Raw genomic sequence first — 115,343 nt, 5'->3', positions numbered from 1 at the left:
GCCCGTCCACGAGTTCATCGAACAGCCGGTTCGCGTGCCGGGAGCACGCGATCATGACCGAAGGACCAGCGTGGGACGGTGTCGGACTGCACAACAGAGTGAGCAGGAGGGTCCGTCCCACTTTCGGCTCGCCCGTCACCACATGACAGGTCAGCCCCGTATGCCTGCTGTTGTGACGTCGCTCCCTCAGTCTTCTGAGTAACTCTGTCCTGCCCACGCTCTCACCATGCGGTGCCCACATGTCCAGCACCCCAGTCCTCGCAATCGGAAGAATCAGACCTTGGAGAAGGCACGTCTGCCGCTGGGCCAGAGTCCGGCGGCGGTCGGCGCCTCGATGCCAACCCGGCTGAGCCGTCGGGGATCAGTGCCCCGGGCGGGCGACCAGGACCGTCGCCTGATCACCGATTCCGTGTGGTCGGACGGCAAAGTGGCGTGCCAGGGCCGGCGCCAGGGCGTTTCTGATCTCCTCGGCCTTCGCGTGCGGCCCGTACCAGAACTCGGTCAGCACGGATGCCGCCCTCGCGACCCGATCCGCTCTCCCCGTCTCGTCGAAACGAATCGACGCCTCAGTGCGCTGAAGGGAGAAGTCGGTGAAACCGTGCTCGGCGAGCACCTGGGCTGCCGTGGCCAGCAGATAGCCGTGATGGTCGTACGGCTCCTCAGCGACCGGTATGCAGACCTCGTTGAGGAGTGTCAGAAGCTCGTTCCCGGAACCGCCGGCGAACAGCACAATCTTCGATTCCGGCTCGCTGGGATCGCAGACCCGAATCATTTCCGTGACGGCGTGCCTGATGTCCTGGACGTATGGAAGCACCCATGCGCAGTAGACGGCATCGAACGAGGCGTCGGGAAAGGGAAGCGACTCAGCCGATCCGGCGAAGACGTTCACCGCGCCGGTGGCGGCTCCGTCACGGATCGTCTCCACCAGTTGGGCGTGCGGCTCGACGGCCGTACAGTGCCCGATCTGCGCGGCGACCGCGCGCGCCATCTCCCCACTGCCACCGCCGACGTCGAGCACGCGCTGATTGCCGGCCGTGAGGCTGCGGATAAGAGCGATCTCCTCGCCGCGCTCCAGCCGGGTCGCGAATCCCACCCATCCATCTCCGGTCACCTTTCGCGGACCGCGATACCGGGCCGGCAGCCGATCTAAGGGGCCTAACGCGGGATGTTCCATGAGCGCAGAGAGAGAAAGTGGTGCAGAGCGATCTGAATTGTGTGACATGCAGTCGTCCACCGGTGTGTGGAACCGTTCTTCGGTCATGCCAAGCCCACCTTTCTTAGCCATGTGTGAGACATCATGTTCAGGGGGAAAAGAGCGCACGGCCGCCCTGCCGAGACGTTCGCATTGCCCGCGGTGTCACCACTCGCATCGTCGGCCACCGAACGTTTTCCGAATTCCGCACGCAGCCGTGTGGTCGCCGTATTTGTTGGGGTCAACTGTCATGCGAAGCCTTCCCCGGTCACATGGTTGACGAATCGCGGAGTGCACGACCAGACTTCGAAACGGAACTTTAGGGCAGAGGTGAGAAGGCCTCTCAGGCAAACTGCGTCTTCGAACTCAGTCGGACAACGCTTCGCGACGGCTGCGTTTGGATGTTGCGCAGCGTGACCTTAGGCGTTGATTCTCGCGGTAGCGACTGGGCCAGGCCCTGGACGGCGCCTACGACCCCGCACTACCCCCTTGAACTCCGGCTGACCACTCTCGCCTGGGCCCACCTCGGCTTCGCCATCGACCACGCCGAGCTGCTGGAGCTGATGTACGCCAGCAAGCACGACACCGACGCCTCGGAGCAGAAGGCAGCCGCGGTCGCACGGACGCTGAACAACGCACCCAGGTCCTCGCGGATGGGCACCACCCGCCACCGCCCCCTGCCCAGAACAGCCACCACGAGCCCGAGCCCAAGACCCAGAGCAACCTGACCGGGTCCTACTGGCTAGAGCATCGCCGGGCCGTCAGGCGTGTCCGGGCAGGACTCTCAGCAGCGGGACGCAGCAGGACCACCCGGCCTGGGAGTTCAGGCCCGAGGCGAAGGAGGGGAACCGGTCGGCACGTTCGTTGGGTACGTCGTCGGCGAAGGCGTATCCGCAGACCGCCGCGACGGGATTCCAGGAGCCCGACGGCATGCCCACGCCGGAGAAGGCGCCGCCGAAGCGCACCGCCGGGGTTGGGCAGCAGACCGCGAGGGAAGCCTCTGTCCCGCGGAGCGTCAACTGAAGTGGAGCCCCTGTGACGTGAGCAACGCTGTCCGAGAGCAGCGGAACTTCAGGGATGGAGTTGAGCGCGGTGGAACGACGCATGTCGGTTGCAACGCACTGGGGCAGTTTTGTCGCGGTGGTCGATTCCGGTCGGTTGGTGCGTATCGAGCCGCAGGAGGATGACCCCGCGCCGTCGCCTATCGGCCCCGGAATGGTGACAGCCGCCGACGACAACGCTCGCGTACTGCGCCCCGCGGTGCGCAAGGGCTGGCTGAACGGCCTGCCGCGGACCCACGACACCGCCAGAGGCGCGGACGCCTTCGTGGAGGTGAGCTGGGACGAGGCGATCTCACTGGTGAGTGACGAACTCCGTCGAGTGCGTTCACAGCACGGAGACAGCGCGGTCTTCGGCGGATCCTACGGCTGGGCGAGTGCGGGCGCGTTCCACAACGCGCAGGGTCAACTCCACCGGTTCCTCGCGTTGGGCGGGGGATACACCGACTCGCGCAACACGTACAGCACCGCAGCTTTGGAGGTCATCCTCCCCCACGTGATCGGCGGGCATCCGTGGAGCTACCAGTCCCGGATGCCGATGTGGGACAAGATCGCAGAGAACTGCGAACTGGTGGTGGCGTTCGGCGGGCTCGCCCTCAAGAACAGTCAGATCAATCCCGGTGGGCTGGCCAGACACCAGACGCAGAACCTGCAGCGCCAGTGCCATGAGGCCGGAGTGCGGTTCGTCAACGTCAGTCCCATCCGCAGCGACGTCGCCGGCTTCCTCGACGCCCAGTGGCTGCCCGTCGTCCCCAACACCGACACCGCCGCGATGCTCGGCATCGCCCACACCATGCTGGTCAACGGGTGGCACGACGAGGACTTCCTTCGCCGGTGCTGCGCCGGATTCGACCGCTTCGCCTCCTACCTGCTCGGCGAGCACGATGGCGTCCCCAAGGACGCTGCCTGGGCAGCCAGGATCACAGGCATCAGCCGCGACGCGATCACCGATCTCGCCCGCCGCCTCACCACCCAGCGCTCCCTCATCATGGTCAACTACGCGGTACAACGGGCAGACCACGGCGAACAGCCGATCTGGATGTCCGTCGTACTGGCCGCCATGGCGGGCTCGATGGGCCGCCCCGGCTGTGGCTGGGGCGCAGGTTACGCGACGATGGACGCGACCGGCGTCGCCCCAGGCCGCCCCTCGGTGGCGACGATTCCCACGGTGTCCAACCCCGTTCCGGATTTCATCCCGGTCGCAAGGATCGCCGACACCCTGCTGCATCCAGGGAGGACCATCGACTACGACGGCCGGCGCCTCACCTTGCCTGAGCTGCGCCTGGTCTACTGGTGCGGAGGGAACCCGTTCCACCACCACCAGGACCTGCATCGGTTGTCCCGCGCCTGGCAGACCCCTGACACGGTGGTGGTTCACGAAGCCTGGTGGAACACCACGGCCAAGTTCGCGGACATCGTCCTTCCTGTCGCCACCAGCTTGGAACGCGACGACTTCGCCGCCGGATTCTCGGACCCCCACCTCGTCGCGATGCCGAGAGTCCGCGAACCGGAGGGCGAGTCGCGCACTGACCACCACATCTTCACCGCCTTGGCTTCCCGGCTCGGATACGAGCAGGAGTTCACAGAGTCGCGCTCCGAGATCGACTGGGTCCGACACCTTTACGAGCAGACGAGGGCCAATCTCGGCGACGATGCCGCCTTGCCGAGTTTCGACGACTTCTGGCAAAGCTCCACCGCCGAGCTGCCGGCGCTGGCCGGGCCGTTTCCCGGCAGCTTCGAGGCGCTCCGCTCAGATCCGCAGCGTTTCCCCCTGCCGACCCCATCGGGCCGCATCGAGATCTTCTCCGAGGAGATCGACTCGTTCGGCTACGACGACTGCGCCGGACATCCGACGTGGTTCGAACCGGTGGAGTGGCTACACGCCGATCTGTCGGACCGATTCCCGCTCCATTTGATTTCGAATCAGCCCGCCTCGCGCCTGCACAGCCAGTACGACAACGGCGGCCACAGCCTCAGTTCCAAGATTCGTGGCCGTGAGCCCGTGACACTCAATCCGTCGGACGCCGCATCCCGTGGCATCGAGAACGGCGTGATCGTACGCGTCTACAACGACCGAGGTAGCTGCCTCGCGGGCGCAGTGATTTCGGACGACGTCATGCAGGGCGTCGTACAACTGTCCACCGGAGCGTGGTGGGATCCGGTCCAGCCGGGCCTGAACGGAACCCTGGACCGCCACGGTAATCCGAACGTCCTTACGGCAGATCGACCGTGCTCACGCCTGTCCCAAGGGCCGAGCGCCCTCAGCGCGCTGGTCGACGTCGAACTGTACGGCGATCCCCCTCCTGAGGTGCTCGCCTATACGCCACCCGATCTCGAACACTGACACGAAAGCTTCCGGCCTTCTCGGGCCGGTTTCCGTGCCCTCGATCGTCACAATGCAGCAGGCTGTCTCTGGCCGCCGAGAGGCTCTCCACATGCACGTTTGCACTTTCGTAACCGTATGAATACTGTGCGTATTCGTGACTGCACTTCAAAACCTCAAGTACGCCCAGTGGTTCAGAGGCGCCGACGTCGACGGCGACGGGTTCATCACCCAGCGGGACGTCCGCATGATGAGCGAGCGCTACATCACCGCCCGCGGCACCACTCCGGACTCCGCGACCGCCCACCTGCTCACCGAGGGGATGGACGGCTTCTGGACGAACGTGATCGCCCCGATGGATCAGGACGGTGACGGGAAGGTCGATCTGCGGGAGATGACCGAAGGGTTCAGGCGGGTCCTGACCGACCCCGCCCTGTACCCGGAGCAGATCGAGCCGGTCACCAACTGCTTCTTCGACCTCGTCGATCTCAACGCAGACGGCAAGATCGACCAGGCGGAGTTCCAGCAGATGTTCGACTCAGTCGCCGGCGTTCCCGGCGAGGACTGCGCCGCGGTCTTCGCCGCTTTGGACCGGGACGGCTCCGGCGCGCTGGACCGCGCCGAATTCCACCAGGCGCTCACGGAGTTCTTCTACGGCAACAACCCGGACGCTCCTGCCAACCACCTGTTCGGGAAAGTCGCCGCCTGACGGCCATAGATACGGCCCGGGAACTGCACACCCACAGCACTGCTGGTGTGGGCGTGCAGCGCGAAGACCTCACGCCAGGGCAGCCCCTGACGACGCCTCTCCGGTCGGGGCTGCAGACCCGTCGCCCTCGTCCCTCCGGCGCGGCCGGGTCTCGCAGCGGCCGCAGTGCCCCCGGCGACCGGGGGTGAGGTGGTCTGAAGCTATGACGGCCTTGCCACTCAGGACGCGGACATCCCCGTCAATGCTTCGCCCACACGTCCGCGTCCATGTCGCGTAGGCGGCCATGGCGCCTCAGGTCTGGCGTGCACCTCCCCCACCCATCCCGTGCCGATGATCCCGGAGCATGGTGCGTGGCTCGGTATCTGAAGTCCTCTGTGTGTCGGGGACACCGGCCGCAGGCCGGCGCGCGGGTCGGATGCGCAGGGCGTGGTCAGGACCGCAGCAGGTCGGCGGCGGCGAGCTGGAGTACGCCGTCGTGCCAGGTCAGGCCGCGCAGGTCGCGGACGACGATGGTGGCGGCGGTGGCCAGTGCGCGCTGGCCGACTCCGATGACGGTTGCGCCCGCTGCGGCTCCGGCCTTCGCTCCTGCGGTGCTGTCCTCGAAGACAACGGTCCGCGCGGGGGCGAAGCCCAGCTTCCTGGCCGCTCTGCGGTAGCCGTCGGGGGCCGGTTTGCCGTGGCTGACGTCGTCTGCGGTGATGAGCACGGGCGGGGTGGGCAGTCCCGCCGCTGCTAGGCGGGCCCGGGCCAAGGCGGTGACTCCGGAGGTCACCACCGCCCACCGCTCGCGCGGCAGGCCGGCGAGGAAGTCGAGGGCGCCGGGGAGCGCTGTGGTGGCGGCCGCGGCCTGGACCTCCAGGCGGTCGATCGAGGCGAGTGCGGCCGGCCGCTCCTTCGGGTCGGGCACCAGGAGCGCGACGGTGTCGGCCGAACGGCGGCCGTGCACCATGGCGGTCACCTGTTCCGGCGGCAGGCCGCGGTCGCGTGCCCATTGGCTCCAGGCCTGGTCGACACCGTGGTCGGAGTCGACCAGGACACCGTCGTTGTCGAAGAGCAGGCCCTGGCAGGGGATGTCGAGCACGGTGAGCGGGTGGGGCTGTTCGGTCATGGGTGGTCTCTTCAAGTCACGGGACGGTTACGGTAGCGGCCGACCAGTTCACGGGCGGCGCTCTGCATACGGGCAGGTGGAAGCCCCTGGGCGAGGAGGGTCAGGTCGTCGAGGACCATGTCGCCGATGGACTGGAAGGCTTGCGGGATGCCGCCCGCGCGGTGGGCGGACAGCACGAGCCCGTCGAGAGTGCGGGCCGGGTCGTCGGCGGCGACCGGTTCGTCCGGCCATACGTCGATGCCCGCGAGCAGGCGTCCGCGCGCGACGTGGGCAAGGAGCGCCGGGTAGTCGACGACGGGGGCGCGGCTGACCAGGATGAGGCGGGCGCCGTCGGGCAGCAGGTCGAGTTCGCGTTCCCCGATCAGGTGGCGGCTGTCGTCCGTGACGGTGGCCAGCACGAACACGAAGCGGCTGTGGGACAGGGTCTCGTCCAGCGAGGCGGGCAGCACGCCGTGTTCGTGCAGGACGCCGGGGGGCAGCCAGGGGTCGTATACGCGGATGGTGGGCCGGAAGGGGGCGAGGAGCCGGTTGAGGCTGCGGCCGAGGTTGCCGAAGCCGACCAGTCCCACGGCGGAGCCTTGCAGCAGGACGGCGTCGGCGTTGCCGTCAGAGACGTACCGCTCCTGTCCGGCGCGGAAGGCACGGTCCTCGCGGCTGATGCCCCGGGCGAGGTCGAGGGCGAGTCCGAGGGAGTACTCGGCGACGGCCTGGGCGTAGGCGGGTCCGCAGCCCAGGACGTGGATGCCGCGTTCGAAGCAGGTCGGGTAGTCGACGTTGGGCAAGAAGTTGCCTTCGACGTTCAGCAGAGCCCGCAACCTGACCGCGCGAGCGAGCCGTCCGGTTGGCATGTCGGGCTGACCGACGATCGCGAAGGCGTCGGGCAGAACCTCCTCAAATGCTTCCTCGGAGGGATCCTTCTCCAGGTCCACCACGGCGAAGCGGTCGCGGAGCAGTTCCAGGGCGGCGGGGGTGAAGATGCGGTCCGTGCGCTGTGGGGCGGGGCGCAGGACCACCACGGGCTTGGCGGAGGTGGAGGACGGGATGCTCACAGAACTCCTTGCGCGCGTACGGGTATCGGATCGCCCGCCGGTCACAGTTCGGCCCTGTTGGCGCCGGTGACCGGGGCGACGAGTTCCTCGACGGTGGTGCCGCGGGGGTGGCGACAGGCGATGGCGCGGCTCTTTGAGGATTCCGGTGACGACGACGGCTGCGATGCCCGGGCCGGTGATGTTCTTGCCGTCGAAGAGGCTAGCGCCTCCCCGGACGGCGGCGGCGAAGGAGGTGGGCTGGTACCCGGTGCCGACGAGGGGCTCGGCCGCCGACCAGGGCTACCAGCAAGATGTCGCCGAGTGCCGGCAGAAGTCCGGCGATCGCGCAGACGGTGACCTTGATACGGGTGAAACTGAGCCGAGGGCGTCGGCCGTGCCCTGGTTGCCGCCGACGACCGGCACATCGGTACCGAAGGCGGCATGGACGAGGATGATCCGCTGGTGGCTTTGTTCGTGATGATCCCGGGCCGTTCCGTAGGCGGGCGCGGCCGGTACAGACAGTGCCGCTGAGCGGAGCGTCGCCGTCGCCGCCTGAACGGGGCGCCCCGCTGCTTCGGCGCTTGCGGGACGCCCCTTTCACGGTCAGCCGAGGGCGCTCAGCTGCGCGACCTCGTCGTCGGTCAGCGAGATGGCTGCCGCGGCGACGTTGTCCTCCAGGTGGGCGACCCTGGAGGTGCCGGGGATCGGCAGGATCACCGGGGAACGGTGCAGGAGCCAGGCGAGCGCCAACTGTGCGGGAGTGGCCTCGTGGCGGACGGCGGCCTCCGCGAGGATGCTGCCCGGCTGCGCCAGCTTCCCGGTCGCCAGCGGGAACCACGGGATGAACGCGATGCCCTCGCGCTCGCAGTGCTCAAGCACCGCCTCGGAGCCGCGCTCGGCCAGGTTGAAGAGGTTCTGCACCGACACGATCGGGACGTACTGCTGCGCCTCCACCAGCTGCTCGACCGTCACTTCGGACAGGCCGACGTGCCGGATCTTGCCCTGATCCCGCAGCTGCGCGAGCGCGCCGACCTGCTCGGCCAGCGGCACATTCGGGTCGACCCTGTGCAGCTGGTAGAGGTCGATGCGCTCCAGCTTCAGACGCTGCAGGCTCCCCTCCACACACTGCCGCAGGTACTCCGGGCGGCCATCGGGCACCCACTGGTCGGGCCCGGGCCGGGTGTTGGCGCCCTTCGTCGCGATCAGCAGGTCGTCGGCGTACGGGTGGAGCGCCTCGGCGATCAGCGTCTCGTTGACATGCGGCCCGTACGCGTCGGCGGTGTCGATGAAGGTGACGCCGAGCTCGACGGCCCGGCGCAGCACCCTGATCGCCTCGTCGCGGTTGTCGGGCTCACCCCACACGCCTTTGCCGGTGAGCTGCATGGCGCCGTAGCCGAGCCGGTGTACCGGCAGGTCGCCGCCGATGGAGAAGGTACCGCTCGCCTCTGCGGGGCGGACAGACGGATCGCTCATGTTGTCCTCGATCTTTGATCTTCGTCGTGTTGATGTGTGTCCGGGCCTTTGGACCGGATTTCTCATACGGCCCCACCGTCCGTCGGGACCGGTGGTGGCGGCCTGCCTGGCACGGCTGGGGCGCGCTGATCCGGGCGCCCACCGTGCCCGGATCAGCGTGGGGGCTTCTCCTTGGGCAAGGGGGGCAACCGCGTCAGACGGTCGAAGGGGCTGAGTGCCACGCTGTCCAGGTAACCGGTACATCGCGTGGGCAAACAGTTACTGATGAGGGGTGTACTGGCAGTACATCTCTCAGGGCAGGCGGGCGGCGTACGGTCTGGGTGTGGACACCCGTGATGAAGTCCGCGAGTTCCTCACCTGGCGGAGAGCCAGGATCACCCCGGAGCGGGCAGGGCTGCCGGCCGGCAGCCGGCGCCGCGTGCCCGGACTGCGCAGGAGCGAGGTCGCCACACTGGCCGACGTCAGCGTCGAGTACTAGGTTCTGTCTGACAAATGATCTTGGGTGGGTTCGCGGAGCCAGAGGATGAGTGCCGCGAGGTGGATGCCGGCCTTGTAGCGGTCGGCGAGTTTGTCGAAGCGGGTGGCGATCGCGCGGAATTGCTTGAGGCGGTTGAAGCAGCGTTCGACGACGTTGCGGGCCTTGTAGAGGTCGCGGTCGAAGGCCGGCGGTCTGCCTCCGGCCCGTCCGCGCCGCATCCGGTTGGCCTTCTGGTCCGCCCGTTCGGGGATGACGGCTCGGATGCCCCGGCGCCGCAGCGTCTGGCGGATCGCCCGTGACGAATACGCTTTGTCGGCGATGACCGCGTCGGGCCTGCGGCGCGGCCGGCCGACGCCGGCCCGGGGCACTCTCACCGCGTCCAGGACCGCGTCGAAGACGGTGGAGTCGTTGACGTTGCCCGGCGTGACGAGGACGGCCAGGGGCAGGCCCCGGCCGTCACAGGCGAGGTGGACCTTGGTGGTCAGCCCGCCGCGGGACCGGCCGAGCGCCTGACGATCCGCTGCGCGTTCCGGATCTTCCAGTTCGTCCCCCGACGCCGCCCCTTTTTGCGGGCGCCGGCGGCGTGCTGGTGCGCACGGTTGATCGTGGAGTCGACCGACACGGTCCACTCCACCGCCCCGACCGAGTCGTCGCGGACCTGGACCTCCTCGAGCAGGCGGGCCCAGGTCCCGTCCGCCTCCCACCGGGCGAACCGCTCATAGACCGTCTGCCACGGCCCGAAGCGTTCCGGCAGGTCACGCCACGGAGCACCCGTCCGCAACCGCCACAACACCCCGTTGATCACCTGCCGGTGATCCCGCCACGGACGACCCCGCCCGTCAACACCCGGCAACAGCAGCGCTATCCGCTCCCACGCCGCATCCGTCAGCTCACCACGACCCACCACAAGATCAATTATCAGACAGGACCTAGGCCAAGCCGGAACGCGGCCACGTCGCCGGCGTCTCCCCCGCCTGGCTCTATCGGTGAGTCCTGGCTTCTGGCACGGATCTTGGGGAGCGTTCGCGGAGCATCACTGGACAGACAGTTTCGCGGCTTTGATCACGCCTGTTCTTGGTAAACCCTGATTTCCGTGGGATGGAAGTTGCGGAGGATCGCCCAGAATTCAAGGAGGCCCAGGTCATCGGCCCAGCGTTCGAGTTCGTCGTCCGTGTCGTGGAAGAACCAGGACTCGAAGTACCCCAGTGTGCGGAGTCGGAGGACGGGTTCGTACCGAAGTTCGCAGTGGAGCTGGATGTAATGATCATGCTCGCCGCAAGAGTCGTTGACCTCGAACTGCCGGGCAAGGTCCAGCGTGAAGACGCGCGGGCCCTCGAAGGAGTGGGTCCCGTACTGGAAGAGAAGACCATCGGCGTCCGGTGTGCCCGCTGTGTCGAAGCGTTGCGAGCCGAAGCGAACGAACCTGAGCCACACCTCGTCCACGTCCAGCTCAGCGAAGGGCTGTTGCCCAGGACTCAGCTCATATCGAAGTCGCTCCTGGGCCCGGTCTATGGGCAGTCTCCTCGACATCCCTCTCCTTCGCGGGTCTCGATGGAATCAAATCTCGCGGCGATCTTCTCAGCCCACCCCAGTCCGACCGGAAGCCCGTCATCTTCTCGTGGTGGAACAGCACGAAGCTGACGTCGCGGTCGTGTCCGACGTAGTTGGCGACGGACACGGCGATGACCTTGTTGTGCGTGGTGACGTCGTCGTGACCGTTCCGGCGGGCCGGATCTTGTTGCGCTCGCCCCAAGAAGCCTCAGTCCCGGCCAGGTGAGCCTGGATCGTGCAACACCACGCGCACACCGGCCGCTACGCCTCCCGCGCAACGGAAGCATGGCGCGGCGTAGGTAGGCTCCCCCTTCCTGCAGAAGACGACCGGCTACAGTGCGCGCGACGGCAGCCTGGTTGCCAAGGAGGGGAAGCGTGACCCACACCAGCGAGACCCGATCCGACGACAGCGCAGCGCACGAGACTCGGCAGAGCCGACTGCACCGGCTGATGCGCTATCTCCCCCTGGTCGCCCCCGTCCTGCTGTGGACCGTGCCCTGCTGGGTGCTGCTGCACGCCGGCCAGCACTGGCCGCTGCCCGTGGCGATAGGCGGCACAGCTCTGTTCGTACTCGGTCTGATCGCCATGCCGCTCGCGATGATGCGCGGCCACGGCCGGCGGCAGCAGGACTGGGCGGCGATCGTCGGAGACACTCTCCTTGGGACCAGCTGGGTACTGTTCACCTGGTCCGTCCTGCTCGGCGTCCTGCTGCGCCTCGCTCTGACCGTGACCGGCGTCGGCGACGGCCAGGACCGGGCCAGGATCGTCACCTGGGCGGTCCTCGGCGCAGCTGGCGCGCTGCTCACCTGGGGGTACGCCGAGGCCCGCCGGGTACCACGGGTGCGCCACCTCGACGTGCAACTTCCGCGCCTGAGAGCCGGATTGGACGGCACCCGCGTCGTTCTCATCACCGACACGCACTACGGCCCGCTCGACCGCGCCCGCTGGTCGGCGCGGGTCTGCGCGAAGGTCAACACCCTGGAGGCCGACCTGGTCTGCCACACCGGCGACATCGCGGACGGCACGGCCGAACTCCGCCGCGCCCAGGCCGCTCCGCTCGGCACCGTGCGAGCCACCCGGGCCCGGGTCTACGTCACCGGAAACCACGAGTACTACAGCGAGGCCCAGGGCTGGGTCGACCTGATGGACGAGCTGGGCTGGGAGCCGCTGCGCAACCGTCATCTGCTGCTCGAACGCGGTGGCGACACCCTCGTGGTCGCCGGCGTGGATGACGTCACGGCCGAGTCCTCCGGCCTGGCCGGCCACCGTGCCCACCTCGCCGGAGCCCTGCACGGCGCCGACCCCGACCACCCCATCCTGCTCCTGGCCCACCAGCCCAAGTTCGTCGACCGGGCAGCAGCAGGCGGCGTCGACCTCCAACTCTCCGGCCACACCCACGGCGGCCAGATCTGGCCCTTCCACCACCTCGTCCGCCTCGACCAGCCCGCCGTCGCCGGTCTCAGCCGCCACGGCACCCGCACTCTCCTCTACACCAGCCGCGGCACCGGTTTCTGGGGCCCGCCGTTCCGCGTCTTCGCCCCCAGCGAGATCACCCTGCTCGTACTCCGCTCCCCGCAGCCGCCGCCCACGCCGTAACACGGACCAGGCCGACCAGAGGGAACCCCAGTCCTGCGCCGGCTGCGCGTGGGGCTCCAGCCGCCCTGCGAACGGTGTGACGCCACACCTTGTTGACTTCCTCCCCTTCCTGAAGGAGGGGCAGTTCCTACGGCTCGCGCTGTAGGGGTTTCTGCTTCATCGCCGACTGCCCGCCCGGAATGCTCCGTTGAGGTCTTACGCCGGCTCCACAGACAGACGCCGTCAGGCCGACGGCCAGGATGTTGCGTGCCGCATTCACATCACGGTCATGCACAGCACCGCACTCACACGTCCAGGTACGGACGTCCAGCGCCATCTTCGCCGCAACCCTGCCGCAGACCCCGCACAGCTTCGAGCTGGGGAACCAGCGGTCGATCACGACGAGTTGGCGTCCGTACCAGGCGCACTTGTATTCCAGCAGGGAGCGCAGTTCTCTCCAGGAGGCGTCGGAGATGGCGCGGGCCAGGCTGTGGTTCTTGAGCAGGTTGCGGACGGAGAGGTCCTCGATCACGACCGTTTGGTTCTCACGGACAAGACGAGTCGACAGCTGGTGCAGGAAATCACGGCGCCGGTCAGTGATCCGCGCATGGATCCTGGCGACACGACGCCGGGCTTTCTCCCGGTTCGCCGAGCCTTTGGCTTTACGGGAGAGCTCCCGCTGCGCGCGGGCCAGGCGCTTGCGGTCATGCCGCTCATGCTTCGGGTTGGTGATCTTCTCGCCCGTGGACAAGGTCACCAGGGAGGTGATTCCGGCATCCAGGCCCACTGCCGCTGTGGTGGCGGGGGCCGGGGTGATGTGGTCCTCGCACAGCAGGGACACGAACCAGCGCCCCGCCGCATCACGGGAGACGGTCACCGTGGACGGCTGTGTTCCCCCGGGCAGTGGACGCGACCAGCGGATGTCCAGCGATCCCGGCATCTTCGCCAGCGTCAGACATCCGTTACGCCAGGTGAAGGCGGAGCGGGTGTATTCGGCCGACGCACCAGACTTCTTCCGGCTCTTGAAGCGCGGATACTTCGCCCGCTTGGCGAAAAAGCTGGCGAACGCCGTCTGCAAGTGCCGCAACGCCTGCTGGAGCGGGACCGAGGACACCTCGGTAAGGAAGGCGAATTCCTCGCTCTTCTTCCACTGCGTGAGCGCGGCAGAAGACTGCGCGTAAGAGATCCGGCGCTGCTCGGTGTGCCAGGCGCGGGTGCGTTCCTCCAGCGCCTTGTTGTAGACGAGGCGGACACAGCCGAACGTCCGCGACAGCTCAGCCGCCTGACCGTCGGTGGGGTAGAAGCGGTACTTGAACGCCCGCTTGACCTGCCGCGCCATACCTCACAAGCTATCAGCTTCGATACAGGCAACGGGTGTTGGCCGGTGGCCGGTAACCGGCCAACGCGGGTCCGCCCCCGGGGGCGGACCCGCTTTTCCTGCCCTGCTCCGCAGAAGCTTCGTTTCCTCCCCCGGCTAAAGCCGGGGGCATGCACGAAGAAACGCCACGATGAACCCTCACACCCACGACCGCGGCGGCCGGTTCAGCCTGTTGTACGCCGGACCGCCGTGCCCTGGGCGGGGTTGGCCGCTGGCTCCTTGGCCGATGACAACTCCCGGCGCCGGAAGGTGCCCGCGGCCAGCGTCATCGGGCCGATCAGCAACACGAGTACCGCGACAGCGCCGAGCGCGACGGGCAGGCTGGTCAGCTGGGCGATGCCGCCCACCATCGGAGGCCCGAGCAAGAACCCGCTGTAGGCGATGGTGGTGGCGAACGCGACTTCGCGCTCGCCACCACCCCCGTCAGCCCGTCGCCCGGCCGCGCCGCTCAACTCCATGACGACGGGGGACGCGTATGCCAAACCGACACCAGCGACGGCGAAGCCGGCGAAGGCGAACGCCGACGACGGCACGATGACCGCCGTGGCCAGCCCCAGCCCGCCGATGACCGCACCCCCGATGAGCATCCGTGGTGCGCCCCAGCGACGCTGGATCGCCTCACCGCACAAGCGGGTGCACGCCATGGTGACCGAGAAGCACGCGTAGATCAGGGCACCGGTGGCCTCGCTGAGACCGCGCTCCTGCACACCGAACAGTGCCGACCAGTCGGCGGTCGCTCCTTCGGCGATCGAGGCGCACAGGGCCACGCCGCCGAGCAGCCACAGCGCCGGTCGCCTGAACGGTGCCCGCTCGGTGCGCCCGCTCTTTGAGGGCACCTTGAGGAGTTCCTCGACGGGAATCCAGCGTGCGATGCCGATGGTGACGCCGCCGCAGATCACGGCGACGATGACAAAATGTCGGCTCGGCGCCAAGCCTTGTCCGGCGGCGACCGCAGCGCCGACCGAACCGGCCAGCGTGCCGAAACTGAAGGCCGCGTGGAACAGCGGCATGATCGCCCGGCCGGTCCGCCGGGTTGCTGTCACGCCGGACACGTTCATCGCCACGTCCATCACGCCGACCATCGCGCCGAGAACGATCAGGAACAGGCCGAGCGTGGCGGGCGACCTCGCCAGTCCCAGCGCCGGAAGCATCGCGGACCCCGCAACGCCGGACACCGTCATCACGACGCGAGCGCCGAACGCCGCGCACAACCGACCGGCAAGAAGCGAAGCGGCGATCATACCGACGCTGGCACCCAGCAGGGACAGTCCCAGCGCACCCTCCTCCGCACCGATCTGCGCGGCCAGCGCCGGCACCCGAGGGGCCCACGAGCCGAGCAGCGCACCGTTGAGGACGAACGCACCAAGTACCGCGATGATTGCCGGGTCCCGGCCACCGGCCCGCTCTGGATGGGTTCCAGTCATTGTCAACTCCCTCCCGGCCCGTTCCTGGTCGAGCCACGATCGGCCCGGCACCGGGGCACACCTGCGGAGATCTGAGTGGATCACGCCGATGGAATCGAACGTAGGCGCGTCGGCACACCCGTCAACCTCGTCGACAGGTTCACGCCAAGAGGATGGCTGATTCACGCAAGCAGGTAGGGCGTCAGCAAGCAGCCCGTCAGTCTTTCTACAAGAAGCGAGCGGGCTGGCAGCATCGTGGTCACCGGCTTGGGCATGGCGCGTTTGTTCTTCATCGCGGCCATCAGATCCCGCCAACTGCCGGACGTCACCCGCCGATGCGTTGCCGACCGCACCGAGCCGGGCAGCGTCGGACTGCGCAGAGCTCGGTCGTTGCTGTCCCAGTCGTCCAGGGCGCTTCCCTATGAGGGACGACGAACGTTCACCTGGACGCAGCGCGAGGTCAGTGGGACAGCTTCAGGTCGGCCCACTGCAGGTTCATGGCCTGCCAGGTCGATGCGTTGGCCGGTTTGATCGCCACTGTTCGGCTGCCCGCGGCGGACACCGTGGCCGTGCCCTGGACCCGTGGTGTATGCGCCCCAGCTTGAGGTTCGTGCCACCGAGACCGTGGTGCTGCCCGCGCCGGTGTCGAGCGTGAAGGAGGTGGCGCCGTAACAGGCGGAGACCCGCGCTCGCAGGGCATAGGCGCCCGCGGCCGGGGACGTCACTGTCCAGGAGGCCGTGGCGCTCGGGCTGGTCCAGTAGCCGACGCGACTCACGAGGCGGCCCAAGACCTCAAGCCCGGGACACCCGGTCAGAACGGTTCAACGGTAGACGCTCGCCTGCCGCCCGCCCTCGGGCGGCCATCCTTGTGATGCTTCGCCGCGTTCGGTGCGGACCATCCCGCCCGCACTTCATCGCGCACTGGGCCTTGCGGTGGCGAGTGGCAGTCGTTAACTTGCCGACCGACCAAGAACGCGAAATCTTGCATGCCGTTCGCCATACCGAACGACAAGGGGTGGCTCCCCCAGCCGCCCTGGGCAGGTCGAGGCAACGACCGGCAGTACCCCCTCCGAACTGGAACAGCGGGTAGCCCTTCCCGCGGGTGGGAGCGCTCCCACCCGTGGGGCGGAGACAGATCTGCACCGACGAGCAAGAGGAGGAGACGTGACGCAAGAGCGGAACGAACCCGTGAGCGGCGAGCGCAGATCGCCGAGCCGGAGGACCGTCCTGGCCACGCTGGGGACCCTGCCGGTCCTCACGGCCACGACGTCGGCCCTGGGGGCTACGCAGGCCGGGGCGGCGACGGCCGCCACCGCGGTCATCGACCCGTCGGCGCGGCGGCAGACGATCCGGGGCTTCGGCGGCATGACCCACACGGCCTGGATCGGCGACCTGACAGCCGCCCAGCGCGACACGGCATTCGGCACTGGCGAGGGCCGGCTGGGGTTCTCCGTGCTGAGGATCCCCGTCCCCGAGACCCAGGCGGCCTGGAGCCGTGATGTAGCGACGGCCAGGCGCGCCATCGAGCTCGGGGCGACCGTCATCGCGTCGCCGTGGAATCCCCCCGCCAGCATGGTCGAGACCTTCGTCCGAGGTACTCAGACCGATGCGAAACGCCTCAGGTACAACATGTACGGCGCCTATGCCCAGCACCTCAACGACTTCAGCACGTTCATGCGGAACAACGGGGTGAACCTGTACGGCATATCGGTGCAGAACGAGCCCGACTACGCTCACGACTGGACGTGGTGGACCCCCGCCGAAATCCTCCGCTTCATGCGGGAGAACGCCGGCTCGATCGGCACCAGGGTCATCGCACCCGAGTCCTTCCAGTACCGGAAGGACATCTCGGACCCGATCCTCAACGACTCCGTGGCGCTCGCCAACGTGGACATCATCGGGGCCCACCTCTACGGCACGGCCTTCTCCAACTTCCCCTATCCCCTCTTCAAGCAGAAGGGTGCCGGCAAGGAACTCTGGATGACCGAGGTCTACCACCCCAACAGCAGTGATTCGGCCGACCTCTGGCCCCAGGCGCTCGACGTCGGGGAGCACATCCACCGCGCCATGGTGGACGCCGAGTTCCAGGCATACATCTGGTGGTACATCCGGCGCAGCTACGGCCCCATGCGGGAGGACGGTCAGATCAGCAAGCGCGGCGCCTGCATGGCGCACTTCGCCAGGTTCGTCCGCCCCGGATATGTGCGCGTCGAGGCGACGGCGAACCCGGCGTCGAACGTCTACGTCTCGGCGTACCGGGGCGGTCAGTCCACGGTCGTCGTGGTTGCCGTCAACAAGGGGACTGCTGCGGTGAGCCAGCAGTTCTCCCTGGCGAACGGCACGGTGTCCAGCGTCTCGTCCTGGCTGACTGATGCGAGCCGGAACGTCGCGCCCCAGGGTACGACCGGTGTGTCGAACAGGTCTTTCACCTCGTCGCTTCCCGCTCGAAGCGTGACGACCTTCGTGACCGCGTGACCGTGATCTAGGCTCCCCGGGGGATCCAGGGAGTGGTGAAGTGCTCGTGAAGCATGGTGGCGACTGCCTGACCGGCCGGCCCAAGGAATACATACGGCGGATCGTCCGCAACGAGCGCTCTCGCCCAGGGTGCCCGGTTACGGGTCACCGGCGCCGGCGGTGTGCGGCTGACCTGTTTCGCCACCAACGCCAGGAACAGTCCGGTTGCCGAACGGGAACCGCGACACCGCCGTCGGGCCCACGCCAAGGAACGCATCCGTGCAGCGTGGGCCTCCGGCCCGCAACTCGCGTCTGCGTGGGCGGCGCTGAGCCAGGGTTGAATGGTGATCGTCCCGGCTCGTACGGGATCTGTCGGACTGGATGTCGCTGCTCGCTCTCACCGGCAGGGCCCGACTTCGGCAGCCCCGGCCGGCGCCTGCGACTACGGCTGCTCTCCACAGCCGCCCAACTCGACGCCACCGGCCGACAACGCACTCTGCGCCCCGCGCCCCGCGCCCCACTGCCCCTGGACCGAAGCGATCACGACCACCCTCATCCGACTCGATGCCCTCCCCACCTCAGGCCCGTCGGCGGAGTCCCGGTCCGCGAACAGCGCGCTCCCGGGGCCGTGGAACCAGGCATCCACTCGGCACGACGGCCGGGCCATTGGCGTGCCCGCACCTTGGCATCACCGTTTTGGACGAGCGGTGCGGCCTGTTGACGTCCCCTGGTTGACATCCCGTCTTTCGTCGGGCCGCCTGTCGGCACCGGTTGAATGCCTAGAGACGACGCACCGATATCACCAGCGCACGGGCGGAGCCTCTCGCCACCTCGATCGTTAAGCGGCAACCGGGAGCCTTCGAAGGTCGTGTGCCAGCCCGTTTTCCCGTGTCCTTCCCCTGGTGTTTTCCCGGCCCGTCCGTCGGCGCCGGTACTCGGAAACGGATGTCCCCTCCTGATGAGCACTACTGTCCCGCCGGGCGTTCTCACCGTTCCCGCCGAGGTCCACGGCCGGCGTCTGCAGGCCATGCGCGCCGAGGTTCTGCGTCTGACCGACGAGGTCCTCTCCAGCGGCGTGTTCCACGGCGGTCCCCGCGTACGGGAGTTGGAACGCCTGACAGGCCGGGTGTGGGGAGGCCATCCTGTGGGCGCCAGCTCGGGCACGATGGCTCTGGAGGCCGCTTGCCGGGCACTCGGTATCGGCGCGGGTGACGAGGTGATCGTGCCGGCGCTGACGTTCGTTTCCACCAGCTTCGCACCCGCTCACGCAGGTGCCGTCCCGGTCGTCGCCGACATCGACCCGCTCACCCGGACCCTGGACGCCGAAGCCGTGGGGGCTGCCATCACCTCGCGGACCAAAGCCGTGATCGCGGTCCACATGTACGGCCAGTGTGCCGACATGACCGCCCTGAACGCGATCGCCTCACAATACGGCCTGGCCGTCATCGAGGACTGCGCGCAGGCTGCCGGCGCCACTCATCACGGCCGGGCGGCGGGCACTCTGGGCGACATCGGCTGCTTCTCCATGTGGGCCGGGAAGAACCTCGGGGGCCTCAGCGACGCCGGCCTGCTCATCGCACACGACCCCGGTATGGTCCCGGTGCTGCGCCAACTCATCGACCTGGGCCGGCACCAGGACCGCCACGTCCACCATGTCCCGGGTCACCGCGGCTGGCTGAGCGAGCTCGACGCAGCCGTCATCACGCACCAGCTCGGTCTGCTCCCGCAGTGGATCGGACAACGCCGCGACATCGCCGCCCAGTACAACCGCGCGTTCGCCGGCCTGGCTCTGCAGACACCGGACGACGCACCCGGCCGCCCGCACACCTATGACAAGTATCCGATCACCCTTCCCACCGCGCACGAGGCCCGCCGCCTGGCCGACCAGCTCACCGCAGCCGGAATCACCACCGAACAGATCTACCCGGTACTCCCCCACCAACAGCCCGCCTTCACCCAGATCCCCCACCGCGTGGACTCCGCGGACCACGCCCTCGACCTCACCAGCCGTACCCTCTGCCTGCCCATCGCGCCCGAACTCACCCGGACAGAAACCGACCACGTCACGGACACCGTGCTCGCCTGCCGGTGAAGCACGTGCACAGCGCCGACCCGGACAGAGCCTGGCCACGGATCCGCCTACCGCAGACGGGTCCGCGGGCTTTGTAGGTGAGCGCCGGGGTCTGGCACAGATCTTGGGAACCTGCACGCGAAGACCGGCTCCCCGACTGGTGCACGGAAACCGTCCCACCCCGGCCCAAGCAGGCCGCCAGGCTCGAAGAGCCAGCGACCAACCACCCGTCACGCCCACCATAAAGTCGGTGCCAAGCCCCACCGCGGTGCCTGACGCTCCGCCCGCCTGAACCGTCAGGAAGCCGACGAGGTTGGATGGCTTCATGGTGAGACGAGAGCGGGAGAAGAAGAGGCGACCTCCCTTTGGCATGCCGAAGGGCATCGTCCTGCTCGCGACGCCGGAGGGCTGGCGCCACAGTGTCCTCACCGTGGAAGGCGGGATGGTCTGCGGGCATCTCACCGACGTTCCGGTCAACGCCGACCCAGCCGAGGCGCGGGCCGCCGCAGTGGCCATGGTGGTAGGACTCGCATACGACTTCCACGAAGAGCGCGTCGACGTGACCTGGGATCCACCCCGGGAACCCGGGGCCTGGACCGCCCAGGTCACCGTCGCCGCGACCTCACCGAACGCCTGTGGTTGAACGACGAGCATGCTGCTTTCTGGTGAAACTGCCGGTGTCGGCCTCGGTGAGGGGCCCGCCCGCGTGTGCGTGCGTGCGGCGAGCTCCTCGCTCGGCTTGCCGGTGGCAGGCTCAGAGCTTGACGACCATCTTTCGAGGTTCTCGCCCCGCAGCATCCCGAGGTGGCACTCGGCGGTGAGGGCTTCAGCCAACTCAGCGGCAGTTCCTGGCTTCTGACGCCACCGGCACCGCTGGTGGCGGCCTGGGACATCGAGCACGTCCCTGGGGAGGGCCTCCACCGCGAGATCGACCGGCTGCGGCACACCGACCAGGTGGCGGCCCTGGCCCGGTTGCTGGCCCAGACCGTGACGGTCGACATCACGCAGGGATCCTCGGCCTTGGCCGAGGGGAATGTCATCGAGGGACTCCGCGTGGCGCAGGAGATCGGCGACGACAAGTCAGCGTCGCGGTAGCGCACCGGTCGCGGATGGCCGGTGGCCGCACGAGGTGATGAGCGGACCGTCGCGGACCATGCCGCCCAGGCCATCGAGCCTTGGGTGCCGCGCGGAGTGCGCGTCTTCAGCGCGGCCTCGCAGTGGAGCCTCGGTATGTCGGCGCTCTTCGCCGGCCGGGCCGAGGAGGCTGTGGGCCGCCTGGTCCGGCTGACCGAGCACGGCACCACGCGGCGCGCCCCACCATCGCGCTGCTGCCCGCGCCGGACACGGCTGAGGCCGCGGTCCAGGCAGGGCAGCGGGCGACGGCCGACAAACGGGCCCGGTTGCTGCGACGGTGGGCGGAGCGGTCCAACGCGCCCTGAGCGCTCTCCGCGCTGCACCTTGTCTGTGCCCTGCTGGAGTCCGGGGCGGAGGCGGAGGAGTCTTCCGGCTCGCGGATACGCCCCAGTCCGCGTGCATGGCAGTCGTCGCCGGTGATCGGCAGCAGTGGTTGGTTGCGTGGCAGGGGTGTGTCACTTTGGTGCGGGACGCGAAGTCGCACCCTTGCCTAGAGCGCACTCCACGCGACTAGCGTGCGGTCCATGAAGTACACGCAACTGGGACGCACGGGCCTCAAGGTCAGCCGACTCGTCCTCGGCACCATGAACTTCGGTCCGCAGACCGACGAGGCCGACAGCCACGCGATCATGGACGCGGCGCTGGACGCGGGCATCAACTTCTTCGACACGGCGAACGTGTACGGGGGCGAGAACAAGGGCCGTACCGAAAGCATCATCGGCAACTGGTTCACGAAGGGCGGCGGGCGGCGCGACAAGGTCGTCCTCGCCACCAAGGTGTACGGCAACATGGGTGCGGAGGGCGCGGTGTGGCCCAACCACGAGAAGCTGTCGGCGGTGAACATCCGGCGCGCCGTGGACGCGTCGCTCAAGCGGCTCCAGACGGACTACATAGACGTCTACCAGTTCCACCACGTCGACCGGGACACCCCGTTCGAGGAGATCTGGCAGGCGATCGACGTACTGGTCCAGCAGGGGAAGATCCTGTACGTCGGGTCCTCCAATTTCCCGGGCTACAAGATCGCCCAGGCAAACGAGATCGCCGCCCGTCGCGGCGGCACCATCGGCCTCGTGAGCGAACAGTGCCTGTACAACCTCTACGAGCGCCGCGCCGAGATGGAGGTCATCCCGGCCGCGCAGGAGTACGGCCTCGGCGTCATCCCGTGGTCGCCGCTGCACGGCGGTGCGCTCGGCGGCGTGCTGAAGAAGGAGGTCAAGGGGGGGCGGCGCAGCGAGGGGCGAGCCTCGGGCGCCATGTCCGGCCCTGACGTACACGCGAAGATCCAGGCGTACGAGGACCTGCTCGACAAGCATGGTCTGGAGCCCGGCGAGGCTGCCCTGGCCTGGCTGCTCACCCGTCCTGGCGTGACCGGCCCGATCGTCGGCCCGCGCACGGCGGAGCAGCTCGAATCCGCCCTGCGCGCCACCGAGTTGGATCTGAGCGAGGAGCTGCTGGCCGGGCTGGACGAGATCTTCCCGGGGCCGGGCCCCTCCCCGGAGGCCTTCGCCTGGTAGCGGTCGCAGCCGCATTCGTTCGCAGCCGCATTCGTTCGCGGTCGCCGCCACCGTCGTCGGGACGGGGCGGCGCTCGGCCTACGGCGCGGCTGTCCCGGCTGCTGTCCGAGCGCCGCCTCCACCGTGAGCAGGACGAACATCAGAACGAGCACACCGGCCATGATCCGGTTCCGGATCCTGGGGTTCACGGGACCGAGCCTGACCGGCCCCTCCGAGCGGCCGGCGGGTGACCGCTTCGTAGGGGGCTTCCCGCCCGCCACCCCGGACGTCGGCAGGTCGCTGCGCACCAGCACGAGGTCGGCCACGGTCCAGGCACGGCCGGTGAAGTCGCCGAGGGACGCGACACCTTTCGAATCCCGGGCGCAGCAAGCCTCCCCGTAGATCGGTGCGACAGTCTCGTAGTCGTGGTGGCGGCCGTATGGGCACCGGACGGACGCCTCTTGCCGGCCGGACCAGGATGCCCTTCGGAAGATCAAGAAGATCGCCCAGGGCAGGCACCACACCCAGGCCATCCTCTGCCTCGTCCGCCCGAGCCGACGTACTCCTCACCATGCTCCGCGACGGCACCTTCTACGAACCGCCCACCCCGGTCACTGCTTGACCACAGCCACATGGGCACCTCCCGGGTGAGCGCCGGTCTCCACGGCTCCGGGCTGAACACACCCCCGGCCCTGGGGACGGCCGCGGCGCGCGGCCCGGCGCGTCCCCAGGTCGTCGGGCGACTACGCCGTAGCCACTGCCTGGACGGTGTCGCCCAAGGTGTCCGCCACTTCCTTCCACTCGGTGAGAGAGATCGTCAGGGGCGGCAGGAGCTTCAGCACATGTCCCAGCCCCGAGGTCTCGGCGACGATGCCTGCGCGGAACAACGCCTCCCGTATCCGCTCGGCCCTGCCGGAGGCGGGGAATCTGAGTCCGCTCATCGCTCCCTTGCCGACGACTTCGGCAGTACCCACCGGGAGAGCGTCGCTGATGCCCGCCAGGCTGGTGCGGATTGCGGCGCTCAGTTCCGCGACGTGGTCGGTGAAGTGCGGGTCGGTCCAGTGGTCCAGTGCCGCGGAGCCCGCCACGAAGGCGAGGTTGTGGCCACGGAACGTACCGTTGTGCTCGCCGGGCGCCCAACGGTCGATCTCGCGCCGGATCAACAGTGCCGCCATCGGCAGTCCCATTCCGCTGAGGGACTTCGACAGGCAGACCATGTCGGGGCGGAGTTCGGGGGCGTCCTCGAAGCTGAAGAAGGTACCGGTGCGTCCGCAGCCCGCCTGGATGTCGTCCACGACGACCAGCGTGCCGGTGGCGTCGGCGAGTTCACGGATCCGGGCCAGCCACGCGCGGGGAGCGGTGTGCAGTCCGCCCTCGCCCTGGACCGTCTCCAGCAGGACCGCGGCGGGCGGTGGCGTCGCCGCACCCGGGCCCAGGGCGTGTTCCAGGGAGGCGAACGGATCGGGCTCGACCGCGTCGCCGTACGGGAGGATCGTGACGTCGGTCAGAGGTACGCCCGCCGCACCGCGCAGCAGCGGGGAGCTCGTGGCGGCGAGGGCGCCGAGGGACGCGCCGTGGAAGCCTCCGGTGAAGGCGATCACCTCGGTGCGCCCGGTGACTTTGCGGGCCAGCTTCAGGGCGGCCTCGACGGCAAGCGTTCCGGCCGGTCCGGGGAACTGGACGACGTGGTCGCCGAGGCCGCGCGGCTGAAGGACGAGGCTGGTGAACCGCTCCAGGAAGTCGGCCTTGGCCGTGGTGTGCAGGTCCAGCGACTGCACCGGGCCGCCGGCCGTGAGGTAGGCCGTGACCCGCTCGACGATCTCGGGCGGGTTGTGGCCGTAGTTGAGCGAGCCCGCCCCGCACAGGAGGTCCACATAGCGGCGCCCTGACGTGTCCCACAGATGGTGTCCGGCGGCTCGTTCGAAGACCACCGGGAAGTCGCGGCAGTAGCTGCGTACCTTCGACTCGCGACGTTCGAACACCGCGAGGGGCGTCCGGTCGGTCTCGGTCATGTCAGCACGTACCTTTCAAGTCGGCGGTTCGCGTAACGCGTCGCGGGCCCATGTCACTTGGGGGGCTCACTTGACCAGCACCATTCCGTCGCCGGGACGGTGGTCGCGGGAACGGCGCAGGTTGCTGAAGGCGAAGGTCCGCTGGAGCCAGCGGTCGCGGCCGTCGTAGCGCGGGGTGAACGCGGAACGGCCGTGCAGGGTGATCCGGTTGTCGACGACTGCGAGGTCACCGGGGCGCAGTAGCACCCCGGTGTACGTGCGGTGCGCCACCGCGGCCAGTTCGGTGAGGGCGGCTCGGCCCTCGGGGGTCGCTGCCTTGGTGGCCGCCTCGTCGAAGCACCAGTCGGGGTCGTCCGGGTCGCCAGTGAGCACGGCATGCGCGGTGCCTTCGCCGACCGGGCCGAAGGAGGGCGGTGCCTCGGTGACGTACTCGGGTCTGCCGAGCGCCTCCCGGGTGCCGGATGTCAGCAGCGGCAGGACGCGTCGGGCGCAGCTGGTGCGCAGTTCGGCGACGCCGTCGTGGTCGGGGCGCAGGCACAGCAGCATCACGTAGTCGGGCCGGTGGGGGTGGAAGGCGTTCTCGGTGTGGAAGGTGAGTTCGACCGAGCCGACGTTGCCCTGGACGGTCTCCTGGCCGGGCACCGGCACCACGTCCTGGACGAGGGCACCGGACTTCTCCGCTGCGAACGCTGCCGGGTCGCCGAGCCCAGCGGCGAACAGCAGCAGCATTGCCGCGGTCAGGGACGGGCCGTGCTGGACCGAGTCCTTCACCATGGGGGTGGGCGGCAGGTGCGCGGCACCGATGGGGAGCCTCCTGAGGACGAGGGCACCGTCGGGGCCGGAATGCCTGCGGAACTCCCTGACGGTGCGTCGAATTTCGGCGGGGACGTCCTCCCAGGCGTGCCGGGCGAGGGCCACCCATGCCGGGTCGTCGACCCGGTCGCTCGCCTGGTCCAGGAGTTCCGCCGCCACATGGCCGAGCCGGGCCAGGGTGGGGGCGCCGTAGCGCACCGTGCCGTCGGCGCTCGCCGGGGCGTCCGGTGCCTGCGTCATGTCGACGCTGCTCACGTGTGTGTTCCCTTTCGTCCTCTGCGTCCGCGTCACTCGCCCATGGCCCGGACGAGGCTTTTGGGGCGCAGGTCGGTCCATTCGCGTTCGACGTACTCCAGGCAGGCGGTGCGGCTGTCCGGGCCGAAGACGGTGGTCCAGCCGGAGGGGACGGCGGTGAAGTCGGGCCACAGCGAGTGCTGGCCTTCGTCGTTGGCCAGGACCTGGTAGGTGCCGTCGTGGTTCTCGAAGGGGTTGGTCATGTCGGGTCGGTGTTCCTTTCGGGAGCCGGAGGCGCTTCGCCTGCCGGTGCGGGACGTTGGGCCACGGTTGTGGCCGGTGGTCCGGGAGGTGTGGGTGGTGATCAGGAACTCGCGCCAGCCGTCCGCCGGCGGACGGTGCGAGGGGCCGCAGGGGTGGTCGGAGGAAGCCGGGCCGCGGAGGCTGCTCCGCGCTGCTCGCCTCAGCGTTCGACGAAGTCCCAGTAGCGGGAGATCGCGTCGTCGTCGACGTCCGGGATCGCGACCGCCAGATCGCGCAGGCGCTGAAGCGTCCTGTCGTTCTCGAATTCCAGGGTCGGCCGCTGTGGATCCGGCGCGTTCCTCGCGTGCTCTTCGAGATACGCCTGGTAGGGCAGGATCGGCAGGTCCTGTCCCCGTTCGCTCGCGCGCCGCAGGCGGTGCAGCCACACGGTGAGCGGGACCGCTTCGGAGACCGTCCCGCGCATCCGGTCGTAGCCGCTCATGAAGGCGCCGGCTCCGACCTTTCGCGGGTGGTGGAGGTGGTGCACACGGCCTGTTCCCGTCCCGGTCAGGATCAGCCCCACGACGGCGCGGGCCAGGACATCGACGGGGAGCAGCGCTTCCTCCAGATCCGGTCCGACCGGATGGCAGCCGAGCGCGGCGCAACTGGTGAGCAGTCGGGAGAACATGTCGTCCGCACTGACGGCACCGGTCGAGGTGTGCGCCCAGATGCGGCCGAGCCGGTGGATGCCGCCGGCGGCCCCCCGCTCGAAGGCACGCTCCACGAGCCGGTCGGCGACCCATTTGCTCGCCGCGTACCCGTTTCCGAAGGGGTGTTTCTCACCGTCGATCGGTGAATCCTCCGTGACCAGCCGGGAGTCCTGGCCGGGCCCGAACACACCGAGGGTGGAGAGGTGGTGAAACGCTTTCGGCCGGCCTTCGGCGGCCAGGCGCAGCAGGGTCCGGGTTCCCTCCACGTTGGCCGGTTTCAGCCGGGTGTACGGCGAGAGGTGATGGACGTGTGCGCCGCTGTGGACGATCGTGTCGACCTGCTCGCGCAGCCTCGTCCAGTCCGCGGGTTCGAGGCCGAGGTCCACTTCCGCCAGGTCCCCCCGGACGACATGCAGCCGCGGATCGTCCGGCGTCGGCCCGAGGTCGATGCCGTAGCGGCGCAGGGTCCCGGTCAGCCGCTCACCCGCCTCGGCGTCGGTCCGCGCACGGACGAGGCAGTGCACCCGCGCCGATGTCCGGTGCAGCAGCTCGGCCAGGAGGAAGGCTCCGACGAACCCGGTGGCGCCGGTCAGCAGAATCTCTTGAGGACCACCGGCATGCGGGGCGGCGTGCGGCACGGCGGGGGATGTGCCGGGCGTGAAGCGCAGGGCGGGACTCAGCTCGGCTTCCGAGTCCGGCACCCACGACGCGGCGAGCGGGCCGCCCTCCGTGAGGTGGCCGCCCTCCGTGAGGTGGCCGGCCAGTCCCGCCGGGGTCGGTGCTTCGAGAAGCGCGGACAGGCTGAAGCGGACCTCCAGCGTCTCAGCGATCCGGCCGGCCAGACGGATGGCGAGCAGGGAGTGACCGCCCAGTGCGAAGAAGTCGTCGTCGGCGGAGACCTCGGGCACCCCCAGCACCTCGGCGAACAGCCCGCACAGCAGGGCCTCCTGTTCGGTCCGCGGCGCCCGGCCGGTACCGGCGGTGTCCGGTGGAGCGGGCAGTGCCCTGCGGTCGAGCTTGCCGTTGGCGTTCAGGGGGATCGCGTCGACCTCGACGAACGCGGACGGTACGAGGTGGGCGGGGAGGACGGTGGCGAGCCGGTCCTTCAACTCATCGGCCACCAGCGGTGTTTCGGCGACGAAGTACGCCACCAGCCGCTGGTCGCCCGGACGGTCCTCGCGGGCGATCACGGTGGCTCGGGCGACCCCGTCGAGCGCGGTCAGCGCGGTCTCGATCTCGCCGGGCTCGATCCGGTAGCCACGAACCTTGACCTGGTCGTCGACGCGTCCGGCGTATTCCAGCACCCCGGCGCGGTTCCAGCGGGCCCGGTCGCCCACCCGGTACATCCGGGTGCCGGGCGGGCCGTACGGATCGGCGACGAAACGCTCGGCACTCTGGCCGGGCCGCCCGGCGTAGCCGCGGGCGAGTCCGGCGCCGGCGAGGTACAGCTCGCCCCACACACCGTCGGGGACGGGCTGGAGACGCTCGTCGAGCACGTACACGCGTGCGCCCCCGATGGGGTGGCCGATGGGCACCGGCCCCGCGCCCAGGGTGTCGTGCGGTTCGAGCCGGTGGACGACACAGCCGACGGTCGCCTCCGTGGGACCGTACTCGTTGACGACCACGGTTTCGGGGTGCCGCTCGCGCCACGCCTGGAGGGCGGTGCCGTCGAGTGCCTCGCCGCCGATGACCAGGTTCCGGGCGTCGCTGACACGGTCGGGCAGCGACTCCAGCAGCCGCAGATGGCTCGGGGTGACCTTGAGCAGGCCGGGGGTCGGCGTGTCCTCGTCCAGTTCGCCGAACCGCACCCGGCCACCCGTGACCAGTGGCGTGAACAGCGTGGTCACCGGCATGTCGAAGGCGAGCGAGGTGTGCACCAGGGACTCGCCGGACGCGGCCGGGTACATCGCCGCGGCCTCGTTCAGATAGGCGGCGAGCGCCCCGTGCTCGATGACCACCCCCTTGGGGCGGCCGCTCGATCCGGAGGTGTGGATCAGGTAGGCGGCCTGGCGGGGGTGGACGCGGACGCCCAGGCCACCGTCCGCGCGTGTCCGCGCAGCGGCGGCGAGCACGTCCTCGGTGAGCACGATCGCGGCGCCCGCGTCGGCCACCAGCGCGTCGATCCGTGCCCGTGGGTCGGCCGGGTCGACCGGCAGATAGGCCGCTCCGGTCTTCAGGACCGCGAGCAGCGCCACCACCACGTCCGGGCGGCGCGGCAGCACGACCGCGACGACGGTCTCCGGTCCGGCCCCGAGCCCGGTCAGGTGCCGGGCGAGCCGGTCGGCGTGGCGGTTCAGCTCGTCGTAGGTCAGCTCCGTGCCGTCCCCGACGACGGCCACGGCGTGTGGGGTGCGCGCCGCCTGTGCCTCGAACATCTCCGGCAGCGACGTCTGCGGCAGCGCCAAGGTTGTTCCGTTGCGCCGGACGACTATCTCCTCGTGCTCGGCGGGGGTGAGAACGGACAAGGCGTGCAGGGGACGCGCCGGGTCGGTCGTCACCTCTTCCAGGAGACGCAGATAGCGGGCGGCGACGTCCTCGGCGGTGGCGCGGTCGAACAGGTCCGAGGCGTACTCGACCGATCCGCACCAGCCGCCCTCGCCGCTCTCGGTGAGCGTCAGCGACAGGTCGAACTTGGCGAGGTCGCCGTGCAGGTCTCCGACGGTCACCTCAAGTCCGGGCAGGGTGGGGGCGATCGCCTCCTGGTTGACCGTCAGCATGACCTGGAACAGGGGGTGCCGGGAGCGGGAGCGCGCCGGGTTGAGGGCCTCGACCAGTTGCTCGAACGGAACGTCGGAGTGGTCGTACGCCGTGACGTCCCTCGCTCGCACCCGATCGAGGAGTTCCTCGAACGTGGGGGCGCCGGAGGTGTCGGCGCGCAGCACCAGAGTGTTGGCGAACAGTCCGACGAGGTTTTCGAGCGCGGTGTCCGGGCGGCCCTCCACGGGTGTTCCGATCACGATGTCGTCGCCGGCGCCCAGCCGGGTCAGCAGGGTGACGAGCGTGGCGTGCAGCACCATGAAGGCGCTGGCGCCCCGGTCACGGCCGAGTGCGTCGACCTGGACGCGCAGTGCGGCCGGGACCGTGAAGGGCACCGTGCCGCCGCGCCGGGATGCGACAGCGGGCCGGGGCCGGTCGGTGGGCAGTTCGGTCTGGTCGGGGATCCCGGCCAGCTCCCTGGTCCAGAAGCCGAGCCGGTCGGCGGGCAGTTCGCGCTCCCACAGCGCGTAGTCGGCGTACTGGACGGGCAGCGGAGCCCAGTCGGGGGCGCGGCCGGCGAGGTGGGCGGCGTAGGCCGTGGAGAGGTCCTCGGCGAGGGGCCGCATGGACGCGCCGTCGCCCGCGATGTGGTGCAGGAGCAGCAGCAGGACGTGTTCATGCTTGCCGTCGGTGAACAGTGCAGCGTGGACGGGCAGTTGGTGGTCCAGGGAGAACGGCGTCCGGGCGGCCTGCGCCACCCTCGCGTCGAAGTCGGCCGGGTCCGAGGAGCGGACCGCGAAGCGCGGCTGCGTGTCGAGAACGACCTGGTGCGGCCCCTGGGGTCCCTCGGCGATCACCGTGCGCAGCGCTTCGTGGCGCCGCACCAGGTCACCGAAGGCGGCCCGCAGGGCGTCCGGGTCGAGGGCGCCGGTCATCCGCAGCACGACGGGGATGGTGTACGTCTGGGAGGGGCCGTCGAGCCGGTCGAGGAACCACATCCGTCGCTGTGCCGCCGACAGGGGTACCAGTTCGGGCCGTTCACGCCGGCTGAGCGGGGGCCGGAAGGAGGTCTTCGTCGGGCGGTCCGAGAGCAGTTCCGCAAGACGGGCGACGGTCGGCTGCTCGAAGACCTCCCGGACGGTCACCTCCACTCCGAGGCCGACGCGGATCCGGTTGACCAGCCGGGCGACGAGCAGGGAGTGGCCGCCGAGGCGGAAGAAGTCGTCGTCGGCGCCGACCTCGGGCACACCCAGGACGGCGGCGAAGAGGTTGGCCACCTGCCGCTCGGTGCCCTCGGCGGGCGGCCTGCCCGGGCTCTCGGCGGTGCGGCCGGGAGCGGGCAGCGCCTTACGGGCGATCTTGCCGTTGGCGGTCAGGGGCAGGGTCTCCAGCACGACGAACGCGGCCGGGACCATGTAGTCGGGCAGGGCCCGCGCGGCGGCGGCCCGCAGGGCGGCCAGGTCCGCCGGGTGACCCTGCTCCGGCACGACGTAGGCGACGAGGCGCTTGTCGCCGGGGGTGTCCTCGCGGACGACCACGGCGGCGGCGTCGATGCCCGGCCGGGCGGTGAGGACGGCCTCCACCTCGCCGAGTTCGATGCGGAAGCCGCGGATCTTCACCTGGTCGTCGACGCGGCTGACGAACTCCAGCCGGCCGGCGGCCGTCCAGCGGGCCAGGTCGCCCGTGCGGTACATCCGGGACCCGGGCGGGCCGAACGGGCTGGCGACGAAGCGTCCGGCGGTCAGGCCGGGGCGTCCGTGGTAGCCGCGGGTGACGAGGTCGCCCGCGACGTACAGTTCGCCGGCGGTGCCCACTGGTGCCGGGCGCAGCAGCGCGTCCAGCACGTACATCCGCGTGTTCCAGGCGGGGGTGCCGATGGTGATGACGCCGGGCGGGACGGGGGCGCCGGGTTCGATGCGGAACACGCTGCAGCCGATGGTGGTCTCGGTCGGGCCGTACTCGTTGAGGACGGTCACGCCGGGGTGCCGGGTGCGCCAGGCGTCCAGCACGTCGCCGAGGAGGGACTCGCCGCCGAGGACGAGCTGTCCGCCCGGCGAGTACTCCTCGGGTCCCACGCCCAGCAGGTGCAGATGGCTGGGGGTGGCCTTGACGAAGTCGGGCCGGGTGACGTGGGCGTCCGGGTCGGGGCCGCTGCCGGACCAGCGGACCAGTTCGACGGTGCCACCGCAGATCAGTGGGCCGAACATGCCGGTCGCGGTGAGGTCGAAGGAGACCGGCGAGTGCACCAGGACGCGGCGGCGCATGCTCTGGTACTCGTGGGTCGCCCAGGCCAGATAGGCGACCAGTGAGCGGTGTTCGACGATGACCGCCTTGGGCCGTCCGGTGGAGCCGGAGGTGAAGATGACGAACGCGGTGTGTTCGGGCCGCCGGACGACGGTGGTGAGTGGGCCGGACGGCTGGTCCTCGACGGCGGGGTCGTCCGTGAGCACGATCGGGGCGTCCGTCGACGAGCGGACGGTCCGGGCGAGTTCGGCCGTGGTGACCACGGCGACCGGCGCGATGTCCGCCAGCATGAAGGCGAGCCGGTCGGCCGGGTGGGACGGGTCGAGCGGCAGATATCCGGCGCCGGTCTTCAGAGCGGCCAGCAGCGCCACCGGAATGTGCTCGCTGGCCGGCATCAGCACGGCGACATAGCGCTCCGGACCGGCCCCCAGGCCGGTCAGATGCCGGGCCAGGCGGTTGGCGCGGGCGTCGAGTTCGGCGTACGACAGTTCTGTGGCGCCGAAGACGACGGCGGGCTCGTCCGGGGTGCGGGCGGTCTGGGCCTCGATCAGTTCGGTGAGGGTCTGGGACGGCACCTCGTGGCCGGTGGTGTTCCACTCGGTGAGCAACAGCCGCCGCTCGTCGCCGTCCACGATGTCGAACTCCCCCACCGGGCGGCCGGGTTCGGCGGTGACGGCGGTGAGCAGTCGGGTGAAGCGCTCGGCGATGCGGGTGGCGGAGTCCCGGTCGAAGAGGTCGGTGGCGAACTCCAGGAGTCCGTGCACCCCGCCCTCGGGCCGCTCGGTGAGGAAGAACGACAGGTCGAACTTGGCGGCGGGCGAGGCGACCGGCCGGACGCGTGCGGTGAGGCCGGGCAGGTCGACGGCCAGGTCGAGGGCGGCCTGCTGGTCGGCGTTGTTGAAGTTCAGGCCGGTCTGGAACAGCGGGTGCCGGGCGGTGGAGCGCGCCGGGTTGACCACCTCCACGACCTGCTCGAACGGAACGTCCTGGTTCGCGTAGGCGGCCAGGTCGGCGGCCCGCACCCGGCGCAGCACCTCGGTGAAGCCGGGGTCGCCGCTCAGGTCGGTGCGCAGGACGAGGTTGTTGGCGAAGAAGCCGACCAGGGGTGTCAGGGCGTCGTCGGTGCGGTTCGCGACCGGTGAGCCGATCACGATGTCGTCGCCCGCGCCGAGCCGGTGCAGGAGGGTGGCGAGCGCGGCATGCACGACCATGAAGACGGTCGTGTGGTGTGCGCGGGCGAGCCGGACCAGGGCCTCGTGGACCTCGGGCGCGACCGTGATGGGCACGGTGTCGCCGCGGTGGGTGGGCAGGGCGGGCCTGGGCCGGTCGAAGGGCAGCTCCATCTGCTCGGGCAGTCCGGTGAGGGTCGTGCGCCAGTGGTCGAGCTGGCGGGCCAGGGTGCTGTCCGGGTCGTCGGCCGCGCCGAGCGCGCGCCGTTGCCATACCGCGAAGTCGGCGTACTGGATGGGCATGGGGGCCCAGTCGGGCTCTTCTCCCCGGGTCCGGGCCGCGTAGGCGGTGGCGAGGTCGCGGGCGAGCGGGGCCATGGAGGCGCCGTCGCCGGCGATGTGGTGCAGGACGAGGAGCAGCACGTGCTCTCCCGCGCCGAGGTCGAACAGGGTGGCGCGCAGCGGGGGGTGGACGGAGAGATCGAAGGGGGTGCGGACCGCGTCGGCGACGCGCTCTTCGAGGGCGTCCTCGTCGGCGCGGACGACGGTCAGGGGTGGGACGGACGGCAGGACCATCTGGTGGGCGCCCTCCCCGTCCTCGGCGAAGACCGTACGCAGTGCCTCGTGCCGCAGCGCCAGGTCGTCCAGAGCGGTCGTGAGGGCGGCCACATCGAGGTCACCGGTCAGCCGCAGCGCGACGGGCAGGTTGTACGTCGCGGACGGGCCCTCGAAGCGGTGCAGGAACCACAGGCGTTCCTGGGCGTACGACAGCGGCAGGCGCCCCTCGCGCGGCTGTGCGGTGACGCCTCCGCGACGCGGTCCGCTCCCGGCGAGCCGGGCAGCGAGCTTCGCCACGGTCGTCGCCTCGAACAGGACCGACAGTTCGAGGTCGACGTCCAGCGCGGCCCGGATGCGGCCGGCCAGTCGGGTCACCAGCAGGGAGTGGCCGCCGAGTGCGAAGAAGTCGTCGTCGATCGAGACCGCGCCCACCTGGAGCACCTCGGCGAACAGCCCGCACAGAATCTCCTCCTGCGGGGTGCGCGGCCCGCGTCCCAAGGCGTGGGTCTGCTCCGGGACGGGCAGTGCCCTGCGGTCGAGCTTGCCGTTCGGGGTGAGCGGCATGGCGTCCAGCTCGACGATCTGGGCCGGGACCATGTACTCCGGCAGCCGTGCCGAGAGCCGGTCGCGCAGTGTCTCGGCGTCGACCGGGACGTCCGGGGTGGCGGGCACGACGTACCCGACGAGCCACTGCCCGTGCACGGCCGCGGCGGCCTGGGCGACGGCCGGGTGGTCGGCCAACGCGTCCTCGACCTCGCCGAGTTCGACGCGGAAGCCGCGCAGCTTGACCTGGTTGTCGGCGCGGCCGAGGTACTCCAGCTCGCCGTCCGCCGTCCAGCGGGCCACGTCCCCGGTGCGGTACATCACCGCTCCGGGCGGCCCGTACGGGCTCGCGACGAACCGTTCGGCGGTCAAAGCGGGCCGGTCCAGGTAGCCGCGGGCCAGCTGGACGCCCTCGACGTACAGCTCACCGGGTGCCCCGGGGGCGACCGGTGCCAGCGTCGCGTCGAGCACGTAGGCGCGGGTGTTGGCGACGGGCGCGCCGATCAGCACGGTCTCGGTGTCGGGCGGCGCCGCCCAGGCGGTGACGTCGACGGCGGCCTCGGTGGGGCCGTAGGCGTTGAGGAGCACCGCGCGGGAGTCTTCGTGGAATCGGCGGACCAGCTCGGCGGGCAGGGCCTCGTCGCCGGAGACGACCAGACGCACGGAGCCCGGCAGCCGGGTCTCGGCGAGATAGGCGCCGAGCATGGACGCGCTGAGGTGGACGACGGCGACGGAGTCCTCGCGCATCAGCCGCTCCAGGTGGAGCGGGTCGCGGTGGGCGTCGGGGCGGGCCACGACGAGGGTGCCGCCGTACATGAGGGTCCAGAAGACCTCCCACACCGACACGTCGAAGCTGACCGGAGTGGACTGCAGCACGCGTTCCCCGGCGGCGAGCCGGTGGTCGCGCTGCATCCAGTACAGGCGGTTCGCCATGCCCGCGTACGTGTTGACCGTGCCCTTGGGGCGGCCGGTGGAGCCCGAGGTGTAGATGACGTACGCCGCGTTGTCGCCGTGGGCCGTCACCCCCGGGTTCCGGGCGGGCCCCTCGGCGTCGGGTGTGATCCGCTCGAAGCCGTCGACGTCCCGGTCGGAGATCAGCAGCCGGGCGGCGGAGTCGGCGAGGATGTACGCGATCCGGTCGGCCGGGTAGCCGGTGTCGATGGGCACGTACGCGGCACCCGCCTTGAGCACCGCCCACAGGGCCACCATCAGGTCGACCGAGCGTGGCAGCATCACGGCGACCCGTGCCTCGGGCCCGACACCCCGCTCGCGCAGGGCATGGGCGAGCCGGTTCACCCGGGTGTTGAACTCGCCGTACGTGATCCGCTCGTCCTCGAAGCGGACGGCTTCGGCGTCCGGGTGCCGGGCCGCGTGCCTCTCGAACAGTTCCACCACCGGCAGCTGGTTGTCGAACCGTACGGCGGTGTCGTTCCAGCCCTCCAGCATCAGGGCGCGTTCCTCGGCGTCGAGCACGTCGACCTCGGACAGCCGCAGCGCCGGGTCGGCGGTGACGGTCTCCAGGACGCGGACGAAGCGGGCCGCGAAGCTCTCGGCCGTGCGCCGGTCGTACAGGTCGGTCGTGTACTCCAGGCGGCACAGCAGCCCGTCGCCCTCGACATGGCAGTCGAAGTGCACGTCGAACTTGGACGTACCGCTGGTCACCGGGCCGGGTTCAGCGCGCACGCCGGGCAGGTCGATGCGGGCGTCGGTGAGGTCCAGCCAGGCCAGCATCACCTGGAAGAAGGCGGCCCGGGACCGGGACCGCTCCGGGTTCAGCTCCTCCACCAGGCGTTCGAACGGCACTCCTTGGTGCGCGTAGGCGGCCAGGCCGGTTTCGCGGACGCGGTCCAGCAGGTCCTCGAAGCGGGGGTCGCCGGAGGTGTCGACGCGGTAGACGAGGGTGTTGATGAACACGCCGACCACGTCGTCGAGCACCGAGTCGGGCCGGTCGGCGATGATGCCGCCGAGCGGGATGTCCTCGCCCGCGCCGAGCCGGGTCAGCAACGTCGACACGGCCGCCTGGAGGATCATGTACGGGGTGGAGCGGGTGCGGCCCGCCAGGTCGAGGACCCGCTGATAGAGCTCCGGTGCGACGGAGAACTCCACGTGGTCGCCACAGTGTGTGGCCACCGCGGGGCGCGGCCGGTCTCCGGGGAAGGTGACCTCGGGCGGCAGGCCGTCCAGGTTCTGCTTCCAGTAGTCGATCTGCCGGGGCAGGTCACCGGCCAGGGTGTCGCGCTGCCACACCGCGAAGTCCGCGTACTGGACGGACAGTTCGGGGAAGTGGGGCGCGCTGCCGCCGAGCCGGGCACGGTAGGCGGCGGACAGGTCCTCGGTCAGCGGGCGCAGCGAGGCACCGTCGGTGGCGATGTGATGCACCACGAACAGCAGTACGTGGGTGTCCGGGCCGGTCGGGTAGAGCGTCGCCCGCATCGGCAGGTCGCGGGCCAGATCGAAGGGCCGGCCGGCGGAGACGGCCAGCTCGGGGGTGGGGCCGGCGTCCCCTACGACCTCCATGGCGAAGGGCGTGTCCGGGGGCAGCACGACCTGGTGCGGTCCCTCGTCGTCCTCCGGGTAGAGCGTGCGCAGCGCCTCGTGACGGGCGACGAGGTCGGCGAGCGCGGCGCCGAGCGCGTCCGCGTCCAGGGGGCCGGTCAGCCGGATCTGGATGGGGACGTTGTAGGAGCCGGAGTTGCTCTGGAGCCGCTGCAGGAACCACATGCGCTCCTGCGCGAACGACAGCGGGACGCGGGCCGGCCGCTCGTCCGCCATGATGCGCTTGGCCTGCGGGCCGATGTCCGACAAACGCTCGGCGACCCCGGCGACGGTCGGGGCGGCGAACACGTCCCGCAGGGACAGGTCGACGCCGAACTCGTCGCGCACCCGGTGGACCAGCCGGATCATCAGGATCGACGTGCCGCCCAGCGCGAAGAACTCGTCGTCGACACCGACCGCATCGTCGCCGAGGACCTCGGCGACGATGCCGCACAAGATCTCCTCCTGCGGTGTGCGGGCAACCCCGCCCCGGCCCGGCCCGGTGGGCTCCCGGCCGTCGGACGGGTCGGTGGCGCGCTCGCCCATGATCAGCAGCCGGTCCTCCTCGGACACGGCCGTCAACTCCCCCGCCGGTACGTCGAGTCCGGCCACCACCTCGCCGAGCAGTTCGGTCAGGCGGTCCGCCAGCCGTGTCACGGCCTCCGAGCCGAGGACACTGGTGCGGTAGCCCCACAGCAGCCGCAGCCGCTCGCCGGGAAAGACGTACAGGCTGACGGTGTAGTGGGTGCGCTCGGCGAGGTCGGCGTGGGCCAGGCGCAGCCCGCCGGCCTCGATGCCGTCGGTCGTCGGGTAGTTCTCGAAGAAGATGATGGTGTCGAACAGCGACTCGAAGCCGGACGAGCGGGTGACCTTCGCCAGGGAGGCGTGCTGGTGCGGCCGCAGCGCCTGCTGCTCCCTCTGCACCCGGGCCAGCAGCGCCGCCAGCGGCTCGTCCCGCTCGATCCGGACCCGGGCCGGGAGGGTGTTGATGAACGGCCCGATCGTCGACTCCGCGCCGGGCAACTCGGGCGGACGGCCGGAGAGGGTCGCGCCGAACACGACGTCGTCCCGTCCGGTCAGGTCGCCCAGCAGCAGCGCCCACAGTCCCTGGAAGACGGTGTTGAGGGTGAGCCCGTGCGCGCGGGCCACGGAGGTCAGCGCGTCGGTCAGCGCGTGGGGCAGGACGACCTCGTGGGAGCCGTATCCCTCGGGTGTGTGCCCGGCGGGGGCGATCAGAGTGGGGGCGGCCAGGCCGGCGAGCCGCTCCCGCACCGCCTCGGCCGAGGCGTCCAGATCCTGCTCGGCGAGCCAGGCCAGGTAGTCGCGGTAGGCGGGCGCCGGGGGCAGCTCGTCGCCGCCGTACAGCGTGAACAGCTCGCGTACCAGCAGTGGCAGCGACCAGCCGTCCACCAGCAGGTGGTGGTGGGTGACAACAAGGCGGTCACCGAGCGCGGTGAACCGGATCAGCGGCGGCCGCACGACGCTGAAGCCGCGTGCCCGGTCCCGGGCGAGGAACTCCTCCAGGCCGGTCTCCTCCCGCTCCTCCTTCCACGCCACCTTCACGTCGGCGGGAACGACCTGGACGGCGGCGCCCGTCGGGCGGGTGCGGAAGCCGGCGCGCAGGTTCGGGTGCCGGTGCAGCAGCGATGCCGCGGCGGCCTTCATCCGGTCGCGGTCGAAGCCGCCGTCGATGTCGAGGACCAACTGGCCGACATAGGGGTCGTCGGGCTCGTACAGCGCGAGGAAGAGCAGGCCCTCCTGGAGCGGGGAGAGCGGCAGGATGTCCGTGGCACCCCGGAACCTGTCCAGTTCTTCCTGGGTGATCCGGACGAGGGGCACGTCGGAGACGGTGAGCCCGCCCCGGGTGTGCGCGGCCAGTTCGGCCAGGGCGTCCGTCCACGCCTCGGCGAGGGCGCGTACGTCGGTCTCGGTGAGGACACCGGCGGCATAGGTCCACCCGGCGGTCAGCTCGCCGTCGCGGACATGGGCGTCGATCTGGAGGGTGTGGGTGAGCGCCAGGGTGTCGTCGGCGAGGAGTTCCACGGCCGTCGCGCCGTCGGCGAGCTGCCAACCGCCGAGGTCGGTCGCGTCCAGGCGGCCCAGGTAGTTGAAGGAGATCTGGGGCGTCGCCAGTCCGGTGAGTTCCTCGCGCAGCAGGTCGTGGCCGCGGCCGCCGAAGGGGATCGCGCGCAGCTCCTCCTTGGTGCGCTTGATCAGGTCGGCGCCGGTCCCGGTGCCGGGGCCCAGGCGCACCGGGTGGATACGGGTGAACCAGCCGACGGTGGTGGACAGGTCCATGCCCTCGGGCAGGTGGTCGCGGCCGTGGCCCTCCAGGTCGACCAAGACCGGTCCCTCACCCCGGTGGCGCTGGACGGCAGCCGACAGCGCGGCGAGCAGGATGTCGTCCGGCCTGGCCCGGTAGGCGGCCGGCAGGGTGGTCAGCAGGGTGGCGGTGAGGTCGGCCGGGACGGTGACGGTGACCGAGCGGGCCGTGCCGTGGCAGTCCCGGGCCGGGTCGAGGGGGCGGGTGCCGAGCACGGGTTCCGGGGTCGACAACAGGTCGGTCCACAAGGGGAGTTCGTCCACGGAGGCACGCAGGTGTCCGGCCCAGCGGCGGAGCGAGGTCCCGGGCGGGGACAGTTCGGCGCCCGTGAGGGCCTCGGTGAGGTCGCTCAGCAGGATGCGCCAGGACACGCCGTCGACGACGAGGTGGTGGAGCACGAGCAGCAGCCGGCCGGACTCGAACCACACCGCCCGCACCATCACCCCCTCGTCCGGCGACAGCGCGCGGCGCGCGGCCTCCTTCTGCCCGGCCACATCCTCGTCCCGGGCGCGGGTCAGGCAGTCCTCGGCCCGGACGGCGCCCACGGGCCGGATGTGCCGGCCGCGCATGCGCAGGGCGTCGTGGCGGTCGAGCACCCGCTGCAGGGCGACGGACAGACGGTCGTAGGACAGTTCCGGCCCGGCGGCCAGGAGAAGGGACTGGGCGTAGCCGGTGGTGGGGCCCGCGCGTTCGGCGAGGCGCCGGGACATGGGTGTCCCGGGGAGTTCGCCGACCGGGTCGTCCTCGACGGGCGGGGCCGCCGGTGCCGTCGTGGCCACGAGGGCGAGTCGTGCGACCGTCGGGTGGTCGAAGACGTCCTGGGGCGTGAGGCGCACGTCCTGGCGGCGGGCGCGGCTGACGAGCTGGATGGCGTGGATGCTGTCCGCGCCGAGGGCGAACAGGTCGTCGTCCACGCCCAGTTCGGGACGGCCCAGAAGTACGGCGGCGATGCTGTGCAGGAGGTGCTCGGTGGTGGTCGCGGGGGCCCGGCCGCTCACCTGCCGGGCCGGGGCGGGCAGGGCGGCGCGGTCGGTCTTGCCGTTGGGGGTCACCGGGATCGACGGCAGCAGGAGCACACTCACCGGCACCATGTGCGCGGGCAGCAGGGCCGCGAGGTGGCTCCGGGGATCGGCCCGAGGGGTGCCGGTCACATAGCCGACGAGCTGCCGGGCGCCCGCTTCGGAGTCGTGGACGAGAACCACGGCCTGTTCGACACCGGGCACCGACGCCAGGACGGCCTCGACCTCGGCGGGTTCGACCCGCTGCCCGTTGATCTTGATCTGGTCGTCGGCACGTCCGACGAACTCCAGGTCACCGCCCGCCCGTCGGCGCACCAGGTCCCCAGTGCGGTACATCCGGGTGCCGGCCGGGCCGTGGGGGTCGGCGACGAAGCGCTCGGCGGTCGGGCCGGGCCGGTCGAAGTAGCCGCGGGCCAGCTGGACGCCCGCCAGGTACAGCTCGCCGGTGACGCCGTCCGGCACCGGCCGCAGGGCGGGATCGAGCACGTAGGCACGGGAGTTGTGGGTGGGCGTGCCGATCGTGACGGGCTCGCCGGGCACGCAGGCGTGGGAGGTGGCGGTCACCGAGAACTCGGTGGGCCCGTAGGAGTTGTGCAGCTGGACGCCGCACTCGCGGTGGAAGCGGTCGGCGAGCCCGGCGGGCAGCGCCTCGCCGCCGCAGCTGACCATGCGCAGCGCGTCCGTGGGCAGGCAGGTGTACTCGTCCAGGAACGGGCCGAGCATCGCGGGCACGAAGTGGATGACGCTGACCCGCTCGTCACGGACCAGCCGGGCCAGGTAGGCCGGGTCGCGGTGGCCGTCGGGGCGGGCGACGACGAGGGTCGCGCCACGGGTGAGGGTCCAGAACACCTCCCACACCGACACGTCGAACCCGGCCGGTGTCTTGTGCACGACCCGGTCCGCCGGGGTGAGCCGGTACTCGTCCTGCATCCAGGCCAGCATGTTGGTGATGCCGGCGTGGGTGACGACGGTGCCCTTGGGACGGCCGGTGGTGCCCGAGGTGTGGATGACGTACGCGGCGTGGTCCCCCCGCGGGACGACGCCGGGGTCGGTGGCGGGCTCGCCGTCGCCGAGGGAGCCCACGTTGTCCTCGTCGATCACGAACGACACACGCGAGTCGGCGAGGACGTACGCGATCCGGTCGGCCGGGTAGCCGGTCTCGACGGGCACGTACGCCGCACCGGTCTTCACCACCGCCCACAGCGCGACGATCAGGTCCAGCGAGCGGGGCAGCACCACCGCCACCCGTGACTCGGGTCCCACGCCCCGCGCGCGCAGGGCGTGCGCGAGCCGGTTGACGCGGGCGCCCAGTTCGCCGTACGTCAGCCGCTCGCCCTCGAAGGCGACGGCCTCGGCGGCCGGGTCCTGGGCCTCGAACAGCTCCACCAGGGAGCGCGGGTCGCTCGCGTGGGCGGTGTCGTTGCGGGTGTGGAAACGTGCGCGTTCCGCGTCGTCGAGCAGGTCGACGGCGCCGATGGGCAGGTCGGGCCGCTCGGTGACGGCGGTGAGCAGGCGCACATAGCGGTCGCGGTGGGCGGCGGCCGTCTCGGGGGTGAAGCGTCCCGGGTGGGCGTTGACGGTCAGCTCGATGCCGTCGCCCGCCTCGGGGTCGCCGTACGCGTGCAGGGCGAGGTCGCGGACCGGGCCGGAGGCGAGCTGGTGCGCCTGGGCCTCGGTGGGGCCGAACGGCAGGCGGGCGGCGGCGAAGGAGAGGACGTTCACGGACGGCCCGCTCAGGGTCCCCGGATGGGCCGAGGCGGAGAGGTCGCGGCGCAGTTCGTCGTGCGGGTAGCGCTGGTGGCGGCTCGCCTCGGCGAGGCGGGCGGCGACGCGGTCCAGGAGTTCGGCGAAGGTGGTGGACCCGTCGACGGCTATCCGCAGCGGGACGTCGTTGACGAGCATGGCGGGTGTCGCCAGGGCGTGCGGGCTGAGCCGGGCGGCCATGAAGACACGGACGAGGACGTCGTGGGCGCCGGTGACGCGGTGGGTGTGGGCCGCCATGGCGGCGATCACCGGCAGGGACCAGCGGGCCCCGCCGAGGGCGCGCACCCTGAGCGCGGTGTCCTCGGGCAGACGGCCGGTCGTGGCGGGCAGGCTGGGCGCGAGTCCGGTGGCTCCGGAACCGAGTTCGGTGGACTGGGGCAGGTCGGCGAACTCCCGCTGCCAGTAGGCGCTGTCGCGCTTGCGGCGGGCAGAGCCGAGGTAGGCGTGCTCCTCGGCCAGGACCTCGCCCAGGGTGCCGAAGCCGCTCGCGGGAGGCTGTTCGCCCGCGGCGAGTGCCGTGTAGACCTCCAGCAGTCGGCGGCAGTGCAGGACCTGTCCGTAGCCGTCGAGGAGGATGTGGTGGTAGCGGAAGTGGAACCAGTGCCGGTCGGGTCCGAGCCTCAGCAGGGTGTGCCGGAACAGCCGGTCGTCGGTGACCGTGACGGGCCGGGCCTGGTCGGCGTCGATCCAGGCCCGGGCGGCTCCGGCCGGATCGGCCTCACCGCTGAGGTCGACGTATGCCAGCTCGCCGGTGGCGGACGGGTCGACCGTCTGACGGACCGTCTCCCCGTCGTCGTGGAAGCGGACCCGCAGCGCCTCGGTCTCGGCCACGGCCCGCTCCACGGCGTGGGCGAGCAGGGCGCGGTCCACCTGTGCGGGGACGTCGTAGTAGATGCCGCAGGTGTACTGCGGGCTGTCGGGGGCGAGGCGTTGGGCGACCCACACGCCGTGCTGGGCCGCCGTGAGCGGCAGGCCGGGGTTCGTCGAGGCGGCGTCGTTCATGGTCAGGCCTGCTTCTCGCTCGCCGGGGCCGCTGCCGGCTGTGTGCCGAACAGCTCGGTCAGGGCCGCGCTCAGCGCGTCGACCGTCGGGTGGTCCCAGGTCAGTGCGTCGTCGACGGTCACCTCGAACTCGTCCTCGATGTCGGCGGTGATGGCCAGCGCCGTCAGCGAGTCCAGGCCGTAGTCGGCCAGCGGGACGGACGTGTCGATGTCCTGGGGCGAGCGGCGCAGGTAGGTCGCCACGCGCTCCGTCAGCCAGGTGTGCACGTCTTGGTTGCCAGCGGTCATGAGGGGGGGTTCGCTTTCTTGAGCGGGGGGAGAAAGGAAGCCGGAGCGCGGGCCGGCGGCAGGGCCGGGTGCGCGGCCGCCGTACGTGAGACGGGCTCCGCCCGTTCCGGGTGCGGGGTGTCCGACGGGCACGGCGTACGGATGGTGGGGGCTTTCGGGTGGTGCCGACGGCCGGTTCTCAGACGGCGAGCGGTCTCCCGGTCAGGCCGAAGGAGCGACCGCTGTCCCGGCGGTCCAGGAGTTCGGTGAAGAGCGCGTCCTCGACCTGGGCGGGCAGGGGGCCCGGCCGGTGAGCGCCCGGCGCCGAGCGCCACAGGGCCGCGCGCAGCCAGGCGGGGCCGGCCAGGAAGCTCCCGGGCGGAGCGTGCCGCCACACCTGCGTACAGGCGGTGCGGGACAGAAGGTGCACATACCGGGTGACCAGGTCGTAGTGCTCAGGGCGGGCGTCGACGCCGAGGTCCACCGGCGACAACCGCTCGCATGCGGCGGCCAGTTCGGTCAGTTCGGCGTGGTCGCCACGGAGCATCGCGCGCAGGTCGTCGTGTTCGGGTGCCCAGGGCGCGTCGGCCAGGGCGGGCAGGGAGCCCATGACCGGGTCGCGGCCCGCCGCGTGCAGGGCCAGCCGGTTGTACGGCAGGGGCGGCAGCGGCCGTGCGAGTGCGAACAGGTCGGCAGGCGCCTCGGCGCCGGGGCGGGCCCAGGTGCGGCGGGCCAGCAGGGGCAGCTGGGGCAGCAGACTCATCTGGCAGGCGGCGCGCGCGATGTGCCCGAAGCCGACGGGGGCCAGGTCGCGCAGCAGTTTCTGGAACAGCGCGGTCGGTCCTTCGCGCAGATAGAAGTGGGCGCCGAGGAGTTCCGCGAGCCGGTCCATGGCCGACAGGAGCAGCCGGGACACCTCGAACTTGACCGCGGAGGCGTACACGCTCGCCGAACCGGGCACCACGTGCAGCGCACGGGCGCCGACGGCGCCGAGCGCCTCGGCACGCAGCAGGTCGGCGAAGACACCGGCCAGTACCGAGCGGACGTGCGGGAGGGCGGTGGCCGGACCGCCGTAGAGCCGACGCCGTGTCAGGTGATCCACGGTGATGCGCAGCCCGGTGTCGAGGATGCCGCTGGCCATCGCGGGCAGGACCGTGCGGGTGATCTGGAGGGCCTTCAGCGCGGTCTCCAGACCGGAGCCCTGCGAGCCGAGGACCGCGGAGGCGGGCACCGGCAGTTCGTCGAAGATCAGACCGCCGAGCTGCACTCCCCGCATGCCGACGGTACCGAAGCGCGGCAGGTCGGTCAGGCGGGCGGGGTCGGCGCTCGCGCGGTCGACGAGGGCCAGGGAGTGGCTGCGCGGACCGGGCCGGGGATCGGTGCGGGCGAGGACGACCATGGCGTCGGCGCGCGCGATGTTGGTGACGACCTCCTTGCGGCCGCTCAGGCGCAGGCCGTCGGGTGCGGCGGTGGCGGCGAACTCCGTGCCTGCCATGTCGTTGCCGTGGGCCAGTTCGTGGAAGGCGATGGCGATGCGCCGGCCGTCCAGGAGCAGGTGGGCGGCATGCCCGCTCTGCTGTTCGTCGCCGGCGGTCCACACGGTGACTGCGGCGATGAGCGAGCTGGCGCCGTAGCCGAGGCCGAGCGCCGGGTCGCGGCGGTAGAGCGCGCGCATGACCTCGGCGAGGTGGTCGGCCCGCTCCAGCCGGCCGCCCAGCGCGGGGGGTACGAACTCGGCGTTCAGCCCGTAGGAGTGCAGCAGCGACTCTCCGGCGGCGAGCATCTCGGCTTGCTCGTCGGCGACGAGGATGGCGGCGGTTCCTGTGGGATTGGCTGGGTCGGCGAGGCCGCCGAGCAGCTGTTCCAGTTCGTCGGCGCGCTTGGGGGGCGAGGCCGTCGGTGGTGGTCATACGGCATCTCCCCACAGGGTGAACTCGCGTGCGGGTGTGCCGAGTGCGACGTCGGCCAGGGCGCCGAACACGTCGCTGTCGTCCTCGCCGAGCAGGGCGGTCAGGCAGGCCCGCAGCCACAGGCCGTCGGAGCCGAGCCGTCCCGTGCGCAGCGGCGGGTTGTGCAGCCACAGCAGCAGACAGGCGGCAGCCGCGTAGGCGCGTTCGTAGCGTTCGGCGAGGTCGAAGGCGGTGCTGGGCAGTCCGCCCGTCACCGGTACGAAGGTGGCCGACTCCTTTTCCAGCAGGGCGAGTTCGGTGAGCAGCCGGGCGATGAGCGGGCCCGCCTCCGGTGGTCCTTCCGCCTCCATGCGCGCCGCCGTGTCCGGCAGTGCCTGTACGGCGCTGCATCCGGTGACGGATCGCAGCGTCAGCCGGTCGCGGTCGAACCGGGTTAAAGGGGCGGTGAGTTCGGCTGCGGCCCGCAGGCCTTCGGCGTCGGCCCGGCCGCGGCCTAACTGGCGTGCCAGGCGCGGCATCTGGCTGAGGAGGGCGGCACGGTTGACGACCGTGCTGCCGTCGAAGATCGCGCAGATGCGGTGGTCGCGCTCCAGTTTGGCGAAGCCGTCGCCGGGCGGTGAGGTGAGAAAGCCGCGTACGCCCAGCAGTTCGCCGAGTGAGCCGAGCGTCTCCTGGGTCAGCGTCGGGACGTACGCCTTGGTGATGGCCGAGATCGCGCTCAGTTCGCCGGGCAGGGTGTGCACCGAGCGGGCGGAGAGCGCGCTCACCGCTTCGGCGGTCAGTGCGGTGGCGGCCGCCCGGCCCAGGATGCGCCGTACGTGCGGTACGTCGGCGAGGCGGCGGCCGTACAGTTCGCGTCCGGTGACGAAGTCGCGGGCCAGCCGCAGGGCGTGGTCGGCGGCCCCGAGGGAGAGAGCCGTGCAGGCCACGCGGGTGAGCTGGAGGGTTCTGAGGACCACGGCGATCCCGTCGCCCTCTTCGCCGACGAGGGCGTCGGCGGGCACCGGGGCACGGTCGAGGGCGAAGCCGCTGATGTCGGCGCCGCGGATGCCGTGTGTGCGGACCTTCGGCAGGTTGCGCCAGGCGCCTTCGGGCAGGTGGCCCTTGTCCACGAGGAAGAGGCTGAAGCCGCGTCCGCCGCCCGCCGGGTCGGTGCGGGCCAGGACGCAGGCGAGTGTGGAGCGGGTGGCGTTGTTGATGAGCCACTTCTCGCCGGTGAGCCGCCAGCCGCCACCGTCGGTCTCTGCTCCTGCGTCCGCCTCTGCGCCTGCGTCCGCGCCCGCATCCGTCTCGGCCTCCGCCGCGAATTCGCTCGCAAGCAGGTCGGCGCCGTGGTCACGCTCGGTCAGTCCCCAGCAGACGGCCTCGCCGCCGCGCACCCGCTCGGCGAGCCGGGCAGCCTGGTCCGGGGTGCCGGCCACCCACACCGGGGCCGACCCCAGGAACGTCTTGCCGTGCGCGATGGCCACGGTCAGATCACGGCGGGCGACCGTGCGCAGCAGCCGTACCGTCTCGCTGAAGTCGCCGTCCGGGAAGAGGACGTAGTGGGCGGACATTCCCGCGTCGTCGAGGAGGCGGACAGCGCTGTCGGGAAACTCCTCCAGGGTGTCGAGGGCACAGAGAGCGTCGGAGGAGAAGACGTCGCTCTCGTGGGCGGCGAGCAGGGTCTCCAGAGCGGCCGTGGTGGTCATCGCCCGGTCACCCGCCGGTGTTCGGCCAGGGCCGCGGTGAGTAGCCGGTCCTCGCCGAGGTGCAGGGTGTCCAGTTCTCCGGAGAGGTAGAGGCCGCGCATCGCCGAGCGCTGCACCTTGCCGCTCGTGGTCCGCCGGACGCCGCCGGGCCGCACCAGGGCGACCGCCGCGACGGGGACGCCGAACTCCCGGGCCACGGTCTGCTTCATGTCGACGGCGATCTCGCTCAGCCGCTCGGCGCCCCAGTGGGCGCGGATCTCGTGCACGGCGACGATCGCGGGAGTGGTGTCCGGCCCGTCGTCGTCCCCGACCATGAAGACGGCCCCGTGCAGACCCTCCAACTCCTCGTGTCCGGAACGCAGTTCGTACTCGATGTCCGCGGGGTGCAGATTGCGCCCGTGCAGGACGAGGACGTCCTTGCGGCGGCCGGTGATGTAGACGTCACCGTCGAGCAGGCCGCCGAGGTCGCCCGTGCGCAGGAACGGACCGCGTCCGTCGCGGGTGTATGCCCGGAACGTGGCGTCGGTGGCACCCTCGTTCTCCCAGTACCCCGCGGTGACGCAGGGGCCGGCGAGCCAGATCTCGCCGATCCTGCCCTCGGGCTGGGCCTCCCCGGTGTCGGGATCGACGATCAGTGCGTCGGAGCCGGTCGGCGCTCCGCATCCGACGAGCACACGGGACGGCTCCGTGCCGTCGGCCGGTCGCAGCACACGCTTCTCCAGTGCCGAGGCATCGACGGCGGTACGCAGGGGTGCCCGCCCGGTGGTGGCCGAGACCATCAGAGTCGCCTCGGCCAGGCCGTACACGGGAATGAGCGCGTCGGGCCGCAGCCCTGCGGCGGCGAACCTCTCGGTGAAGGCGGCGACCACGTCGGCGCGGACCGGTTCCGAGCCGTCGGCGGCCTTGACCCGGGACAGGTCGAGCGTGGCGAGCTGCTCATCGGTGACCCGCCGGACACACAGGTCGTAGCCGAAGTCGGGTGCGGCGGTGAATCCGACGTCACAGGCGTCCAGCATCCGCAGCCAGTGGTACGGGCGGCGCAGGAAGGACATGGGATCCATCTGGACGTACCCGCTGCCGGACAGGAGGCCGGGCAGCATCAGGCCGATCAGCCCCATGTCGTGGTACAGGGGGATCCAGCCACCGTACGTCGTGCCGCTGTCGTTCCCGAACGCGTCCACCATTCGCTCGACGTTGGCGACCAGGTTGCCGTGGGTGACCATGACGCCCTTGGGGTCGCCGGTCGATCCCGAGGTGTACTGGAGCAGCGCCAGGGTTTCGGGCGACACCTCGGGAGCGCTCCAGGCGTCCGGGTCTCCGTCACCGGAGTCGGTCGCGTGGCATGCCACGCCGACGATGCCCTCCTCGGCGATCCACTTCTCCACGTCCGGCAGATCGCTCTGCTGTGTCAGGACGACGTTCACCCTCGCGTCGCGGGCGATGGCGGCGAGTCTGCGGCGCTCGTGCCGGTAGCGGCCCGGCAGTGGGGAGGGCACCGCGATGACGCCGGCGTAGACACAGGCGGAGAAGGCGGTGGTGAACTCGATTCCCGGGGAGTGGACGAGCAGCGCCCGGTCTCCTGCGGAGAATCGCTCCTGGAGCCAGGAGGCAATGCGCCGGGAATGCAGATCTAATTCCCCGCGATCGCGCGACACACATCTGAGATCACTGAATTCCGAGACGAATGTTACCGCGGGCTGCCGCGGATTACGCGCCGCCCGATCTCTCAGGTTCGTGAATAATTCTCGCACAACAGAAAATGTACGCGCTAGTGGCCAACGATCCAGCAGCGAAATCCCTAAGTAACAGCAAAGTAACGCCATCGAACATGCAAGTGGTCTTTAACATTCCATGATCGACTTCGGTCAACGGCAAGCGTAGAACGGACTTGTGCCTACCCCCACCACGTCCGCCGTCGCCATATACGGCCTGCACAAGAGATTTCAGGCCAGCCCTGCGTTAAGCGGTGTTGACCTTGAGGTGAAACCAGGTAAGGTCACAGGCCTCCTGGGTCCGAACGGAGCCGGAAAAACCACTTTATTAAAGATTCTTACGACACTTCTCAAGCCGGACTCCGGACGCGCCTTCGTGAATGGCTGGGACGTGGCAAAAGCACCGGAAAAGGTGCGCTCCACCATCGGAACGGCCGGCCAGTACTCGACGGTCGACAGCTTACTGACTGGCTTCGAGAACCTTTTTCTCCTCGCGAAACTGCGCGGTCTGGGCCGCTCTGCGGCTCGCCGCGTCGCCGACGACCTGCTGTCCCGGTTCCGGCTCACCGGCGTCGCGGGGCGCCCCGCCGGCACCTACTCGGGCGGTATGCGGCGGCGGCTGGACCTGGCCGCAGCCCTCGTCTGTTCCCCTCCCCTGGTCCTCCTGGACGAACCCACCACCGGCCTCGACCCCGAGAGCAGGTTCGACACCTGGGACGCGGTCGGTGAACTGGTCCTCGGCGGCACCACGATCCTGCTGACGACCCAGTACCTGGAGGAGGCGGACCGCCTCGCCGACCGGATCGCCGTGATCGACCGGGGCCGGGTGGTGGCGGAGGGCACCAGCGACGAACTGAAGGCAACCGCCGGAGACCGGCTCGTCCTGTGTGTCGCCGAGGACCACCAGCTCGACCCGGCGGCACGCGCCGCCGCACGGGCCACCGGCACGCCCCCGACCGTGGACCGCCGTGCCCGGCGCGTCGAGGCAGCCACCGCCGACGGCCAAGCCGCACTGGGCCGCGCCCTCACCGCGCTGGCGGACGAACAGGTCGACGTACTGGAGATCGGGCTCAGCCGCTGCACCCTCGACGACGTGTTCCTCGGCCTGACCGGCCGCGCCCGGCACGAGGCGACACGATGACCGCGCCCCTCGACGTCCAGCAGACCGGCACCCGGCACCGGGGCACACCCGCCACCGGCCTCCCCTCCCCCGCGACGGTGACCCGGACCCGGCGCAATCCGGTGCTCCGTGTCGTCGCCGAGAGCACGGACCTCGCCCTGCGCAACCTGCTGCATCTGCGGCGCACTCCGGGACTGCTCATCTCGTGCCTGGTCGAGCCGGTCGTGTACGCCCTTCTCATCGGGTACATCTTCGGCAACAGCCTGGGCGGCACGGCCTACCGCTCGTACATGTTCGCCGGGCTGATCGCCCAGACCGTGGCCTTCACCACCACCTTCACCACGGTCGGGCTCTCCCGGGACCTCGACCAAGGCATGGTCGACCGCTTCCGTACGCTGCCGATCTCCCGCGTGGCCCTGCTGCTCGGACGGACCGCCTCCGACCTCACAACCTGCCTGGCCGGCCTTGCCGTCACCACCACCTGCGGTCTGCTGATGGGCTGGCGCACACACACCGGCCCCGTCCAGCTGGCCGCCGGCATCCTGCTGGTGCTGCTGTTCTCCTTCGCGATGTCGTGGATCGGCGTCTTCGTCGCCCTCGTCTCGCCGAACTCCCAAGTGGCCGGGAGCCTCGGAGTGATCTGGCTGTTCCCGGCGACGTTCATCTCCTCCGGGTTCGTCTCCGGAGCGACCCTGCCGGGCGTGCTGTCCACCGTGGCCGCCTGGAACCCGATCACCTCGCTCGCGAACGCCCTGCGACGGCTCTTCGGTAACCCTCCCCCGCCGGGCTTCTCCGTACAGCACGCGTGGCCCGCCCGTCACCCGGAGCTGTACACGGTGGGCTGCTCGGTGCTGATCATCGCCGTCTTCATCTCCCTCTCGACATGGCGCTACCACGCCCGCACCAGCCGCTGACCGCGGCCGCTACCCAGCCCGGTGCCACCTCCCGGCTGGGCCCCGACCGTCCCGCGCCCGCAGCAGGAGTACTCATGACCGTTCCCGCCCTGCGTCTCGGCCTCAACCTCGGCTACTGGGTCGCAGGCAACGACGCGTCCAACATCTCGCTCGCCTCCCTGGCCGAGGACCTCGGCTACTCGGCGGTGTGGGTCTCGGAGGCCTACGGGTCCGACGCCGTGACCGTGCTGTCCTGGATCGCCGCCCGCACCTCCCGCATCGACGTCGGCAGCGCGGTCCTGCAGATCCCCGCCCGCTCACCCGCCATGACGGCGATGACCGCCGCCACCCTCGACACCCTGTCCGGCGGACGGTTCAGGCTCGGCCTCGGCGTGTCCGGCCCGCAGGTCTCGGAGGGCTGGCACGGCGTCGGTTTCGGCTCGCCGCTGGGCCGTACCCGCGAATACGTCGATCTGGTGCGCCGCGCCCTGCGCCGGGAACCCCTGGAGTACGAGGGCAGGCACTTCACACTCCCGCTGCCGGACGGCCCCGGCAAGGCGCTCACCCTGACCATCCGGCCGCCCCGGGCGCACCTCCCCGTCTACCTCGCCGCCCTCGGCCCGAAGAACCTGGAACTGGCCGGGGAGATCGCCGACGGCTGGCTGCCGGTGTTCTTCTCACCCGCCCACGCCGCCAAGCAGCTCGAACCCCTGCGGGCCGGCCTCACCACGTCCGGGCGCACCCTCGACGGGTTCGACATCGCCCCCTGCGTACCCCTGGTGACCGGCGCCGACTGGCAGACCTGTGCCCGCCGGGTGAGGGGGTATGCCGCGCTGTACCTCGGTGGCATGGGCGGCCGGGAGGACAACCACTACACCCAGCTGGCCGAGCGCATGGGCTTCGGTTCCCAGGCCCGTACCGTCCAGGACAGGTTCCTGGACGGTGACTTCCCGGGCGCCATGGCCGCCGTACCGCTCGAGTTCCTCGACGCCACCTCGCTGCTCGGGCCGCGGGAACGGATCGCCGAGCGGATGACGGCGTTCGCCGAGGCCGGCGCCACCACGCTCAACCTGATGCCGGTCGGCCCCGGGCTGCCCGGCCCGGACCGCGCCGCCGACGCGATGCGGGTCGCCGCCGAGGCCGCGGACCTCACGGGCCTGCTCTCCCCCGGTCCCACCCCGTAAAACCCCGACCCAGGCGCACACAGCTCACCAGGTGTGCTCGCCTCCGACCCGCGCAGTCCCCGCCCCAGGGCGCACCCGACTCACAAGGAGACACCCACACTCATGACCACCTCTGACACGACCAAGCTGATCTGCCTCCCGTACGCCGGAGCGGGCGCCTCGTTCTACCGCCCCTGGACGGCCCTCGCCGGGGACTCGCTGGAGATCGTGGCGCTGCAACTGCCCGGCCGGGAACGGCTGATCGACGAGGAGCCCTACCGCGACGTGCACAGGGCCACGGACGGACTCCTGGCCCAGCTGCGGGAACGGCTCGGCGACGGCGACGACCACCGAGTCGTCCTGTTCGGGCACAGCCTCGGCGCCGTGCTCGCCTACGAACTCGCCCACCGGCTGGACGCCGAAACCGACATCGAGCTCGTCCACCTGTTCGTCAGCGGATCCCCGGAACCCTCCAGCACACGCGAACAGCACGCCACCGGCCTCTCCGACGAGGACTTCCTCGCCCGCGTAGGCGAGTTCGCGGGCTATCACCATCCCGCACTCGACGACCCGGAGATGCGCGCCATGATCCTGCCCACGCTGCGCGCGGACGTCGAGATGCACGAGGCCTACGCACCCAGCACCGACCTGCCGCTGGAGGCGCCGCTCACCGTCCTCCGGGGCGAGGACGACGACCTGGTCGACTACGACGACGCCGAGGCCTGGAACAAGGCGGCCGGCCAGGACTTCGAGCATGTCGAGTTCCCCGGCGGCCACATGTACCTGGCCGACTCCTCCCCCTCGCTGGTCCGCCTGATCGTCTCGTCGGTGCTGTAGCCGCGCCTCCCCTCCCCATCACGACTCTCCCAAGGAGCATCCGATGCGTTTGCACGGCAAGTCGGTCCTGGTCACCGGCGCTGCCCGCGGGCTCGGCCGGGCCGCCGCGGTCGCCTGCGCGGCCGAGGGCGCCGACCTCACGCTGCTGGACATCTGCGCCGACCTGCCCGGCGTGCCCTATCCGCTGGGCAACCCGAGCCAGTTGGAGCACACCGCCGCTCTGTGCCGCGAGGCGGGCGCCGCCGTCCTGACCGCGGTGGCCGACATCCGCGACCTGCTCGCCGTACGGGAGGCCGTGGCACGGGCCGAGGACCGGTTCGGCCGGATCGACGTCGCCGTCAACAACGCCGGCATCGCGGCGCCCTCCGGCAAGCCGGTGCACGAGATCGACGAGGACGAGTGGTCCCTGATGATCGACGTGGACCTCTCCGGGGCCTGGCGGGTGATCCGCGAGGTCGGCAAGGCGATGAGCGCCCGGCGCGCCGGCAGCATCGTCAACGTCGCCTCCACCGCCGGGCTCGTCGGCTACCGCCACTTCGCCGGATACGTCGCCGCCAAGCACGCCGTCGTCGGCCTCACCAAGGCCGCCGCCCTCGACTACGCACCGACCAAGGTCCGTGTGAACGCCGTCTGCCCGGGATCGGTGCGCGACGATGCATCGGCCGAGGGCCGGATGCTCGCCGAGATCGCCCGCGCGCTGGAGGTATCCGTCGACGAGCACGAGAAGACCTTCGTCGAGGCACAGCCCATGAACGCGCTGATCGAACCCGAGGACGTCGCCGCCGCGATCGTCTTCCTCGCCTCCGACGAGTCCCGGCAGATCACCGGCTCGGTCCTCACCGTGGACGGCGGCTTCAGCATCCGCTGAGCGGTATGCACGCCATTGCGGCCCCTCCGGACAACCTGAAGACCCCTGAACAACAAGGAGTACCCCTCGTGCCAGGCTCTCTCCTCCCCGCGGCGCGCTGCCATGCGGTACGCGTGCGTTCGGACCGTTCCCCGAACCCGGCGGCCCCTGCGGGGCTGTGGACGGAGGACGTACCCGTGCCGGCGGCGGACGCGCGCGCCGAGCGGCGCCGCGCCGTCGAACTTGCCCGCCCCGCCTCCGGACCACGCAGGGTCCTGCTGCGCTACGCCGACGGCCCGTGCGACCTGATCGTGGTGGCCCCGCGCGACCAGTGGAACCGCACGGCCCTCGCCCGTCTGGCGGCCGGCGCGTCCGTGGAGTCCGTGGAGTTTGCCGAATCCGGCGATGCGCACACCCGCCGCCCCGCCCTTGAGGGACCCGCGCTCGCTCCCTCCCCCGCATGGGGGCTCGGCCACGACGGCCCCACCCTCCCTCACCTGCTCTCCCTGGACGAAGGGGGCGACGAGACGAGCTGGCTCGCGGCCCTCTCCGTCACCCTGCGCCGCTACGACCCCGGGACCACACCGGTCATCGGCACGGACCACGGCTCCTTCGCCATGCGCGAAGCCCCTACGCTCGGCGAGCTGAAGCCCACCTCCGCTGACGGGCCCGCGCTCGTCGGCCTGCTCTTCGACGAGACGGAACTGCCCGGCGCGTACGTGCCCTGCCTGGCACCGCCGTTCCCGCTCACCCTCTCCGTCTTCAGGGACGCCGGTGGCCTGCGGCTGCGCTGCGACCACCTGGGCAGCCACTTCTCCTCGGAGATCGCCGCGCAGTTCATACGGCACCTCGCCCACGTGCACGGGCAGGTTCTGCACTCCCCGCAGACCTCGCCCGACGACGTCGAGCTCCTCGACGAGGCCGAACGCGCCCGCACCGCGGCGCTCGGCCGGCCGACCCGCACCCTGGTGACCACGGAGGTGAGCATTCCCGAGGCCGTCGCCCGTGCGGCGGCGGCGACACCCGACGTCATCGCCGTGACCGACGGTGCGGCGGGCCTGACCTATCGCGAACTCGATGAGCGGGCCGAGCTGTTGGCCCACGGCTTGCGGGCCCGTGGAGTCGTCGGCGGCGACCGGGTGGGCGTGTGCCTGGAGCGCTCCGCCGAACTCGTCGTCACCCTGCTCGCCGTGCTGAAGGCCGGCGCGACCTACGTCCCCGTCGACCCCGCCTACCCGAAGGACCGGATCGCCCACACGGCGCAGGACGCCGAGCTGGGTGTGATGGTCACCCGGCTGCCGGAGTTCCCGGCGGTGCCCGGCTGTATGGCCCTGACCCCGGACGAGCTGCAGGACACCGGGCCCTCCGGGACGGACGACACGGCCCTCCCCTTCCCCTCTCCGGACACCGCCGCCTATGTCATCTACACCTCCGGCTCCACCGGCCGCCCCAAGGGTGTCGTCGTACCGCACAGCAATGTGATCGCCCTGATCGACGCGACCCGCGACGAGTACGGATTCGGCGCCTCGGATGTGTGGACCTGGTTCCACTCCAGCGCCTTCGACCTGTCGGTGTGGGAGATCTGGGGCTGCCTCGTGACGGGCGGGCGGCTGGTCATGGTGCCGTACTTCGTCTCCCGCGAACCCGACCGTTTCCGCGACCTGCTCGTCGCCGAGAAAGTCACCGTGCTCAGCCAGACCCCGTCGGCCTTCGCCCAGCTCCTGGGCGTCGACCACAGCGACGTGTCCGTCCGGCTCGTCGTCTTCGGCGGTGAGCCACTGGACGCGCGGATGCTGCTGCCCTGGTTCGACCGGCATCCGGAGTCGGCCTGCCGCATGGTGAACATGTTCGGCATCACGGAAACCACCGTTCACGTCACCGAGCAGACCATCACCCGGAAACTGGCCCTGGCCGCCACCCGCTCCGTCGGACCCGCCCTGCCCGGCTGGCACCTGTACGTGACGGATCCGGGCGGACGTCTGCTGCCGCCCGGAGTGATCGGCGAGATCTGCGTCGGCGGCGCCGGAGTCGCGCTCGGTTACCTCGGCCGACCCGACCTGACCGAGCAGCGGTTCGTAGCGGACCCCTTCACCGGCGGCACCATGTACCGCAGCGGCGATCTGGGACGCCTGCGCCCCGACGGCTGTCTCGAACACCTTGGCGCATGGACAGCCAGGTGAAGATCCGTGGCTTCCGTATCGAGCTCGACGAAATCCGCTCAGTCCTGCTGGAGGACCCGGATGTGCGGACGGCGGCCGTCGTCGTACGCCGCGTCGATCCGGCCGACGCGGCCACGGCCAGGATCGACGCGTACGTGGTCCTGTCTGCCGGGGGCGACCCGGGGGCCGTCCGCAAGCGGGCCGCGGGCATCCTGCCCGACCACATGCTCCCCACCACCGTCACCTCCCTGGACACGCTCCCGCTGACGCCCAACGGCAAGCTCGACGCGGAAAAACTCCCCGCACCCGCGGTGCCCCACTCGCCGGCCCGGGACACCGTGCCCGTCACGGGTGATGCCGATCTCGCCGAGCGCCTGCGGGAGATCTGGAGCGAGGTGCTCGGCGTGCCGGTCGGCCTGGACGACGATTTCTTCGACCTGGGAGGCAACTCCCTGTTCGCCGTGCGCATAGGCGCCGCCCTGCGCGCGCGGGGCCTGCCGTCGCTGCGGCTGAAGGAGCTGTACCGCCGCCCGACCATCCGGGAAAGCGTCAGCGGCCTCACGGCCCCGGGCAACTGACCTCCACGCGGCAGGGCGCGGAGGCGGTGGTGCGCTCACCGCCTCCGACCCGGGCCGAGCCGATGACCGCCCGCAGTCGATGTCACCCGCCCACCGGCCCAAGCGAAAGGGCCGGACTCTCCGGCTTCGCCCGCCAGGCCGGCTACCACTGCCAGAGCCTGTGCTCCCTCAGAGGTCGTCCACGTCGACCAGGCCGTCCTGGATGGCGCGGGCGACCAGGCTTGCCTTGGTCCGGGCGGGCCGGCCGACGTTCGCGTACTTGATGCGGACCCGGTCGAGATAGGAGTTGACCGTTCGTACGGAGATCCCGAGACGCTGCGCGACCAGCTCCTTCGACTCGGACTGGAACCACTCGATGAGCGCGTTCTCCTCGCGCACCGAGAGCTGGGGGCGGTCGGCGCGGGTGTTCGTTCCCAGCGCGCCGGCCAGCGCGGGCGCCATGTAGGGCCGTTCGTCCGCTGCCGCGAGCGTCGCCTCGACCAGATGGTCTCGGCCCTCGCTCTTGGTCAGGTAGGTCGCGGCTCCCAGGTCCAGGCAGTTGAGCGCCGTCTTCTCGTCGTCCCGCATCGAATAGACGACCACCTGCCGCCCGGCGTCGACGAGTCTTCGAAGGCTGCCGAAGGCGGGGCCGCCCTCGCCCAGTTGCAGATCCAGGACGACGACGTCGGCCGTGCTGCCCGGCGCGGTCCAGGCTTCCCGTACGGAGTCGCCGGACGCGACCACGGTGATGGGCCGCCGTGATGCGGCGTACCACGCCTCCACGCCCGAGAGGATGGCGGGATGGTCGTCCACGACGACCACACTGACCGGTGCGTTGTCACTCATGTGAGGTCAACTCCGGAGGCCGCCGGTCTTCTCCAGCCCGCTTCGACCCACACACTTCCGCCGCGCTTCGTTCGCGCCACGTCCACCTGCGGGTTTGTGGAACCCGCGTGCCACGAGGCAGTCTCTTCCGTGCTCCGGCCGTCGGCGCAGTCCTCGCTGACCACGCTCACGCGTACCGTGCGGGGTGTCCACACGACGGTCACCCGCGCGGTCGAGCGGGTACGGTTCAGAATCACCGCGACCGGGTCGATCAGTTCCCTGCGTACCTCCACAGGTACCTCACCCGGCCTCCCTCGTACGGCCAGGCTCACCGTCACTCCCTGGTGTTCGGCCACTTCGACGCATGCCCGCAGCTCGTTCAGCAGCGGGTCCAGGACGGCGTCGCTCTCCGCGAACAAGCGGCGCATGCGTGCGGCTTCCACACCGCACCGCAGCCTGACCTCCTCATCGTGCGGGCTCAGCACACCGTGGCCCAGGCCCACGAGCAGCGGCACGGTCGTCGCCGTCAGCGCGCGGTAGCGCTCCTTGTGATCACGCTGCATGTCCTCGTGGATGCGTTCCCGGGTACGCAGTTCTTCCTCCCGTGCGGCTGCGGTCCCCGCTGCCGGCGCCGTACCGTGCAGCAGGGACGTCATCAGCACACCGACGGAGAGCTGGAAGCCGCAGCTGGCTATCGTGGAGATGCCCATGGTGGCCCACTGGGCGACGGTTGGCGCCCCGGACAGGAACACCGCGGTCGCGTTGAGCACCACATGCGCCGCGAGGAACGCCGCGAACACCCTGACCCTCAGGTCTGCCAGCAGGAACAGCGCATGCCAGCCGACCACTCCGAACGCCCAGTCCGGCGCACCTGTCGACTGCTCCGACGGGAGCGTGAACGCACATACCGCCGAAACGGCCAGCACCGAGCCCACGCTCCACCAGCGCACCCTCGGCGGGATCTGCCTGCCCCTCAGCAGATAGGCACCCCCGATCACCGCGACAGCGGCAAGGCAGACGAAGGCGGCCGTCTGTGCCCACGCGGGGCGGTACATGTCCTGGTGGACCACGAGCCGGCGCAGCGAGATGGTGAACTGCCACACCAGGCTGATCAGCAGCACGGCCAGCTGGGTGCCGTAAAGGAGCCGTCCGCGGATGAAGCGGATGTCGGCCGTGTGCTGTACCTGGGCGTGGGGCGGGTGCGGTACGCCGGTCGCCGGTGCTCCGTCCCCTGCTTGTGACGCCCGGGCTGGGCCGTGCCAGCGCCACTGCACGCAGGTTCCGGTGCCCGGATGGGAGGTGACGGAAGCGGAGCCTCCGGCTGCGTGCATCCTGGCGATGATGGATCCGGAGATGCCCCGTCGCCGTGCGGGGACGGACTCCGGGTCGAAACCCCGTCCCGCGTCGGACAGTTCGACGACGGCGCTGTCCCCTTCTGTCCATGCCCTGAGCTCCGCCTCCGGCACCCCGGCATGGCGTGCCACATTGGTGACGGCCTCCCGGACCCCGTTGAAGATCGCGAGCCCAGGTCCGGAAGGAATGGTGAGCGGGCCGTCGATGTGCGTCTTGAGGCGCACCCTGGTCTGTCCCTCACCCTCGGGTACGCAGCTCAGAAGGGCTGCGAGGTCGACGTTGCCCGTCTCGAATCCGGGCACGGCGGACATGGCCTCCAGATCCTGTCTGGCCCGTGGAGGCAGCCACGACCAGTCCCGGCCGTCGCCCTGGGAGACCATCAGCAGCGTCGCGCTCGCCGTGTCGTGCAGGGTCGCCAGGTATTCACGCTCGGTCGCCCTGCGTGCGGCGGCGACTTTCATCTCCCGGCGCGCCGCCGCCCTGACCGCGGCCGAGCGGTCGGCCGCCCTGGCCAGCGCCCGCACGATGAGGTAGGCGGCCCTCGACAGGACCACCTGGATCAGCATGCGCACCAGGGGTACCAGGTCAGGGCTGTTCCCGGGCGTGGAGAGGGCATCGCCCAGCACGAAGACGACGGCCCCCAATGCGGCCAGGGCAGCGCCAGCCACGGGTCTCGTCGCCCACTCGTACTGGAAGGCGACGACGCTGATGCCGACCATCGCCTCCACCATCACATCCGCGGACTCGCCACCGATCACCGGCTGAGACAACCCCGTCAACACCACCACGGCCGCGTCCAACGTCCACAGCAGGGCGAGCGGGAACAGGCCTGGGCGGCGCAGCGAGTAAAGACGCACACCACAGGCGAGGCCGGCGGGCGCCAGCAGGGCCAGCGCCAGGGGAATGTCCGCCGCATCCGCCGAGACGATGCCCAGCGCACCGCACAGGCAGACCACGATGGAGCGGAGCCACACCCCGAACCGCTCCAGGGCGAGGATGACCAGGCGCTCGCTGGACCCTGGGCTGTCCATCGACTCAGCGGCTCCCGCCCCGTTGCCCGCGAATCCCCCATGCCGCATAGGAGCAAGGGTAGTTGACCCATGATCAAGGCAGAATGCCCATTCGCCTCCGGCCTCGGCGCGATGAAGGCATCGGTGTCGGCGTTCTGATGCCGACTGCCGGCTGCCGAACGACACCCGGGCCGCCCCGAGTCTTGTAGCGGCAGTCGAGTTCAAAAGTCACGGCTGCGAACGAGAGGCGCTCTCGTCCGCCGCTTTGCGCGTGTTCGGGGGTGTGCGGCGGCCGTTCCTTGTGGGGCGAACGACCGGCACACCCGGCGACCGGGCCGGGCTACTGTCCCCGTCGTAGGGGGCTGACACCAGCCTTGGCGGGCGCACATCCAGACGGGTGCCGGTGCGCGCCTGGCGCACGGGCGGTTCCCTTCCTTCGCTCACGAGAGGTACAAGCATGTCCATTCGCCTCGGCAAGCGGTTCAGATCCCTTCTGGCGACCGGCGCTCTGACCGCCGGCCTCCTCGGTGGTGCCGTTGCCGTCGCTCCTTCGGCGGCAGCGTGGCCCTATGTCGGGGAATGCTCATCCACCCACAAGATCGCTTACAACACGACCTCCTCCCAGATGATCAAGATCCCAGACGTGTGATACAAGGGCTACTACAACGTGCGCTGCTGGATGGACTACGGCAGCTCCGGAGACGGCGTCGAGACTCTTCAGCTCGCCCTCAAGTCGTGCTACGGCCAAGCCATCGCCGTCGACGGCGAATTCGGCCCGGCCACACGAGACGCCCTCAAATACGCCCAGGGCCAAGAGGGAATCACCGTTGACGGGCTGTACGGCGAGCAGGCGTTCGAGAACCTGAAGTGGGCGCGGTACACGCAGGACGGGACGCGCAACGGCTGTGCCAGCCGCAGCTTCTAGCTTCTCGCCCTGCAGAAGTCGTGGGAAGCCAGCCCGCTGAAGTGACGGTCGGACTTAAGCAGTGAGGCTGCAGCTCTGCCGGTCAGGACCGAGGGCGAGGCATTGATGTTCGCGGACCGCGTGGAGATCCAGTCGCCCTCGAAATCACCGCTCGTGATCAGTCAGTGCCACAACTGCCCGTCCTGGAAACAGGCCGACGACGTGCCCTGCACCATGCCGTACGACAGCGACGGTACGGCCGACACGGTCTGCGCGGGCCCGGCACGCAGCCACGGCTACTACGGCGAGCGCATCGTCGACGCGCTGGACACCATGCCCACGAAGTAGTGAGACACCGGCCGGCCCATGCTGATGCCGGGGACCGGCACGGCCCGCCGCTCCGTGCGGGCCGGCCCCTGGCATAGGCTCACAGGCGTACCGCCGAGCGATGGCCAACTGAGAGGAGGACACCATCCGTGCACGATGACGACGACCCCGCCTGGGGACCGCTGCCCGTCCGGCCGGCCGCACTGCGCTGGCTGCTGCTGCTCCCCCTGACCCTGGTGTTCCTGCCGTTGTGGTGGGTGGTGTGGGTCTTCCTTGCCGCCTGCATCTACTGCGTGGCGACGGTAGCCGAACTGATTGTCTACATGATGCCGCGTACCGAGAACGGTGCGATACGGGTGCTGGACGCCACCCTGGGCCGGGTGCCGTTCGTCCCGCTCTGGTGCGTGACTCCGGTGGCACTGGTGCGGGAAGGCGACACGGCGTACTACCAGGCGCGCGTGGACCGACGCATCGACAAGCAGACCCGGCGGGTGGAGACCTCCCAGTACCGTCGCGAATACCACCGCGACCTCGAACTCGGAACACACCACTTCCGGGGCGCCGGCGCCGGTTACGTCCTGCGCGTCGCCTCGGAGCAGGGCTGGAACCTACATCCGGTGCTGCGCTCGCACCCCCGGCGTCGGCTCCGGCTGCGCCACAACGGCCGCCCACGGCCTGACTTCAGGAACTGACGGTCCCGGACGGCCTTCATCAGGGGCGGTCGCCCCACCCCATTGACCAACGGCGAAGCAACCGGCACCCTCCGGGCCACTCACACATGTGCCGTCAGGCGCGAACAGAGAGAGCCTCAAGCTGTCTACCGGCGACACGAATCGACGAGATGGCAGCGTATACACCGCTGAAGAACCCGGTGATCAGCCCCAGTTGCGGCTTCGCCTCAACCAGGAAGGCGAATCTCCTCACCGTCGACAACCCGCACCGTACGACTGGAGCCGGTCGCGACCACCGCAGGCCAGGTCCGGGACTGATCGGCCCCGGCGTGCTCACTCGCTTCCAAGGAGACCACACTGAGAAGAAACGCCCTGCGATGGCCGGTACTGATCATCGCGTTCATGCTGGGCCTGGCCTCGTTGACCGGCTGCGCCATCGACAAGGGCACGGCGCTGGCCGCGGAATTCGAAGAAGACTGGGCCGACACCCCCGACGTGGCAGAAATCCACACCACCAAAGACAACACGCTGCCCTTCCAGGGAAAGTCGACCGGCACCCTGATCCTCAAGGACGGCACTTCGGCCGACCGTGTGACCACACTGGCGGGCGAGATGAGAGAGTACGTCGCCCGTCACGACAAGACCACCGGCCGGATCGAGACGGATGGCATCACCTTCACCGTTGTCGCGGACGAGGGCCGCACCCGAGAGGTCCTGGCGCTGTGGAGGTCACTGACGGCCGACGACCGGGTGGCGAACGCCGACATCAATGACGCACCCTGGAAGGAAGCAACCGACCGCTGGCGGATCGAGGTCACCGCGGTCGATGCCACCGGCGCATTGGCGGTGTTCAAGGACATGTACGCCGAGGGCGACCGGCACCGGCCACTCTCTGGCGTGATGGTCCTAACGGTCAAGGGCGGGCTCTTCGTGGAGACCGACTTCAACGACGCTTTCCCCACCGAGGCTATCGCCGCGTACGAGGCGGTACTCGCTCAGTACCCGGTCGTCGCCGCGACTCTGCGCCGCGATGCCGTGTCTGGATCGGCGGTGGACATCGTCGTGGCCGAGGGCGTAGATCCGGACCATGCCGGCGAACTCGCCAGGAGAGCTGCGCCGAACCTCGGCGCCGCCGTCAAGGTCACCAGCGACAGCGTCGACTGATCGCCGACAGGATCAACCAGCACGGCCATTCCTTCTCCTACAGCCACAGATCCTCCCTGCAGCAATCGGATCTGACCGTTTCACGCCCCAGCGCCCGCGCGACTCCACGGCACAAGGGCCGGGTCGGACTCGGTCACCGACTTCGCGACCGAACCCGACCGGCTGTGACCGACGGATCAAAATCTGTGACTGAAGTACATGACCCCCTCAGTTCAGGATCGGTTGGACGGCTGCAGTTCAGCGATGTCACGCGCCAGATACCTCACCTATGTACAGGCGGAGTTGTCGCAACGGGCCGTCGGTGGTGACGGACGGGGATTGGGCCGAGTAATTATCCGACCAGCTGGAGGATCTCCTCTCGAAGCCCGGGGAATTGTTCCCCGGGCGGATCCGCGCCATCGGACGCGGGCGGGTGTGCCGGCTACTGCGACCGGTATCGCGGAAGAATGCCTGACAGCCGACCGAGTACGGCGGGGACCCGTGACCGTGGAAGCAGCGGCATCCACTGGACCGCTCGCACCAGGACGCCGAAGCCGTGCGGGACTTCACCCGCCGGATATCTCCGACTCCGGTGATTTCAAACCCTCTTGGGTCCGCAACGGTGGCGGACCTGAGGGCTGTCCCGTAAACGATCTTCGTGTCCTTCGGAACCAATAACCCTGTGCGCTGGTGGGGATGTGCGGCAGACTGGGCAACACACATGGGCCGAGTGGGAGGGCACATAGAACACATCAGGGAGTCGACGACGGCTTGCAGTCCGTCGGTGCTGGACGCGCTTGGTGCTGCCGGGTGGACACCAGGTCGCAAGATCGCCATCGCGGACTGGACGCGGCAACTGACAGGTGCAGGGTTCGACCTCAACGACCTGGCGATAGCGGTCTGTGCCGAGTTCGGCGAGCTGATGATCAGGAGCTCTCCGTCCCGTGTCCCCGGTTCGCGCTTGCACATGGACCCCGTTGACGCCTGCATCGACGGCGCCACGGAAGCGGCCACGCTGGAGCGGCACTACGGAGAGAACTTCAGTCCTCTGGGCATGTGGTCGAGCCAGTTCCCTGCGTACATTGCGGCCAGCGGTCGTGTTATCGCCGTGGGGCCGTACTGCCTTTGGTCGCTGGGTTCTACCTTCATGGAGGCGTTGGCCTACGTGGTGGACGGCGATGGCGGCGTCAATCGTGAGGAACGGGCAGACTGGCTCGACAACTGCCAGTACTAGCCTCGCCGTTTCGGTTGGGCTGAGCGGCTGCGTTGATCATCAACTGTTGGGTGGCCGAGGTGATTCTGTTGCCTGGGCATGGTGGAGTCGCGGCGCAATGGTCGGGTTCTCCGGGTCCTTCGGGTCGTGGGTGGGCGGGGGCCGCAGGTCAGTCAACCGGTCGGGGCAGTGCGGCGAGGCGGTGGAAAGCCGTGGCCAGTTCGTGCCTCCAGGGCCAGGTCGCCGAGATCCGCAGGCAGAGGCGGCGTCCACTGCGGGTAAGGCGAGCGGCAACGTGTAGCAGCCGGTAGCGAAGCTTCTTGGGTTCGGCGGCGGCCAGTTCGCCATCCAGCAGGAGGACGCGGGCCCAGGCGAGGAGATCGATCGCCGTGAGGCTGAGTTCAAGCCAGGTGGCGTTGACGTCGAAATGGCGGGAGGGGAAGCGGCCGAAGCCAGTGGTCTTGCCGCACCGGATATGGTCCTCGACGGTGGCGTGTCCGCGGTGGCGGACCTCAAGGAACTGTGCGGAGCCGCCGCCGGAGTAAGGGGTATCGGTAAGGAATACCTGGTGCCGCAGGCCCTCGTCGTGGTCGAAAAGGGACAGTTGAGCGCCGGGGTGCGGCCGTTCGCGCCGCACTGTGATGCGGGTGCCAGCCGGGTAACCGGCGAGGTCGGCCATGCCCGTCAGTGCGGCGACCTCGGCGCCGACTCGCAGTGTCCCGTTCTGGTCCAAGGCGGGATGCCAGAGAGCTTCGGGCAACGAGCGGATTGCACGACGGACTGGCTCGGTGACCGCGTATCCGACCGGGAACCGCAGGTTCAACCCGTGCTCGCGCAAGGTCCGGATGTGGGTGAGGAAGGCTTTCGCGGATCCGGCGCTGTCGGCGCGGACCAGGATCTGGGTGCCATACCGGTGAGCGTCGGGGATCTGCGCGAGGGCATCGTCCAGCACCGCGATGTGATCGGCGGCGGTGTTGGCTCCGGAGTTGCCGGGCCGCAGTCGGCCAGACATGGGCTCGCCGGTGTTCGCGAGGAAACACAGCAGCGGTTGAAAGCCGAAGCCGCCTTTGTAAGTGGGCGCGGCCTGTTCCTTTCCCGAGTGGGAGGTGATCAGCGTGGCGTCGAGGTCCAGGACCAGGCCGGGAAGTTCTCGTCCGTCGGCCTGGACGGCGGGTATGCCCTGGCCGGTCTCGGCCGCCTGCATCCAGGCGACTTCCCGGGCTGAAGCGCGGGCCGCTCGCAGCGAAGCGAGTACTGCCCCGTCGGTGTCGGCGAGCAACCGCCAGGCGGTGGGCATGGAGGCGACCGGTCCGAATACCTCGCCCTGGTCCCGCAGCACGGCCAGATCCGCTATCGCCTCACCGCCGTCGGCGAGCATCACCGCGAGATCGGTGGCGGTCCGACCTGGATCGTGCCCGGTGCCACGCGGTCGCAGCGGCCTGAGGCAGTGGAGTAGGCGGTGGTCAGACCGGTGGCATCGGCAAGATCCGCCAGCAAACGTGCGCCCGCGTGCCCGACCACCCCCGAACCCTCAGTGGAGACGTGGAGCCTGGGACGAGAATGGATACCCTGCACGCGCTCAAAGTGCCTTCCGCTGGACGGACAGAACCCCTCGACAAGGTTCATCGCCCCACCTCAGAAGGCACTTTCGCATTTCCTCCCCGCTTCCGGCCTCACCTCAACCGAAACGGCGAGATCAGTCGCCGAGGATCCGCTCCCACAGCAGCCCGTCCCGCCAGCTCCCGTCGAGAAAGATCGAGGAGTGCGCGATGCCGTACGGGCTGAACCCGTTGCGGCGCAGCACCCGCTGCGACGGCAGATTCTCCAGACTGGTGGACGCCTCGGCGCGGTGCAACCCGAGTTCGTCCGTCATCACGCGAAGTACAAGCTCGACGGCGTGCCCGGCGTGCCCTTGGTTCTGGGCGACGCTGGCGATCCAGTATCCGACGGAGGCGCGACGCAGGTGCGGCTGCGGCAGGATGCCTCCGACGGTGACCTGCCCGATCACCTGGTCGTCGGCGAGCACCACGCCCGGCCAGACCGTGCCGGTCCGGTATCCGGCCAGCAGCTTGTCGATCCGCTCCGCCTGGCCCTCCGGGGTGAAGAAGTCGGCCGGCTGGGCCGGTTCCCACGGCCGGAAGGCCTCGAAGTCCCGCACCCGATGAGCGGCTATCGGGGCGGCGTCGGTGGGCTCGATCAGGCGAATCCTGGTGCTGCTGCGCATGGGCGGGCTGATCCTCGTCGCGGTGCGTCGGATGAGACGGCCAGCCTATGCAAGGGTGCCCGCGACGCCGCACCCCACGCCCGCCGGAGCCTTGCCGTCCAGGACGCGACTGCCCAGCGCGAGCAGTGTCCCCTCCTGGCATAAGTACTCCGAGGCAAGGGGGCACTTCTCGCCGACCGCGCAGGAGAACGAGGCTGACCCCACCAGCACCGTCCCGACCCCGCGTTACGCCGTCTACGAGATCCGTCGCCTCGTCGCCGCCCTGCGGCCCCAGCCTCAGCCACCCACTTCCGACCGGATCCAGCGCGGCCTGCACTGGTCCGGCGGATGACGCTGCCACCAGGCCCGCGCCGGCGCCCACCGCTCCCCCGCCGCCCTGGACTACAGCCACCCAACCGATCCACGGCTGAAAGGCCTGTGGGGCAAACGACCGGCACGCCCAACGACCGGGCCGGGCTAATGTCCCGTCATCGAGGGCTGGCACAGACTCCGATGGGCGCACACTTCCTCACCATCGCTTTCTCATTCATGCGCCCGAGCAGTCGGCATGGGCGGGGCCATCCCCGATCAGATCCGAGGCGAGCGATCCCGTCGCCCCCCTGCCTGCGCAGGTAACCAGTGATCCCCATTGGTTCACGTTGCATCAATCGCACCAGTCCCGTCCCGCAGTAACTCGGGTAATCCGCCCGAAAACCGGAAGGTGGAGCAGAATTGATCAAGATCCGAAGCGGACGCGTGAAATCGGCTACGGCCACGGCGAGCCTTCTCGCCGGCCTCCTCGGCGGCGCTCTCGCCGGCGCGCCGTCCGCGGCCGCGGCTGACTCCCCTTGCAGCTACGGGGGGATCGTCTACAACAACGTCACAACCCCCACCTCCTACAAGTACATTCCCTACGCTGGCGCTACGCCCAATTGCTGGCTGGACCGAGGGATGAGCAACACGGCAGTCCGAGCCCTCCAGAAAAACCTGAACTCCTGCTACGGATACAAGCTGGCAACGGACGGTGTCTTCGGAGACCTCACCGAGTCGGCGCTCGTCTCCGTTCAGAGGAAGGTGGGTGTCGCGGCGGACGGCGATTACGGCCCCAACACACGGAAAGCGATGGTGTGGGCGAACTACGGAATAGAGACCGGGGCACGAATCAGCTGTAACTGACGAACAGCCACTACTCCAGCTGCAAATCGTGATCTTCATTTCTGAACTGCGGCCTGTCGCCGGGACTGGTACGTGATCGGCCTTGATGGCGCCGTCTCCACCGGGACCAATTGAGGCGGTGGACCGTGTCGGGGACGAGCACGATCAACTCACTCCTGCGGAAGGTGCTACGCGTGAGGGCCCGCACCCCCGAGCCGGGGTGCGGGCCCTCACGCGCTCTTCTACTGGTCCAGCTTGGTGTCCCGGCCCACCCTCTCCCAGACCATGAGGTCGGCCCGCACCTGCTCCAGGTGCCCCAGAATCGTGTCGATCGAGTCGTCGCCGAGCGCCAACCGCAGCGGCGTCTCCCCCGCGTCGAGGGCCCGGATGACCGCCGCCGCGGCCTTGGCCGGGTCGCCGGCCTGCGTGCCGCCCCCTGTCTCCACGAAAGAGCGTGTCGCGCCCACCGTGTCCGCGTAGTCCGTGATCCCGTCCGCGCTCAGGCTGTGGTTGCCGAACAGGCTCGTACGGAAGGCGCCCGGCTCCACGATCAGAACGTCGATGCCCAGCGGCCGGACCTCGGCGGCCAGTGCCTCCGACATGCCCTCCAGGGCGAACTTCGTGGCGCTGTACGCGCCGAAACCGGCCATCGACATCTGCCCTCCCACGCTGCTGAGCTGCACGATCGCACCCGCTCGGCGGGCCCGCATGTGGGGCAGGACCGCTCGCGTCAGCGCCGCGGGGCCGAAGACGTGCACGTCGAAGAGGGAGCGCAACTCGGCGTCGCCGGTCTCCTCGACCGAACCGACGTGTGTGCGGCCCGCGTTGTTCACGAGGACGTCGATGCGGCCGTGGCGCTCGGCGACGTCCCGTACGACGGTGTCGATCGCGGCCGTGTCGGTGACGTCCAGGGCGATCGCGTCGACCTGGTCGGGGTGTGCCGCGACCAGGTCGTCCAGGCTCTCGACGCGGCGCGCGGCGGCGACGACGACATCGCCCCCGGCGATCGCCGTCTCGGCGAAGGCACGCCCGAAGCCGCTGTTGGCGCCCGTGATCAGCCAGACCTTGCTCATGTGCTGCTCCCCTCGTTCGGTGACACGACAAGCCTGCGTCACGAGGGCGTTGCCCGTCGAAGATCTGTTGTGATAGCCCATGGCTATGACCACGGACGTGCACGGGCGTGACCTGAGGTACTTCGTCGCCGTGGCCGCTGAGCTGCACTTCACCCGGGCCGCCGAGAAGCTGTATGTCTCCCAGCCTGCGCTCAGCAAGCAGATCCGGGCTCTGGAGCGGCAGCTCGGCGCCCCGCTCTTCGACCGCGACCAGCACGGTGTCCGCCTCACCCCGGTCGGTGCGGCGCTGCTGCCGCATGCCCGGGCCGTACTCGCCGCCTGGGCCGAGGCGGACGACGCCGTACGGCAGGCCCGCGCGGAAGCGCAGGCCACCCTCGTCGTCGGGATGACCACCAGCCCTGGCCGGGGCGGTCTGCTGCCGGCGATCCGCTCCCGCTTCACCGCCGCCCACCCCGAGATCCGGCTGAAGCTGCGCCAGGTGGGCTGGGAAGACCCGACGGCGGGCCTCGCCGACAGGACAAGCGATGTCGCCTTCGTCTGGCTTCCCCTGGCAGGCGCCGAACGCTACCGCTGGGTCGTCGTGGCCACCGAACCCCGCCTGGTTGCCCTTCCCGAGACCCATCCGCTCGCCGGACGGGAGCGTGTCGACTTCGCCGACCTCCTCGACGAAGCCTTCCTCGCCCTGCCCGCCGTCGCACCCGAACTGCGCGACCACTGGCTGGCTTTGGACGCCCGCGACGGCCGGCCGCCGGTGATCGGCGGGGAGATCGCCAGTGCGGACGAGGCATACGAGGCTCTCGTCGACGGCCTCGGTATCTGCCTGGTGGCCGCGGGGAACGTGCCCCTGCTCGCCCGGGGCGGAGTCGTCGTGGTGCCCGTAGACGGGATATCCCCGACCCGCTTCGCCCTGGCCTGGCGCGCGGATGACACCCGTCCACTGGTCCAGGACTACGCCCGGGCGGCGGTCCCCCACTCTCTGCCCTAGGCCGTGTATCGAAAGTGGATCAAGGTGAGACGGTGGCCATGGTTAGGGGCTAGGCTCATTGGTCTGGTGTAGATCTGAGGATGTGGACGAGTTGGCTGCTGTAGTGCTTGTTCACGGCCTGTATCACCGGCCCGAGCACTTTGCGGTGTTGGCCGAACGGTTGCGGACCGACGGAACCGAGGTCGCTGTACCCGAGCTCCACCGTGGCTCTTTGGCTGCTGACACCGCCGCCGTCCAGGCAGTCATCGACGCGTTGCCCGAGCCCCCGGTCGTTCTCGGCCACTCCTACGGAGGGTCGGTGATCACAGGGGTCCGCGGAGCAGCACACCTGGTCTACCTGGCAGCGTTCGTACTCGATGCAGGCGAGAGCGCGGCCAGTCTGGGCGGTGCATCCCAACAGCTCAAGGACGCCATCGTCGCCGAAACGGACGGCTCGACCACCCTGCACCCCGGCCTGGCCATCGACACCCTCTACGGCGACTGCCCGAACCCCTTGCCGCGCAGGCGGTCGGCCTGCTGCGTGCGCAAGCCCCAGGCTGCGGACGAGGAGTCCCCCAGCACCACAGCTGGAAGAAGACTCCCTCCACCTACGTCATCTGCGCACAGGACCGCGCCATCGACCCCGGCCTCCAGCGGACCATGGCCTCGCGCTGCACCGACGTGCGCGAATGGCAGACAGGTCACTCTCCGTTCGTGGGACAGCCTGACCTCACCCTGGAACTCCTGCGAGAACTGCTCCCCACCCGCATCGCGCCCAGCCGGAACCAGGTAGTCACAACCACTCGTTGATCACTGCAATCATGACCGTCGCCTCGTATCGGACCGCGAGCTTGTCGTACCTGGCGGCAACGGCACGGTGCCTCTTGAGACGGTTGATCCCGCACTCCACCGCGTGGCGCTCACGATAGTCGACCGGGCTGGCCTTCTCCTCCTCGGTCGCGGCCTTCTCCGTGGCGGTGAGGAACGTCCTGGTCCAAGTGCATCCCTGCGGCGTCGTGGTGGGCGCGCACGGTGGTGGAGTCGATACTGACCAAGGACAGGTCCACCTCGCCCAGTTTCGCCACTTCCGCGATCAGCCCCTCCAGCAGGGCCTCGAAGACGCCGGCGTCACGCCACTGCCGGAAGCCGTTGTGCACCGTGGACCAGGCGCCCAACTCCTGCAGCATCTCCCGCCACTGCCCGCCGGTCTTGAACCGCCAGATCACGCCCTCGAACTGCTGCCGCAGCCGCTCCGGGTACGGGCCGCACTCTCCGATCGGCAGAAACGACTCGATGAACTCCCATTCCTCGTAAGTCAGTTGCACTCGCGTCACGAAAGAAGAACTACCGATCCAAACCCCGCCATGAGGGCGATTCCCGCAGATTGATCACGGCCCAATATGCGCCCTCAGATCAGCCGAGACCACGATGGGCGGCCCACAACGCCCCGGCATGGCTGGCAGCCTCGGAGACCAGGGCCGCCAGTTCACCCCTACGGCACCCGCGTGCTGAACACCGTCACCAGCGGCGCCCCCGCGGCCACCCCGTCCTTCACCGGCGCCCGCTACGAAACCACCACCGGCAACCTCGACCTCCACGCCCGCCAGTACACCTCGGCCACCGGCCGCTTCAGCCGCCCCGACCCCGCGAACCGCGACACATCTACCCCGTACATCTCCCCGTACGCCTACGCCGACAACGACCCCACCCTCCTGACCGACCCCAGCCGCCTGACCTCCCAAGACCCCAACTGCCACGTCGACAGCCTCGGCGACGGCTTCCTCCAAGGGCTCACCATGCCCTTCGAGTTCCTCGGCGACGCCTACGACGCCGTCACCGGCCAGAACGGCGGCGCCAGCGCCTACGTTGACCAGTACCTCCCCGTCCGCCCCGCCTACCACCTCTACCGTGCCGAGTCCATGCTCCGCCAGCAGGGCTGCGACGCGCTGGCCGACCTGTACGCCGAGGCAGCCGACGAACTCGCCCAGCAGATCACCCTCGTGGACATCGGCGGCCTCACGGCGTGGCGGCGGGCCGCGGTCGAGCCGGGTGGTGGCCGCTACTACGGAGAGCCAAATTCGACGAGGTTCGGCCTCCCCTACTACACCGCCCCAGGCCCCGTCCTCCAGGCAGCGGATCAACCCTGAGCGTGGCGAGAGGAACTGCGGACTGTGTGCCACCGCGGGCGACGACCTCATGGCTGGCCGCAACCCGAACTCCGTTTCTGGAGCCGACCGACGCCTGACGAGGGCGGAGGTCTCAGCGATCACGGGGCTTGCGTGGCGCAAGGTCGGAAGCCTGAACGTCATCGTCAGCGACATGCTGCGCTGGGGCCCGGGCGCGCATGGGAGCGTGGGAGCGTGGCCGGAGAAGGGTGTCGGTCACTACTTCAACGTCGCCAACATCGACGGGCAGGTGGTGTTTTTCGACTTCCAGTCCGGCAAGGCCAATCCGGCCGCAAAGAGATTCCGGCACTACTACCTCATGAGGACCAACTGACATGCTCGACAGGGAGGAAGCCGAGCGTAGGGCCACGGAGTTCCTCGCTGCCGAAAGCAGGTCCTGGAGGGCGTACTCCCTTGTCCGGATCATTCCTGAGTACTGCTTCACGGACGGGGGACGGTTCATCGCTCCCTACGACCACGTCGACTACCTCGACCACGGACGCGAGGACATGCAACTCGGCGGAAACCTACCCGTCTCGGTCGACTTGGCGACGGGATCTTGCCGCTTCATCGACTGGAAAGAGGCGGACGACATGATGGAACGCGACCTGCTCTGAACGAGCGTCCTTCCGAGTCCACATAGCGGGTCCAGCCAGGACGTTCTGGCTGGACCCGCTATCGATGAACGTCGGCTCACCTCACCGACGCTCGGTGCCCATGGCCGGCGAGCCGGATGACCTCTCGGTCGGCAGGGTTGGTGACAAGCCGACAGCCCCACCCATCTCGCCACCAACGGGATATATTTGCGCTTTGGTAATCGACTTGCCGCCCTCGCAACGGCCGTCGTCCGTGGCCACGACCACTCACTACCTATGGATTCCCGAAACCGACTGTGGTCGGGCTCAGTGATTCAAGAGCCCTTAAACGTGTCGTCGCTGGCGAACACGGTCCACCGGATCTGCGTGGGTCTCGGAACACATGGCCAATGTTGCAACCGCGGCAAGTGGTTCCGTGGCTGCAGGCGATCATTTGCAGGTGGCGCGATAAGGGAAGTCGGGCTCTCGGCCGTGCTTGAGGAGATTCGGCAGCGGCCAGAACTTCCTCTGCTCCTAGTACTCCAGCTGTAGATCGTGATCTTGCCGCAAAGCGCTCAATCTTGCGCTTGGGGCCAGGCGGCCAGTGCTAGTTCTGCGGTTTCGGTGAGCTCTGTGGTCGTTGCGCCATCCCGGGCACGCTGTGACATGCCCTGGATGACCGCGGCAAAGTACGCGGCCAGGGCGCGAGGGTTGGCTGCGGCGGATAGTTCGCCTTGCTGCTGCGCCGTTTTGAGACGTGCTTCGAAGGCGGCCAGGTTCGCGTTGCGCAGGTCGCGCAGGAATGCCGCGACCTCGGCGTCCTGGACGGTGACGTTGGTGGCAGCGCTGATGGTCAGACAGCCGGCCGGGTGGGAGGGGTCGGGGTAGACGGCCGCCGCCTCGCGAAGGATGCGGCGGAACGCGCCGCGGGCTGTGGGTTCCGCTTCCAGGGCGGTACCGATGAACGCACCGACGGGAGAGCGTCCATAGGTGTGGACAACCTCTTTGAACAGGGACATCTTGTCCCCGAACGCTGCGTACAGGCTGCCGGGTTTGATGTCCATTACTCGGGTCAGCTCGCCGATGGAGGTGGCCGCGTAGCCGTGCTCCCAGAACAGTCGGGTTGCGGCTGTCAGGGCCGTCGTGCGGTCGAACGCCGGCGGCCGTCCTCGCTTCACGCCTGATCCACTCATGCCCTTGATTTTAGAGCGAGTGCTCAAGAACGTGTGCTACGTTGATTTTTGAGTGATCACTCAAGAACTATGGAGGCGGTCAATAGCCATGACAGCAGGAGCACTTGAGGGCAAGGTTGCGCTGGTCACCGGCGGCAGCCGGGGCATCGGCCGGGCCATCGCGGAACGACTCGCCCGGGACGACGCTGCCGTCGGCGTCGCCTACGCCCGCGACGAGACGGCGGCGAGTGAGACCGTCGAGCACATCCGGAAGAACGGAGGGCGGGCCTTCGCGCTGCGCGCGGAGCTGGGACGGCACGGCGACGCGGCTCGCATGTGGGCCGCCTTCGACGCCGCGGGCAAGGACCACGCGCCCGACGGGAAGCTCGACATCATAGTCAACAACGCCGGCATAGGACGCAGCGCGGCGTTGGCCTCGTTGACCGAGGACGGCTTCGACGAGGTCTTCGCCGTGAACGTGCGTGCGCCGTTCTTCATCGTGCAGCAGGGGCTGGAACGTCTGCGTGACGGGGGCCGGATCATCAACATCTCCAGCGGTGCGGCCCGCCTGGCCATGCCGGAGATCATCGCCTACGGCGCTACCAAGGGCGCACTGGACACCTTCACCCTCAACCTGGCCAAGGAGCTGGGCCCTCGGGGCATCACGGCCAACTCGGTGGCCCCCGGGATCGTCGATACGGATCTGAACGCGGCCTGGCTTCGGGGCAATCCGCAGGCTGAGGCACATGCGGCATCCCTGGCCGGCCTCGGCCGGGTCGGGCAGCCGGAAGACGTGGCCGACATCGTGGCCTTCCTCGCGTCCAATGACGCGCGCTGGGTGACCGGCCGGGTAATCGACGCGACGGGAGGTGCCGGGCTGTGAGTCGCCCCCTCGGGCGGGAGTACCGTGCCATGGTCTCCCGCCCGAGAGGGAGCGTTGGCGGGCTGCGTTCGCTGAGCTGATGGGCCGGATCGCAGGCCGGTTCGCCCGGGTCGAACCACGGCAACGGGCCGAGCGGTTGGTACTCGGGTTGCTATCTGATCTGCCGCGCAAGAACTGCTGGACGATCGCGGAGTGGGCAGGAGAAGCGAACCCGCACGGCATGCAGCATCTGCTGTGCCGGGCCTCCTGGAATGCCGACGCCGTCCGTGACGATGTCCGCGAGTACGTCGTCGAGCACCTGCACGACGGGCAAGCGGCGCTGGTCGTGGATGAGACCGGAGATGTGAAGAAGGGCACCCACACCGTCGGGGTGCAGCGTCAGTACACCGGCGGGCCGAATCGAAAACTCCCAGGTTGCCGTCTACCTTGTCTATGCCGGTACCCAAGGCTATGCGGCGGTTGACCGGGAACTGTACGTCCCGCGTTCCTGGACCTGCGACCCGAACGGCTGCCGGGCGGCGGGTCTGGGCGAGGACACCGCCTTCACGACCAAGCCGGAGCTGGCCCGCACGACGATCGAACGGTTCCTGGACGCCGGACACCACGTCGGCTGGGTCGCCGGCGACGAGATCTACGGCGGCAACCCCAAGCTGCGGTCCCCCCTGGAGGAACGCGGCCTCGGCCATGTCCTCACGGTGGCCTGCTCGGCCGAAGTCACCACCAATGCGGGCAAGTTCCATGCCGACAAGCTGGCAGCGAAGGTACCGAAGCGGGCCTGGCAGAAGCTGTCGGCAGGCACGGGAGCCAAGGGCAACCGCTTCTACGACTGGGCCGTCATCGACCTGGCCGAGCCCGGCCGAGGCCACCGGCAGCTGCTGATCCGCCGCGACCGCCGCAACGGTGAACTGGCCTACTACCGCTGCCACTCCACCGGACCGTTCCCGCACGCCACCCTGATCAGGGTCGCTGGAGCAAGGTGGCGGGTGGAGGAGACATTCCCGACCGGGAAGGGGCTGGCCGGCCTGGACCAGCACCAGCTCCGCCGCTACCCCTCCTGGGCCCGCTGGGTCACCCTCGCCATGCTCACCCACGCCTTCCTCGCCGTCGTCCGCACCGACGAACACACCCGCCCGGCCCCCGACGACCTCATTCCGCTGACCTGCAACGAGATCCAGCACCTGTTCATCACGCTCGCCTTCCAACCCCTGTCCAACGTGGCCCACCGCCTCAGCTGGTCCGAGTGGAGACGACGTCATCAAGCCCGATCACGCACCAGCCACTACCGGCAACAAGCCGCAATCCAGACATGAAGATCACGATCTACAGCTGGAGCGCTAAGGGAGTTGCCATCCATCACAAGATCACGAGCGCGAATGGCTCCCCGGCGTCACCACGGACTACGGGCCAGAGCCGTTGACCGCTGGACAGACCCCCTGACGAACGGCACCCCCAGAGTCCCCCTGCCACCGCGCAGGAGTTGCCCGACGCGATGGCGCGACAGCTCATCGACAAGGAAGCCGTACGCGATCCGCGCGTCGTTGCCGCCTTCCGCAAGGTGCCCCGGCACCGCGTGAAAGCTCAAGCACAGCAGGGCCGCAGTTGTCGAAACGTCCTGACAAACCGATTGACATCCCTTGAGGCCGGTCCCATAGTTACGTGCTACTAGAGCGCGCTAATGACGCGCTCTAGTAGCACGCCGAAGGCAGTCACACCCATGACCGCTCCCCCAGCACACCGCCCCATCCGCACGGGGCGCCCGGCCGGCCACCAGCCCGCCTCTCCTGGGACGAACCCCGACGAACACATTGAGCACAGTGAGGTGCAAGGGACATGCGCAGACACCGCAGAGCCGCCACCCTGACCGCCACCGTCCTGGTGGGCACCCTGTTCGCCGCGGGCTGCTCCAGCAGCTCCGGCGGCAAGAAATCCGAGGACGGCGGGGACGCCGCCGCCGCAGGCAAGGCCACCACTCCGCGTATGACCGTGGCCATGATCACCCACGCCGCTCCCGGCGACACGTTCTGGGACCTGGTCCGCAAGGGCGCCCAGGCCGCCGCCGCCAAGGACAACGTCAAACTCGTCTACTCCAGCGACCCCAGCGCCGGCAACCAGGCCAGCCTGGTGCAGAACGCGATCGACCAGAAGGTCGACGGCATCGCGCTCACCGCGGCCAAGCCGGACGCCATGAGGGACGTGTTGGCCAGGGCGAAGTCGGCCGGCATCCCCGTGGTCGGGTTCAACTCCGGTGTGAGCGACTGGAAGAGGCTCGGCATGCTGGAGTACTTCGGGCAGGACGAGAACGTCGCCGGCCAGGCGTTCGGCGAGCGTCTGAACCAGCTCGGCGCCAAGCACGCCCTCTGCGTTGTCCAGGAACAGGGCCAGGTCGCCCTGGAGGCACGCTGCGCCGGCCTGAAGAAGGGCTTCAGCGCCAAGACCGACATCCTCTACGTCAACGGCACCGACATGCCCTCGGTGAAGTCGACCATCACCGCCAAGCTCAAGCAGGACTCCTCCATCGACCAGGTGGTCACCCTGGGCGCACCGATCGCGCTGACCGCGGTGCAGTCGCTGTCGGACGCGGGCACCAAGGCCAAGGTCGCGACCTTCGACCTCAGCAAGGACCTGGTCAAGGCCGTCCAGGACGGCACGATCGAGTTCGCCGTCGACCAACAGCCCTACCTGCAGGGCTACTTGGCGGTCGACTCGCTGTGGCTGTACAAGACCAACGGCAACTTCAGCGGCGGCGGCGCCGCGCCGGTACTGACGGGTCCGGCCTTCATCACCAAGGACAACGTGGACGCCGTCGCCAAGTTCGCCGCCAAGGGAACACGGTGACCGGTCCACCCCACCCGTCGCCCCGGAACCATACGCCCGCTTCTCAGGCCGACGGTTCCGGGGCCGGCCCGCTGCTCCCCCGCACCACCAGCTTCGGGTCCAACACCGCTTCCCGCGGCTCCAGTTCCGGCTTCTCCAGCCGCTCCACCGCGAAGCGCACCGCGCACTCCGCCATGAGCCCCGCGTCCTGACGGACGGTGGTCAGGCCGATCGGCATCAGGTGGGAGAGGTGGCTGTCGTCGTAGCCGACGACGGACACATCGCGCGGCACCTCGACGCCGGCCCTGGTGAGGGTCATCAACAGGCCCATCGCACAACGGTCGTTGGCGGCCAGGACCGCCGTGGGCAGAAGCTGCCCCTGGTCTCGCTCCTCCAGCAGCAGCCGCCCGGTCTCGATGCCCGACCGCTCCGTGTGGTCACCGGGGATGACACGGGCCTTTGCCTCCAGCCCGTGGCGGCGCATCGCCGCCCGGTAGGCGCGGCGCCGCTCGGCCGAGCCGGGGCCGCTGCCGCCGTCGATGTGCGCGATCCGGCGGTGCCCCAGCTCGACGAGGTGGTCCATGGCCTGCCGTACGCCCTTGCCCTCGGCGGTGTGCACGAAGTCGACGTGGGCGTGCGGAACCCGGCGGCTGACCGAGACGGCGACCGTACGGCGCCCCAGTTCCTCAAGGAGAGAGGGCTCCGCGAACGAGCCGAGCAGGATCACCGCCTCGCAGCGATGGCTGAGCAGCGCCTCCGCGGCCTTCTCCTCACTGCGGCCCTGCGTGGCGCCCGACAGCAGCACCTCGTAGTCGAGGCGCTCGACCTCGGCGTAGATGCCCTCGATGAGGTCGGTGTGGAAGGTCTGGTGCACGGTGAACATCACGCCGAGCGTGCGGCTGCGGCCTCGGGCCAGCAGCCGGGCCGCGCTGTCGGGCCGGTAGCCGATCTCGTCGGCGACCCGGAGCACCCGCTGCCGGGTCTCCTCACTTGCCCCCGGCTGATTGCGGAAGATGATCGAGACGAGCGCCCTGGATACCCCGGCCTTCTCGGCGACGTCCGCCATCGTGGGCCGTTGCTTGCCCGCTGCATCCACCTGTGAACCACCCTTCGACACGGCCCACCCTAGCCAGCTGACTCGAAATCTCCCGGCAACAGGCTATTGACATGACATTTGGACCAGGGTCATCGTACTCGTACTAGAGCGCGCTAGTAGAGCGCAACAGCAACCTCAGCGAACCTCCCGATCTCGGGGTGAAGGGACACGTCATGGCAACGGCGCCAGGCCCGCTCCGCACCATCGCCGGCAACCTCTGCCTGGGCTCCGCCCCCGACTCCTGGGGCATCTGGTTCCCCGAGGATGAGCAGCAGGTGCCGTACACCCGCTTCCTCGACGAGCTGGCCACGGCCGGCTACCGGTGGCTCGAACTCGGCCCCTACGGCTATCTCCCCACCGACCCGCAGCACCTGAAGGCGGAGCTGGACGCCCGTGGGCTCCAGGTCTCCGGCGGCACCGCCTTCGGCGCGCTGCACCGGCCGGAGGCATGGGACGGGATGCTCGCCCACGTCCGGCAGGTCGCCGCGCTGACCGCCGCCGCCGGCGCGCACCACCTCGTCCTCATCCCGCCCATGTACCGGGACGAGAAGACCGGAGCGTTCACCGAGTCGCCCGAGCTGACCGCCGCCCAGTGGGCGGGCTTCGGCCGATCCGCCGACCGGCTGGGCAGGCTGCTGCTCGATGAGTACGACATCCGCCTGGTCGTCCACCCACACGCCGACAGCCACCTCCAGACCCAGCCGGAGATCGAGCGGCTGCTGGGCGAGTCGGACGCCCGCTACACCAACCTCTGCCTGGACACCGGGCACGTGGCCTACGGCGGCGGCGACAACCTCGACCTGATCCGCCGCTTCGGCGAGCGCGTGGGCTACGTCCACATCAAGCAGATGGACCCCGAGGTGCTGGCCAAAGTCGCCGCCGAGGACCTGTCGTTCGGGGAGGCGGTCAAGCGAGGGGTGTGCGTGTCACCTCCGGAAGGCGTCCCGGACCCGGCCGCCGTGGTGGCCGAACTCGCCCGGCTGGAGGCCGAGTTGTTCGTGATCGTCGAACAGGATCTGTACCCCTGCGCTCCCGAGGTGCCGCTGCCCATCGCGGTCGACACCCGTAAGCACCTGGCCGGTTGCGGGCTGACGGGTACCCGGCGCCCACACCTCGACCAGTAGGGACGGCCATGGACCCCAGAGACGACACCACCACAGCCCCGGCCACCGCGATCGCCGACGACGCCCCTTCGGCGGTGTCGCGGCGGCTGCGACTCATCACCGTCATCGCCACCTTCGGCGGACTCCTCTTCGGCTACGACACGGGCGTCATCAACGGCGCCCTGCCCTACATGACCGACGACCTGGGCCTGACCCCCTTCACGGAGGGCATGGTCACCAGCTCGCTGCTGCTCGGCGCGGCCCTGGGCGCGGTCACCGGCGGACGTCTGTCGGACGCGCGCGGACGCCGCCGTACGATCCTCATCCTCGCCGTGGTGTTCTTCGTCGGCGCACTGGGCTGCACGCTCGCTCCGAACACCGCCGTCATGGTTGTGGCCCGGTTCGTGCTCGGCCTCGCGGTCGGCGGCGCCTCGGTGACCGTGCCCGTCTATCTGGCGGAGATCTCGCCCGCCGAACGGCGCGGCGCACTGGTCACCCGCAACGAACTCATGATCGTCAGCGGGCAGTTGCTCGCGTTCACCTCCAACGCGGTCATCGCGCGGGTGGGCGGTGAGTCCGGTGGGGTGTGGCGCTACATGCTCGTGCTCGCCACGATCCCGGCCGTCGTGCTCTGGTTCGGCATGCTGGTCATGCCGGAGAGCCCGCGCTGGCTGGCCTCCAAGACCCGCTTCGGCGAGGCTTTGGATGTACTGAAGCAGGTCCGGTCCCAGCAGCGGGCCGAGGCCGAGCTGCGCGAAGTGTCCGCGCTCGCCGCCAAGGAGGACCAGCAGAGGCTCGGCGGCTGGCAGGACATGAAGTCCACGCCCTGGCTTCGCCGGCTGATGCTCATCGGCTTCGGGATCGCGATCGTGCAGCAGATCACCGGTGTCAACACGATCATGTACTACGGCACCCAGATCCTCACCGACGCCGGCTTCGCCGCCGACAGCGCACTGACCGCGAACATCGCCAACGGCGTCATCTCGGTACTGGCCACCTTCGTCGGCATCTGGCTGCTGGGCCGTGCCAACCGGCGTCCGATGCTGATGACCGGTCAGATCGGTACGACAGCGGCCCTGTTGCTGATCGGAGTCTTCTCCCTGGTACTGCCTTCGGGCGACACCCGGGCGTTCGCCGTGCTCGCCATGACGGTCACCTTCCTCGCCTTCCAGCAGGGGGCGATCTCACCGGTGACCTGGCTGATGCTGTCGGAGATCTTCCCGATGCGGATGCGCGGCTTCGGAATGGGCGTCGCGGCCCTGGTGCTGTGGCTGACCAACTTCGCGATCGGACTGGTCTTCCCGTCCCTGGTGTCGGGGATCGGGATCTCCAACACCTTCTTCCTCTTCGTGGTGGCGGGTCTCCTCTCGCTCACCTTCGTGAAGCTCTACGTCCCCGAGACCAAGGGCCGCACCCTCGAAACCCTCGAAGCCGAACTCCGGGCGCGCTTCTCCTGAATCCCGCTGTCCCGCAGGAAAGGAACAACCATGACCGTGCGCGTAGGCGTCATCGGCGCCGGCTGGATCGGCAAAGAACACATCCGACGCCTCACCCACACCGTCACCGGCGCCCGCGTCACCGCGGTCACCGACATCGACGCGGCCCGTGCCGAGGAGGCGGCGGCGCCGGTCGGTGCACGGGTCCTGCCCGACGGCGCGGCCGTGATCGCGGCGGACGACGTCGACGCGGTGCTCGTGACGTCCTGGGGCCCGACCCACGCCGAACACGTGCTGACCGCGATAGCCGCCGGGAAACCGGTGTTCTGCGAGAAGCCGCTGGCCACCACCGCCGAGGACTGCCTGAAGATCATCGACGCCGAGACGGCACACGGCCGCCGCCTGGTCCAGGTCGGCTTCATGCGCCGATACGACTCCGGATACCGGCAGATGAAACAGGCCATCGACTCGGGCGGCATCGGCGAGCCGCTCCTCGTCCACTGCGCCCACCGCAACCCCACCGTCCCCAAGGCGTACACCTCCGACATGGCCGCCCTGGACACGGCCGTCCACGAGGTGGACGTACTGCGCTGGCTGCTGGACGACGAGATCATCTCCACCCAGGTGATCACCCCCCGCGCCACGAGCAGGCGGTTCGCCCACCTCAAGGACCCTCAGATCATGCTCTTCGAGACCGCCAAGGGCGTCCGCATCGACCTGGAGGTCTTCGTCAACTGCCAGTACGGATACGACATCCAGTGCGAGACCGTGGGCGAAGAGGGCCTGGTCCGCCTGCCCGACCCGGCCGCCGTCGGCGTCCGCAGCGCGGGCCGGCACACCACCGAGGTGCTCACGGACTGGGTGGGCCGCTTCACCGACGCCTTCGACACCGAGTTCCGCGAATGGATCGCGGGAATAGCCGCCGGCGACGAACCCACCGGGCCCTCGGCCTGGGACGGCTACGCGGCCACCGTCATCACCAGCGCGACCGTCCAGGCCCTGGAGTCGGGCCACGTCATCGCCACCGACCTCAAGCCCCGCCCCGCCTTCTACGGAGGTGCCGCGTGAAGATCGCCCTCGACCCCTACATGTTCCGTGCCCTGCCCATCGACGACATGGTCCGCACCGTCGCGGAACTCGGCTACCAGTACATCGAGTTGTCGCCCCGCGACGACTTCATGCCGTTCTTCCTGCACCCGCGAGCGGACGATGCCCGCGTGGCGGAACTGAAGACCTCCCTGCGCACGCACGGCGTGCGGCTCTCCTCCGTACTCCCCCTGTACAAGTGGTCCTCCCCCGACGAGACCGAGCGCCGGACCGCCGTCCGCAACTGGAAGCGGATGATCGAGATCACCGCCGACCTCGAATGCCCCCTGATGAACTCGGAGTTCAACGGCCGTCCCGAGCACGCCGCCGAGAGCGAGGCCGCGTTCTGGCGGTCCCTGGAGGAGTTGCTGCCCCTGTTCGAGCGGGAGGGCATCGCCCTCAACCTGGAGGCCCATCCCGACGACTTCTGCGAGGAGAACACCCCCGCCGTCGACCTCGTCCGCGCCATCAACAAGCCCTGGGTGAACTACCTCTACTGCGCGCCCCATTCCTTCCACCTCTCGGGACCCGACCCGACGGCGGACATCGCGGCGATGATGCGCTACGCCGGAGACAGACTCCAGCACGTGCACATCGCCGACTCCTTCAACCACAAGGGGTCCAGCGGCCTGCGCTACATCCTCAACCCGCCCGGCACCACCGCCCGCATCCACCAGCACCTCGACATCGGCCAGGGCGAGGTCGACTGGGACGCCTTCTTCGGCACCCTTCGCGCACTCGGCTTCGACGGCGTCGCCACAGCCTGCGTCTTCGCCTGGGAGGAACGGGCACGCGACTCCTCGGCGTTCATGCTCGACCGCATCAGCAAGGAACTCGCCGGGTGATCGACCGCCCCGCAGGCCATGTCCCGGGCGCGCGCGTGGCGCGCCCGGGACATCCCGCCGCGGCGGCTGCTTCATTTCACCGCGCCGACGCCCTCCCTGCCGGAGGCGGCGCAGGAGGGCAATCCTGTGACCGTCGTGATCTTGGTGAGGGTGCCGGTCCATCCGACACGGAAGCCGTCGACGGGTGCCGAAGGTCGCGTTCTGGACGTATACGAACTTGTCGTCGGCCACGGTAAGGTCGCTGACGCCCTGCGACATCGCGGATGGCGCGGCGGCGATGCCCGCCTCATTGGTCAGGGCGAGCCGGCCGTGCGCGTCCTGGCGGTAACCGCTGCCGGAGGAGTTCCCGGTGTTGCCCCCGCAGAACAAGTCACGGCCCGCTCCAGCCAACCCAGGACGTTCTGCCCGCTCGGCAAGGACTCCTGCACGGTCTTCAACTCGCCGTCGTGTCGCACCTTGCAGCTGCTGACGGTGGAGTTGGCGGCCTAGGGTGTGTATCGAAAGTGCCTGGTGAGAACGGTGGAGAGCCATTTGTGATCTAGAATTTTTTGATGGTCACGCTTGAGACTCCCCGTTTGATCCTGCGTCGCTGGCGCGAGGAAGACGTTGCGCACATGGCTGCCGTCAATGCCGACCCCGAGGTCATGCGGTGGATTCGTGACGGCAGTGTCCGTGACGAACAGCAGACTCGCGGCGGGATCCAGGAATGGGAGAGCGAGTGGGAGTCACAGGACTTCGGCCTGTTCGCCGTGGAGGTCCGGTCCACTGGCGAGATGGCCGGGTTCACCGGCCTTTCCGTGCCCAACTTCCTGCCGGAGATACTGCCGGCGGTTGAGGTCGGCTGGCGGCTGGGACGTTCCCACTGGGGGCAGGGCTTGGCCACCGAGGCCGCGAGAGCTGCTGTGCGGTTCGGGTTCGAAGAGCGAGGGCTGGAGCGGATCGTCAGCATCGCTCAAGTGGGCAACGACGCCTCCGAACGGATCATGACCAAACTGGGGATGCTTCCGGTCCGTGAGACCGTCAATCCCACCAGCGGTCGGCGGGTACGGGTGTTCGAGTTGTCATCGGACCAGTACGTCACAACCCCTCATTGATGGCGGCAACGAGGACAATAGCCTCGTAGCGGACCGCGAGTTTGTCGTATCGCGTGGCGACAGCGCGGTGCCTCTTGAGGCGGTTGATCCCGCACTCGACTGCGTGGCGCTCACGGTAGTCGACTGGGTCGAAACGTGGCGGCCGGCCACCGTGGGAGCCGAGCTTCTGGCGGTTGCGTGCCTGGTCGGCCTTGTCCGGGATGGTGCAGCGGATCCCGCGGCGGCGTAGATAGGCCCGGTTCTTGCGGGAGGTGTACGCCTTGTCAGCACGCACCCGATCGGGTCGGACGCGCGGCCGGCATGGTCCGATGCGGGGCACGCGGACCTTCTCCAGCACCGGCTCGAACTGCGGCGAGTCCCCGCACTGTCCTGCCGTCACCACAATCGACATGGGCTTCTGGCCCTGCTCGACGGCCAGGTGCAGCTTGGTGGTGAACCCACCGCGCGAGCGCCCCAGTCCATGATCAAGGGGCCCTGTGAAGACACCGCCCGGCGGTTCCTTCTGCAGGTCACCCTGCTTCCAGGCCCCGGCCGCATGCTGATGAGCACGGCACACCGTGGAATCGACGCTCAGGTCCCACCTGATCGCACCCTTCGCATCGGCCAGGGACTGGAGCCGGCTGAAGATCTTGCGCCAGGTGCCGTTCCGCTGCCATCGGCGAAACAGGTCATAGATCCGGCCCCACGGCCCGTACTCGACGGGTACGTCCCGCCACGGAACGCCCGTTCGGACCCGGAACCGTATGCCGTCGATCAACTGCCGTCGGGACCAGACGGGCGGCCGCCCCGCCTTCGTCCCCTTCGGCAGCAACGGCTCCAACACCCCCACTGCTCGTCCGTGAGATCTCCCCGCCCCATGAACCATGATCATTCATGCCTCATGATCCACTTCCGATACACGGCCTAGGCGACCAGCATGCGCCCGGACTTGTCGAAGGCAACGGCGAACGGCACCACTCCGCCGACCTGTTCACGACCGCCTTGTCCGGCAAGCGCCCATCCCTCCCCACGGGGAACACCTCGATGGTGTTCGCCGACTTCACCATCCGCTGTCCGACCGTGATCGTTCAGTTCGGGCGGGTGGGCATGAACTCCGGTTCGTGGTCGCAAAGATGGGCGTGGCTGGTCCGCCCATCTGACCCGCTGAGATCGCTGATGGCGTCCGTGCTCGCCCTGCTGGAGGCCAGACCGGCGAACCAGCTGACAGTTGGCCCCACGGGAGTATGCGCCATGACGTGCCGGATCACTCCGGACGGTCCAGCGCCTCCTGCCGCAGTTGCACCGCCGCCAGCAGGCTCAGTTTCGGCTCCGCCTGGCGCAGCGCCTTCACCGCCGCGACCGAGGCGATGTCTCCGGTGAAGCCGACGGCCACCAGCCGGGAGCGGACCCAGCGGGCACGCAGCTGGCCCTCGGCGGCTGCGGCGGTGGACTCCGCGAGTGCGACGGCGCGTTCCAGACCTGGGCGCTCCTCGGGAGATGCCTCGGCCAACGCCTGACGCAGGGCCATCACGATCACGTCTGCGTCCCGGATGACCGGCACGAAGTTGTGCTTTTTGCTCAGTCCCGCAATGGCTGCCATGGGAATGAGCGTGACGGTCATGCTCTTCGTGTGGCAAGGGACTTGAGGATTTCCAGAGGCAGTCCGAGACATGCCTCGCGCTCGCCACCTGGGATCAGAGCGATAGAGGACAACCTCGTGACAGGCGACACGAGCCGGATCGACGCTTGTCTCAAGGCCGCGGGTTTCGGCCCGGACCACGAGTGCGAAGCCGTACTGGTCGCCTCCGCACTCCGGGAGGTCGAACGGATACCGATGATGGAATGGCAGGTCAGCGGAGTCCACCCGGGGTCCAGCCACGGTGAGCCCAGAAGCCGCCACCAGAGGGTCTTCGATCAGGCCAGCCCTGCCGAGATGGCGCGGCGTACGGCGTCGGCCCGGTCGCGGATTCCGGCCTTGGCGAAGAGGTTGTTGATGTGCGTCTTGACGGTGGCCTCGCTGATGAAGAGCTGCTCGGCGATGGCCCGGTTGGGCAGGCCCTGGCCGATCAGTGTGAGCACTTCGCGCTCGCGCGGGGTGATGTCCTGCGGCAGCGATTCCTTCGGCGCCGAGGGCTTGGTCCTGGCGGTGGCGAGCAGTCGGTTCTGTACCTCGCGGTCGAGTACGGACTGCCCGGCGGCGGCGGCCCGGATGGCCCGGATGATGTCCTTGCGACCGGAGTTCTTGGTCAGATAACCGCGGGCGCCGGCGCTCAGCGCGGACAGGATCGAGTCGTCGTCGGCGAAGGTGGTCAGCACCACCACGGCCACCTCGGGGTGTTCCTCGGTCAGCCGCCGGGTCGCCTCGGTCCCGTCCATGCCCGGCATCCGCAGATCCATCAGCACGACGTCGACCGGCCGGGCGGCCACGGCGTTCAGTACCTCGTGCCCGTCCGCAGCCGCGGCGACGACGTCGATGTCCGGGGAGAGCCCGAGCATCGCCGCAAGGGGTTCCCGGACGGCTGCCTGGTCGTCGGCGACGATCACACGCAATGGTTCCTGGTGTTCGGTCGGTTCGCTCATCCTGGGATCCTTGCCTCTACTTGCCAGCCGCCCTGGTCCGGTCCTTCGGCGACCGGGCCCGCGGTGATGGTGCCGCCCAGCAGGGCGACGCGTTCGCGCATGCCGATCAGCCCCATACCGCTGCCGGCGTTCCGGGTTACCGTGCGGGTGGCGGGGCGGTTGCGGATCCGCAGCACGGTCGACGCATCGGCGAACGTCAACGCGACGCTCACCTCGCCGCCGGGCGCGTGCCGGGCGGCGTTGGTCAGTGACTCCTGGGCGATCCGCAGCAGGTTCTGGGTCACCTGCGCCGGCACCTGGCGTACGGTCCCGGCGACGGTCAGGACGTCGCGGTGGCCGGAGGATTCGAGCATCGCGGTGAGGCTCTCCAGCAGCGGCAGGGCGTCCTCGCGCAGGGCGTGGACGGTCCACTGCGCCTGTTTCAGGCTCTCTTTGACCATGCTGTGCGCCTTGTCGTTGGCCTCGCGGACTTTGTCCAGGTCGCCGGTGTCCAGCAGCGCGTCGGCCAGCTCCAGCTGCATGTTGATCCCTGCGAGGGAGTGCGCCAGGACGTCGTGTACGTCCCGGGCGATTCTGCTGCGTTCGGTCATCACCGCGGCCTGGGCCTCGGCGCGGGCGGCCCGCTCGGCGGATTCGGCCGCCGAGATCGCCGCCTCGACGGCGCGCTGGCGGTTGCGGTTGACGATGCCGGCGAGGACCGGGACGCCGGTCGCAAGGCCGAGAATCCAGGGCAGCTTGTGGTATCCGGGGCCGAGGTGGAAATACAGGACGCCCCCGCACAGCAGACTGCACAGTACCGCGAGCACGAGGGCCGGTCTGGTCTCCAGCCGGTAGCCGATGTGTCCGGCGATGAAAAAGGCGAAGAGGTAGCTCGTCCCGCCACGGCTGACCCCGATCAGCGCGGCCGCCGCGACGATCGCGAGCGTCAGCCAGACCAAGGTGACGCGCTTCGGCACCCTGGCCGCGGGCAGGGTCCGGATCAGCAGCCCCGCGCAGCAGATCGCGAAGAGGACGAGGACCGCCAGCCCGCGGCCGCTGAAGCCCATCGGCCGGATCGTCAGGATCCCGACTACCATGATCGTGATGTTCGCGGGCCACTGCCGCCGGGGATCGCTCAGCAGAAACGGCCGGGGGCCGTTGTCGGTTGCGGGCACGGCGTGACCATAGCCCACGGTCAGGCCGCGCGGCCGGAGACGGACGCGACGGGGACTGCCGCCGTGCCCGGCTGCGCACGGTCCACCATCCGGCTCCGCACGTAGATCGTGGCCACCCGGGTGACTACTTCGGTGAGCGCCATCAGTACGAACGCCGCGACCCAGGCCTGCTCGCTGGTGATGTGGTGGGCGAGGCTGAACCGGGCGACGTCATCGGAACCGCCGCCGTGCTCGGTCCACATCTGGAAGCCCATCCGGGCCCCCATGCCGAGCACCCACAGGATCGCCGAGACCGCGCCCGCCTTGATCAGGAGGTGGCCGCCGGCGGAGCGGATCCGGGTGTAGATGCCGCCGGCGATGCCGAGGGCGGCGCCCGTACCCATCAGGGCACCGATCAGCACCAGGTCGTTGCCCGCGGTGGGGATCGAGTCGAGGTAGCTGTGCGCCACGAAGGCCACGATGCCCAGCGGGATCAGGAAGGTCTTGAGGTCGAGACGGTCTTCCCGGAGCTGCCGGAAGACGATGAGGACGAGGGCGATGTCGATGATCCAGTCGGTTGTTGTCATGCCCTCAAGCCTGCTGGGGCAAGGCTTTTCGCACCTGGACCCATGGGTGGATTCCGGGGTGGAGTCCGAGGTGGAGGTCCAGTGGTGAGTCGGTACAGGCCACGGTGGGCGGTCTCCACCACCATCGGCAGCGCGGCATCGGCTTCCGGGGCCAGATCAGCGGGGCGCGGGAAGAACACGACTCCCTGGCGGTAGAGGGGAAATAGGTGATCAGAGCTTCAGAATCACCCGGTGGGGGCTCTGGGGCTCACCTTGGCTGGACCCCCAAGATCCCGGCGATTTCACGCAGACTGAGGGGTCCTTGGCAGGAACACAGAGGTGCCTCGTCGTGCTCCACGGTGCTGGATCCGTGCGTTCGACTCCAACTCGCGGCCAGGCCACCTTCTGGTTCCCTGGACGGACAAGACAGTAAACGGGCTAGCTTGATCTTTAACGTTCGGCATCGAATACCCGTTCGAACGTTAAAGATCAAGCAAGTGCCGTAACCACGTAGGTTCGCAAAGTTGGTCGGTCATGGCGGTTGGAGGTGCGGTGCCCTCTGGTCCGGCCGCTGGAGGCACGTAAGTCTGGAGAGAGGAGGGAGGCAGTCGCGGATCGTTTGGCGCTGTGCTCGCTCCGTCTCAAGCAACCTTCGCGAACGCCCAGCGGTCTTGCCTGGTGACAGGGCAGTGCTCTTGCCGACGCGTCGGCATGTGGGCAGAAGACGACTTACCGAGTGCCTGAGCAAGGGTGGAGATGACGAATTTGAACACCGTGGTGACGTGGGTCGACGCACGCGAGAAACTGCCTCCCAGCGGCACACCAGTGGCAGCAGCGATCACGGGTCGGTATCCGGCTGACAGCGCCGCTGAGTCAGATACGGCATTGGGTGAGGAATTTTGGCTGGTGAGGCCGATGTACTTCACAACTCAGCACTGGAGTGAGGACGGGACAGAGCACAGAGACTGCTTCGTCGACTCCGACGGGATCGTCCGTTTGCCCTACGGCCTTACCAGTGCCGAAACCGTGACTCACTGGGCCGAGCTTCCCACGCTGCCAGGCGGGACGACTCACGTGGTCCTCGGGAAGGACGCGCCGACAGCTCTCCAGGACGTGTGGGGCCTTCCTCCCATTAGCTGACCCACAGCCTGCTCCGGCAGTTTGCGCGAGTGCATACATAGAGGCGACTGCTTACGTAGAGCTCGAAACACGATCTTGTTGCGGGGTCCTGGCCGAACGTGACCGATGTGACGATTCGGCCGCTCGGCAGGGAGTGAAACTCGGCCATGGATGGTGGATGACGACTTGTGGATGCTGATCGAGCCGCTGCTGCCGCCCTGGCCTCAGCGATCACCGGAACCGCGGCCGGCGGCCGACCGGCTGGGTCTGCAGGGCATCCTGTACGTGCTCCCCGACGACAAAGCCTGGCAACTGCTGCCCCTGGACTTGGGGTTCGGCTCCGGACAAACCTGCTGGCGGCGTCCGGAGCGGTGGCAGCAGGCCCGGGTCTTCGACCGGCTGCACCGCATTCTGCTCACCCAACTGAACACGGTCGGCGAACTCGACTGGTCCCGCGCGCAGGTGGACGGCTCCCACATCCGTGCAAAAAGAGGGAGGGCCGACACCGGTCCCTCACCGGTCGACCGGCGGAATATGGGCAGCAAGCACCCCTTGATCTGCGACACCCGCGGCACCCCGGTCAAAGTCACCACCACCGCTGCCAACGTCAACGACGTCACCCAGACCCTCGCCCTGGTCAACGGCATCCCGCCCGTAGCCGGGCGCCCCAGCCGGCCACGCCGCCGCCCCGATTCGCGCTCGGCGACAAGGGTTGCAACTCCAACCCCCACCGCGAGGAGCTGCGCAAGCGACGGATCCTGCCGGCCATCTCCCGCAAGGGGGGTCCCGAACATCAAGGGCACGGGCAAGCTCCCCTACGTCGTAGGGCAGACCGTCGCCCTGCTCCACCGGTTCAAGCGCCTCGCCGTCCACTGGGAACGCCGAACCGAACTCAACGACGCCTTCGTCTCATTGGTCTGCGGCCTCATCTACTGGAGACGACTGAAGAAGCACCGATCATGATCGTGTCACGAGCTTCTGACTACAGCTCGCACCACTCACCCAGAGGGCCCGCCGCCCACGTCTGGGTGAAGTCGTGCACCAGGGCCCACGCCCGATCGATATCCAGGACAAAGTCACCCGTGAACGCGGCGAGGCCATCCATGATCGGGACTTCGGCCTCGGCACCCGGGGGCACAGTGCCATCTCCTGCGAGCAGGGACATCCGCTCGGTGTCACTCATCAGTTGGACGACCGCGTGATCATCCCGGAAGGCCAGGATCAGCACCGGGAACTCCCGGCTCGGCGACCGAACCTCGACGTACCCCTGACCACGGGAACGCAGGTCGTTGAACCGGTCTGACAGATCCCTCAACCCTGAACGTCTCTCGACCGGATGGAACAGCCCCGATTCCGGCGACGTCGCCGCCCACACCACGCTCACCCAGCCCCTCTTCCCCACGCAGGCCATCGCCCACGATCCAGGGCCACGCTCCCACGCCCCACCACGACACGACTTCAATCCCCTACGGAACGAGGTCAGGTGGAACTGATCAGAAGATCACGCTCAACAGAACAATGGCCGCGCCGATCCCCAGTACCCACAAGATCAGCATCACAGATCCACTCACCCCTGTGCCAGTGATACCCGCCTGTCGGGGCTGAGATGCGGCTCTCATGAGGCGTTCGTCCGGGACGGCGTTGAGGCGGTCCAGACGTTCCTGCTCCTCTTCTCGGGCTTTCTGCGCCGCCTTGGTCTTGCTGAACTCCTCGGACCTGCGCCGCCTCTCCTCCAACTCCTCGGGAGTCGGCGGCTCGCGTCGAGGCATGGGCGAGCCGGAACGCTGCGAGGTGACGGGGGTGGAGCCGTATGAGACCTGGCCACCCCCACCGGAGCCCGTCCACTGGTTGTATCGCATGTCGTCGTCGAGCTGGGACAACTCCCTCTGGCGGTCGTAAAAATCCGCGTCTGACATGCTGCCCTGCGGACCACCCCACGCCTGCATTCGGTCGTCCTGCTCCTGCGAATACGCATCATCGGGCCACATGGCGCCCCCTCGCTCCTGGCAGACCCACAGTGTCTGCCAGAGTCGATGATCAGCTCAAGGAAGGACGTCTCCACGTCCTGGCGCTTGGACCATGGCCCGCCGTCGTGCAGGAGCCGGGCCCAGTCCTCGACATCGCGGCGGATGCCGACCGCGAGACCATCGAGCTTGCGCTCCAGCCACGGTCGAACGACGAGGGCCGGTCGTCGAAGAAGACACCGATGTGGTTGAGCACTTCCGCCGTGTGTTCGATGCTCGGCCTCCGCGATCGCAGAGCGGGGAACAGCTCGGAGCACCGGCCGACGTCGTCCTCGATGTGGGCGGACAGGACGATGACCAGAGCCCGGTCGATGTCGTGACTGTCCGGCGGGCCAGCCGTGGACCTCGCCGAGGCCGGGCCCGACATGCCGGGCCCACGCCAGCCAGGGATTGCCCGGTCGCGCATGCTGTCAACGGTCGAACCGGGTGAAGTCACGGTGGGCCTCGAACAGCGGCGGCTGGCGCCAGCCGGAAGCCGGCGGCGGCACTGGGGCCGGGCCGGGGTGCGCTGGGCGTCCCAGGCACCGTCCGTTCCTGCCGATGGGAGGGCCGGGCTGGCGCGGGCGGTGGAGGTTGATGAGACACGACTGGCGGTCCCGCACCTTCTCCAAGTAGAGCTGCAGCACGGTGACTTCGACCTTGACTTCCTGGCTCACCTGGTGCCGGCACAGACGGCAACAACCCTTCTTCGATCGCACCATCTGGCGACGACCCGAAGCTCACGCCGCTGGAACGACCGCACCAGATCCCGACGGCTTCCTCGACGACGTGGCCGGGCCCGGGTCGCAGCCGACCTGAGTCAGCCGGCCGCTTCGACGAACGACGCCAGGTTGGCCAACGAGGAGGCGATCCCGGCCTCATGGGCCGCTTGGTCGATGCCGGGTGGCACGTCCGTGGCGGTGACGGTCACCTCGGTCCCGTCACCGGCGGCGCCGAAGTGCCAGGTCATCGTCATGGTGCCCGCGTACGACGGGTCGTCGGCCTCGAACACCGCCCGCTGCACCACACGCTCCAGTGGCACCAGGTCAGCGAATTCGACATCGACGACATCCGTCGCATCTGACGTCTTGCCAGGGCTGTCGGAGGGGTCGAGGTAGGTGAGGACCATCCGGAACCCGCCTCCAGGGCGGGGATCCCACCGCTCGACCCGCCCGCGCATGCCGTCCGGCGGCAGCCAGGCCTCAACGGACTCCGGGTCGAGAAGGGCACCATAGACAGTCGCTGGTGGTGCCGCGATCACTCGGCTGGCGCGGTCGGTCCTGTCCATGGCGCCATTCTAGAACCGAAGAGGTTCCATCGGGCCCATCCTCATCGCACGCCCCCGCCGAGGAAACCAGCCAGGAGTCAGGACACGACCAACAAGTCGCATGGCACACCGATCCACAGGTCTTGACTGTTCCTCGCGCAGTCTCCTTCCCCATCTGGTCGGAATCGCGGCCGGACTCACAAATCTGCCTGTCTCCCCGTAGTGACGCGGACTTGGGGCTGCCCTGTGGCGCGGCCCTTCGGCTCGCGCGGCTCGGCACACCCGCCGGTACGGGGCGTCGGGTATGTACCTGCACCATTGGGCTCGGCTCGGCCCTCACCGGCTCACCCGCACGGGCGCACAGCACGCGAGCGCACGGGTGGTGGCGAGGTCGTAGCGCTGGAGCGGAACGTGGGCACTGCCCGCGTACAGCGTGGTGCCGTCGGGGCCGAACACGAAGGGGTACGCGGCCTCACCGGGGGTGGTGCGCAGGCCGTCGATCGGCTGCCCGGTGGGTACGTCCCAGAGCTGCGGGCCGCCGCTTCCCCCGCCGACCGCCAGGGTGCGTGCGTCGGGCCTGAAGGCCAGGCTGAATGCCTGGCGCGGCATCGCCACCCGATACGACACGACCCCGCAGGTTACGACGCCGGCCTCCAGCTACGGGCCTCGATGATCTGGATCAACGGCCTCCTGCCTCTGCGAAGACAAAGCGACCTCCTATGAGGACCTATGGCGCTTCTTTCGCGAAGCGGGCGGCTTCGTGGGCCGGGTCTGCTGTTCGACCGTGGCGGGCCTTCTCCGGCTCGCGGTCGCAGTCGTGGTCGGGACGTTACCGAAGGGTGGATTCGAGCAGCAGTTCGCTCAGGTCCGCCGGCATGGTGATCATGCAGTCGTGTCCGGTCGGCAGTTCCCGTATCCGTGCTGGGGAGCCGTTGGGCTGTGTCGCGGGGACGGGCCGCCGCACGATGCCTTCCGGCTCTGCGCCGACGCAGTGAATGTGCGTACGCGGTATGGAGTCCACGGCAGGGTTGTCCAGCCGGACCGGTTGCCGCAGGCAGCGCACTGGCTGGTCTGAGAGCGACGCACGCAGCCAGGCGACGTCCGCCGGGTCGGTGACTCCGAACAGGCCGAGGGGCGGAGGCATCTCGGGCAACGGAGGGATGCGCCAGCCGTGGTCGGATCTGGCGGCCAGGTCGATCAGGTGCTGGGTCATGGGCTGCACGTCGACGGCGGTCTCGCCATGCTCCGGGACCATCGCGTCGAGGTACACCAGGTGCGCGATCCGTTCCGGTACCTCGTTGGCCGCGGACGAGACGACCAGCCCCGCGTAGCTGTGACCCACGAGCACCACATCGGTCAGGTTCTCCTCGTGAATCAGCGTGACGACGTCCGCGACGTGCGTGTCGAGCCCCACCTCGGGACCGAGCAGGTGTGCCTTGTCGCCGTAGCCGGTCAGTGAGGGCGCGTACACGCGGTGTCCGGCCGATTCCAGCAGCGGGACCACCCGCTCCCAGCACCGGCCGTTGTGCCAGGCACCGTGTACCAGCAGAAAAGTTGACATGAGGGGAATTTTTTCCTCTTCGGGGCGTGGAGGCGCGGGGCATTACGGTTCCTGTTTGTGCCTCGGTACTCTTTGGGAACCACAGTTATCGTGCTGCACCTGCCGCACCCCGATCAATAAGGCACATTTCCGTGCCCCGGTTCTCTGGAGGTAACCATGAGCGGCACAGTGGGCGGCGAGTCGCGGCCGGCGCGGCCGGAGGACCCTTGCCAGGCCCGTGAAGTGCTCGGCATCGTCGGCGACAAGTGGTCGCTGCTGATCGTGCGTAACCTCAGCCAGGGGCCGCGCCGCTTCACCGAACTCAAGCGGGCCGTCGACGGGATCAGCCAGCGCATGCTCACCGTCACCCTGCGCGGTCTGGAACGCGACGGGATCCTCACACGGACCGTCCGCAACGTCATGCCGCCGCACGTCAGTTACGAACTCACTCCGATGGGCAGGACCCTCCGCGAAGCCACCGCACCCCTGTTGGAGTGGAGCATCACGCACCTGACGCACATCGACGCCGCCCGCGCCGCGTACGACGCCCGCCCCGACATCTCGCCCGCCTGACCCCGCCCGGCTGTACTCACCCATCGGCGGGTATGGCTCGTTGACCTTCCCCTGGCCATCGGTGACCTGTGGTCACGTCACGCCCTGCGTTCTATCGCGACCGGCCTCATCGCGGCAGCGAAATACGCATACTGGTCACGACCGCGCACAGGCCCTAGTCGATGTTGATGTTGAAGTGGGAGACGCTGCCGTCGGCGCTGGTCAGAGTGACAGGACCGAACGTGATGATCACGGCGGAGTTGCCTCCCGGGCCCCGGTAATAGCCGGTCGCCTCGGTGACCCGAACAGCCAAGGCCACGAGGGTCCCTGCGGCCTTCTCGTCGGCCTCGATCTTCGGCTGGGCGAGAGCGGGATGCCCGTTGTCTTCTGCCCAGTCACGGAAGCTGCGGGCGTCACGGCTCATGTCGGGAAGGATGCTCTTGTTGGCCCAGGCCCACAGCCACGAGCCCGAGCCGGGACTGAAACTGCCGAGGATCTGCGCGGGTGCTGTCGCCGTCTTGTCAGGGAAGGTCCAGGTGATGATGCCGGTCGTCTGGTCCAGATCCCAGCGGTCCGCTGCACCCAGCCCCCAGGACATGTGGGCACGACACAACTGCTCGATCATGTCTTCGCCTTGCAGCAGCAGAGTGCTCAAGTCGGCTCGCTCCCCGGCCTGACCAGCGCTCTCTGCCTCATTGGCCCGCTTGAATATCCCCATGCCGCGGAGTCTGTCAGAGGCCACTGACAAGTCGACGGTGAACCCTCACACCTCGCCACCGACAGGGTGGGGAATTGCGTGACCACGGGGCCGGGGAATTGCGGGCTCTGGCGACGATCACGTGACGTGGTCAAGGTGTCAGCAGCCAAGCGGGCGAAGTATCCGCGTTTCAAGAGCCGGAAGAAGTCTGGTGCGTCGGCCGAGTACACCCGTTCCGCCTTCACCTGGCGTAAGGGGGGTCTGACGCTGGCGAAGATGCCGGGATCGCTGGACATTCGCTGGTCGCGTCCACTGCCTGAGGGAACACAGCCGTCCACGGTGACGGTCTCCCGTGATGCGGCGGGGCGCTGGTTCGTGTCCCTGCTGTGCGAGGACCGCATCACCCCGGCGCCCGCCACCACGGCGGCAGTGGGCCTGGATGCCGGAATCACTTCCCTGGTGACCTTGTCCACGGGTGAGAAGATCGTCAACCCGAAGCATGAGCGGCGTGACCGCGAGTGCCTGGCCCGCGCGCAGCGGGAGCTGTCCCGTAAAGCCAAAGGTTCGGCGAACCGGGAGAAGGCCCGGCGTCGTGTCGCCAGGATCCATGCGCGGATCACTGACCGGCGCCGTGATTTCCTGCACCAGCTGTCGACTCGTCTTGTCCGTGAGAACCAAACGGTCGTGATCGAGGACCTCTCCGTCCGCAACCTGCTCAAGAACCACAGCCTGGCCCGCGCCCTCTCTGATGCCTCCTGGAGAGAACTGCGCTCCCTCCTGGAGTACAAGTGCGCCTGGTACGGGCGTGAACTCGTCGTGATCGACCGCTGGTTCCCCAGCAGCAGGCTGTGCGGGGTGTGCGGCAGGGTTGCGGCGCAGCTGGCGCTGGACGTCCGTACCTGGACGTGTGAGTGCGGTGCTGTGCATGACCGTGATGTGAATGCGTCACGCAACATCCTGGCCGTCGGGCTGACGGCGTCTGTCTGTGGAGCCGGCGTAAGACCTCAACGGAGCACTCCGGGCGGGCAGTCGGCGATGAAGCAGAAACCCCTACAGCGCGAGCCGTAGGAACTGCCCCTCCTTCAGGAAGGGGAGCAAGTCAAGCCAGATCACACCGACAGCCCTGCGGACGGACCCGGGCCATTCCCCTGCTCCGCCGGCACGCTCGGGGACCTCGCGGGCGAACAACGCGGTCCGCATTCCGAGGAGCATCACCGTGAAAGCTCTGATCTTCCTTCTGGCTATCACGATCCTCTTGGCTCTGGTGGCACTCGCCACGGCCGTCAAGATCGTCAAGCAGTGCGAACAAGGAGCGCTGTTCAGGTTCGGCCGACCCGTCGGATCACGGGAACCGGGGCTGCGGACCGCCTCTCCCACCCTTCGGGCTTGTTCAGGCGTGCGGGACGACGGCGACGGGGCAGGGCGCGTGATGCAGCGCCGCGTGCGCGACGGGGCCGAGGTGGGTGCCGAAGCGGGATTCGCGGATCTGGCGTCCCACCACGAGGAGGGCCGCGCCGGCCGAGGCGCTGATCAGATTGTCGGCGGCACGTCCTTCGGTGACGCTCTCGGTGACGGCGACCTCGGGCAACTTCTCGCACCAGGGGCGCAGTGCGGCGGCCACGGCGTGCTGGTGCTCCGCGAGCAGTTCCGGGCCCCTTGTCGGGACGAGCGTGTCCGCGGCAGCGAAGTCCGGCTGGCCGCTGAAGGTGTGGATCACGCGCAGCGAGGCGTCCCGGCACCTGGCGGCGTCGAAGGCGAACTCGATCAGCTCGTCGCAGGGGCGGTCGGTGTCGAGGCCGAGTACGACGTCGCGGTAGGGGATCCCGGGTATCTCGTCCGGGGAAATCCCGTCCGGCGCCGAGAAGTGCTCATCGGCGACGTTCCCGCCCACCCTGACCAGCACCACGGGACAGGGTGCCCTGGCGACGACCCGCTGCGAGACCGACCCCATCAAGAACCCCGCGACGGCGCCGAATCCGCGGGAACCGAGGACCAGGAGTTCGGCCTGCTCGGTCTCCTTGAGGAGGGCTGTGACCGGCGAGTCCGCCACCGCCTGGTCGATGACCCGTAGTCCTGGGTGCGCGGCGCGCATGCTGTCCGCCGCCCGTGCCGACAGGTCCTCGGCCGCGGCCCGTTCGGACAGATCCGCGGGCACGGACGGGGCCGGACGCGGATGCCACTCCCAGGCATGCACCAGATGCAACGCGGCGCCCCGGCGCGCCGCTTCCCTGGCCGCCCAGTGCGCGGCGGCCAGGCTTTCGGGGGAACCGTCGATTCCCGCGCTGACGTGTCGAAGCATGGTCCGTACCTCCAGTGTTGCTGCCTGTGGGTTCCTCTTCTTCCATCGAGCCTGGTACCGGGGCGAGCACCGGCGCAGAGGCCGGGCAGGCCCTCCCGAGGGGCCCTTCGGCCCTGATGCTGTCCCTCCGTGCACGGCCCGGCGGCCTTCCCGCCCCTCGCAGCGCGTGAGGGCGTGCCGATCGCCGCTGCCGACGCCATGCGGACCGGTCTGGGGCCGCATGGCCCATGGCGGAGGGCGGGGGACGGGGAAGAGAGTGCAGTGGGCAGGGTCACGCTCCAGGAAAGAGGCAGGACGATGAACGTTTCCGCTACATCCACCATGCTGCGGGCGTTGCCCGTCGAGCACCGTGAGCGGCTGATGTGCCTCGCCCGCGAGGTGTCGTTCCCGCAGGGCGCCCGCCTCTTCGAGGAGGGCGGGCGCGCCGACCGGTTCTGGATCATCCGTACCGGCACGATCGCCCTGGACATGCACGTGCCCGGCCGGCGAGCAGCCGTCATCGAGACACTTGGGCACAACGAACTCGTGGGCTGGTCCTGGCTGTTCGGACCGCACGCCTGGTGTCTGGGCGCCGAGACGCAGAGTCCGGTGCGTGCGTACGAGTTCGACGCCGAGGCGGTACGGGCCATGTGGCGGGCCGATCCCGTGCTGGGCATGGCGGTGACCCAGTGGGTGGGAGACATTGTCGCCCGCCGGCTGCGGTCGGCGAGGACCCGCTTGCTGGACGTCTACGCGCCCTACGGCAGCGGCAGCTCTCTGTGACCCGACCCCGAGGCACCCGCCGGATCCGACCAAGGAGTCACCGTGCACGGCACCCCGCACATCGTGAGCGACGTGATGACACACACCGTCGCCTCCATCGGCCGCAGGACAGACTTCAAGGAAATCGTGCAGCTGATGGAAGAGTGGAAGGTCAGCGCGCTTCCCGTTCTGGAGGGCAGGGGTGAGAGCGAGGGGCGGGTGGTCGGCGTCGTCTCCGAGGCCGACCTGCTGTACAAGGAGGAGTTCCGCGACGCCGACCCCGACGGCGACACACAGCTGCGGCGTTTCTCCGATCTCGCCAAGGCCGGCGCCGTGACCGCCGAGGAGCTCATGACATCGCCGGCCCTGACCGTCCACGCGAACGTGCCCCTCGCACAGGCCGCCCGCACCATGGCGCACGCCAGGGTCAAGCGGCTCCCCGTCGTCGACGACTCGGGCAGGCTGGAAGGCGTGGTCAGCCGCGGTGATCTCCTGAAGGTGTTCCTGCGGGACGACGAGGAGGTCGCCGAGGAGGTCCGCGGGCAAGTCGTGTCCTACCTGTTCCCCGCGTCGTCCTCGTCTGTGCGTGTGCAGGTGAAGGACGGGGTCGTCACACTCGCCGGGCGCGTCAGGGACACCTCTCTGGTACCCGTGGCCGCACGCCTGGTGCGGGCCGTCGAGGGTGTGGTGGACGTGGAGTGCGCGCTCGCGGGCCCGGCTCGCCACCCGGAGCAGTGACCGGGCGCGCCGAACCGGGGGTCGTCGTCGGTTTGGCCCGGTCGGCCCTGGTGCGGGCGGTTCGGAGGGGTGACGATCGTCATGACAGTCGGCATGTGGCCCCTGGCCCCTGGTCCCCAGCGAAGGAGGAGTCGTCATGACCGAGGCGCGTACCTTCACGGAACAGGACCCGATCCGGGTCTTCCTGCTGGACGACCACGAGGTCGTCCGACGCGGTCTCACCGACCTGCTGGACTCCGAGCCGGACATCTCGGTGGTCGGCGACGCGGACAGCGTCGAGCACGCCCTGGTGCGTGGACCGGCGCTGCGCCCGGACGTGGCCGTCCTGGACGTACGTCTGCCGGACGGTGACGGGATCGGTGTCTGCCGTGAGCTGCGCAGCCGGATGCCGGAGCTGGCCTGTCTGATGCTGACGTCCTTCGACGAGGAGGAAGCCCTGCTCGACGCGATCATGGCCGGGGCGGCGGGCTATGTGCTCAAACAGATCCGGGGGTCCGACCTGGTCGCGGCGGTCCGCACGGTCGCTTCCGGGCAGTCGATGCTGGATCCGGCGACGACCGCCCGCCTGATGCGCTCCCTGCGCGCGGACCCCACCGAGCAACCGGCACCCGCACCCGAACTCGCCGGCCTGTCACCCCGCGAACGGGACATCCTCGCGCTGATCGGGGACGGGCTCACCAACCGTGAGATCGGCAAGAAGCTCTATCTGTCCGAGAAGACGGTGAAGAACCACATCTCCCGGCTGCTGGCCAAGCTCGGCGTCCAGCGCCGCGTCCAGGCGGCGGTCCTGGCCAGCCATCTCGAACAGCCCGCCTCACCCGACCGCCCGACGCGCTGAGTCCGCCCTGCCCGGTCTCGTCATCCGGGCCGACGGTGTGGCGGCCTTGCGTGGTCAGCTTTCGTCCGCGGCACCGTCCGTACGCACGGGGACCCGCCACACCAGTCGCGTTCCGCCGCCCTCCGGCCGTTCGCCGAGTGCGAGAGTTCCGCCGAGGGTGACGGCCCGCTCCTTGATGTTCCTCAGCCCGCTGCGTTCGACTCCGCCCGGCACCCCGCAGCCGTCGTCCGTGACCGTGAGTGTGAACTCGCCCCTGGCACACTGAAGCCGGACGTCCACCGTCTGTGCTCCGGAGTGCCGGGCCGCGTTGCTGAGGGCCTCGCCGAGCACCGCGACCGCGTGGTCGGCGATGTCGCCGGGGACATCGGTCTCGACGAGCCCCTCGATGCGCAGCGCGGGCGGGAATCCGAGGGATGTGACCGACGCTCTCACCACCTCGGCCACCCGGCCGCGCAGGCCATCGCTCTCCCGCCCGATCCCGCTGTGGGTGCGCAGTCCGAAGATCGTGGAACGAATGATCTTGATGGTGTCGTCCAGGTCGTCGACGGTCCGGGTCAGGCGCTCCATGCCCTCGGGGTGCTCCATGAAGCGCTGGGTGCTCTGCAGGGTCATGCCGGCGGCGAAGAGCCGCTGGATGGCGAGGTCATGGAGGTCGCGGGCGATGCGGTCGCGGTCCTTGAGCAGCGTGAGCTGTTCCGCGTCCCGGCGCCGTTCGGCCAGCTCCAGGGCGAGCGCCGCCTGGTCGGCGAACCCGAGCAGCGGCCCGGTGTCCATGTCGCCGAACGGTGTGCCCGCCGGTACGCGCCCCAGCAACAACACGCCCCGCGCCTTGCCGCCGGCGCCGAGCGGCACCGCGACCACGGGTCCCAGCCCGGCCCACTGGGCTTCGTCCTCGCCCGTGCGTGCGTCGTGCTCGATGTCGGCGCTGACCACCGGTTCCGCCGCGCCGAGTGCCGCTCCTACGAAACCGTCACGCGCGGACAGCACCAGGGAGCTGCGTTCCTCTCGCCCCAGGCCGACCGCCAGGGCCGGCCGCAGTGTCTCCTCGCCCGGTACGTGCTCCGCGATCAGCCCCATGTCGGCGGAGACGATCTTCCGGGCCTCGTCGACGATCAGTTCCAGGACATCCGCGCTCGGCGCACCGGTCAGGAGCATGCTGGTGACCTTGCCGCTGGCCCGCTGCCAGCGTTCGCGCAGCCTGGTCTCCTCGTACAGCCGTGCGTTCTCGATGGCCACGCCGGCGGCGACCGCCAGCGTCGACAGGACGGACTCGTCCTCCACGTCGAATTCCCGCGCGCTGCGTTTCTCGGTGAGGTAGAGGTTCCCGAAGACCTCCTCGCGCACCCGGATCGGCACGCCGAGGAAGGAGTGCATCGGCGGGTGGTGCGCCGGGAAGCCGTAGGAGGCGGGATGTTCCGACAGCTCCGGCAGCCGCAGTGGCGACGGGTGGCGGATCAGCTCTCCCAGGAGTCCGTGCCCGCTGGGCAGCGACCCGATCTCCGACCGCTCCTCTTCGCCGATTCCGACGGTCAGGAACTCGGACAGCTTCTGGTCACCGCCGATCACACCCAGCGCCCCGTACTCGGCGTCCACCAGCACCACCGCGGCCTCGACGATGCTGCGCAGCACCTGGGGCAGGTCGAGCTCCCGTCCGACGGAGAGGACGGCCTCCAGCAGGCTGTGCAGACGGTCCCGCGTGCCGCGTACGGCGTCGATTCGCACCTGTAGCTCGCCCAGCAGCTCGTCGAGCCGCAGCTTGGGCACATGCTCCCCGGTTGCGCCGTGTCGATCCCCGCTCATGACGTCCTCCGACCGGTACAGCAGACAAGGCGGACCGAACCAGCTGCCCTGTCTTCACCGTACTGGCCGGGAGCCTCCACATGACCGTCGGACGGGCCAAGGCCAGGTCGGCATCCCGGCGGCGCGGACCGCTCCCCCACGCACAACGGCTCCAGAACGGCCCCGCCGCTGCCCACTCCCCCTCCTGCTGCCACACGCCCGTCCGACGGCGTCGGGCCACGGTCCGCACCCCGATCCACGAGCCCACACGCAGACCGCGACCGCCCTGGCTGCCCCTGCCGGACGACCGTGGCGCCGCCCTCGGCTGCACCGGCCGCCACCCTGACCGCGCTGATCCGTGCCCGCCCGCAGTGGCTGCTCCCGCGCACGCTCACGGGGTGTCCCGACGGATCCAGCCTCTCGACGAAGCGGCTGCGGGCCGTCCACCATGCGCACGGCCCGGCCCTCAGGGCGTCGTACTCGGCTGAGCCGAGTACGACAGCGCCCGGGGACGCACGCGCCGACAGGGCGGCTGACGGGGCGGGAAGAGGCCCGCATGGTTCAGCTCCCTTGTGACACGCCCGCCAGGTCACTGCCGATTCCAGTGGCCCACGCCTCGATCTCCGTGAAGTCGCGGAAGTCTCCGCCCTTGCCGGAGGAGACGATCTTCCGGGCGACGAATCCCTTCGCTCCGTCATCGAGGCAGCCTCCGAAGGTGACGTGTTCCCTGGCGTCGAGCCGGACCACGGCCCGCTTCACTCCGGGTACGGGCGGGATGTTCCGCTCCGAGGCCGAGGGGTCCAGCGGTCCGCTGCTGAACATCCACAGCGGTCGCTGGGCCAGTGCGCGGCGGTGGCGGCGGACGAAGCGGCGGGCGTGCTTCTGCCAGCGCCCGGCGTACACCCCGCCTCCGACCACCACGGCCTCGTAGGACGCCAGGCTCGTCACGGACTGTGCGGGCAGTACATCGACCCTCAGCCCGGACTTGCGCAGGACCTCGGCCACGGCCTCGGCGATCTGCGCGGTCGATCCGTTCGTCGTTCCGTAGGCGACCAACACACTGCTGGGCATGGCGGTCCACCTCCTCTCGTAGGTTGTGCAGTTCAGAGCGTGCGCAGCCAGTTGTCGGCGACTCCGTGCAGCACCTGCTCGCTCGGCTGGAGGCGTGAGTCGTCCAGCCCGTGGGTGAGCTTGTCGACGACCGCGACGACGCCGTCGATGCGGTGGGTCACGGCGAGGGCGATCTCCGCCTCGCTCCTGCGCTCCACGTGGCCCGCGAGCGTCACGGCTCCTTCGTCCCCACCGACCTCGACGCTCGAGGACGCCGGCCACAGCGAGTGGACCAGCACCTCGTCGATCACCTCGCGGCGGATCTCGCTCTCGGGCTGCAGGAAGACCTGGAGCAGCTCGCGGCGGGTGCCGATGCCGAGGAACCGGTCCTCCCTGCCCACCACCGGCAGCCGCTCCACACGGTGTTGTGCCGGGGCCCGGGCGGCCTCGGGTCATGGCGTTGTCGGCGTACACCATGACCAGCGGCGCGGACATCAGCTCTCCGGTGGTACGGGCATGTGGCGTCGTGGTCTGCCCACGAGCGCCGCGGGTCGGCGCGGCGAACCGAACGCGGCGCTTGGGCCGGCAGGGGGCGGGGGTCTCGGCCTGCCGGGCCATCAGGTCGGTTTCGGAGATCACCCCGATGGCTTTCTCGTCCTCGTCGACCACCGGCACTCCGCTGATGCGGTGCTCGGCGAGAACTCGTGCCACCTCCTTGAACGCGGAGCCGTACACGGCACGGACGACCTCGGTGCTCATCACGGTGCCGGCCTCGTTGTGTTTCATGCCTGTTCCTCCTCAGCGCAGTCGGCGCAGGTAGGGGTCCTGAGCCGTGCGCGGCAGCAGGCGGACTCGTGCGTCGAGCACCGTGACCGCGTCAGGCGTCGTGAGGACGGGGTTGAAGTCGGCCTCGGCGAGTTGCGGAAGGTCGACCGCCATACGGGACAGGCGCAGCAGCAGTTGTTCCAGACCCTGGAGGTCGACGGGGCCGCTGCCTTGCGCGCCGAACAGCAGCGGTGCGCAGCGCGGCGCGGTGATCAGGTCGTGGACGTCGAGGTCGGTGAGCGGGGCAAGGCGCGCGGTCTGGTCGGCCAGGACCTCGGTGGCGGTGCCGCCGAGTCCGAACAGCACGAGCGGGCCGAAGACCTCGTCCTGGACGACTCCCGCGAACAGTTCGGTGCCGCGTGCGGCCAGCGGCTGGACGACCACGCCGGTCAGCAGGCCGGCGAACCGTGTCTCGAAGTCCCGGAAGGCGGAACGGACTTGGGCCTCTCCTTCGAGATCGAGGTGCACGGCGTGCTGTTCGCTCTTGTGGAGCTGGCCGGGCCAGTGGGCCTTGAGAACCACCCGCCCGCCGGGGCCGCGCAGCTGTTCGGCCGCGATGACGGCGTCGTCCTCCGTCTGCGCCCAGGACCACGGGAGCTGGGGAATTCCGTAGCAGGTGAGGAGCTCGGCGCAGGTGCGCGGGTCGAGCCGGCCGCCGTCCGGGTGGGCGGCGAGGTACGTCGCGGCGACCGCGCGGGCCCGCACAGTGTCGACCCCTGCGAGCTCCGGGATCGAGCCCGCCGGCCGGCTCAGCCAGGCGGCGCGGCGGGCGGCGTGGGCGAGCGCACGTGCTGCCGCACCGGGTTCGGCGTACGAGGGAATCGCGCCGCCCTGCGTGGCCGGCAGCAGTCTGACGGGCAGGTCCTGCTCCAGGCGTACGACGGCGACCGGAAGGGAGCGCCGTGCGGGGCCGCTGGTGAGGGCCCGCACAAGGTCGTCGCCGGTCGCGGCCGCGACGGCCGTGGGGACGAGGGCCAGCAGGACGGCGTCGATACCGCGCTGCCGCATGATGCGGTCCACGCAGTCCCCCAACTGCTCCTCCGTGACGGCTGCCGTGACGTCGACGGGGTTGCCCGCGGTGGCACCGTCGGGCAGTACGGCAGACAGGCTTTCGACCACCGAGGGTGCGAGCGGTGGCAGCGACAGCCCCGCCTCCGCGCAGGCGTCCGCGGCCAGGACCCCCACGCCGCCCGCGTTGGTGACGATGGCCACGCGGCTGCCCGTCGGGAGCGGCTGAGAATACAACAAGGCGGCGGTTTCCAGGAGTTCACCCACCGAGCGGGTGGCGGTGACGCCGGCCTGGGTGAACAGCGCCTGCCGGGTCATCGTCGGCGTGGCGGCGGCTGCGGTGTGCCAGGCGGCGGCGCGGCGGCCGGCTTCGGTGCGGCCCGCGTCGACCGTCAGCACCGGCATGCGGCGGCTCACGCGCCGGGCCGTACGGGAGAACGCGCGCGGGCTGCCGAAGGACTCCAGGTGCAGCAGGGCGAGTTCGGTGCGGCCGTCACTCTCCCACCACTGGAGCATGTCGTTGCCGCTGACGTCGTACTTGTCGCCGAGCGAGGCGAAGGACGACACGCCGACACCCAGGCGTGACAGGCCCTTGAGCAGGGCGATGCCGACGCCGCCGGACTGGACGGCGACGCCTGCGGTGCCGGGGCGCGGGTGATCCGCCGCGAAGGTCGCGTCGAGGGAGAGCATCGGGTCGGTGTTGGAGATGCCGAGGGAGTTGGGTCCGACGAGCCGCATCCCGTACGTACGGCACGCGGTCATGAGGGCTTGCGCCTGCCGGCTGTCGAGGCCTGCCGAGACGACGAGCAGTGCCCGTACTCCGGCTTTGCCGCACTCCACCGCGATGTCGGGGATCCCGGCCGCGGGCACCGCGAGGACCGCGAGATCCGGGACCTTGGGCAGTGCGCTGACCGAGGGGTGGGACGGCACGCCGAGGATCGACGTGGCACGGGGGTTCACCGCGAAGAGCCGCCGGGTGAAGCCGCCCTCGTGCAGATGATGCAGGAGAGCCCGCCCCACCGACCCCGGCCTGCGCCCGGCGCCCACCACAGCGACCGATTTCGGCCGCAGCAGCGGCTCCAGACTGGCCACGTCGGCGACCCGGCCGCGGGCCTCCACGGCGGAGAGATAGCCGTCGTTCTCGTTTCCGTTCAGTTCGATGGCGCAGCGCACCTCCGGACCCTCGAAACGGCGTGCGATGCGCAGACCCAGGTCGGCGAAGAGCCGCAGCACTTCGTGGTTCTCCGCGAGTGCGTCCGCCGTGAACGTGGTGATGCCGTCCGCGCGGGCGGCGGAGACCAGGTGCTCGACAAGGAGTGTGCCAAGTCCCCGGTGGTGCAGTCCGTCGGCCACCGCGATGGAGATCTCGGCCGTGGCCGCGTCGTCGCCGACCTCGTACTCCGCCAGGCCGATCACCTGGTCCTTCGACTCGGCCATCAGGGCCCGGTATCCGGGGCGCGGCGGCCTACAGGCCCGGTCGGCGGCCATCGCTGCGGAACGCCGGCTCGCCGCGAAGAACCGCAGCCGCAGATTCTCCGCGGACATCTCCTCGTAGAGCCTGTGCAGTTGCTCGTGATCGCCTGGCCGCACGGGACGTATGCACACGGTGGTGCCGTCTGAGAGCAGGGCATGGACTGTGGGTCGGCTGCGCGTGGCATGCGTCATCGTGGATCTCCTCCATAACCTTCTGGCACGGCGAGCATCCAGCGGATCGGGCAGTGACCGCATGGGCTGTCCGGGGGTGTGTGGGGGGCCGGTCGGCCCTGAAGAGCGGCCCCCACGCACAACGGGCCCAGACCGGCACCCGGCGGACATCGAGGGTGCGGGCCCGGGCCGGGCCACGGTGAACGCCGATGTACCGGCCGGCGGCCTCAGCCGTCACCCACCGGCGCCGTGAGGTCCGTGAGGTCCGTGAGGTCCGTGAGGTCCGTGAGCGAACCGTCCTCGCCGGGCACGCGCACCGCGATGCCGTCCAGCGCACCCGCCGGTTCCGGCAGCACCAGGGCGACGGCGCGGGCGGCTCCCGTACCGGTCGCCATGATGCTCAGCGCCGCGGAGCGGGCCCGGCGCAGGTCCTTGTGCGGGCCGTCCAGTGGGACCGGTCGTCGGTGTAGCCGTGGATGGTGGTCACGGCGTTGAACTCCTTCGCGGGACAGGTGGGTTCAGGTGGTCCAGGTCCAGTCGGTGACCTCGGGCAGGTCGGTGCCGTGTTCGCGGATCCAGGCGTGGTGGCGGGTACGGGCGTCGGCCATCGACTGGCGTACATGGGCGGCGCGGACGTCGAGGCCGGGGACGCGGTCGATGACGTCCATGACGAGGCGGTAGCGGTCCATGTCGTTGCGGACGACCATGTCGAACGGGGTGGTCGTGGTGCCCATCTCCTTGTAGCCGCGGACGTGCAGGTTGGCGTGGCCCGTGCGGCGGTAGGAGAGGCGGTGGATCAGCCAGGGGTAGCCGTGGTGGGCGAAGATCACGGGCTTGTCGGTGGTGAACATGCCGTCGTACTCGAAGTCGCCCATTCCGTGCGGGTGTTCCTCGCGCGGCAGCAGCCGGGCCAGGTCGACGACGTTGACGACGCGGACGGCGAGTTCCGGCAGATGGCGCCGCAACAGATCGGACGCGGCCAGGATCTCCAACGTCGGTACGTCTCCCGCGCAGGCCAGCACCACATCAGGCTCGCCGCCGTTCTCGCTGCCCGCCCAGTCCCAGATCCCGGCACCGCGGGCGCAGTGCGCGCGGGCCTCGTCCATGGACAGCCAGTCGAAGCAGGGCTGCTTGCCCGCCACGATCACGTTGACGTAGTCACGGCTGCGCAGGGCGTGGTCCGCCACGGACAGCAGGGTGTTGGCGTCCGGCGGCAGATAGACCCGTACGACCTCGGGGCTCTTGCTGAGGACATGGTCGATGAACCCGGGGTCCTGGTGGGAGAAGCCGTTGTGGTCCTGACGCCAGACATGCGACGTCAGAAGGTAGTTGAGGGAGGCGATCGGAGCCCGCCAGACCAACTCCCTGGAGGTCTTGAGCCACTTGATGTGCTGGTTGACCATCGAGTCGACGATGTGCACGAACGCCTCGTAGCAGGAGAACAGTCCGTGCCGGCCGGTCAGCAGATAGCCCTCCAGCCAGCCCTGGCAGAGGTGTTCGGAGAGGATCTCCATGACGCGGCCGTGCCGGTCCAGGTGTTCGTCCACCTGAAGGGTCTGGGCCTGCCAGGCCTTGCCGCTGGCGTTGAGGACGGCGCCGAGCCGGTTGGACTCCGTTTCGTCCGGGCCCACCAGACGGAAGTCGCGCCGTCCCGACGTGTCCCGCATGACCTGTTCGAGGAGGTCGCCGAGGACCCGGGTGGGCTCGTGCAGGGTGGCGCCCGGTTTGTCGACGGGGACGGCGAAGCGGTCCAGGGACGGCATGGGCAGGTCACGCACGAGCAGGCCACCGTTGGCGTGCGGGTTGGCGCCCAGTCGGCGGGTTCCGTCGGGGATGCAGGCGAGGACGTCGGCGGCGGGCCGTCCGTCGTCGCCGAACAGCTCCTCGGGACGGTACGAGCGCAGCCAGGTCTCCAACTGCCGGAGGTGGTCCGGGTTTTCACGTACGCCGGACAGCGGGACCTGGTGGGCACGCCAGGTGCCCTCGACCGGGACGCCGTCGACCTCAGCCGGGCCGGTCCAGCCCTTGGGGGTGCGCAGCACGATCATGGGCCAGTGCGCGCGCTCGGTCACACCGTCCTCGCGGGCCGTCCTCTGCATCACAGCGATGCGGTCCAGTGCCTGGTCGAAGGCGTCGGCCATGGCGCGGTGGACCTGGTGCGGGTCGTCGCTGGTGACGTGGATCGGTTCGTGCCCGTAGCCGCGCAGCAGTTCGTCGAGTTCCGACTCCGGGAGCCTGGACAGCACGGTCGGATTGGCGATCTTGTAGCCGTTGAGGTGCAGGATCGGCAGGACGGCGCCGTCGTGGACCGGGTCGAGGAACTTGTTGGAGTGCCAGGACGCGGCGAGCGGCCCGGTCTCCGCCTCGCCGTCGCCGATGACGCAGGCGACCAGCAGATCAGGGTTGTCGAAGGCGGCCCCGTACGCGTGCGCGAGCGAGTAGCCCAGCTCGCCGCCCTCGTGGATCGAGCCCGGCGTCTCCGGCGCGACATGGCTGGGCACGCCGCCGGGGAACGAGAACTGCCGGAAGAGCCGGTCCATACCCGCCGCGTCCCGCGAGACGTCCGGGTAGGTCTGGCTGTAGCTGCCCTCCAGCCAGGAGTTCGCGAGCACCGCCGGCCCGCCGTGACCCGGCCCCCACACACACAGCGCGTCCAGACCGCGACCCTTGATCACCCGGTTGAGGTGCGTGTACACGAGGTTGAGGCCCGGGGAAGTGCCCCAGTGGCCGAGCAGCCGCGGCTTGATGTGGGCAGCGGTGAGGGGTTCGGCCAGGAGCGGGTTGGCCATGAGGTAGATCTGGCCGACGGCCAGGTAGTTGGCGGCCCGCCAGTGGGCGTCCAGAGTGCGCAGTTCCTCGTCGGCCAGCACGGTGCTGTTCCGGTGTTCGACCTTGGGCATGGTGACTCCGTAAGTCATCGAGGCGAGTCGGACGTCAGGGAGGGGCGCGCCCAGCGGGCGCCCGCTCGTCGTGGTGTTCGAAGGGCGCCACGTTCCAACGCGTCCAGGAACACGTGAACCCGCGCGTCGCGCACACGGTCGCGCTCTGAGCCGGTCATATCCGTTGGGGTACGACAGCCACCGGGCAGGCGGCGTGGTGCAGGACCGCGTGGGTGACCCGGCCGAGCTGGAGTCCGAAGTGGCCGTGGCGCGGCCGGGCACCGACGACGAGCAGGTCGGCGTCGGCCGAGGCGTCGAGCAGCACGTTGCGTGCGGGGCCTTCGGCGGTACGCCGGTGCAGTTCCACACCCTGCGGGGCATCCCGCAGTGCCGTGTCCAGGATCTGCCCGGCCCGCTCCTCGTGCAGCCGGGCGGGTTCGCCGGCCATCAGAGGGTGGTCGGTGCTCTCGTACCCGGGGCACCGCCAGGCGCGTACGGCCTCCAGGCGCACCCGGCGCTGCGCCGCCTCCTGGAAGGCGAAGCGCACAGCCGCCGAGTTCTCCGGCTCCTCGCCGACCCCCAGCACGACGGGCCCGCGCATCGCGGAGTCTGCCTGGCTGCCGCGCAGCACGATCACCGGGCAGTCGGCGCGGGCGGCGACCGCGAGGCTGACCGAGCCGAGCAGCAGCTCGGCGATGCCGCCGCGGCCGCGCGAGCCCAGGACCAGTGCAAGAGCGATACGACTCTCGCGCAGCAGCGCGGGCACCGGCTCTTCGGGCAGAACCTCGGTGGAGATCTTCACGTCCGCCTCGCGACGGTGCGCACGCTTCGCGGCGGCCTCGACGATGGTGTCGGCCAGCACCTGCTCCGAGGACCTGCCAAGACCCGTGGCGAGCGCGGCACCCTCGACGGGGGTCCCCCCGCTCGAGCGCAGCCGAGAGTGGGGGAGCTCCCACAGCCAGGCGTACACCAGCCGCAGCGGCACCCCGCGCAGGGCGGCCTCGTCGGCCGCCCAGTCCACCGCGCGCAGACTCGACTCGGAACCGTCGACACCCACGACCAGGGGGAGTTCCATCGCCGTCACCTTCCCGCAACCATGTCGAAGACGATCCGCGCCTTGATCTCGCCGCGCAGCACGTCGTCGATGGACTCATTGACGACGGCGAGCGGCCGTGCCTCGTAGATGACCCTGGTACGGGCTGCCGCGTGGAGTTGGAAGACCTCGGCCAGGTCCTGCCGGGTACCCACGATGGAGCCGATCACCGAGGTGCCGTTCAGCACGGTGCCGAAGATCGGGACCTGGATCGTGCCGTGCGCCGGCAGGGCCACCATCACGAGCTTCCCGCCGCGCCGCAGCCCGGCGTACGCCGCCGAGAACGCCGCCTCGTTCACCGCGAGCGCGATGGCGGCATGCGCACCGCCGTGCCGTCGCAGTACCTCTCCCGGGTCCTGCTTGCGGGCGTCGATGACGAGGTCGGCACCGAGTTCCGCGGCGAGTTCGAGTTTCTCGTCGGTGACGTCGATCGCGGCGACGGTCGCCCCGGCGATCTTCGCGTACTGCACCGCCAGGTGGCCCAGTCCTCCGACACCGGAGATGGCCACGAGCTGGGTCGGCTTGACGTCGGCGACCTTGAGAGCCTTGTACGTGGTGACGCCGGCGCAGCTCAGCGGGGCGGCCTCCAGGGCGCTGATCCCGTCGGGCACCGGTTGGGCGAAGTCGGCCCAGGCGAGCATCTTCTCGGCGTACCCGCCGTCGCACCCGTATCCGGTGTTGATCTGCTGCTCGCACAGCGTCTCCCAGCCGGACAGGCAGTACTCGCACCGCCCGCACGTCCTGCCCAGCCAGGGAACGGCAACGCGCTGCCCCGGCGCGAGGTGCGTGACCCCGTCACCGAGGGCCTCGACGAGGCCGACGCCCTCGTGGCCGGGGACGAACGGCGGGCTCGGCCTGACCGGCCAGTCGCCGCGGGCGGCGTGGATGTCGGTGTGGCACAGCCCGCAGGCCTCGACCCGGATACGGACCTGTCCGGGGCCGGGCTCGGGATCAGGGCGCTCCTCGATGACCAGGGGCTCGCCGAAGGCTCGTACGACTGCTGCCTTCATCGTTTCTCTCCTCCTCGGGGCAGGTCAGCCGTGCGGTACGACGGCGACGGGGGCGGTGGCATGGTGCAGCACGGCGTGCGTGACGGGGCCGATGCGGGCGCCGAGGGGGCCTCGGCGGATACGGCGGCCGACGACGACCAGGGATGCCTCACGGGAGGCGTCGACCAGGTGGTTGGCGGCCGTTCCGTACCGGGACTCCGCGACGACCTCGACGGAGGGGAACTTATGCCGCCACGGGCCCAGGATGTCGCTCAGGGTGGTGGCTTCCTGCCGGGAGAGCTCGCTGTGGAGTTCCAGGTCGCAGGAGAGGCCGTACGCGTAGTAAGGCGGCGGGTTCCAGCCGTGGACGACCCGCAGGGAGGTGGCGCGGCGGTCGGCCGCTTCGAAGGCGAACTCGACGAGCGAGGGATCCGGGTCGTCGGTGGCCAGGCCCACGACCACGGGCCGGTACGGGCTCGCGGCGGACGGGATGCCCGCCGGGTCCATCAGGTGCTCGTCCGCGGCCTGTGCCCCGGCACGGACCAGGACCACGGGCCGCTCGGCGTGTGCCACCACGGCAAGGCCGACCGAACCCACCAGGAACCCGCCGACCCCGCTCAGACCGCGCGAACCCAGGACGAGCAGGGCGGCGTCATCGGCCCTGCGTGAGAGGACCTCGCCCGGCCGGCCGGAGACCTGCTCCGTGGTGATCTCGACGCCGGGGTGCCGCAGCCTCAGCCCCTCTGCAAACTCAGTGCAGATCCTCCCCCGGCCTTCGGCCAAGGGTGCACCCGTCCGGCTACGTTCGCTCCCGTGCTGCAGGGGCTCTGCGCCGGGAACCGGCTCCCTGACGTTGACGAGCTTCAGCGGCAGGCCGCGCAGCCTGGCCTCCCTGGCCGCCCATTCGGCGGCGGCGTAGCTCTCGGGTGAGCCGTCGAGACCCGCAGTGACGGTGCGGGGCATGATCTCCACCTCCTGAATCGGGATCGCACGATCCGATTCCAGACTGGTGCCGATCGGGTCCGTGGTGCAGGGGCCGCAGGTCCCGGGCAGGGGCCGATCGGCCCCTGCCCGGGACCTGCGGCGATCAACGCAGCCAGCCGTTGGGGTGAGGACGAGCGGCAGCTCGGCCCAGAACCCGCCGACGCCCCAGGACGGCGTGAATGAGCTGGCGGTCGGCGAACGGGTCCACGAACGTGCTCAGCGAGCCGTCGGAGAAGGACAGGTCACAGCAGGGGCGGGCCCGTTCCCCAGGAAGGAGGTACAGGATGCGCCGTCCGATCGTCAGCCCGACCAGTTGGGGACGTGAGGGCGGGGAACCGAGCGCCCTTCTCTTGCGACTGATCTCCAGTTGCATCATCAACACGTCGAGGCTGTCCGGTGCTCAAGCCGGCGGCGAGGATCCACTCACCCCCGGTGAGATCCAGGAAACGAGCCGTTCACAACGCGAAGGTCCTCTGAGAAACAAGCCGTTTCTAGCGTGTTCCCTCATGGATTCGACGCTGTATACGCAGCCGGACGCAGCCGCCGTACAGGAGTCGCCACCCGCGCTGACCCTGCGCGAGGCGGTCTACGCCCAGCTGCGCGAGTCCGTGCTCGACGGCGCGTTCGGCCCGCGCGAACGACTGGCCGAAATGCGGCTGGCCGCTCGGTTCGGGGTGTCGCGCACCCCGGTCCGCGAGGCGCTGGCCCGACTGGCCTCCGACGGTCTGATCGAGCGGGGCGACGGCGGCTTCTTCGTCACGATCCCCAACCTGACCCAGCTGAGGGACTTCTACGAGCTGCGGATCACCCTGGAACTGCGCGGCATCGCCCGCGCGATCGAGGACTCCTCCATACGCCACGATCCGCCGGTCCTGGCCGCCGAGTTGGACCGCTGGACCGCGATGCGTGAACGGCCGCCGGCACCGGACCCTCGTTTCGTCGTCCAGGACGAGAAGTTCCACGCCGAGCTCTCCCGCGCGTCCGGCAACCCGGCCCTCACCGACGCTCTCGTGACGGTCAGCGAGCGCATCCGCAGCGTGCGGATGTACGACTTCCTCACCCAGGACCGGGTCGAGACGACCATCACCGAGCACATCGAGATCATGGAACTGGTCCGCGACGGCCGCCTCGACGAGGCCTACCGCGCCCTGCACGCCCATGTCGGCGACTCGATGGCCGTGGTCCTCGAACGCGCCGAGCGCGCCATGACGCAGATGGCCCTGCACGCCGACCGCCTCTGAGATCACGGGGGATCCCCATCCCCCGGCCCTCGACTCCCCGGCTGCCGACGACGCCGACCGGGGGTGCTCCACCGCTCACCACACCCGCTCTCAGCACCCCCGGAAGGACTGACCATGAGCACCACCGAGTCACGTCTGACACCCGCAGAAGCGAACTCCCCGACAAGCCAGGCGACCAAGGAAACCCTGGAGGACTACACGCTGCGCTTCGCGCCCCGCAGTTACCGCCGCTGGACCCCGATGGTCGTGGCGACGACCGCGCTCGGCGGCATCGCCTACATGGCCGACTTCTCCATCGGTGCCGGCATCGGCCTGGCCCACGGCACCGGCAACGCACTCGTGGCGATCGCCGTCGCCGCCGTCGTCATCTTCATCACCGGTTTCCCGCTCGCCTACTACGGCGCCCGCTACAACATCGACCTCGACCTGATCACCCGCGGATCCGGCTTCGGCTACTACGGATCGGTCCTCACCAGCGTCATCTTCGCCAGCTTCACCTTCATCTTCTTCGCCCTCGAAGGCTCGATCATGGCCCAGGGCCTCAAGCTCGGCCTCGGGCTCCCGCTCTGGCTGGGTTACGCGGTCTCCACGCTGATGGTGATCCCGTTGGTGATCTACGGCATGAAGGCGCTCAGCAAGCTCCAGGTGTGGACCACCCCGGTCTGGCTCGTGCTGATGGTCGCCCCGCTGGTCTACCTGATATCGACGGACCCGGGCACGGTCGACCGCTTCCTCTCCTACGCGGGCACCGACGGCGAGGGCGGCATCAACACCGCCTCCGTACTCCTGGGCGCGGGCGTGTGCCTCTCCCTCATCGCGCAGATCGGCGAGCAGATCGACTACCTGCGCTTCATGCCGCCCAAGACGGAGGCGAACAAGCGCACTTGGTGGACCGCGGTCATCATGGCCGGCCCCGGATGGGTGGTGCTCGGCGCGCTCAAGCAGGCCATCGGCGTCTTCCTCGCCGTATACATCCTGGCCAAGGTCGGACCGGAGGCCGCGCCCGAGCCGATCCAGCAGTTCCGCAGCGCCTTCGACGCGATGATGCCGTCCTGGCTCGTCCTCCCGCTGGCCGTCGCCCTCGTCGTGATCAGCCAGATCAAGATCAACGTGACCAACGCGTACTCCGGCTCACTCGCGTGGACCAACTCCTTCACCCGCGTCACCAAGCACTACCCCGGCCGCATGGTCTTCGTCCTGGTCAACCTGGGCTTCGCACTCGTCCTGATGGAAGCCGACATGTTCAGCTTCCTCAACAACATCCTCGGCTTCTACTCGAACTGCGCGATCGCCTGGATCGTCACCGTCGCCACCGACATCGGCGTCAACAAGTACCTGCTGAAGCTCTCCCCGCTCCAGCCGGAGTTCCGCCGCGGCATGCTCTACGCCGTCAACCCCGTGGGTGTCGTCGCCTTCATCGCCGCCTCCGGCCTCTCCATCGCCATGTACTTCCACGCCCTCGGCGACACCCTCCAGCCCTACTCCCCCGTCGCCGCGGCCCTCATCGCCTTCCTCCTCACCCCGCTGATGGCCGTCGTCACCAAGGGCAAGTACTACCTGCGCCGCACCGACGACGGCATCGACGAGCCCCTCCTCGACACGGAGGGCAACCCCAGCGCGACCACCTATGACTGCCACGTCTGCCACCAGCCCTACGAGCGGCCGGACTTGGCCGCCTGCCGGACCCACGACGCGCATGTCTGCTCGCTGTGCCTGAGCACAGACAAGGTCGGCGACCACGTGCTGCCCGCGCAGCCGTCGGCGGTCTGACCCCTACCGGCCCGGCGGCGAGGAGACCTTGGCGTCCGCTCGCCGCCCGTCCCGTCCCTGGCAAAGCTGCTCTGGCATTCGACACCATGGCTGTCCCCGACCGGCCCTCCGTTGCCGTCTTCATCGGCTCCGCGACGGGGCCTTCTCCGCCCAGTACGGTTTCGTGATCCACGGCTGCAGGATGCGGCAGGTCGCCACGGCGACGTGTCCCTGGAGCAGCCGACGCCGTCGGATGCTGCTCGCGGCCACGATTGCGCCGACCTGGCGTTGATTGTGCGTCCCGGGTATCGGAAAACTCTTTGCACGACCGCAAGAGTTGAGGAACCCTGGGTGCTCGTGACCGAAAGTGTGAGTGAAACGGCTCCGGACAGTGAGGTCAGGGCGCTCCTTCGGGTCTTGGACGGGCAGCGCCGCCACGTTCTCGGCATCCTTGACGGGCTCGACGCGGAGGCTCTGCGACGGCCGGTGCTGCCATCTGGATGGCATTGCCTGGGGCTGGTCCAGCACCTCGCGCTGGACGTTGAGCGCTTCTGGTTCCGTGCGGTTGTCGCAGGGGACAAGGAGATCATCCGCAGCCTGACGAGCGGCGCCGAAGCTTGGAACGTGGCGCCGGAAGCGCGGGCCGTCGACGTGCTCGACGGATACCGGCAGGAGGCAGAGTTCTCCGACGCCGTCATCGCCAACACTCCTGCCGACGGCGTCCTGGCGTGGTGGCCTCACGACCTGTTCGGGGAACCACATCTGCACACCCTGCGCGACGTCCTGTTGCACGTCATCACCGAGACGGCATGCCACGCCGGCCACCTCGATGCGGCACGAGAACTCATCGACGGTCGGCGCTGGTTGGTCCTGACCTAGGGCCTGTGTGAGGTCGTGATCATTCTCGGGTTCTGGTCCCGTGCGGGGACGGGACCTGGTAGGACGCTGGGTGTGACACGTACGCAACTCACCGACGAGCAGTGGGAGTTCATCGAGCCGTACCTGCCGATAGGCGAGTACGGTCCGTACCCCGAGCGGCTGCGGGAGCAGTTCGAGGGGGTGATCTGGCGGTTTCGGTCCAGCGCCCAGTGGCGCGAGATGCCCTCCGAGTTCGGACCGTGGCCGACGGTCTACGGGCGCTTTCGCGTCTGGCGGGACGCCGGAGTCTTCTCCGCTCTCCTGGAAGGCATGATCGCGGAGGCTGCTCGCCGGGGACAGACGGACTTATCCCTGGTCAGCGTGGACTCCACTACGGCCCGCGCCCACCACGACGCAGCCGGGATGCACCTCGGCAAGGACGTCATGGATGCCCTTGAGGAAGCCGCCGCCGAACAGGAGCGGACCCGGCAAAAAGGGGCGACCCGCCGGGACAGAACGGGCAGGACGGCGGGGACGGCCCCGAGCAGGAAGAGCGACGGCGCATCAGGCGGCGGCGCAAGTTCCGGCTGAACCAGGCCCTGCTCGGCAGATCCCGTGGCGGACTGACGAGCA

General features: G+C 69.6%; 89 protein-coding genes and 11 pseudogenes (1 of these 100 running past the window's edge). 51 read left to right on the top strand and 49 right to left on the bottom strand.

The genetic code is table 11. The annotated features are described in order from the left end of the window. A protein-coding gene (locus ACZ5VD_RS33340; protein WP_468553326.1) for a LuxR C-terminal-related transcriptional regulator crosses the window boundary here: on the bottom strand, nt 1-241 show its start. 2,636 nt of this gene lie to the left of the window's left edge; 241 of the gene's 2,877 nt are visible here — the first part of the coding sequence; its start codon is at nt 239-241; its stop codon lies off the left edge, out of view. Between the two features lie 120 nt (nt 242-361). Beyond that, nucleotides 362-1,093, bottom strand: a complete 732-nt coding sequence (locus tag ACZ5VD_RS33335; protein WP_468553295.1) for a class I SAM-dependent methyltransferase — start codon at nt 1,091-1,093, stop codon at nt 362-364. 512 nt (nt 1,094-1,605) lie between these two features. Between ACZ5VD_RS33335 and ACZ5VD_RS33330 the strand changes: the two genes are divergently transcribed. After that, complete coding sequence (locus ACZ5VD_RS33330) at nt 1,606-1,920, top strand: hypothetical protein (protein WP_468553296.1); 315 nt, start codon at nt 1,606-1,608, stop codon at nt 1,918-1,920. Between the two features lie 33 nt (nt 1,921-1,953). Here ACZ5VD_RS33330 and ACZ5VD_RS33325 read toward each other — a convergent pair whose 3' ends face one another. Beyond that, on the bottom strand, nt 1,954-2,211 hold the full coding sequence (locus ACZ5VD_RS33325) for a hypothetical protein (RefSeq protein ID WP_468684334.1): 258 nt from the start codon (nt 2,209-2,211) through the stop codon (nt 1,954-1,956). Between the two features lie 73 nt (nt 2,212-2,284). Between ACZ5VD_RS33325 and ACZ5VD_RS33320 the strand changes: the two genes are divergently transcribed. Continuing rightward, entirely contained in the window at nt 2,285-4,594 is a 2,310-nt protein-coding gene (locus ACZ5VD_RS33320) for a molybdopterin-dependent oxidoreductase (protein ID WP_468553298.1), read from the top strand. A 136-nt stretch (nt 4,595-4,730) separates the two neighbouring features. Next, nucleotides 4,731-5,282: an EF-hand domain-containing protein gene (locus ACZ5VD_RS33315; protein WP_468553299.1), complete on the top strand. Its 552-nt coding sequence runs from the start codon at nt 4,731-4,733 to the stop codon at nt 5,280-5,282. A gap of 430 nt (nt 5,283-5,712) precedes the next feature. On the opposite strand, the gene ACZ5VD_RS33310 is transcribed toward ACZ5VD_RS33315, so the two are convergent. The 3 genes from ACZ5VD_RS33310 to ACZ5VD_RS33300 all read right to left on the bottom strand — a co-directional run bounded on the left by ACZ5VD_RS33310 (nt 5,713) and on the right by ACZ5VD_RS33300 (nt 8,891). Continuing rightward, nucleotides 5,713-6,390 carry an HAD-IA family hydrolase gene (locus tag ACZ5VD_RS33310; RefSeq protein WP_468684332.1) on the bottom strand — a complete coding sequence of 226 codons (678 nt, stop codon included), beginning with the start codon at nt 6,388-6,390 and terminating at the stop codon, nt 5,713-5,715. Between the two features lie 11 nt (nt 6,391-6,401). Continuing rightward, nucleotides 6,402-7,439 (bottom strand): hydroxyacid dehydrogenase, encoded by a 1,038-nt coding sequence (locus ACZ5VD_RS33305; protein ID WP_468684331.1) that lies wholly within the window; start codon nt 7,437-7,439, stop codon nt 6,402-6,404. Between the two features lie 582 nt (nt 7,440-8,021). Further along, the gene (locus ACZ5VD_RS33300) at nt 8,022-8,891 is read right to left on the bottom strand and encodes an aldo/keto reductase (protein ID WP_468553302.1); all 870 of its coding nucleotides are present in this window, start codon (nt 8,889-8,891) and stop codon (nt 8,022-8,024) included. Between the two features lie 322 nt (nt 8,892-9,213). Here ACZ5VD_RS33300 and ACZ5VD_RS33295 point away from each other — a divergent pair. Further along, nucleotides 9,214-9,366: pseudogene (locus ACZ5VD_RS33295) on the top strand (transcriptional regulator); the annotation flags it as partial. Here ACZ5VD_RS33295 and ACZ5VD_RS33290 read toward each other — a convergent pair. Next, nucleotides 9,366-10,273 (bottom strand): IS5 family transposase gene (locus ACZ5VD_RS33290; protein ID WP_468684403.1). Its coding sequence is split into 2 segments (ribosomal slippage): nt 9,366-9,928 and nt 9,928-10,273, totalling 909 coding nucleotides; the frame shifts between segments, so codons are not numbered across the junction. The pseudogene ACZ5VD_RS33295 and the gene ACZ5VD_RS33290 sit on opposite strands and share 1 nt — an antisense overlap. Before the next feature lie 158 nt (nt 10,274-10,431). After that, complete coding sequence (locus ACZ5VD_RS33285) at nt 10,432-10,899, bottom strand: hypothetical protein (RefSeq protein WP_468553303.1); 468 nt, start codon at nt 10,897-10,899, stop codon at nt 10,432-10,434. Between the two features lie 396 nt (nt 10,900-11,295). Here ACZ5VD_RS33285 and ACZ5VD_RS33280 point away from each other — a divergent pair, with 396 nt between their 5' ends. Then, nucleotides 11,296-12,516 (top strand): metallophosphoesterase, encoded by a 1,221-nt coding sequence (locus tag ACZ5VD_RS33280; protein WP_468553304.1) that lies wholly within the window; start codon nt 11,296-11,298, stop codon nt 12,514-12,516. Between the two features lie 127 nt (nt 12,517-12,643). On the opposite strand, the gene ACZ5VD_RS33275 is transcribed toward ACZ5VD_RS33280, so the two are convergent. Both ACZ5VD_RS33275 and ACZ5VD_RS33270 read right to left on the bottom strand, forming a co-directional pair. Beyond that, nucleotides 12,644-13,834, bottom strand: coding sequence for an RNA-guided endonuclease InsQ/TnpB family protein (locus ACZ5VD_RS33275; protein WP_468684330.1), 1,191 nt, complete (start codon nt 13,832-13,834; stop codon nt 12,644-12,646). A gap of 203 nt (nt 13,835-14,037) precedes the next feature. Beyond that, entirely contained in the window at nt 14,038-15,297 is a 1,260-nt protein-coding gene (locus ACZ5VD_RS33270) for an MFS transporter (protein WP_468553306.1), read from the bottom strand. Between the two features lie 1,143 nt (nt 15,298-16,440). On the opposite strand from ACZ5VD_RS33270, the gene xynC reads away from it, so the two are divergent. The 7 genes and pseudogenes from xynC to ACZ5VD_RS33235 all read left to right on the top strand — a co-directional run bounded on the left by xynC (nt 16,441) and on the right by ACZ5VD_RS33235 (nt 22,449). After that, a complete protein-coding gene (xynC, locus tag ACZ5VD_RS33265; RefSeq protein ID WP_468553307.1) occupies nt 16,441-17,751 on the top strand; it encodes a glucuronoarabinoxylan endo-1,4-beta-xylanase XynC in 1,311 nt (436 codons plus the stop codon). Between the two features lie 58 nt (nt 17,752-17,809). Next, nucleotides 17,810-18,029 (top strand): annotated as a pseudogene (locus ACZ5VD_RS33260) (IS1380 family transposase); the annotation flags it as partial. Nucleotides 18,030-18,096: 67 nt separating this feature from the next. Beyond that, a pseudogene (locus ACZ5VD_RS33255) lies at nt 18,097-18,314 on the top strand (IS1380 family transposase); the annotation flags it as partial. A gap of 374 nt (nt 18,315-18,688) precedes the next feature. Beyond that, entirely contained in the window at nt 18,689-19,822 is a 1,134-nt protein-coding gene (locus ACZ5VD_RS33250) for a DegT/DnrJ/EryC1/StrS family aminotransferase (RefSeq protein ID WP_468684328.1), read from the top strand. Between the two features lie 349 nt (nt 19,823-20,171). After that, nucleotides 20,172-20,444: a hypothetical protein gene (locus ACZ5VD_RS33245; protein WP_468684327.1), complete on the top strand. Its 273-nt coding sequence runs from the start codon at nt 20,172-20,174 to the stop codon at nt 20,442-20,444. A gap of 161 nt (nt 20,445-20,605) precedes the next feature. Further along, nucleotides 20,606-20,896: a hypothetical protein gene (locus ACZ5VD_RS33240; RefSeq protein ID WP_468684326.1), complete on the top strand. Its 291-nt coding sequence runs from the start codon at nt 20,606-20,608 to the stop codon at nt 20,894-20,896. Between the two features lie 563 nt (nt 20,897-21,459). Beyond that, nucleotides 21,460-22,449: an aldo/keto reductase gene (locus tag ACZ5VD_RS33235; protein ID WP_468684325.1), complete on the top strand. Its 990-nt coding sequence runs from the start codon at nt 21,460-21,462 to the stop codon at nt 22,447-22,449. A 722-nt stretch (nt 22,450-23,171) separates the two neighbouring features. On the opposite strand, the gene ACZ5VD_RS33230 is transcribed toward ACZ5VD_RS33235, so the two are convergent. The 8 genes from ACZ5VD_RS33230 to ACZ5VD_RS33195 form a co-directional block, all read right to left on the bottom strand. Beyond that, nucleotides 23,172-24,440, bottom strand: a complete 1,269-nt coding sequence (locus tag ACZ5VD_RS33230) for a diaminobutyrate--2-oxoglutarate transaminase (RefSeq protein ID WP_468684324.1) — start codon at nt 24,438-24,440, stop codon at nt 23,172-23,174. Between the two features lie 66 nt (nt 24,441-24,506). Beyond that, on the bottom strand, nt 24,507-25,508 hold the full coding sequence (locus ACZ5VD_RS33225; protein WP_468553313.1) for a TauD/TfdA family dioxygenase: 1,002 nt from the start codon (nt 25,506-25,508) through the stop codon (nt 24,507-24,509). A 32-nt stretch (nt 25,509-25,540) separates the two neighbouring features. Further along, complete coding sequence (locus tag ACZ5VD_RS33220) at nt 25,541-25,750, bottom strand: MbtH family protein (protein ID WP_468553314.1); 210 nt, start codon at nt 25,748-25,750, stop codon at nt 25,541-25,543. 200 nt (nt 25,751-25,950) lie between these two features. Beyond that, on the bottom strand, nt 25,951-42,294 hold the full coding sequence (locus ACZ5VD_RS33215; RefSeq protein ID WP_468684322.1) for an amino acid adenylation domain-containing protein: 16,344 nt from the start codon (nt 42,292-42,294) through the stop codon (nt 25,951-25,953). 2 nt (nt 42,295-42,296) lie between these two features. Then, a complete protein-coding gene (locus ACZ5VD_RS33210) occupies nt 42,297-42,581 on the bottom strand; it encodes an acyl carrier protein (RefSeq protein ID WP_468553316.1) in 285 nt (94 codons plus the stop codon). A gap of 178 nt (nt 42,582-42,759) precedes the next feature. Next, the gene (locus tag ACZ5VD_RS33205; RefSeq protein WP_468684320.1) at nt 42,760-44,343 is read right to left on the bottom strand and encodes an acyl-CoA dehydrogenase; all 1,584 of its coding nucleotides are present in this window, start codon (nt 44,341-44,343) and stop codon (nt 42,760-42,762) included. A 123-nt stretch (nt 44,344-44,466) separates the two neighbouring features. Next, nucleotides 44,467-46,161, bottom strand: a complete 1,695-nt coding sequence (locus ACZ5VD_RS33200) for an acyl-CoA dehydrogenase family protein (protein WP_468553318.1) — start codon at nt 46,159-46,161, stop codon at nt 44,467-44,469. Beyond that, nucleotides 46,158-47,912 carry a fatty acyl-AMP ligase gene (locus ACZ5VD_RS33195; RefSeq protein WP_468553319.1) on the bottom strand — a complete coding sequence of 585 codons (1,755 nt, stop codon included), beginning with the start codon at nt 47,910-47,912 and terminating at the stop codon, nt 46,158-46,160. Before ACZ5VD_RS33195 ends, ACZ5VD_RS33200 begins: the two co-directional genes overlap by 4 nt. 139 nt (nt 47,913-48,051) lie before the next feature. Between ACZ5VD_RS33195 and ACZ5VD_RS33190 the strand changes: the two genes are divergently transcribed. From ACZ5VD_RS33190 to ACZ5VD_RS33165, 6 genes and pseudogenes are all read left to right on the top strand, one after another. After that, nucleotides 48,052-49,014, top strand: coding sequence for an ATP-binding cassette domain-containing protein (locus ACZ5VD_RS33190; RefSeq protein WP_468684317.1), 963 nt, complete (start codon nt 48,052-48,054; stop codon nt 49,012-49,014). After that, entirely contained in the window at nt 49,011-49,907 is an 897-nt protein-coding gene (locus tag ACZ5VD_RS33185; protein WP_468553320.1) for an ABC transporter permease, read from the top strand. Before ACZ5VD_RS33190 ends, ACZ5VD_RS33185 begins: the two co-directional genes overlap by 4 nt. Nucleotides 49,908-49,996: 89 nt before the next feature. Then, on the top strand, nt 49,997-51,070 hold the full coding sequence (locus tag ACZ5VD_RS33180; RefSeq protein WP_468553328.1) for an LLM class F420-dependent oxidoreductase: 1,074 nt from the start codon (nt 49,997-49,999) through the stop codon (nt 51,068-51,070). A gap of 102 nt (nt 51,071-51,172) precedes the next feature. After that, a complete protein-coding gene (locus tag ACZ5VD_RS33175; protein WP_468553321.1) occupies nt 51,173-51,886 on the top strand; it encodes a thioesterase II family protein in 714 nt (237 codons plus the stop codon). Nucleotides 51,887-51,929: 43 nt separating this feature from the next. After that, on the top strand, nt 51,930-52,754 hold the full coding sequence (locus tag ACZ5VD_RS33170) for an SDR family oxidoreductase (RefSeq protein WP_468553322.1): 825 nt from the start codon (nt 51,930-51,932) through the stop codon (nt 52,752-52,754). A gap of 68 nt (nt 52,755-52,822) precedes the next feature. Then, nucleotides 52,823-55,470, top strand: a pseudogene (locus tag ACZ5VD_RS33165) (non-ribosomal peptide synthetase). Nucleotides 55,471-55,638: 168 nt separating this feature from the next. Here ACZ5VD_RS33165 and ACZ5VD_RS33160 read toward each other — a convergent pair. Then, nucleotides 55,639-56,295 carry a response regulator gene (locus ACZ5VD_RS33160; RefSeq protein ID WP_468684314.1) on the bottom strand — a complete coding sequence of 219 codons (657 nt, stop codon included), beginning with the start codon at nt 56,293-56,295 and terminating at the stop codon, nt 55,639-55,641. After that, nucleotides 56,292-58,658, bottom strand: a complete 2,367-nt coding sequence (locus ACZ5VD_RS33155; RefSeq protein ID WP_468684313.1) for a sensor histidine kinase — start codon at nt 58,656-58,658, stop codon at nt 56,292-56,294. The genes ACZ5VD_RS33160 and ACZ5VD_RS33155 overlap by 4 nt, the downstream gene beginning before the upstream one ends. Before the next feature lie 436 nt (nt 58,659-59,094). On the opposite strand from ACZ5VD_RS33155, the gene ACZ5VD_RS33150 reads away from it, so the two are divergent. From ACZ5VD_RS33150 to ACZ5VD_RS33125, 6 genes are all read left to right on the top strand, one after another. Then, nucleotides 59,095-59,286: a hypothetical protein gene (locus ACZ5VD_RS33150; protein WP_468684312.1), complete on the top strand. Its 192-nt coding sequence runs from the start codon at nt 59,095-59,097 to the stop codon at nt 59,284-59,286. A gap of 30 nt (nt 59,287-59,316) precedes the next feature. Continuing rightward, on the top strand, nt 59,317-59,562 hold the full coding sequence (locus ACZ5VD_RS33145; RefSeq protein WP_468684311.1) for a peptidoglycan-binding domain-containing protein: 246 nt from the start codon (nt 59,317-59,319) through the stop codon (nt 59,560-59,562). A 105-nt stretch (nt 59,563-59,667) separates the two neighbouring features. Then, the gene (locus ACZ5VD_RS33140; RefSeq protein WP_468555144.1) at nt 59,668-59,889 is read left to right on the top strand and encodes a hypothetical protein; all 222 of its coding nucleotides are present in this window, start codon (nt 59,668-59,670) and stop codon (nt 59,887-59,889) included. A 128-nt stretch (nt 59,890-60,017) separates the two neighbouring features. Then, complete coding sequence (locus ACZ5VD_RS33135; RefSeq protein ID WP_468555145.1) at nt 60,018-60,560, top strand: hypothetical protein; 543 nt, start codon at nt 60,018-60,020, stop codon at nt 60,558-60,560. 381 nt (nt 60,561-60,941) lie between these two features. Next, nucleotides 60,942-61,703: a hypothetical protein gene (locus tag ACZ5VD_RS33130; RefSeq protein ID WP_468555146.1), complete on the top strand. Its 762-nt coding sequence runs from the start codon at nt 60,942-60,944 to the stop codon at nt 61,701-61,703. Nucleotides 61,704-62,466: 763 nt separating this feature from the next. Then, complete coding sequence (locus ACZ5VD_RS33125; RefSeq protein ID WP_468555147.1) at nt 62,467-62,916, top strand: SUKH-3 domain-containing protein; 450 nt, start codon at nt 62,467-62,469, stop codon at nt 62,914-62,916. Between the two features lie 148 nt (nt 62,917-63,064). Here the strand turns inward: ACZ5VD_RS33125 and ACZ5VD_RS33120 are convergent. Together ACZ5VD_RS33120 and ACZ5VD_RS33115 are read right to left on the bottom strand one after the other, a co-directional pair. Next, nucleotides 63,065-64,521, bottom strand: a pseudogene (locus ACZ5VD_RS33120) (IS1380 family transposase). Between the two features lie 70 nt (nt 64,522-64,591). Continuing rightward, nucleotides 64,592-65,119 carry a GNAT family N-acetyltransferase gene (locus ACZ5VD_RS33115; protein ID WP_468555148.1) on the bottom strand — a complete coding sequence of 176 codons (528 nt, stop codon included), beginning with the start codon at nt 65,117-65,119 and terminating at the stop codon, nt 64,592-64,594. Between the two features lie 91 nt (nt 65,120-65,210). Here ACZ5VD_RS33115 and ACZ5VD_RS33110 point away from each other — a divergent pair, with 91 nt between their 5' ends. Next, a complete protein-coding gene (locus ACZ5VD_RS33110) occupies nt 65,211-65,450 on the top strand; it encodes a hypothetical protein (RefSeq protein WP_468684309.1) in 240 nt (79 codons plus the stop codon). 380 nt (nt 65,451-65,830) lie between these two features. Then, entirely contained in the window at nt 65,831-66,274 is a 444-nt protein-coding gene (locus tag ACZ5VD_RS33105; RefSeq protein WP_468555150.1) for a peptidoglycan-binding domain-containing protein, read from the top strand. Nucleotides 66,275-66,495: 221 nt separating this feature from the next. Here ACZ5VD_RS33105 and ACZ5VD_RS33100 read toward each other — a convergent pair whose 3' ends face one another. Continuing rightward, nucleotides 66,496-67,326, bottom strand: coding sequence for an oxidoreductase (locus ACZ5VD_RS33100; RefSeq protein WP_468684308.1), 831 nt, complete (start codon nt 67,324-67,326; stop codon nt 66,496-66,498). Nucleotides 67,327-67,411: 85 nt separating this feature from the next. Between ACZ5VD_RS33100 and ACZ5VD_RS33095 the strand changes: the two genes are divergently transcribed. Both ACZ5VD_RS33095 and ACZ5VD_RS33090 read left to right on the top strand, forming a co-directional pair. Then, nucleotides 67,412-68,311, top strand: a complete 900-nt coding sequence (locus tag ACZ5VD_RS33095; RefSeq protein WP_468555152.1) for a LysR family transcriptional regulator — start codon at nt 67,412-67,414, stop codon at nt 68,309-68,311. Nucleotides 68,312-68,393: 82 nt separating this feature from the next. Then, a complete protein-coding gene (locus ACZ5VD_RS33090; RefSeq protein ID WP_468684306.1) occupies nt 68,394-69,083 on the top strand; it encodes an alpha/beta hydrolase in 690 nt (229 codons plus the stop codon). Between the two features lie 147 nt (nt 69,084-69,230). On the opposite strand, the pseudogene ACZ5VD_RS33085 reads toward ACZ5VD_RS33090, so the two are convergent. After that, nucleotides 69,231-69,624 (bottom strand): annotated as a pseudogene (locus ACZ5VD_RS33085) (transposase); the annotation flags it as partial. A 171-nt stretch (nt 69,625-69,795) separates the two neighbouring features. On the opposite strand from ACZ5VD_RS33085, the gene ACZ5VD_RS33080 reads away from it, so the two are divergent. From ACZ5VD_RS33080 to ACZ5VD_RS33070, 3 genes are read left to right on the top strand one after another with little or no spacing between them, the layout of a single operon-like run. Beyond that, entirely contained in the window at nt 69,796-70,437 is a 642-nt protein-coding gene (locus ACZ5VD_RS33080) for an RHS repeat-associated core domain-containing protein (RefSeq protein WP_468684305.1), read from the top strand. A 49-nt stretch (nt 70,438-70,486) separates the two neighbouring features. Next, nucleotides 70,487-70,789 carry a toxin glutamine deamidase domain-containing protein gene (locus ACZ5VD_RS33075; protein WP_468684303.1) on the top strand — a complete coding sequence of 101 codons (303 nt, stop codon included), beginning with the start codon at nt 70,487-70,489 and terminating at the stop codon, nt 70,787-70,789. A 1-nt stretch (nt 70,790) separates the two neighbouring features. Then, the gene (locus tag ACZ5VD_RS33070; protein ID WP_468684302.1) at nt 70,791-71,072 is read left to right on the top strand and encodes a hypothetical protein; all 282 of its coding nucleotides are present in this window, start codon (nt 70,791-70,793) and stop codon (nt 71,070-71,072) included. Between the two features lie 533 nt (nt 71,073-71,605). On the opposite strand, the gene ACZ5VD_RS33065 is transcribed toward ACZ5VD_RS33070, so the two are convergent. Then, nucleotides 71,606-72,223 carry a TetR/AcrR family transcriptional regulator gene (locus ACZ5VD_RS33065; protein WP_468684301.1) on the bottom strand — a complete coding sequence of 206 codons (618 nt, stop codon included), beginning with the start codon at nt 72,221-72,223 and terminating at the stop codon, nt 71,606-71,608. Between the two features lie 88 nt (nt 72,224-72,311). Between ACZ5VD_RS33065 and ACZ5VD_RS33060 the strand changes: the two genes are divergently transcribed. The 3 genes and pseudogenes from ACZ5VD_RS33060 (at nt 72,312) to ACZ5VD_RS33050 (ending at nt 75,920) form a co-directional block, all read left to right on the top strand. Further along, entirely contained in the window at nt 72,312-73,085 is a 774-nt protein-coding gene (locus ACZ5VD_RS33060) for an SDR family oxidoreductase (RefSeq protein ID WP_468555158.1), read from the top strand. A 79-nt stretch (nt 73,086-73,164) separates the two neighbouring features. Then, nucleotides 73,165-74,395, top strand: a pseudogene (locus ACZ5VD_RS33055) (IS701 family transposase). 520 nt (nt 74,396-74,915) lie between these two features. Then, complete coding sequence (locus ACZ5VD_RS33050) at nt 74,916-75,920, top strand: sugar ABC transporter substrate-binding protein (RefSeq protein ID WP_468555159.1); 1,005 nt, start codon at nt 74,916-74,918, stop codon at nt 75,918-75,920. A gap of 43 nt (nt 75,921-75,963) precedes the next feature. Here the strand turns inward: ACZ5VD_RS33050 and ACZ5VD_RS33045 are convergent, their stop codons facing one another. Then, on the bottom strand, nt 75,964-76,965 hold the full coding sequence (locus ACZ5VD_RS33045; protein ID WP_468555163.1) for a LacI family DNA-binding transcriptional regulator: 1,002 nt from the start codon (nt 76,963-76,965) through the stop codon (nt 75,964-75,966). A gap of 203 nt (nt 76,966-77,168) precedes the next feature. On the opposite strand from ACZ5VD_RS33045, the gene ACZ5VD_RS33040 reads away from it, so the two are divergent. The 6 genes from ACZ5VD_RS33040 to ACZ5VD_RS33015 all read left to right on the top strand — a co-directional run bounded on the left by ACZ5VD_RS33040 (nt 77,169) and on the right by ACZ5VD_RS33015 (nt 82,559). Then, nucleotides 77,169-78,119 (top strand): TIM barrel protein, encoded by a 951-nt coding sequence (locus ACZ5VD_RS33040; protein WP_468555160.1) that lies wholly within the window; start codon nt 77,169-77,171, stop codon nt 78,117-78,119. 8 nt (nt 78,120-78,127) lie between these two features. Continuing rightward, complete coding sequence (locus ACZ5VD_RS33035) at nt 78,128-79,555, top strand: sugar porter family MFS transporter (protein ID WP_468684299.1); 1,428 nt, start codon at nt 78,128-78,130, stop codon at nt 79,553-79,555. Nucleotides 79,556-79,585: 30 nt separating this feature from the next. Next, complete coding sequence (locus ACZ5VD_RS33030) at nt 79,586-80,602, top strand: Gfo/Idh/MocA family protein (protein ID WP_468555265.1); 1,017 nt, start codon at nt 79,586-79,588, stop codon at nt 80,600-80,602. Beyond that, nucleotides 80,599-81,465 (top strand): sugar phosphate isomerase/epimerase family protein, encoded by an 867-nt coding sequence (locus ACZ5VD_RS33025; RefSeq protein WP_468555266.1) that lies wholly within the window; start codon nt 80,599-80,601, stop codon nt 81,463-81,465. Before ACZ5VD_RS33030 ends, ACZ5VD_RS33025 begins: the two co-directional genes overlap by 4 nt. A gap of 126 nt (nt 81,466-81,591) precedes the next feature. After that, complete coding sequence (locus ACZ5VD_RS33020) at nt 81,592-81,954, top strand: hypothetical protein (RefSeq protein WP_468555267.1); 363 nt, start codon at nt 81,592-81,594, stop codon at nt 81,952-81,954. 62 nt (nt 81,955-82,016) lie between these two features. Beyond that, nucleotides 82,017-82,559, top strand: coding sequence for a GNAT family N-acetyltransferase (locus ACZ5VD_RS33015; RefSeq protein WP_468555268.1), 543 nt, complete (start codon nt 82,017-82,019; stop codon nt 82,557-82,559). Here ACZ5VD_RS33015 and ACZ5VD_RS33010 read toward each other — a convergent pair. From ACZ5VD_RS33010 to ACZ5VD_RS32990, 5 genes are all read right to left on the bottom strand, one after another. Then, nucleotides 82,543-83,417, bottom strand: a protein-coding gene (locus ACZ5VD_RS33010; RefSeq protein WP_468555269.1) for an IS5 family transposase whose coding sequence is annotated in 2 segments (ribosomal slippage) — nt 82,543-83,384 and nt 83,384-83,417 — 876 coding nt in all. Because the reading frame shifts where the segments join, the coding sequence is not laid out codon by codon here. The genes ACZ5VD_RS33015 and ACZ5VD_RS33010 overlap by 17 nt on opposite strands. A gap of 385 nt (nt 83,418-83,802) precedes the next feature. Next, the gene (locus ACZ5VD_RS33005; RefSeq protein WP_468555270.1) at nt 83,803-84,138 is read right to left on the bottom strand and encodes a hypothetical protein; all 336 of its coding nucleotides are present in this window, start codon (nt 84,136-84,138) and stop codon (nt 83,803-83,805) included. 314 nt (nt 84,139-84,452) lie between these two features. Then, nucleotides 84,453-85,118, bottom strand: a complete 666-nt coding sequence (locus ACZ5VD_RS33000; protein ID WP_468684298.1) for a response regulator — start codon at nt 85,116-85,118, stop codon at nt 84,453-84,455. Beyond that, nucleotides 85,115-86,194, bottom strand: coding sequence for a sensor histidine kinase (locus ACZ5VD_RS32995; RefSeq protein ID WP_468555277.1), 1,080 nt, complete (start codon nt 86,192-86,194; stop codon nt 85,115-85,117). Before ACZ5VD_RS32995 ends, ACZ5VD_RS33000 begins: the two co-directional genes overlap by 4 nt. Nucleotides 86,195-86,292: 98 nt before the next feature. Then, nucleotides 86,293-86,838: a hypothetical protein gene (locus ACZ5VD_RS32990; RefSeq protein ID WP_468555272.1), complete on the bottom strand. Its 546-nt coding sequence runs from the start codon at nt 86,836-86,838 to the stop codon at nt 86,293-86,295. Between the two features lie 735 nt (nt 86,839-87,573). Between ACZ5VD_RS32990 and ACZ5VD_RS32985 the strand changes: the two genes are divergently transcribed. Together ACZ5VD_RS32985 and ACZ5VD_RS32980 are read left to right on the top strand one after the other, a co-directional pair. Next, nucleotides 87,574-87,957 carry an AQJ64_40280 family protein gene (locus ACZ5VD_RS32985; RefSeq protein ID WP_468555273.1) on the top strand — a complete coding sequence of 128 codons (384 nt, stop codon included), beginning with the start codon at nt 87,574-87,576 and terminating at the stop codon, nt 87,955-87,957. A 150-nt stretch (nt 87,958-88,107) separates the two neighbouring features. Beyond that, nucleotides 88,108-88,899, top strand: a complete 792-nt coding sequence (locus ACZ5VD_RS32980; protein ID WP_468684296.1) for an IS5 family transposase — start codon at nt 88,108-88,110, stop codon at nt 88,897-88,899. Between the two features lie 19 nt (nt 88,900-88,918). Here ACZ5VD_RS32980 and ACZ5VD_RS32975 read toward each other — a convergent pair whose 3' ends face one another. From ACZ5VD_RS32975 to ACZ5VD_RS32955, 5 genes are all read right to left on the bottom strand, one after another. Then, nucleotides 88,919-89,320, bottom strand: coding sequence for a hypothetical protein (locus ACZ5VD_RS32975; RefSeq protein ID WP_468684295.1), 402 nt, complete (start codon nt 89,318-89,320; stop codon nt 88,919-88,921). 109 nt (nt 89,321-89,429) lie between these two features. Next, nucleotides 89,430-89,924, bottom strand: a complete 495-nt coding sequence (locus ACZ5VD_RS32970) for a hypothetical protein (RefSeq protein ID WP_468684294.1) — start codon at nt 89,922-89,924, stop codon at nt 89,430-89,432. 835 nt (nt 89,925-90,759) lie between these two features. Further along, entirely contained in the window at nt 90,760-91,227 is a 468-nt protein-coding gene (locus ACZ5VD_RS32965) for an SRPBCC family protein (protein ID WP_468684293.1), read from the bottom strand. Between the two features lie 315 nt (nt 91,228-91,542). Beyond that, a complete protein-coding gene (locus ACZ5VD_RS32960; RefSeq protein ID WP_468684292.1) occupies nt 91,543-91,833 on the bottom strand; it encodes a WD40 repeat domain-containing protein in 291 nt (96 codons plus the stop codon). Between the two features lie 202 nt (nt 91,834-92,035). Then, a complete protein-coding gene (locus ACZ5VD_RS32955) occupies nt 92,036-92,767 on the bottom strand; it encodes an alpha/beta hydrolase (RefSeq protein ID WP_468684290.1) in 732 nt (243 codons plus the stop codon). A 156-nt stretch (nt 92,768-92,923) separates the two neighbouring features. On the opposite strand from ACZ5VD_RS32955, the gene ACZ5VD_RS32950 reads away from it, so the two are divergent. Beyond that, nucleotides 92,924-93,319: a winged helix-turn-helix transcriptional regulator gene (locus ACZ5VD_RS32950; RefSeq protein ID WP_468684288.1), complete on the top strand. Its 396-nt coding sequence runs from the start codon at nt 92,924-92,926 to the stop codon at nt 93,317-93,319. A 154-nt stretch (nt 93,320-93,473) separates the two neighbouring features. On the opposite strand, the gene ACZ5VD_RS32945 is transcribed toward ACZ5VD_RS32950, so the two are convergent. Beyond that, the gene (locus ACZ5VD_RS32945) at nt 93,474-94,016 is read right to left on the bottom strand and encodes a DUF6882 domain-containing protein (protein WP_468684286.1); all 543 of its coding nucleotides are present in this window, start codon (nt 94,014-94,016) and stop codon (nt 93,474-93,476) included. A 144-nt stretch (nt 94,017-94,160) separates the two neighbouring features. On the opposite strand from ACZ5VD_RS32945, the pseudogene ACZ5VD_RS32940 reads away from it, so the two are divergent. Beyond that, nucleotides 94,161-95,063: pseudogene (locus tag ACZ5VD_RS32940) on the top strand (RNA-guided endonuclease InsQ/TnpB family protein); the annotation flags it as partial. On the opposite strand, the gene ACZ5VD_RS32935 reads toward ACZ5VD_RS32940, so the two are convergent. Continuing rightward, a complete protein-coding gene (locus ACZ5VD_RS32935; protein ID WP_468684283.1) occupies nt 95,046-95,273 on the bottom strand; it encodes a hypothetical protein in 228 nt (75 codons plus the stop codon). The pseudogene ACZ5VD_RS32940 and the gene ACZ5VD_RS32935 sit on opposite strands and share 18 nt — an antisense overlap. Before the next feature lie 112 nt (nt 95,274-95,385). Next, entirely contained in the window at nt 95,386-96,294 is a 909-nt protein-coding gene (locus ACZ5VD_RS32930; RefSeq protein ID WP_468555082.1) for a universal stress protein, read from the bottom strand. A gap of 297 nt (nt 96,295-96,591) precedes the next feature. On the opposite strand from ACZ5VD_RS32930, the gene ACZ5VD_RS32925 reads away from it, so the two are divergent. The 3 genes from ACZ5VD_RS32925 to ACZ5VD_RS32915 all read left to right on the top strand — a co-directional run bounded on the left by ACZ5VD_RS32925 (nt 96,592) and on the right by ACZ5VD_RS32915 (nt 98,611). Beyond that, complete coding sequence (locus ACZ5VD_RS32925) at nt 96,592-97,056, top strand: Crp/Fnr family transcriptional regulator (protein WP_468555083.1); 465 nt, start codon at nt 96,592-96,594, stop codon at nt 97,054-97,056. Nucleotides 97,057-97,098: 42 nt separating this feature from the next. Next, a complete protein-coding gene (locus ACZ5VD_RS32920; protein ID WP_468555084.1) occupies nt 97,099-97,773 on the top strand; it encodes a CBS domain-containing protein in 675 nt (224 codons plus the stop codon). Between the two features lie 136 nt (nt 97,774-97,909). Beyond that, entirely contained in the window at nt 97,910-98,611 is a 702-nt protein-coding gene (locus tag ACZ5VD_RS32915; RefSeq protein ID WP_468555085.1) for a response regulator, read from the top strand. 54 nt (nt 98,612-98,665) lie between these two features. Here ACZ5VD_RS32915 and ACZ5VD_RS32910 read toward each other — a convergent pair whose 3' ends face one another. The 10 genes and pseudogenes from ACZ5VD_RS32910 to ACZ5VD_RS32865 form a co-directional block, all read right to left on the bottom strand. Next, on the bottom strand, nt 98,666-100,411 hold the full coding sequence (locus ACZ5VD_RS32910) for a sensor histidine kinase (RefSeq protein ID WP_468555086.1): 1,746 nt from the start codon (nt 100,409-100,411) through the stop codon (nt 98,666-98,668). A 540-nt stretch (nt 100,412-100,951) separates the two neighbouring features. After that, nucleotides 100,952-101,461, bottom strand: a complete 510-nt coding sequence (locus tag ACZ5VD_RS32905) for a flavodoxin domain-containing protein (RefSeq protein ID WP_468555100.1) — start codon at nt 101,459-101,461, stop codon at nt 100,952-100,954. Between the two features lie 32 nt (nt 101,462-101,493). Then, the gene (locus tag ACZ5VD_RS32900; protein ID WP_468555087.1) at nt 101,494-101,844 is read right to left on the bottom strand and encodes a BON domain-containing protein; all 351 of its coding nucleotides are present in this window, start codon (nt 101,842-101,844) and stop codon (nt 101,494-101,496) included. A gap of 265 nt (nt 101,845-102,109) precedes the next feature. Then, nucleotides 102,110-102,199: pseudogene (locus tag ACZ5VD_RS32895) on the bottom strand (CBS domain-containing protein); the annotation flags it as partial. A 39-nt stretch (nt 102,200-102,238) separates the two neighbouring features. Next, entirely contained in the window at nt 102,239-104,938 is a 2,700-nt protein-coding gene (locus ACZ5VD_RS32890) for a bifunctional acetate--CoA ligase family protein/GNAT family N-acetyltransferase (protein ID WP_468555088.1), read from the bottom strand. Nucleotides 104,939-105,192: 254 nt separating this feature from the next. Then, nucleotides 105,193-105,404, bottom strand: a pseudogene (locus ACZ5VD_RS32885) (type I glyceraldehyde-3-phosphate dehydrogenase); the annotation flags it as partial. Nucleotides 105,405-105,435: 31 nt separating this feature from the next. Further along, the gene (locus ACZ5VD_RS32880) at nt 105,436-107,817 is read right to left on the bottom strand and encodes a phosphoketolase family protein (protein ID WP_468684281.1); all 2,382 of its coding nucleotides are present in this window, start codon (nt 107,815-107,817) and stop codon (nt 105,436-105,438) included. A 154-nt stretch (nt 107,818-107,971) separates the two neighbouring features. Beyond that, nucleotides 107,972-108,871, bottom strand: coding sequence for a universal stress protein (locus ACZ5VD_RS32875; RefSeq protein ID WP_468684279.1), 900 nt, complete (start codon nt 108,869-108,871; stop codon nt 107,972-107,974). Between the two features lie 5 nt (nt 108,872-108,876). Further along, nucleotides 108,877-109,899: a zinc-dependent alcohol dehydrogenase gene (locus ACZ5VD_RS32870; RefSeq protein ID WP_468555090.1), complete on the bottom strand. Its 1,023-nt coding sequence runs from the start codon at nt 109,897-109,899 to the stop codon at nt 108,877-108,879. A gap of 24 nt (nt 109,900-109,923) precedes the next feature. Continuing rightward, nucleotides 109,924-110,841 carry a universal stress protein gene (locus ACZ5VD_RS32865; protein WP_468684277.1) on the bottom strand — a complete coding sequence of 306 codons (918 nt, stop codon included), beginning with the start codon at nt 110,839-110,841 and terminating at the stop codon, nt 109,924-109,926. A 527-nt stretch (nt 110,842-111,368) separates the two neighbouring features. Here ACZ5VD_RS32865 and ACZ5VD_RS32860 point away from each other — a divergent pair. From ACZ5VD_RS32860 to ACZ5VD_RS32845, 4 genes and pseudogenes are all read left to right on the top strand, one after another. Beyond that, complete coding sequence (locus ACZ5VD_RS32860) at nt 111,369-112,103, top strand: GntR family transcriptional regulator (protein WP_468555092.1); 735 nt, start codon at nt 111,369-111,371, stop codon at nt 112,101-112,103. 114 nt (nt 112,104-112,217) lie between these two features. Continuing rightward, complete coding sequence (locus ACZ5VD_RS32855) at nt 112,218-113,873, top strand: purine-cytosine permease family protein (protein ID WP_468684276.1); 1,656 nt, start codon at nt 112,218-112,220, stop codon at nt 113,871-113,873. A gap of 330 nt (nt 113,874-114,203) precedes the next feature. Next, nucleotides 114,204-114,731, top strand: coding sequence for a DinB family protein (locus ACZ5VD_RS32850; RefSeq protein ID WP_468684275.1), 528 nt, complete (start codon nt 114,204-114,206; stop codon nt 114,729-114,731). 72 nt (nt 114,732-114,803) lie between these two features. Then, nucleotides 114,804-115,343: pseudogene (locus tag ACZ5VD_RS32845) on the top strand (transposase); the annotation flags it as partial.

It is taken from the genome of Streptomyces sp. NPDC032822, from assembly GCF_055578825.1.
Note: the sequence above shows the minus strand (reverse complement) of the source record. Positions and strands in the feature narration are given on the sequence as shown.

Bases quoted from the DNA above. Each gene is read 5' to 3' on its own strand.
- ACZ5VD_RS33035 (WP_468684299.1), top strand. From the start codon at position 78,128: ATGGACCCCAGAGACGACACCACCACAGCCCCGGCCACCGCGATCGCC.
- ACZ5VD_RS32865 (WP_468684277.1), bottom strand. From the start codon at position 110,841: ATGCCCCGCACCGTCACTGCGGGTCTCGACGGCTCACCCGAGAGCTAC.
- ACZ5VD_RS32955 (WP_468684290.1), bottom strand. From the start codon at position 92,767: ATGTCAACTTTTCTGCTGGTACACGGTGCCTGGCACAACGGCCGGTGC.
- ACZ5VD_RS33060 (WP_468555158.1), top strand. From the start codon at position 72,312: ATGACAGCAGGAGCACTTGAGGGCAAGGTTGCGCTGGTCACCGGCGGC.
- ACZ5VD_RS33160 (WP_468684314.1), bottom strand. From the start codon at position 56,295: ATGAGTGACAACGCACCGGTCAGTGTGGTCGTCGTGGACGACCATCCC.
- ACZ5VD_RS33030 (WP_468555265.1), top strand. From the start codon at position 79,586: ATGACCGTGCGCGTAGGCGTCATCGGCGCCGGCTGGATCGGCAAAGAA.
- ACZ5VD_RS33065 (WP_468684301.1), bottom strand. From the start codon at position 72,223: ATGAGTGGATCAGGCGTGAAGCGAGGACGGCCGCCGGCGTTCGACCGC.
- ACZ5VD_RS32950 (WP_468684288.1), top strand. From the start codon at position 92,924: ATGAGCGGCACAGTGGGCGGCGAGTCGCGGCCGGCGCGGCCGGAGGAC.
- ACZ5VD_RS33275 (WP_468684330.1), bottom strand. From the start codon at position 13,834: ATGGCGCGGCAGGTCAAGCGGGCGTTCAAGTACCGCTTCTACCCCACC.
- ACZ5VD_RS32870 (WP_468555090.1), bottom strand. From the start codon at position 109,899: ATGAAGGCAGCAGTCGTACGAGCCTTCGGCGAGCCCCTGGTCATCGAG.
- ACZ5VD_RS33075 (WP_468684303.1), top strand. From the start codon at position 70,487: ATGGCTGGCCGCAACCCGAACTCCGTTTCTGGAGCCGACCGACGCCTG.
- ACZ5VD_RS32890 (WP_468555088.1), bottom strand. From the start codon at position 104,938: ATGACGCATGCCACGCGCAGCCGACCCACAGTCCATGCCCTGCTCTCA.
- ACZ5VD_RS32875 (WP_468684279.1), bottom strand. From the start codon at position 108,871: ATGGAACTCCCCCTGGTCGTGGGTGTCGACGGTTCCGAGTCGAGTCTG.
- ACZ5VD_RS33200 (WP_468553318.1), bottom strand. From the start codon at position 46,161: ATGACCACCACGGCCGCTCTGGAGACCCTGCTCGCCGCCCACGAGAGC.
- ACZ5VD_RS32905 (WP_468555100.1), bottom strand. From the start codon at position 101,461: ATGCCCAGCAGTGTGTTGGTCGCCTACGGAACGACGAACGGATCGACC.
- ACZ5VD_RS32930 (WP_468555082.1), bottom strand. From the start codon at position 96,294: ATGCTTCGACACGTCAGCGCGGGAATCGACGGTTCCCCCGAAAGCCTG.
- ACZ5VD_RS32945 (WP_468684286.1), bottom strand. From the start codon at position 94,016: ATGGGGATATTCAAGCGGGCCAATGAGGCAGAGAGCGCTGGTCAGGCC.
- ACZ5VD_RS33140 (WP_468555144.1), top strand. From the start codon at position 59,668: ATGTTCGCGGACCGCGTGGAGATCCAGTCGCCCTCGAAATCACCGCTC.
- ACZ5VD_RS32915 (WP_468555085.1), top strand. From the start codon at position 97,910: ATGACCGAGGCGCGTACCTTCACGGAACAGGACCCGATCCGGGTCTTC.
- ACZ5VD_RS33245 (WP_468684327.1), top strand. From the start codon at position 20,172: ATGCCGAAGGGCATCGTCCTGCTCGCGACGCCGGAGGGCTGGCGCCAC.
- ACZ5VD_RS33070 (WP_468684302.1), top strand. From the start codon at position 70,791: ATGCTCGACAGGGAGGAAGCCGAGCGTAGGGCCACGGAGTTCCTCGCT.
- ACZ5VD_RS33045 (WP_468555163.1), bottom strand. From the start codon at position 76,965: ATGGCGGACGTCGCCGAGAAGGCCGGGGTATCCAGGGCGCTCGTCTCG.
- ACZ5VD_RS33205 (WP_468684320.1), bottom strand. From the start codon at position 44,343: ATGCTCGCCGCCGGAGAGTCGCTGCTGCACTCCTACGGGCTGAACGCC.
- ACZ5VD_RS33270 (WP_468553306.1), bottom strand. From the start codon at position 15,297: ATGACTGGAACCCATCCAGAGCGGGCCGGTGGCCGGGACCCGGCAATC.
- ACZ5VD_RS33050 (WP_468555159.1), top strand. From the start codon at position 74,916: ATGCGCAGACACCGCAGAGCCGCCACCCTGACCGCCACCGTCCTGGTG.
- ACZ5VD_RS32990 (WP_468555272.1), bottom strand. From the start codon at position 86,838: ATGACAACAACCGACTGGATCATCGACATCGCCCTCGTCCTCATCGTC.
- ACZ5VD_RS33210 (WP_468553316.1), bottom strand. From the start codon at position 42,581: ATGACCGCTGGCAACCAAGACGTGCACACCTGGCTGACGGAGCGCGTG.
- ACZ5VD_RS32970 (WP_468684294.1), bottom strand. From the start codon at position 89,924: ATGTGGCCCGATGATGCGTATTCGCAGGAGCAGGACGACCGAATGCAG.
- ACZ5VD_RS32995 (WP_468555277.1), bottom strand. From the start codon at position 86,194: ATGGTAGTCGGGATCCTGACGATCCGGCCGATGGGCTTCAGCGGCCGC.
- ACZ5VD_RS33300 (WP_468553302.1), bottom strand. From the start codon at position 8,891: ATGAGCGATCCGTCTGTCCGCCCCGCAGAGGCGAGCGGTACCTTCTCC.
- ACZ5VD_RS33115 (WP_468555148.1), bottom strand. From the start codon at position 65,119: ATGCGCAGCAGCACCAGGATTCGCCTGATCGAGCCCACCGACGCCGCC.
- ACZ5VD_RS32925 (WP_468555083.1), top strand. From the start codon at position 96,592: ATGAACGTTTCCGCTACATCCACCATGCTGCGGGCGTTGCCCGTCGAG.
- ACZ5VD_RS33005 (WP_468555270.1), bottom strand. From the start codon at position 84,138: ATGGCAGCCATTGCGGGACTGAGCAAAAAGCACAACTTCGTGCCGGTC.
- ACZ5VD_RS32855 (WP_468684276.1), top strand. From the start codon at position 112,218: ATGAGCACCACCGAGTCACGTCTGACACCCGCAGAAGCGAACTCCCCG.
- ACZ5VD_RS33040 (WP_468555160.1), top strand. From the start codon at position 77,169: ATGGCAACGGCGCCAGGCCCGCTCCGCACCATCGCCGGCAACCTCTGC.
- ACZ5VD_RS33150 (WP_468684312.1), top strand. From the start codon at position 59,095: ATGTCCATTCGCCTCGGCAAGCGGTTCAGATCCCTTCTGGCGACCGGC.
- ACZ5VD_RS33185 (WP_468553320.1), top strand. From the start codon at position 49,011: ATGACCGCGCCCCTCGACGTCCAGCAGACCGGCACCCGGCACCGGGGC.
- ACZ5VD_RS33145 (WP_468684311.1), top strand. From the start codon at position 59,317: ATGGACTACGGCAGCTCCGGAGACGGCGTCGAGACTCTTCAGCTCGCC.
- ACZ5VD_RS32910 (WP_468555086.1), bottom strand. From the start codon at position 100,411: ATGAGCGGGGATCGACACGGCGCAACCGGGGAGCATGTGCCCAAGCTG.
- ACZ5VD_RS32860 (WP_468555092.1), top strand. From the start codon at position 111,369: ATGGATTCGACGCTGTATACGCAGCCGGACGCAGCCGCCGTACAGGAG.
- ACZ5VD_RS33250 (WP_468684328.1), top strand. From the start codon at position 18,689: ATGAGCACTACTGTCCCGCCGGGCGTTCTCACCGTTCCCGCCGAGGTC.
- ACZ5VD_RS33095 (WP_468555152.1), top strand. From the start codon at position 67,412: ATGACCACGGACGTGCACGGGCGTGACCTGAGGTACTTCGTCGCCGTG.
- ACZ5VD_RS33155 (WP_468684313.1), bottom strand. From the start codon at position 58,658: ATGGACAGCCCAGGGTCCAGCGAGCGCCTGGTCATCCTCGCCCTGGAG.
- ACZ5VD_RS33015 (WP_468555268.1), top strand. From the start codon at position 82,017: ATGGTCACGCTTGAGACTCCCCGTTTGATCCTGCGTCGCTGGCGCGAG.
- ACZ5VD_RS33310 (WP_468684332.1), bottom strand. From the start codon at position 6,390: ATGACCGAACAGCCCCACCCGCTCACCGTGCTCGACATCCCCTGCCAG.
- ACZ5VD_RS32965 (WP_468684293.1), bottom strand. From the start codon at position 91,227: ATGGACAGGACCGACCGCGCCAGCCGAGTGATCGCGGCACCACCAGCG.
- ACZ5VD_RS33235 (WP_468684325.1), top strand. From the start codon at position 21,460: ATGAAGTACACGCAACTGGGACGCACGGGCCTCAAGGTCAGCCGACTC.
- ACZ5VD_RS33000 (WP_468684298.1), bottom strand. From the start codon at position 85,118: ATGAGCGAACCGACCGAACACCAGGAACCATTGCGTGTGATCGTCGCC.
- ACZ5VD_RS32880 (WP_468684281.1), bottom strand. From the start codon at position 107,817: ATGCCCAAGGTCGAACACCGGAACAGCACCGTGCTGGCCGACGAGGAA.
- ACZ5VD_RS32985 (WP_468555273.1), top strand. From the start codon at position 87,574: ATGACGAATTTGAACACCGTGGTGACGTGGGTCGACGCACGCGAGAAA.
- ACZ5VD_RS33170 (WP_468553322.1), top strand. From the start codon at position 51,930: ATGCGTTTGCACGGCAAGTCGGTCCTGGTCACCGGCGCTGCCCGCGGG.
- ACZ5VD_RS33215 (WP_468684322.1), bottom strand. From the start codon at position 42,294: ATGAACGACGCCGCCTCGACGAACCCCGGCCTGCCGCTCACGGCGGCC.
- ACZ5VD_RS33130 (WP_468555146.1), top strand. From the start codon at position 60,942: ATGCTGGGCCTGGCCTCGTTGACCGGCTGCGCCATCGACAAGGGCACG.
- ACZ5VD_RS33100 (WP_468684308.1), bottom strand. From the start codon at position 67,326: ATGAGCAAGGTCTGGCTGATCACGGGCGCCAACAGCGGCTTCGGGCGT.
- ACZ5VD_RS33230 (WP_468684324.1), bottom strand. From the start codon at position 24,440: ATGACCGAGACCGACCGGACGCCCCTCGCGGTGTTCGAACGTCGCGAG.
- ACZ5VD_RS33220 (WP_468553314.1), bottom strand. From the start codon at position 25,750: ATGACCAACCCCTTCGAGAACCACGACGGCACCTACCAGGTCCTGGCC.
- ACZ5VD_RS33285 (WP_468553303.1), bottom strand. From the start codon at position 10,899: ATGTCGAGGAGACTGCCCATAGACCGGGCCCAGGAGCGACTTCGATAT.
- ACZ5VD_RS32980 (WP_468684296.1), top strand. From the start codon at position 88,108: ATGGTGGATGACGACTTGTGGATGCTGATCGAGCCGCTGCTGCCGCCC.
- ACZ5VD_RS33175 (WP_468553321.1), top strand. From the start codon at position 51,173: ATGACCACCTCTGACACGACCAAGCTGATCTGCCTCCCGTACGCCGGA.